Raw genomic sequence first — 86,446 nt, 5'->3', positions numbered from 1 at the left:
TATTTTAAAAAACGCTAAAATCCCATATTATAATAGGTTTTTAGAAATCTCTAAATCCCACAAAAAAACATAACATGACAAACAGAACAAGTGTTGGAGGGGCGCAATGTTAGAGTGTAAAGAGCCTATAGGTGTGCAATTCTATGCATAAAAGGTTTGCAGGAACCAAATTTATGCTTCTCTCTCTCTTTTACGATATCTCTCGCCTTATCCTATTTTCAGAGACAACATCTCTATTTTCTGCACAATATGCGACCTTTTTCCCCCAACACTTTTGCATCATCCTCATTATTTGTTTGTGAAGGTTTTTTTTACTTTTGCAGAAATGCACTAACGTTGGGAATTTTTACATCAACTCCTGCATGGTAAAACCTAGACAAAACAGTAAAAAAACATTGAAACTCTACATCTTTTTAAAGCTAGATAAAGCCAAAAATGATGAAGCAGGGTGCAGGTAACAAAGAAAGAACAATAGGCCACGTAAAGCTTAATGTGGTTCCTTGATAGAAATGGTGAATTTTATAGCCTATCGGTACTGGAAAACTACCTTTTAAACATTAAAAGGGGATGCTTATTTTCTAAGGTATTGAGAATATCCACTTCTTTACAGTCTTTCCACTGTTTGCATCATTTTGCTTAAGAAGTATTGGAGCGATGAAACGCAGCGAACGCTGAAACATCTAAAAAGAAAAAAAGCTGTACAAATCTATACAGCTTTTTTTATGCGTGCTTGAGCGGAAGCTTTCCTGCGTAAAAAGATACAAGGGGCCACTCTCAAACGAAACTGCCATAATCAAAAACTCTTACATCAATCTCTAATAATAAAATGAGGAAAGTGCTTTACTGATTAAAAAGGAGCAAACGGAGCTTTTTACCCTCATAACCAGTGGGGTAGAGAGAAAAAGTGGGAAAGAATGCGGTTTAAAAATCTCGTTGTTTCCCCTAGGGCTAAAAATATACCCAATTCCATCTAATTTTGCATATCCCCCTAGCATGTCGCTTAAGGGAAACATGAGACTAAAAATACTCCCTTAAATTCATGATCTCTCTTTGTTGTTTTTTTGTATTTTACTCAGCCTTTTCTCATCATGTGCAAAAAAAGCGAGAGGCGCAATGGAGTTGTTAATCCCTAAAAACGCTTAACTTCACGTATAGCCGATGAAAAAGCTGCACAGATGGTGCAGCTTTTATCGGTTTGTTTTGCTTTAGAGGCACAAGTTTTTAAAATTAAAGTGTAAAAAAGTTTCTGCTTTTTAAAGCTTGAAAAAATCTTTTTGGCTTCTGTAACCATAATAGCCAAAAATGCTGGAAATTAGGGCACCAATCAGACTTCCTAAAAAGCCCCACCATCCCATGTATGATGCTTTTGTTGTGGCTTTATCAGCCATCTGAAGAGCATTTTTTGCCTTTGTATCAAGCTTTTGAGACAAGGTATCGGCTTGTTTTTCTAGAGCTTTGAGGGCTTGTCCCGTTTTTTCTTCTGCCCTTTGATACATATGGACGGCACGGTTGGCTGTTGTTTCTGCATCTGTACGCGACATGCCATTGTTCATCAAGGTTTTGATGATATCGCTTTGATCAAATTTTGCCGTTAGAGCTTCTATGCGATGAGAAAGACTATCCCCTAAATTTTTCAGAGTGCTGCGATAATGCGAAGGATCATTTTTGAAAGCGGTTATCGCAGATCCAATATCGTTGAGCGCAGCTTGATAGGTTTGTTTCAAGCGTTCAGGATTGAGAGCTGGAATATCACTTTTGTTGAGAAGGGTGCGCAATTCATTGCCAAGTCGGTCAAAATTAATCCCATTGTCGCGTTTTTCTGCAAAAAACTTTTCAAAGCTTTCGCTGTTTATTTTTGACAGTAGGGAAGGGAGGCTGTCGACGGTTTGTTGGATCATAGAAGTGCTTTTTCCAACCGCTTTAGCGCTTAAGTTTGCTGTACTAGAAACCACGTGGATGGCTTGGAGTGTCATCAGCAGTGTTATGAGCGCCCAGGTTAAGAAACCATGAAGAGCCCCAGAGATTTCAGCAAAACGTCCGGCTACAAAGCCCCCCAAAGCAAGGCTTATCAGCATAACGATGAGGGAACCAATACCCATAGAGAGAAAAGAACCTGTAAAAGGCGAGGACGAGGTAAAGTCCATTTGGCTTAAGCCTAAAGCGGCAGTGAGGAAAGAGAGGCAGATTGAGACGGCAAGAGCTGTTAACAATCCAGCAAAAATAGCAGACCATGAAATAGGTGTATGAAAAAATGAATATTTTGTTTCTAGAGATGTTTCTCCTAGAAAATTCGTATCGAAAGATGTGTCTTCAGGAATGCGGGTTTCCATGTTTTATCTCCTTGAATATGCTGGAGATACAATGCCTTTTTGCCAATTATGTTCCAAAGTTTATGATCCATAATAGATAATTTAGCCGCTAAAAATGAAGAGAAAAGATCCAAAGTTAAGATAGAGAGCATCATGGTGGAGCATTTTCTTTTGAAACTTTCGTTTAAAGCGTATTTATCGAGAAGTTTTGTTGATTGTAAAAAAAGGGCGTAAAAGAAATAAAGTGGGGTGTGTGTGGTTTAGCTTCACGAGGTTATCGAACGAAATAGGATGGAATGCTTTTTTGTTCGTATTCTGTCATAAAGTTTAAATTTTTGTCTCATGACAACGTCTTGGTTGAGAACTATGCGATAAGTATTGTGAATGGGAATAACTTTCATAAGTAAGAGCAGATTTTGTTTACGAGAGTGCTTTCTGTGTGTTTTTACGATTGTATTCTTTTGACAAATGCTTTTCTTTTTGTTTGTATCAAAAAGTTTAAGAAGAGACCGTGTTAGGATATAAAATGTTTTGTTCAGCTTTTTTTAAAAATAGTGAGAAATATGGCCCCCTTTGTGTGGGATTTGATCCGAGTCATAAAGTTTTACAATCATGGAATTTGAGCTGCGATTATAAAGGTTTAAAAGATTTTTGCGATATCCTTTTAACAGCGGTTGTGGGAAAGGTGGGGATCATAAAGCCGCAAGCTGCATTTTTTGAGTTATATGGGGTGGAAGGGCTTCAAGTTTTGAAAGAACTCATTGAAAATGCACAAAAACAAGGTTTGTTGGTTCTCGTTGATACAAAAAGAGGGGATATTGGATCTACCGCTGAAGCTTACGGTAAAGCTTGGCTTGGCGTCAATAGTCCCTTCAAAGCCGATGCTATAACAGTCAATCCTTTTTTAGGGTTTGATGCTCTTATTCCTTTGATAAAGATTGCAGAAGAAACAAAAACGGCTGCCTTTATGGTTGTTCAATCATCTAATCCGGAGGGTAAAGATATTCGCAATGCACGTATTGGCGATCAAACGGTTTCTGTTCATTTGGCAGAGCGTATTTTTGACTATAATAGCCAATCTTCAAGTCAATATCGTCATGTTGGTCCTATCGGGGCGGTTATTGGTGCAACATTAGGCTGTGACGCAAAAGAGACAATTGAACAGTTAGAAAATAGCTTGTTTCTCGTTCCTGGCATTGGGGCTCAAGGGGGAACAATAACACAATTAACTCAGCAGTTTCCTCAAAGGCTATGGCAGAATATTATTCCTTCAATTTCAAGGTCGATTACAGAGGCTGGTCGAAAGAGTGTTGATTTAAAAAATATCATTCATAATTTTGCTGAGCAATCTAAAAACACACTTCTATCTTAAGTTTTGGGCTCTTGTTCTAAGGGGGAGTCTCTTCATTCTAAAAAAGAATGCTTCTTATTCAGTTTTAAGAAAGATGCTGGGGAATTTGGGGATTTATCTAAAAGCAAATGTTCCTCTTGAGACTTTTTAAAAAGCATGTGTCTTGTATTTGATGTTGGTAGAAGGAGAATTTTGCAAGCAAGTGTTTGAAAAAACAACTGTTTGAAAAAAGAGGAGCAGGAAAATACAGAGATTTTGGACAAGATATTGACGGGAAGAGTTCTTTCAAAGGCGATGAGATAAGATGAAATGTGCAAAAGAAAGGTTCAAAGGTCTCAGAGATGAAGCATAAGAGTCTTTGGAGAATTGAAAAGCCTTGGATTGAGGAGGTGCACATTTTCAATCAAATAGAGGGATGAAGGCTGAGAGGTTCATACAATAGATGGATTTTTGATTTTCTCTCTTCCTTAGAAGCTGAAAATTCTAAACCCATTCTGGTTTGTCAATAATCTGATTTTTTCTTTAAAAAAGGTTTCACCTTTTGATTTTTCATGGGGTCTCTATCCTCTCAATGTCGATGTTGTTAATGGGAGAGCAGAATAATCACCTGTCTGGTGCTCGCGTGAAGGACAAAACAAAAGCTGTTTTGTATTGGTTAAGGATGCTGCCAAGCTGGAGGAATTGGCCTTAAGAACCAAGGGGGGGCCTTTTGTGAAATGGGGGCTTGATGGTATGATTGTGATGCGTGTGTGTTAAAGAATGTGAGAAGCAGATAACTTCTCATTAAAAATGAATTCTGCAAATTTAAGAAAAACTATTTTTATTACAAAGATCCTGAAATTACTTTACACGTTAAAAGGTGTTTTGGTCGCATACGCAATGACCCAATAGGGCCTTGAAAACCCTAAATCCGAACACGAAGATAAACCTGCTTTGCAGGTATCTAGGAATTCCGGGAGATTTTGCTATGTTCAGGTGTGTCGACGCACTAAAAGCAAAATGCTGATTCGGATTCAGTGTTTTCAAGCTCCCGGAGTACTCGTGTGAGGGCGCTCGCACCCGGTGGGGGAGGAAAATGCAAAATCAAAATATTAATATTGATCTTTTTGTTGGCAAAAGAATTCGCTTTAGGCGAAAAATGCTGAAGATGTCTCAAAAAACATTAGGTCAACATTTAGGTGTGAGCTTCCAACAAATCCAGAAATATGAAAAAGGCTTAAACCGTGTGAGTGCAGGGCGTTTAAAGGAAATTTCCGATATTTTGAATGTTCCTCTTGCCTTTTTTATACTAATATCATCACAAAAGAAAACGCTTCGTACCATTATGATGAACTCGCAGCGAGCAAAGAGGAATATTTGCTTTTAAAAAGTTTTAGAGTCCTGACATCTGTCAAACAAAAAGCAATTTTAAAGCTGCTTTCTGATCAGAATATATGATGTATGGCGCACTATTCTTTTTATTTCCTCTTTATCTTAAAAGACGAAGATTTTTAATCCACGCTGACTTTTAAAAAAAATCGTCTGTAACCAACACAGTGTCTTGTCTAACGCATTCCATTTGGCTAATATTCATATGAATATATAAGCCACTTCTTTTTATAAATATTCATGAAAGTATTTAGGGGCAGCATGGTGGTAATGCTTCCATTTTTTCATAATGAAAACGATTAAACGTTATGAGATGAGCTTTAAGCTCTGCTTCTTTTGACTGTTTCAATTTCGCAAGGTCTCTTCCTTTCTATCGTTTTGCTTCTGTGTTTAGAAGTGTTCATCTGTCAATTAAATCGTCTGTAAACAGCTTGCTGTCTTGTCTCGCTTATGCCCTGCTGTCTTTATATGAATAGGTGAGCCATGTCTCTTCATAAAGATTTATGAAAATGTCTAGAAACATATTATTGCGATAATGCTTTTGTTTCGCTTTGACCTTTTAACGGCTCTAAAGGATAAAGATTCTTGAAGTTCCACCGATCCGTAGATAATAGATTGTAAACAGTTTGGAGATTATAAACAGTTTGCTTTTCCTTAAAGTGGGTTTCAGCGGTTGATTTCATATTACGACATTTTAAATGATCATATTTTATGGCACAACGGGATCATCACTCATTGTTTTGCTGGTTGGGTGATCCGTTCATGTTATGAGATTTTTCTCATTTTAAAGCTTTTTATGCCCTCCTTTCAGTGCCAAGAGTTTTTGCAACATTGAAGGATAAAGCGTATGACCGGCTTACAGCTTTTATTGAGGTGGTAAGAGGGATGAAGGTATAATGGACTTTATCTTTTTCATGAAGATTTTATCTTACGTTCAGAAGACTTTATGCGAATATCATTATATGATTCATAAGGTTGTTTGTGAAATGGATGCGAGAGTATAAAGAGATATTTTTTTAAAAAAGAGGGTAAATTGGCAATAGAATGATGTTTTTTATCGCAAGTGTTTTGTGTGGGGGCGTGACTTTATGAAGGGGAAATTTTTTAGAGGATTGCTTTAAGGCGGATTGCTTTTGTAAAATAAAAGCCTCTAACATATTGTTAAAAGCTTTGAGGGTGATAAAGTCATTGCAGCGTTTGTTGCTATGGGATAATGGTTATCCGTAAACACATATTGTTGCTAGAGAATAACATGTCATTAAAACAAGAAAAAACCAAAGCCCGTTTACCCCGTGGTTTTGTGGATCGTACAAGTGCACAATTGTATGCCACTGAAACCATGATTGCGCAAATTCGTGAAGTTTATGAACTTTACGGTTTTGAAGCACTTGAAACACCCATTTTTGAATATACGGATGTGTTGGGGAAGTTTTTACCTGATTCAGATCGCCCCAATGCAGGGGTTTTTTCGCTCCAAGATGATGATGAACAATGGATGTCTTTACGCTATGATCTGACGGCTCCTCTTGCGCGTTATTTTGCGGAAAATTTTGAAACGTTACCAAAACCCTATCGCAGTTATCGGTTGGGGTTTGTTTTTCGCAATGAAAAGCCTGGACCAGGGCGGTTTCGGCAATTTATGCAATTTGATGCGGATATTGTCGGAACACCAACCGTTGCAGCAGATGCTGAAATTTGCATGATGGCAGCAGATAGTTTGGAAAAATTAGGTATTCAGCCGCATGATTATGCCATTCGTTTGAATAACCGAAAAATTCTGGAAAGTGTTTTGCAGTTGATTGGCTTAGGGGAAAGCGGGCAGAGTGAAAAGCGCTTAACGATTCTTCGAGCAATGGATAAACTGGATAAATTTGGTCCTGAAGGCGTGCGTTTGCTTTTAGGCAAGGGGCGTTTGGATGAAAGTGGTGATTTTACAAAAGGAGCTGAGCTTCAAGATAAAGAGATTGAATGTATTTTGTCCTTACTCACGATAGAAGCGAAAACGGCAGAAGAAACGCTTGATGCTCTCAGAAAAATCGTTGGTCAAAGTGATCAAGGGCTTGAAGGGGTTCGCGAACTTGAAGAAATGCAAACAATCTTTGCGGCCAATGGGTATCACAATCGTATTAAAATTGATCCTTCGGTGGTCCGTGGATTGGAATATTATACGGGACCTGTTTTTGAGGCGGCATTGCTTTTTGATGTTCTCAATGATGATGGGCTAAGAGTTGTCTTTGGTTCTGTTGGGGGGGGGGGGCGTTATGATGGGCTGGTTGCGCGGTTTCGTGGAGAAAATATTCCAGCAACAGGTTTTTCAATAGGGATTTCACGTTTGATTGCTGCTTTGCAAAACCTTGAAAAATTGCCGGTAAAAAATAGTCTTGGACCTGTTGTGGTGCTGATGATGGACAAAGAGCCAGAAGCTGTTGCACGCTATCAAAAAATGGTGATGCAATTGCGAAATGCGGGAATTTGTGCGGAACTTTATTTAGGCGCATCGGGAATTAAAGCGCAGATGAAATATGCAGACCGGCGCCAAGCTCCTTGTGTGATCATCCAAGGTTCACAAGAACGTGAGAGCGGAAAAATACAGATCAAAGATTTAATTGAAGGAGCGCGTTTGTCTCATGAAATTAAGGATAATCAAACATGGCGTGAAAGCCGTCCTGCACAAGTGATGGTTAATGAAGAGCAATTGGTGCAAACAGTACAAGACATTTTAGCAGCCCAAAAACGGTAATGGTTTTATGAAAGCATTTGCTGCGAAGAGCTTGAACATTTCCTCTTCAATTTTCAGAGTGTATCTTTTATTTGTTTCAGTGTGTTTAAAATCTTATTTTTTTAAAGTTTGCGCGGCATCAAAAGAGTTCTTTAAAGGGCTATGGTGTGAACATCTCTGTGAGGCAAAATAGGGGACACTGAAGCGTTTGAGATTTTTACCTCGACCCTCTTTAGAAAAATCAATGGTCAATAAGAGACACCCAATAGCTTATAGAAATATTGACCATTCAAATGCGTTTAACTTTTGAATTTTCCTTTGCGGGTATCATATTTTCTGCTGTTTTTTTATCGACAGTCTAAAATTTTACATCTGTGAGAGATAAAAGAGATCTTTAAGCGTTTTATTTTAGAAGATTTTTTCGTTCCAAAAATAACGAATAACTTAAATCAGACAATTTTTAAAGGGAGAATATGAGGGTTCATTGTAAGATGTTACATTGATAACTCTTTGAAATAATTTATTGTTCATAAAGAATTTTTAAATGGAGAAATGAAAATGGCTCAATATGATTTTACCGTGCTCTATGAAAGAAATCCCTTTATTTTGAAAAAACCTGAAGATATTGGAAAATCATTTAAACTTCCTCTCTCAAACTTCGAGAGTGAAGATCTTCCGCAAATTACATTTTCAGGCGCCTCGTCGTGTCGGCGTATGATTTTTGGGTTATCATTTAGTGGGTTGAAAGCTTTTTTTGTGATGTTGTGGCAAGTAGGGAAAATGCTCGATGAGGGGGATGATGTGGATTTATGGTTTGATCAGATAACGTTGGATCGTGATATTCTGGAGGATTTTTTGATTTGTGATCTTTCAAGTGAAGAACCAGAATATCTTAATTTTGAAAGTTTTAAAGAAGGTATCAAGGAATTAGAAAGGATTCAAATTATAGAGAAGGGAACAAGAGAAGGTTGTTATTTCATTAACCCCGATATTTTTGGTCTTCCTGAATGTGATGAAACTTTTGAGTTCGATGAAGAAGAAGAAACAAAAGCATACTTTACGGTAGAAAACCCCAATAAACGCCTGCTTTAACCGTTTCTCTCTTAGAGAAAAATAAAAGCGTAGAATAAATGGCTATGAGAATAGCAACGTTGATGTTGTGTGAATTGGAATGTTTGCCGGATCTGTTTTGATTCAACCCTTTTCATCAACACTTATTGGTGCTTATTTGTGCAGGGCAGTTTTTATGCCATATTTTATTATCTTTTCATGAGATAAATTTGACGCGTACGCCTCTTCAAACAGATCATTGATCTGTATTTTTCTTCTTGATGTTTTGTGAACCTTGGATGATCAATTCCCTTGGAACTTAAGAGCGTTTAGACAAGACATATCTCGTTTTTTTAGTGTTTTACCCACATGGGCTACCCACTTATGATATGCAAAAAAGTGATTTTGATTGAGGCAACAGAAAACAGATTTAAAATGGAAAATATTACGATATTTCAGGATTTTACTCAAGTTGAGGAACGCTTAAATGATCATTATCAATCAAGATGTTGTCACCAAGAGATGTTTTTAAAACATACAAAAACCATAAATTCCTTCTTGCGAAGGAATTTATGTTAGAAAGTTTACATTTGACAAATGTATAATTAGTCTTGAAATTAGTTTTTCAAGGCTTTTAAAACATTTTGTGGTGAAGAAATTTCATAAGGATCAGTTGCACAATTATCTGAAAAACCTGGTTCTTCGAACCATTGCTCAATTACACCGTCATTAATAACAGCAGCATAGCGCCATGATCGCATGCCAAAACCGACATTGTCTTTTGCAACCAGCATACCCATTTTGCGGGTGAATTCACCAGAACCATCGGGAATTAATTTCACGTTTTTGATATTTTGTTCTTTTCCCCAAGCATTCATGACAAAAGCATCATTGACGGAAAGGCAATAAATTTCATCAATACCCGCTTGTTTAAATTCATCATAGAGTTTTTCAAAATCAGGTAGCTGAAAAGTTGAGCAAGTAGGGGTAAAAGCGCCAGGAAGAGAAAAAAGAATAACACGCTTTCCTTTAAAGTAAGCATCGCTTTTAACTTCTTGCCACCGATAAGGATTATCTCCACTCACTGATTCATCGCGTACACGTGTATGAAATGTAACATTGGGAACTGTTTTTTTCATCATAAGATGCTCCTGTATTTTTTACGAAAATTGTGCCTTAAAACAGCCTTCATATTTAAAAGCATATGGGAAAGAGCGTTTTAAATAAAAGGGCTTTTTAAAAAATCTTACTTCTAACAAGTGTGCAAATATTTCACACTTGCGTCAAGTAGAATTAATGGTCGACTTTGAATCCTCTTCATCTTAAAATTAAAGGAAAGAATATGAAAGTATTACCATGACCATAAAGACAGTTTTGACTACGGCTTTTGAGGGGCAAAAACCGGGAACATCTGGTTTACGCAAAAAAGTGTCTGTTTTTCAACAACCCCATTATGTGGAAAATTTTATACAGTCTCTTTTTGAGAATATTGGACCTCTTGAAGGGAAAATGTTGATTCTTGGGGGAGATGGACGCACCTTTAATCGGACTCTCCTTCAGATTGTGTTGAAAATGGCGGCAGCAAATGGTGTTTCTCGTGTTAAAATGGGAAGGGGCGGTATTCTTTCGACCCCTGCTGTTTCGCATCTTATTCGTAAATACCATGCGCATGGCGGACTTATTCTTTCTGCAAGCCATAATCCTGGTGGTCCAGAGGGAGATTGTGGGATCAAATACAATATTTCCAATGGTGGACCTGCGCCTAATTCTTTATGTGATGCTATTTTTGCAACATCGCAACGTCTTTCCTTTTATAAAATTTTTGAAGCTCCAGACGTTGATTTAGATCGGCAAGGGACGACCTTTAGGGGAGCCATGCAGATTGATATTATTGATCCTGTCGTCGATTATGTTGCTTTGATGCAAGAGATTTTTGATTTTGACTGTATTGCCAAGGCCGTTGCACGAGGTTTGACTTTGCGGTTTGATGCCATGCATGCGGTAACAGGGCCTTATGCTCATGAAATTTTTGAAAAATGCTTAGGATTTTCTGAAGGGACGGTGGTCAATGGTCTTCCTTTACCAGATTTTGGAGGTGGTCATCCAGATCCCAATTTGGTTTATGCCAAGGCTCTTTATGATTTATTGATGTCAGAGCAGGGACCAGACCTTGGTGCTGCGTCTGATGGTGATGGTGATCGTAACCTCATTATTGGACGTCAGCAATTTGTCTCGCCTTCTGATTCTTTGGCAATTATGGTGGAGCATGCCCATCTTATCAAAGGTTATCGAAAAGGCATTGTGGGGGTTGCACGCTCTATGCCAACAACGCCTGCTGCGGATTTGGTTGCTGAAAAACACGGATTAAACTTTTTTGAAACGCCAACAGGGTGGAAGTTTTTTGGGACGCTTTTGGATGCGGGGAAAGTAACCTTTTGTGGTGAAGAAAGCTTTGGAACTGGCTCTCATCATATCCGCGAAAAAGATGGTTTATGGGCTGTCTTATTTTGGTTAAATCTTTTAGCGGTAACAGGGAAAACTGTTGCACAAATTGTTCAACAGCATTGGCACAGCTATGGGCGCTTTTATGCGCTACGTCATGATTATGAAGAAGTTGAAGAAGACAAAGCTTTGGCATTACTGGAGCACTTGCGGGAGAACTTACCACAAGCCGGAACCCAAATTGCTGGATTTTTTGTCAAAAAAGCAGATGATTTTACGTATCATGATCCGGTTGATCAGAGCGTTAGCACGCGACAAGGTATCCGTATTTTTTTCGAGAATGGTGCACGGTTGGTGGTGCGTTTATCGGGAACAGGGACGTGTGGTGCGACCTTACGGCTTTATTTTGAACAGTATGAAGGTGATCCGCGCAAATACAATTTAAATCCGCAAGAAGTTCTTCAGCCTTTGCAACAGGTGGCACTAAAACTGTTAAACATACAACAAGAATTGGGACGAAACCGTCCTGATATTATCACATGAGATCATTGGAATGTTTCTTGCAAAGATATCATGATTGATCACATAGGGTATTATGATTTTAGGGGCGTGATGTTATTTGCCATAAGGGAGCTCCTCTCTTTTTAGGTGCGTTTCGTTCTGTCTCCCTTTACATATCGGCTGGCTTCTTAAAAATTGCTGAATTCTGAAAACCGAATGCGGTAGGTCATCATAATCAGGCATAATCGGAGCATTTATGTCCCATGATTTTTGATGGTTTAATAGAAATGTTTTTGAAAAAGAGTCATAGAGGAATATCTTTTAAATCAAACAGAACATTATCGTTGTTGCACTTTTCTGTATGCTTGTCTTAAAGAAGCCTCTCTCAAGAGGCGAGAAACCATCTTATGCGTGCCGTTTATGGGAGAGGATAACGGTTTATCCATTAAGCACTATCATTTTTACCTTTATGAAGGAACAAAGTCATACATTTAGGGTTTGCTCTCAATATTGGCCCTTACCTTTGAGAGCGTTTTAGTCTTTTGAGTCTTTTCTTAATCGTTTTACACGGCTCTTTCTCCTTGTAACTTGTAAGCGAAAGACTTTGGTTGCTTCAATATTGAGAGGAATCTTATGATTATGGGGGCTCATTGTACAATGAGCAATCATCCTTAACGTATCTGTTGTATGGCGATGATCGCATTTACGAACGCAAGCGGCAGATGGGGGGTGAAACAAAGGGACATGTTTTTCTTAAAATAATGGACAATAAGCACTTCTTGCTTTATGACCAGTCATCATGAATGGTTTTTCTTAAATAAAGGGAAATTTATGATCCAATATCCCAAATGTCCTCGTTGTGATTGTCTTTATACTTATGAAGAGGGTGAAAATTTTATGTGTCCTGAATGCGCGCATGAATGGCCCCAAAAGAGCGACGATACTGTTCTTTCCGAGAGTGTTTATGATGCTAATGGTCAAATCTTGACCAATGGCGATACCGTTATGGTGATAAAAGATTTGAAAGTAAAAGGCGCTTCCTCTGTTTTAAAAAGTGGAACGAAGGTTAAGAATATTCGCTTGGTGGATGGGGATCATAATATTGATTGCAAAATTCCAGGGATTGGACAGATGGGTTTAAAGTCGGAATTTGTTAAAAAAGTTTAAGTGTTTATCCTCTTGCAATTGGTTTTGCCTTTCGTTGGTTTGCTATTTTCATATTCTGCTCCAAGTAGGACTATTCTTTCCCAAGAGGGTTCTTTTCTTATTTCGTAGATTACGCTCATCGGGTAAACACACTATCTTTTCCCTTATGGGGATACAAAAGCTATGTCTTGCGAGAGAAATAGCTGTCTTTTCTTTCAGACATGTTGGCTGGTGGGAGGAATTAGATGTTGATTGATAAGAAAACAGTAAAAACACGCGCTTTATGAGGAGAATAACGCCGTAAAGTGAGAAATTTACGATTGGTTAAATTGAAGGAACTTTTCCGCTTTTTATCAAATTATTTTCAAAATAGTCATAATAGATTTGGCTTTGATTTATTTTTACAGATATTGACACCTTTTGCATTGTATTTATGGGATGAGCTTGAAGGTGATAGAGAGGGGAATTCTTGAAATCAAGAATAGGAAAAGTCGGTATGATATTTTAAAAAATATTTCTCAATGCACTTAAGCCTATTTCGCCATGAGACTTATGAATGGTATAAGGCAAGCGCCGTTGAGCGCTATCATTCATTTTTATGTTTCATAAAAGTGCAAGACAACACATCACATACTTTGCACGTTCTCAATGTTGCAACAGTCCTTATATTTGTCCCTATGTTGCATCCTTATATGTGAAAATGTTCATAAGAGATATTTTAAAAATCGTTTTTGTTATCCTCCAATTTGTGATGTGTAAGCGAATGATTTTGATTGATGCGATAAACACAATTGAAATGAAAAGACTGTCAGGATTCCCATTCAAGGTGTAAAAGTGTGATCCTTGTTGATTGGTTGCTATAAGCAACATTTTGCAGGATTTTATTATCGGAAATACTGAAAATGATGGGACACAAGGGAGACCAAGTGTGTGCCCTGTCTTACATTGTTTTTTTGCTGTAATGAATCCCTTGTTTTGAGGGATAAAATTGCATGGCAAGGGCGATAAAATAAATTTAAAGCGTGTCCCCGCGTCCATGGGTTTTATGTGATGGGTTCGTTGAAATGATGCCTTTAAAGGGGACAAAAACCATTTTAAGGCCTATGGGGAAGTGAAAGGAAAGCCTTATCATTTTCTAGGATTTTTGAAGAAGTATGGATTTTTATAACAGCATGGCTTACGTCTAAAATGATGAGAGATAAAATGGTGTAAGATTTTTGCTCCCCTTGTTGTTTTAAGCTTTGTTGGAGAAAAACAATCTGTGTGGTCGTTTTACCTATTGAGGTGTCAATATTTATTGAGGCATGGCTTCAACACCTAAAACTTCAGGGATAAAATGGCGTAAAAGATTTTCAATCCCATGTTTAAGTGTTGCCGTTGAAGAGGGACAGCCAGCGCAGGCGCCTCGCATATTGAGATAAACAATACCATTTTCAAACCCGCGAAAAGTAATATCGCCACCATCATTGGCAACGGCTGGGCGAATACGTGTTTCAAGCAGCTCTTTAATGGTTAAGACAATATCAGCATCTTTTTCGTCATAAAATTCTTCGTTAAGGGCATGGGCTTTTGCTTGTTTTGTCGCGCTGGTGGTGATGACAGGCTCATTGGAGAGAAAATGTTCCATAATTGTGCCTAAAATGACGGGTTTGAGATGTTGCCATTCCCCCTCTTTTTTGCTTACGGTGATGAAGTCATAGCCTAAAAAAACGCCATTGACATTGGGAATATTAAACAGTTTAGCTGCCAAAGGTGAGTTTTTAGCTGCTTCTTCACGGTCACGAAATTCTAAGACGCCCTCGGAAAGCACCACGCGCCCTGGTAGAAATTTAAGTGTTGCAGGATTTGGCGTGGTTTCAGTTTGAATAAACATAGTCTCTCCTTTTATAATGAAGGATTAGAAAGATCATTACATTTTTAAAATATTGTATTTTTTAGGCAATAGACTGAATATCTTCATCGGCAAGATTGCTGGGAATGACAATGACAGGGATTGAAAAAGCTGTCCCTTTATTTCCGATTAATTGGATAAGGGGGCCTGGTCCTTCTGTATGTCCACTGGCTGCTAAGACAATCAGTGCAATTCTTTTATCTTCGTCGATCAGTTTAGAAATTTCATCAATCTTTTTCCCTTCACGCACCACTATTTCTGTTTCAAGCGCATGGGATGTGCGGACATCATTGGCAATGTCTCCTAATATTTTATGAGCACTTTGCGTTGATTCCGTGCGCATAACATCATTTACACCCAGAAAATGTTGAAATTCTGCACTATCAACCACACAAAGCAAGACCAAAGTTCTGTTGGTGTTTTGGGCATGTTGTGCGGCAAACGCAACGGCACGCCGACATTCTGGTGTTTCATCGATAATGACTAAGTTTTTTTTCTTGGGTTCTTTTTTCGGATTTTGGGGTTTAGAAATCATGCACTTTCTCTATTTTGTACAAACGATTTTTTTTGCTCTCTACGGTTTTTAGGTTTATTGTTTTTATGTATTGTGCAAAAATCCAACAATTTCACGAATTTTTTTCATATTTTCTTCTGCGAGCATACTAGCACGTTTAGCGCCATCATGCAAAACAGAGTCAATGTAACCGCTTTCTTGATGAAGTCGACGTAATTCTTCTGTTATAGGGGCAAGCTTATGGACAGCAAGGTCGGCTAGAGCTGTTTTAAAATGCGAAAATTGATGACCAGAAAACTCTAAAAGAACCTTTTCTTTGTTGACTTTGGCAAAGGCGGCATAAATACCAAGCAGGTTATCAACTTCTGGACGTTCTTTTAAAGCGGCAAGGGTATCGGGAAGTGGCGCGGAATCCGTTTTGGCTTTGCGTATTTTTTTGGCGATAAGATCAGCATCATCGGTCAAATTAATGCGTGAAAAATCTGAAGGATCTGATTTTGACATTTTTTTCGTCCCATCACGCAAGGACATAACACGTGTGGCTGTTGTTCCAATCAGGGCTTCTGGCAGGGGGAAAAAGCCTTGTATTTTTTCTTCATCCGTTTGCATAGAGACGCCAAAATTTAAGTCAGCAATACGCTGTGCATAGTCATTGTTAAATTTTTGTGCAATATCGCGTGTGAGTTCAATATGCTGTTTTTGATCTTCTCCTACCGGAACATGCGTTGCACGATAAACTAAAATATCAGCAGCCATTAACGTGGGATAGGCAAAAAGCCCAAGGGATGCTTTTTCACGATCTTTTCCTGCTTTATCTTTAAATTGTGTCATACGTTGAAGCCAACCGATACGCGCAACACAATTAAAAATCCAAGCAAGTTCAGCATGTTGAAAAACACGTGATTGGTTGAAAATAATGTGTTTTTCGGGATCAATACCAGCAGCGAGAAAGGCTGCTGTCACTGTTCTGGTGGATTCGCGTAAAATAAGGGGATCTGGATTGACGGTGAGCGCATGCATATCCACAACACAATAAAGGCAGTGATGAGAATTTTGCAGTTCAACCCAATGCTGAAGGGCTCCAAGATAATTGCCAAGATGTAAATGACCACTCGGTTGTACGCCAGAAAAGACAAGGGGGGTAAAGGTATCCATAGGAGCGCTCTTTCTTTAATTCAAGGTTATTCGTTTTATTGTTTTTGACAAAGTATAGATATTATGGACGTTTTTTCAAATTTTTAAGTGTGTGAAAAAAGGAACGGGTGTTGAATAAAAAATAAGCACTCAAATAGATCAAGAATATGCCGAGTATGATTCCGGCTAAGGTGCTGGCACGCAAGAAAAAGGAAGCTTGTGAGGATAAAGGAAAAGACAAAAATCCAAGCACATTTAATCCATAATAGAGGGCTAGTGCACTCAAAAGGGAAGCGATCGTAAGGCATAATATTTGCTTAATCAATTGGAGGTCGTATTTCCAATACCCCCGTTTGATAAGGATCCCCCAAAGCAATAGCGTATTGACCCATCCAGAAGTAATTTCAGCAATAACAATGCCTCGTGCCGATAGAATAGGAAATAATGTTAAAGCAAGGCTGACATTGATAAAAACACAAATGCCTGTAACAATCATTGGTGTTTTGGTATCCTCATGGGCAAAGAAATTAGGAATAAAGACCTTAATGAGAACAAAAGCAGGAAGTCCTAGTCCATAAAGTTCCAATAATTGTGCAACATGCTGTGTTGATTGATCAGTAAACTGTCCACGCTCAAAGAGTAAACTGACAATGGGAGTGGAGAGCAGCAAAAAAGCGATGGATGCTGGGAGTGTTAACAATAGCGTTAATTCAATAGAGCGATTTTGCAAATGGTGGGTTTCTTCATGCTTTTTGCTCCGCAAAGCACGGGTTAATTCTGGCAAAAGAACAGTTGCAACGGCAATGGCAACCACGCCTAGAGGCAATTGATAAAGGCGATCAGCATACATCAAAGAAGAGACAGCTCCCGATTGACTAGAAGCGATGTTGGTATTGATGAGCAAATTAATTTGCGTGATACCGCCCGTGATAGCAGCAGGAAATGCTAAAGCTAACAGCTTTCGAACATTAGCACTTAAATGGGGACGACGGAAGAAAATTTTCATGCCGCTTTGTCGTAAAGCAACAGCAATTAAGGCCAGTTGAAGAAGCCCTGCGGCCAACACACCCCAAGAGAGATTTAAGCCGATATGCCAAGCATCAAGTTTATAGACCCAAGCATAGGCCAGCACACCAATCAGAATAATATTTAAAAAGAGCGGGGCAATGGCGGCAATAAAATAGCGGCGCAGAGCATTGAGCATGCCCCCCATCATGGCGGCCAGCGACATGCAGGTTAAATAGGGAAACATGATCGCAGTAAAATGAATTGTGGCGTTAAATTTTGTTGCATCTTCGATAAAGCCTGGAGCAATAATGGTTCGTACCAAAAAAGGCATACTGAGTTCCATAACAATCGTTAGCAGTAACAGTAGCGAAAAGAGAACACCAAAAACCTCTTCTGCAAATTTGCAGGCAGTTTCTTGTCCATCTTCAGTGATTTTTTTTGCGAAAAGAGGAATGAAAGCGGCACTAAAGGCACCTTCAGCAAAAAAACGGCGGAATGTGTTGGGAAAACGAAAAGCAGCATTAAAGGCATCAGAAACAGGACCAGTTCCTAGCGCTGCTGCCATAAGCATTTCACGGACGAAGCCAAAAATACGGCTCATGAGAGTTCCGGAAGCAACTGTTGCAATTTTTTTAATCAATGTCATAAAGATATATCGGTTTTGTTAGAAAAAAGAGAAGCGTTGATAGGAGAAATAAGCCGTTTTAAATCGCAAAAATCTGATCTGTAGGTCCATACAAGAATACATTTGTGCAGCGTTTTACGACGGTGGTTGTCTTTCTGTCAACAATGGTGCGTGAAGACTGTATAAAATGCTCCTTGATTATTATTGTTGTATTACAATTTTTATTGTTGCCATAAAATAATTAAAATTTCTTTTTCAAACTGAAATATAGGAGCGATGTCATACCAGTTGGAGGATATAGAATGATCATTTCTCTCTAGGGGGTGATGTTCGTGAAGAGTGCAACGCAATGGCGTGCTGTTTTGTGTGAGGGGCGTGGACCTTATTCAAAGAACGCAAATAAAATAAAAGCGTGAAGTAATGCGCAAATTCCATTATTTAAAAGACAGTGCTTTAGAGGCTTTAAAAGTCATAAGGCTGAGCTAAAAGGTGGTGGCAAAGCACGTCGATTGGTTTCCATCTTTAAGGCTTTATGTTCTCCCCAAATGAGGCTGCCTTCCCGTTTCAGAGATTCCATAAACAGAGGATAGCAAGATGTGATTTTTCACCAGCATCTTGCCTATTTTTAGCGCTACAAGCAAGAGCGCCATAGACGATGGAAGTGATTAAAGATCTTTTCAAAAATGATCAATCCTTATCAATTGCTTCGTTTAGGTTTTTTTCACAGTTGATGAGGGTAAAATCTGAGGAAATAAAGTTTCTTCCTTATGGTTTTCAAATCTCGTTGACGCGCGATTGGTTTGAAGATGAAAGCCAGGGAGTAAAGGCAATCTTTTTTATTAGAGAGGGCAAAAAATTAAAGCTTATCTGAATTCTTAGAGAGTCATAGCCTTTGCAGGCTGCATTTTGTGTGGTTGAATATTTTCTTGTCTCTTGATGTGCTGATGGATGTTTTCTATCATTTTATGCGCTTTACTTGTTTCTTTATCAAGAGTGTTAGAACATGTTTTTTCAGTGTTTTTCTTGAGTAATTGATGCTGGATAGATTGACGTTGGTTTGATGCTGAGCGCTCATTCAATTTGCGGTCATAAAAATCCATGGAGTGTATGTTATGTTCTATCTCTTTTGTTTGCTTGACGATTGCCAGAATCTCTTTTGCTTTGATGGCTGATGTGCCAAGACTTTTCGCAAGCTTTTCGGGATTATTTTCTTTTATCGCTTCATGCTCGCTTGAGGATAAGCGTTCATTGATTTTTTTGATATAATTCTTTATTTCTCCCCTTAATTTAGGAGAGTTTGATAACGTTTCTTGCTGCTGTTCTTTTGATAGGGAAAGGAGATTTTGCATCCACGCTTGAGGCATTTCTACCGTTTGTTCACAGCGTTTTTGTTTTACGTGATGGTCATGGAGAATGTCTCTTTTTGTTTGTGTAAAAATATCGATATAACGCTCAATGGCTCTACAGAGGGGCAAAATATTTGCTTCAGCATTGGCGCGCGCGTTGTTTTTTATGCCAAATACATTGCTACCAGAAAGCTTAGAAATAGATTGAGGAGATGTGGCAATTTGATAGGTGAGCTGTTCTCCCTCCGTTTGATTTTTATGGATCCTTTCAATCTTTTCCTGCAAAATATGCCGATTGCCATAAATGATTTGGCACAAAGTCTCGATTTCTGTTCTTCTTGCATGAAGTGACGTATTGTTTTTTATCCCTGTGACAATTTCGTCGCTTGTAAGGGGAGCTATTTTTTCTGCGGGGATTAGCACTTCTTGCTGGTGTTGAGCGCTTGGTGCTGTAAAGGAGAGGGCGTCACCAATTTTTAATGTATGTATTTGCTTTGGGGTGAGATCTTTTTTATTTCCCAGGATGAAATCTCCATTGGCATCAAGCATGAAGCCATTGGGTCCACAGCCTCTATAGGTACCATGATAGGTTTCTCCTTCTTTCGCTGTCATAATAAGACGATGATTTATATTCTCAAGCCCAATATTTTTCATATTGTCCATGAATTCTTTTAAAATAAGCGTTTTTTCTGGATTGGAGATATCCTCAAAAAGATGTTTCATCTCTTCTTTATCGTTGTGTTTTAGCGATGCAATGCTAGCAAAGTTCATGCGTTTTTCTGTTACAAGAGAAAAGTCAAGTGTGTGTCCTGCTACTTGAGCGAGTTTTTCAAAAAAAATTCGTTGTGTGCGTCCATTACCTTCTCTGAAAGGATGCGTATAGTTGAGCTGTATCATTATTTCAGCGGCTTGTTCAACAAATGTTTCGCGGGTTAAGCCTTTTAAATTATTCGTTTCAGCAAGTGTTTTGTCTAAATTTTTTAGTCCCTCCTGTATCTGTTTTTTTGATGCAAAAGAAATATCCGCTTTTTTCATTTTTGGCATACAAGCGACGGTGCCATCTTCAAATGTAAATGGTTTTTCACGTGTTTTCCCGGCCCATTCAAAAGTGTTTTTAAATAGGGTATGATGAATATATTGGAGATATGTAGAGTTGAGACTTTGTGGAGGCTCTTCTTGGCGTAGATGAATGATTGCTTTTGCTGTATCATGAGCACATTGCACTTTTAATTTTCCGTAGTTTTCTATTCCATATTTATTTTTTAAGGTGATACTGTTGGGGTAAAGGAAATTACGGTACATTGTATTATCTTCTTCGGTTTTAGACAATGAGGATAATTTCTCGTGTGAGGAGAGAGGGGCGGTATCTATTTTTTTTGTAGTACTGTCCCAGTATGCCATTGCTTTTTTTGGGGGCTGTGTTCCTATTTGTTGATGATCAGAGAGATTTTTCTGTGTTATTTGGACAGTCGTTAGATCATTTGTCACTGTATTTTGGGTCTGAAAAATGGTTTCTTGGAAATCTTTTTGCGTTTGCCTCATAGACGAAGCAGATTGAGCCATTGGTTGTGCTATTTGTTCTTTTTCTTGCAGACTTTGGGGCATAACTTCAACGCTGTCATGGGAAGTATGAGGGGTAATCCATGGTGCAAAATGGGCTTTTTCTTTTCTCTTTGTTTGAATGGAGGTGTTGTCTTTGCTCTTTTCAGTTATTTCATCGTTTGTGTGAGCGGCTCGTTTTTCTTCTGGAAGCAATGTTTTTTGCTGGTTTTTTTTCTGGTTTTTTTGCGGGCTTTGAGTTTTTGGTGCTGTAAAGGAGAAGACCTCACCAATTGTTAATGTTTGTGTTTGCTCGGGTGTGAGATCTTTTTTATTTCCCAAGATGAGAGTCCCCTGAACATCCATCATAAAGCTATTGGCTCCACAGCCTCTATAGGTACCATGATAGGTTTCTCCTTCTTTTGCGACGACAGCGAGATAATAATTTCTTTCACCCATTCCAAGCTTTCTCATAGAGTTGGTGAATTCTTGTAAAATGAGCAATTTTTCTGGATTGGAGATATCCTCAAGCAGATGCTGCATAGGCTCTGGATCGCCACGTTCCATGGCGGACACACGGACAAAGTCTTTGCGTTTTTTGCTCACAAGTGAAAAGTCTAGCTCATGTCCTGCTGCTTGAGCGAGTTTTTCAACAAACAGTCTCTTTGTGCGCCTATTGCCCTCTCTGAAAGGATGCAAGTGGTGTAAATCTATCATCAGTTGAGCAGCATGTTCAACAAATTCTTCGCGGGGCAATCCTTGTAAATTATTTTTTTCAGCAAGTGTTTTGTCTAACTTTTCTAGTCCCTCCTGTACTTTTCTGCCAATCGCAAAAGGTTCTGTAAATTCTTTTCTTTTCAAAATGGGCATGAAAGCAACACTGCTATCTTCAAATGTAAAAGGTGCTTGGCGGGTTTGGCCAGCCCATTCAAATGCACGAGAAAAAAGGCGGTGATGAAGATATTTGAGATAGGCGGCATCAAACTTCTCTGGTGGTGGTTCTTGGAGCAGTTTGATTATTTCTTTTTTTACATCATCACAACAGCGCTCTTTTAATATTTCTTTATCTTTGATGCGGTATTTATTTTTAAGCACCTTGCTATTGGGGTAGAAAAAATTTTGCGCTGCTTCGTTTATTTGTTTAGAAATGGTTGCATTAACTGCAGAGTGTTGTTCTTGCAATTCTTCCTGTGTGGAAGAGTTATAATGTTCTGTGTTTTTTTTCATGCATATGTCCTTTCAAGTTTTTAATATTTTTTTAAAAAAAAGCTTCTTTTTTGCATTTTTGCCTTATGTTATTTTCATAGCTTTCTTGCAAAGAAGAATGCCGATTTAAATGATTGAAAAAATTTGACCTTGTTCGTTATTCGCATCGAACAAAGTCAAGGGGTGTAATTTTTATGAAACGTTATCGTGAAATTTTATCAATGCGTTTTGTCATATGCCAGTTTATGCAAATTTTTCTGTATGTTATACGCCAACCTTGGTGCAATTTTGGCAAGATAATTGCACCAAAGTTTTATATGAAAAGCCAATGGTGATGAGACCATCACGACAAAGCCATTGTTTTTGATGTTTCGGCTCTGCGCGGTCGCATAGGAGGTCGCTCTTCTTGTTTAGATGTTTCAGTAAGCTCTTGATGACGCTTTGCTGTTGAGCGTTCAGGAAACTTTGGAGACTGTGATAGGCTTTGCTGATTTTTATCCAGATCGCTAAGCGGTTGATGGCGTTGTTGTTGTTCTGTTTGATGGTTTTGCACAATGGTTTCTCTTAACTGTTTTATCGTATCAGCATAATCCTTAATGGCGGTACAAAGGGTAGGAAGACTTTCTTCAGCGGCTTTGCGTGCTCCGTTTTTTATGCCAAGAGTTTTTCTACCAGCAAGCGGAGCAAAAGATGTAGAATCCTTTTCAATTTGAAATACAAGCTCTTCTCCCATATCTGGAATTTTGTGCATATCTTCCATTCTATATTGCAGAATAAATGGATCATTATAAACAATTTGGCACCAATATTCGATTTCTCTTTGACCATATTTAACCGATGGATCTTGTTGAATTCTGCGGGCAATTTCCTGATTTGAGAGAGGCTCTATTTTCTTTTCTGACTTGAGCGGATTTTGTGTTTGAGTGATTGCTTCTTCTTGTTGCGCTTGTCGATGCTGTCGTTGTTTTGTGTGAGGGCTCTGTGAAATATTCTCAGTTTTTGTATATTTTGACGTATACATAAAACCTTCTATGGCGGTACAGAGGGATGAAAGAGCTTCTTCAGCTTTTTTGCGCGCTCCATTTTTTATGCCAAGAACTTTTCTACCAGCAAGCTTAGAAATAGTCTGAGGGTTTTCTGTTATATCCCATAAGAGCTGTTCTCCCATATTGGGGTTTTCTTTGACGGCTTCTATTCTTTGTTCTAAAATGAGCCGGTCACCAAAAGCCTTTTTGCACAAAAATCGTATTTCTTCTTGATATGCTACGAGCAATAGCTCTCTTTCCATTGTATTAATAGATGTTTTGTGTTCCTGAGACGGTTTTGGTTGTTTAATTGCTGTTTGTGGGGAGGCCATTTTTTGGACGAAAGCGTCGCTTTTTTGTCTGTCTCCTATTTGGTGTGGTTTTCTTGAACGAGGGACTGCATAGATTTCACTGTCTTGTGATGATGAACTGCTTTGCTGCCTGACTTGTCTATGCCGTGGTGTTTTGGGTCTAACACTTGGGGCGAGGGTTTCTGAATTTTGAATTTTTGTGCTGGTTTGCACTTTGTCTCTCATGCGTGGGGGAAGGGCCGGTGCCACTTTTGTCTGTAGAGAGGGGGATTCTTGAGCTGCTTGTCTGTTTTGTTCTCTATCTTTTGCACGCGGTGGTCTTTGTGGTGCTGTTTTTATATGCGTGGAGGGGCTCTCTTGGATTTCTGGATTTTGAATTTTTGTGCTGGTTTGTGCTCTGTCTCTCATGCGTGGGGGAGGGGGCGGCGCCACTTTTGTCTGTAGAGAGGGGGATTCTTGAGCTGCTTGTCTGTTTTGTTCTCTATCTTTTGCACGCGGTGGTCTTTGTGGTGCTGTTTTTATGTGCGTGGAGGGGCTTTCTTGAGTTTCAGGTTTTTGGATTTTTGTGTCGGTTGGCGTTTTGTCTCTTACGCGTGGGGGAGGGGGGGGAGCTACTTTTGTTTGTAGGGAGGGGGAGGTTTGAACTTGTGTGCTGTGTTGTTGCCTCTCTCTCATACGTGGGGGGTTGGGCGGTGCCATGTTTGTCTGTAAAGAAGGAGTTTCTTGGATTTTTGCGCTGGGGGATATTGTGTTGGTTTGCGTTTTTTCTCTTATACGTTGGGGGGGCGGTGGCGCAACCTTTGGGGGGGATGACAAATTCTCTCGGCGTGTTTGTACAGGGGGGGGGGACACACTTTGAGAAACTTGGGGAGGAGAGGTTCTGGTGGGGGATTGTTCAGTCTGTTGTTGAAATTTTTCCATCATTTCGGTAATAAAAGGGGAGGGGTTTCTTTTTTTCATGCATGTTCCTTTCAAACTCTTCCAATATTGTTTTTAAATACTATCTAAGAATGTACGTTGGTGTTTATTCTGTTTTATGGTTTTTTACTTGCTCTTATGAGAGAGGATATGAAACTAAACGATTCCACAAGATTTGACTCTTTTGGTGCAGATGATGATCACTCTTTAAATACTGTTTATCAGTAGCTTAGATTAACTGGTGGGGGAATGAATTTTGTTTCAACGCTCTCTCTTTCTTGGCGCAAATCACTTCTGTTTTGTGTTGCGCCAAGATATTAGATTCAAAGGGAAAACTTATGTTTATTTAGCTGGCAAGAGCCATCGCTTTGGAGGCGGCGGTTTTGCGAGGACGAAAATCTGTTTCTCTTTGCTGAGTAGAGGCTGTTGCGCCTTCATGTGTTACTATTGAAGGCTCAGGACGTTGAGCAGTTTGTGAGACGCTTTGTTGTTGATGCAAGTTTTGCGCTCTCTCAGACAGTTCATGGCGTTCTTGTTTTGACTGCTGAGTTTCTGCAATGCTCTCTTTTACTTGTGTTACAGCTGTTGCATAATTGTCAAGGGCATCAATGAGGTGAGAAAGTCCCGCTTCAGCATGTCTGCGTGCTTGATTTTTAAAGCTACCAATACCAACACCAGCGTATTTTTTAAAAGACTGAGGATTTCCGGCAAGTTGCTGTGCGAGCTGTTCTATTGTTTCAGGGTTTTGGAAAAGCTCTTCCACCTGTGATTGCAAAATATTTGATTGGCCAAAAACAACAGTGGACCAATATTGGATTTGGGCATGGTGTCTTTTGACTTTTGAATGTTGGTGGATTTTTGTAGAAGTTTCTTCTTCTGAAAGACTTTCTTTTTCCCTTTGAGAACGATCCGGTTTTTTTAGGAGTTCAGTAACAGCTGCCTTTCCCATGAGGCGTTCATAGTTTTTGAGTTCTTGCTCTGGAGATTGTAAGAGACTCTCTCTTGCATGTTTTACAGCTTCTGTATAACCATCAATGGTGACACAGAGGTCGGAAAAACTTTCTTCTGCTTGTTTGCGTGCTTGATTTTTAAAGCCCAACATACTGGTGCCGGAAAGTTTAGCGATGCTTTCAGGATGGGCAGCCATGCGCCATGAGAGTTCTTCTCCTGTAGCGGGATTTCTTTGAATTTCTTGCATCTTTTCTTGCAAAATGTTGGGGTTGCCATAGGCCTTTGCGGATAAACGTTGGATTTCTTCTTGATAGGTTCGAACCAATGAATGGTGTGGAAGCAATAGAGTGATTTCTTCCTCTGAGAGGATTCTTGTTGGCCTTTGTGAAGAAGCTTGTGGAGCAACTGTTGCACGTGTTGTTTCAGGTTCTTGTGGTTTTTCGATCCCGCTGTCTCTTGTGAGAGGCGTTGTTGAATGCGTCATTTTAACGGATGTCTGTGCGTTTTCTTTCCTAACAGTTTCTTTTTCTAAAACAGAGTGTATTCCCTCATCTTCTTCCGGTATCGATGATAGTCTCTTGCTTTTTGAAGGAGCTTCTTTAGGGAGGGGGGAGACACCTGAGACTTCTGCCGCTGCTTTGTCATAGAGTTCTATGAGTTCTTTTATTGAAGAGGATGGAAAAGGGTGGGGGTGATCTTTTTTCATGCATGTTTCCTTTCAAAAATTGTTTTAGAAAACCTCTTTGGTGCATTCCCCACTTTTAGTTTTGATAACTTTTACACAAAGGAAGATATCGCACTGAACGCGCCCAAAGATCCGCGCTATTTGCACCCAGTCTAATGGAGCTTTGTGTCTTTTATACAGTTTTTTTATGAAACTTTATCAATAAGTTATAATAAATTACAGGACCCATTTTTAGGACTGTTTTAGGACTATTTTTTGTAACATTCTAAAACAATTCTTGGCGCAATCACGATAAAATGATTTGCGCCAAGAAACTCACTGAAAAAGAGATTATATTAAAAACAAAAATTGATCTGTTTTTATGTTTATGCCCCCCTTACATGGCATAAGCCATCCCTTTTTCTCCGTGTCTTTGTCGTTGTGGACTGTGCTCTGGACTATTTTGTTCTTGTCCTCTTTCGTGATGACGATGATGGCGATGGTGTCCTTCAGTTTGCTGACGATTTTCTTGATGGCGTTTTTGTTCCGCTTGAGGGGTTCGCGATAACTTCTCTGTTGCGTTTTCTACAGCTTTTGTATAACCGTCAATGGCCTCAATGAGCGGTCTAAAACCCTCTTCAGCCTCTTTGCGTGCTTGACTTTTTAAGCCAAGTGCGGAGCGGCCAGCAAGCTTATGTATAGATTCAGGATCTTCAGCAAGTTGATTTGAAAGCTCTTTTCCTTTACCGGGATCTGTAAGTATGCCTTGCAAGTGTTGCTGGAAAAGCTTGTCATTGCCATAAACAATTTGACCCCAATGCATGACCTCTTCTCCATATGCTTGGACCTGTGGATTTTTTAAAAGCATGACACTCATTTGTTCTGCTGTGAGGGAAGATGAAGGTCTTCCTCTTTGTTGTGGAGCAACCTCTGTATAGTCGGTTTCAGATTCTTGTTGCCCTTGAGCATGGTGTCTGCCTCTTGAAGGAGAAACGCTGCTAACGGATGCGTATGTAACTTCAGCTTCGCGTCTTGGGGGAGCAACCTCTGTATAGTCGGTTTCAGGATTTTCTCTTCCCTGATCAGGACGTCTCCCTCTTGAAAGAGGATCAACTGTGCTAACGGATGCGTATACAACTTCCTCTTCTGGATTTGGTCTGCGCTGGCCTCCTCTGTTTGGTTTATTAACTGTTGCATAGAGGGCTTCTGGATTTTCAGAAGGGTGTGGGTGACTTTTTTTCATGGCTGTTTCCTTTCAATATTTTAGAAAACCTCTTTGGTGCATTCCCCACTTTTAGTTTTGATAACTTCTAAGGCAAAAGAAGATATCACACTGAATGGCCTCCAAAGATTTCGCGCTATTCAGAGACAGTGTAACGGACATTTGTGTCTTTTATACAGTTTTTTTATGAAATCTTATCAACAAGTTATAATAAATTACACGATCCATTTTTAGGACTATTTTTTGTAAGATTTTAAAACAATTCTTGGCGCAACGGCAATGAAACGATTTACGCCAAGAAATTCCATGAAAAAGAGATTACATAAAAACAAAAACTATCTGTTTTTATGTTTATGCCCCCTTACATGGCAAAAGCCATTCCTCTGTTGCCCTCTTGTCTGCGTTGGTGAGGGCTGTGCTCTGGACTATTTTGTTCTTGTCCTCTTGCGTGATGATGACGGTGATGATGGTGATGTTTGTGTTCTGTGTCTCTTTCCGGACTTTCTTGTTTTAGACCTCTTTCTTGCTCACGTGTAAATTCTTTGTGGAGCTTTTGTGTTGTATGTATATGCTTTTCAAGAGCTGAGTAAAGGTGACGAAAGCCATCTTCGGCCTCTTTGCGATCGGGGCTTTTTACGCCAAGGAGTTGCCTGCCTGCAAGTTTCCCAGGGCTTTCAGGATTTTCTGCAAGGTCCCATAAGATTTTTTCTGTATCCTGAGGATTTTCAAGAATTTTAGCAAGTGGTCCATTCAAGGCATGCTCGTTACCATAAACAACTTTGCACCATTCTTGGGTTTCTCTTACACCATATTGAAAGTCTACGTTTTTTAAAAGCTTTGTCGTAATCTCATCTTTCGGGGTTCTAGGAGGAGGAGTTGTTCCTCTGCCAACGCCTTCGTAGAGGGGATTTTCCCGTTGTTGGGATTCTTGTCCGCCTTCAGCACCCATGCCAACAGTTGCATAGACAGATTCTATTGGTTTTTGGGGAGAAAGCCCCCCATTTGCTCCGTGATTAATTTCTGCATAGAGATGTTCCTCTGGCCTTTGGGGATATCGCAGATCCTGAGTGCTCCCGCTAGGTGAGTCGTAGAGGGGGTTTATTCGTTGTTCGAATTCAGTCTCACCCGTTGCCAGATCAACGATTGCATAGGGATCTGCGAGTTTTTCAGCACGTCGCCCATTGCTCGGATTCCCACCAAGCCTGTCATAGGGATTCCCTAGTGGTTTTTGGGGGGCATAGATCGTTTCGGTTGTCTGTGGTGCATAGACAGTTTCTAGTGGCCGTTGAGGAGGCGTGTCATAGTCACTGGGAAACTGTCTTGTGTTAGATGCGCTAGCATTTGCTTGTTGTATTTCTTCTGGACTTGGTATGCGCGGGCCTTCTCTTCTGTTTTGTTTATTAACTCGTGCGTAGAGGGGCTCTTGGCTTTGGGTTTCTGGGTGTGGGTGACTTTTTTTCATGGCTGTTTCCTTTCAATATTTTAGAAAACCTCTTTGGTGCATTCCCCACTTTTTTGATACCTTTTAAGACAAAAGAAGATATCAAATTGAATGGCATCCAAAGATTTCGCGCTATTCATGTTGGCTTGTAATGGACATTTATGTCTTTTATAAAGTTTTTTTGTGAAATCTTATCAATAAGTTATAATAAATTACAGGATGCATTTTTAAGACTATTTTTTGTAACATTCTAAAACAATTGCGTTGGTGCAATGGTGATGAATAATTGGCGCCAAGAGTTCTGTTGGAAGGCAAAAATTGGCGCGTTTTAGCCGGTAAGAGCCAGCGATGAGGAGCGACTAACTTTCAAGCTGCGAACTTGACAGTGTGCTTCTTGGGTGTTCTTGACAGTCTGTGCAATTTCTTTGGCTTTGCTTTCCGATGTCCCAAGAAGACAAGCCAATCTTGTATGATCTCTTTCTTGTATGGCTTTACGATCTTCTGAGGAGAGACGATTGTGTAATTGGCGTGAAAAGGTATGGAGTTCTTGTCGGAGTGCTGGAGAATGCAATAAAGCTTCCGTTTGTTGTTCTTCTGATAAGGAAAAAAGGTTTTGTAAATTTTTTCCAGGTTTCTCAACCACGTGGCTCAGGCGATTTTGTTCTCTCTGGTGTTGCTCTAGAACTTCATCTTTTTTTTGCTGTGTTATTGTGGCATAACTTTTAAGAGCTTGGCTGAGTTGTGGAGCAGTCTGTTCGGCTTGTCTGCGATTTGGACTTTTCATGCCTAGAGCTTTACTCCCTGCAAGTTTAGAAATTGACTGAGGGTTTTCTAAAATTTCATCCGCAAATTGATTTCCTAAGTTTGGAGCTGCCGTTACGATATCCAATTTTGTCTTTAAGGCTTGGGCTTTACCATATACAGTCTTTGATAAATGTTCGATTTCTTTTCGGCATGCTTCAACATAAGCGTCATTTGAAACTCTTGCAAATAACTCTTCTTGGGTGAGAGGGGCTAATGTTTCTCGTGGAATCAAGGTTTCTTTTACATTTTGAATGTTGGTTTTTTGAAAGCAGAGGCGGGCGCCGTTGCGTAATGTTTTGATTTGTTCTGGGGAAAGATCATCTTTGTGCCCGACGACGAAAGCCCCCTTTACTTCCATAACAAAACCTTCTGCTGAAGTGCCTCTAAAGATGCCTTCATAGGTTACACCTTCTTTTGCTGCAACAACAACACGATTGTTAATTTCATCCAGTCCAGCATTTCTCATCTGGGTGATGAATTCTTTTAAAACAAGGGATTTTTGCGGATGTGTGATATCTTCAAAAAGATCTTTCATCGGTTGGGGATTGCCATGTTGTATCGCTTCAATACAAGCAGCTGTCATGCGTCCTTTTGTGATGAAAGAGAAGTCAATGGTATGTCCTGCTGCTTGTCCAAGTTTTTCCATAAACATTCGATTGACGCGCCCATTGCCTTTTCGAAAAGGGTGTGCGTGCTCGAGCTTCATAAAAATTTCAGCGGCACTTTCAGAAAATTCTTGGCGCGATAAGCCTTGTAAATTGTTCTTTTCACTGAGTGTTTTTTCGAGTTGTTGGAGTTCTTTTTTAATCTGTGGGCCAACGGCAAAGGGAACTTCATGACCTTTGGGACGCATCGCTGGCATACGAGCAGTGCTGCCATCTTCAAATGTAAAGGATGTATCGCGGGTCTGTCCAGCCCATTCAAAAGTTTTGTGGAAGAGGCTCCAGTGGATTAATTTGAGATAAGTAGTATCAAATTTTTGTGGGGGTGGTTCATGGCGAAAATTAATAGCTTCTTTAGCGGCGTCATGGGCACTGCGTTCATATAGTTTTTTGGGGTCTTTGATGCTATATTTATTTTTGAGTGTTTTGGTTCCTTTATATAAATAATTTTGCTCTAACATATCATCTCTCCTTAAAGGTTAGGGGGGTGGTTGATGCGCGTTTTAAACGCAGTATGTTGAAAGTTCCCCTTCACGTGTATGAATGGTTGTATCAACCCTTTTGTAAGGCTTTTGAAAAGCTTTTGGTTGTGAGGGATGCACAAAGCTCTGTTGCGATTGTTTGCATGCCTATTCCTTGTTTCATTTATTTTAGCTTCTCTGATGTTTCTTTTTGTTTATGATCCTGTTGTGCTGTAAAATACTGATATTTAAGATGGCGATATGAATCCCATAAGGGGTCAAAAGACAGATTTTTGATAAATCGACTCTGGGGGAAATCTTCATCCTTTGAGGTGGGGGCAAGAGGTCAAAAAGAAAAATATTGTTTAAAATTTTCGCTGTTTTGCCTTTAATAAAGTTGTTTGCAAGAGTGCTTTGATGAAGGGACTGGATATGGCGGAGAGGATCGCTCTTGATTATCGGAAGGCTTTGGGACTTTTCATACATAGTGTTCAGGGTTTGAAGTCTATGGATCAAAGCAGTCATCAAGAATTTTTCTCCATTATGTTTTTTTATTGGTTTATGCTGACATCTTGTTTATATGTTTATAACAAAATGTTTTTTACTTTGTGTTGTTGCTCTTATTATCTTGTGTTACTTTAAGCCCCATAAGAGGGGAAAAGCTTTTTTGGTAAGAGAGAAAGGCGTTTTTTCAGCGCTTGATAATTAAAGTAGAACACAAAATGATATCGTAAAGAGGAGAAACCTTGTATAAGAATGATTTATTCATTTTGGTGTATATCTTGAATGTTTTTTTGAGGGGAAAATCGATGTTTGTCGTGTGGGGGGGGTGAGTACTCTTGTCTTAAAGAAAAATCTTTTGTTGATTATGTTCTCTAATAGATATACGTCCTTTACGTAAAACAAAACACCATTGGGTTATTAATTCATGGGCTTGTTTTAAAGAGACATCTTTTAACACATCCATTTGGCGACGGTGCTCATAAATGGTACAACGTTAAAGCCTCCCATGAAGTGTATAAAGTCTATTGAGCTTTCCCATTTTTACGCTTCATAAAGAAGCTGGTACCCTCACATATTTTGAGTGCTTAATATTTCGGACAAAACCTTGGGCCTTAGAGACGGTTCATAAAAGGTATGCCTTTCTTGTACAGTTTCACTCTACATGAGGCCCTCGCTTGTGACATGCAGGCGACAGAGTTTTGATTGATGTAACACAACATGGAACAGATTTAAGATGAGAGAATCTTATGCTATTTAGTTTCTAATTTAACAAAAAATATAAATTATCATTTATAAATCAATATGTTATATAAATTATATATGAAAAACTTTGTATAAATGGGTTCCTTTTCCAAGTGGAGATATTAGTGTCGCTATTGGTTGGGTCTATGGGCGTTTTTTATAAAGACTTTTTAAAGACTGCTGATAAAACGATGCACAAAATATAAAAAGGAAAATTACGGATTTTTTGACCCTGTTTTTCTTGTATGTGGGCGGTTATTTTTTGTTCATCGGCTTTTAAAAAACAGGAATTTGTGCTTTTTTGTCAATATCTCATCATGGGGGGTAGTTTTTCTTTTGTGGGGCAAAGCGATTTTTTGCAGCTGAGGCTAACATTTCTTTCCTTCTGAAAGAGATGGCGCGACCACATCGCAAAGGGGAGCCTTGCATCAGAATAATTTGTTCATCTTGACGCATTTCTCGAATAACTTTGTGGGAAAAAATGAGTGCTCTTTGTTGGTAATTGATGTTGTAAGAGCTCATTCCTAAAGATAAACCTCTTGATTTGCTCGTTCCGGTGACTTCAACGGTCATTTGACCACAGCGTTCTGAAATGTCTTTGGCTGTTTGAAGATCTTTAATGGCAGCATAGCTAACAAAGGAGCAGCTTTCAAACCATGAACGTGTTCCAGATTCTCCAAAGTGATTGACCAACTGACCAGAAGATTGATAAAAGAGCATTAGGGATGTTCCGTATTTACGTCCACGATCACGCGCTTCTTTTAAAATATTCATATAACCACGAAGATCTACTTCATCTAAGACAAACAAAATAGGCTTTTGTAGCTTTCGTTAGTGGTAATCATGACGTTTAAAAGGAATTAACAATTATCCTGTCCAATTGCTCTGGATATGGTGTATATGCTATGTGCAAAATTGGTGGTAGGGCGCTTAAGTAATCTGTTTTTTGCATGTATGATAAGAATATTAAAATATCTCTTCCACATAGTTGTTTAAAACAAAAAACAAAGTTTCATATTTTTTAGCTGGCCATAGCAAGTGCATTTGAACGATTTTGGGTGCGTGTGTAGAATTGGCTATGAGCGTTTCTTGCTTTTTGAACAATGTCGGTAATTTCTCGTGCTTTCTGTTCTGATATACCAATACTTTGTGCAAGTGTTTCATAATCTTTGTTTGTGATCGCACTACACTCATTTGATGAAAGACGATGTTCTAAACTGTTTATCAAAGTGCGGAGTTCTCGGTATAATTGAGGAGATTGAGACAAGATCTCTCTTTGTTTTTCCGGTGATAAAGCAAAAACATTTTGCAAGTTTTGGCTGGGCTTTTCTACTGCCTTTCCAAGGCGTTCTTGTTGAATTTTATGATCTCGAGTGATTATATTATAAGCAGCTTCTACAGTATACACATAATTTTCAATTGCAAGAGAGAGCACATCAAGATGATTTCTAGCGTTTACACGTGCAGGATTTTGTAGACCGCATATACTAAAACCTGCAAGAGGAGAAACAGAGTGCGGGGCCTGTTTAATCTGATTAGCAAACTGTCTGCCTAATTCTGGATTTTTAATAATCTCTTCTATCTGTTCGTTTAATGTGTTTGCGTTGCCATAAACAGTTTTTGCGTATGTTCGGACTTGCTTTTGAGCTTTGAGAACATGACTATTTACCGCAACTGTTTTGGAACATTCACTTTTTGTGAGAGGCGCTAATGTTTCTTTTGGAATAAGCGTGTTTTCAAGCTCTTTGCTTTTAGGGGCGGTAAAGGTAATGGTATCACCAGATTTTAGTGTTTTTAATCGTTCTGGTGTTAAATCATCTTTATCGCCAATGACCAAAGTTCCTTGCATATCGAGTATAAAACCTTCTGAATAACAACCTTTATAAGTTCCCATATAGGTTTCTCCTGTCTTTGTTGCCATAACAAGGCGATCATCCACGTTGCGTCCCGTATTGTTTATGTGGTCCATAAATTCTTTTAAAAGACGCATTTTTTGAGGATTGGAGATATCTTCAAAAAGATCTTTCAACAGTTGTGTATTGCTATATTGCATTGCTTCGCTATAGGCAGCCATCATACGTTTTTGTGTGACAAGCGAAAAGTCAAGCTGATGTCCTGCAGCTTTGGCAAGATTTTCAAAAAAGATTTGTTCTGTGTGTTCATTGCCGTCTATGAATGGGTGAATCTTGTGGAGAGAATAAAATAGACTTGTTGCTTCCTCGACAAATTCTTCGCGCGTTAAGCCTTGCAAATTGTCTTTTTCGGCAAGCGTTTGATCTAATTTTTGTAAGAGCTCAGGGATTTCTTCACCGGTTGCAAAATTATTGCCCCATTCCATTCTTTTCATTTCTGGCATGGCAGCAATGCTATCGTTTGTAAATGCGAAAGGGATATGGCGGAGATGCCCAGCCCATACAAAGGTATTTTTAAACAATTGTTGATGGATATGGCATAGATAAGTTGAATTAAAATATTCTGGCAGGGGTTCTGCACGCAGATTAATCATGGCTTTTTGCCTATCATGTGAGCATTTTTCCAGAAAGCGTTTTAAATCTGTTTCTCCATATCTATTTTTGAGGATTTGGGTACCAGGATAGATATAATTATGGGGTGAGGGAATTCCTTTTGTTTTTTCTTTTGCTTTTGGCATTGTTACATTCCTTATAATGTTGGACTTTCCATGAGAGTCTTAAACTCTTCTCGTGAAATATTCCCCCCTCGCATATTCTTTTGAGGTTTTAAGCCTTGGATAAGGGAAAAGAATTTGCTCAAATTCATGGGTGTTTTTGAGTATATCAATCCTTATCTTGGCACTTTTTCCTTTTACTGAGAAAAAATGGTTCATCTGTGTTGCTTTAATGCATATTGTCTTTTTATTTTTTTGTAGAAAGATTTTATTCAAGCGATTTTTCTATAAAACAGCTGTCTTCAAAAATTTCTTAATGGGGATATCTCAAGGCGTAGACATGATTGGTATGCATTGTTTGGTAATGGAGGGGATGCTTCATAAAAAATATTGATATTGGTGAGCACAGCTATAAAAATACCATTTAAGGACTCTTTCCCCTCATATTTTTTTGCTGGATCATGGGGAAATTTCTTTTTTATAGGCTTTTATGAAATAGAATCTTTGCTTTTATCCTTTGATGTTGTTGTTTTGATGCATGTCTTCATTAGAGTATGTTTTTTAGTTTTTCTGTGCTTTTGGGGCAAAGCGGTTTTTTGCAGCTGCGGCTAACATTTCTTTTCTTCTGAAATAGATGGCGCGACCACATCGCAAAGGGCGTTGGCCTTGCATCAGAATAATTTGTTCATCTTGACGCATTTCTTGAATAACTTCATGGGGTAAAATCAGAGCTCTTTGTTGGTAATTGATGTTGTAAGAGCTCTTTCCTAAAGATAAACCTCTTGATTTGCTTGTTCCGGTGACTTCAACGGTCATTTGACCACAGCGTTCTGAAATGTCTTTGGCTGTTTGAAGATCTTTAATGGCAGCATAGCTAACAAAAGAGCAGCTTTCAAACCATGAACGTGCTCCAGATTCTCCAAAGTGATTGACCAACTGACCAGAAGATTGATAGAAGAGCATTAGGGATGTTCCGTATTTACGTCCACGATCACGCGCTTCTTCTAAAATATTCATATAGCCTAGAAGATCTACTTCATCTAAGACAAATAAAACACGCTTTTTATATTTACCGTCTGCTGTAACCATGGCATTGAGAAAGGCACCAATAATAACACGTCCTATCGCTGGATAACTGTTCAAAATGCTTGCGGGAAGATTGAGAAAAACATCCGTATTGCCATTGGCGATATCTGAGGAAGAAAAATCATCCCCGCAGACAAGATCTGCGTAATTGGATAAAGAAAGCCATTGGGTGTCTTTCGAGGCGGTTGTATAGACTCCTGAAAAGGTTTGCTCTGCCATTTCTGTAAAAATACCCACCATTTCACGAATAAAAGGAGAAGGCGTTGTTTCTTGGATCATGCGTAATTGATTGATAATAGCTGTTTCTGATTGAGAGAGAATTCCACGCAATGTTTTTAAATTGCGCTCCTCGTCTTCGTATTCATCAGAAAATATGACATGCGCAAGAAGAGCCGTTAAAAGATTATGGGCTTGTGTCGAGAAATATTCCGCTGAAGAATTGTCTGATTTTTTATCTGTGAGAAGCAATTTGGAAAAGCTAACAATATTTGCTTCACGTTGTGTGCGGGGTACGCTGTCATCTAAAAGCCAATCGATGACATTAAAACTTTTTGTTAAAAGTGAATTAGGATCGAGAACAATAACATTTCTATTGCCCATTTTTTGACGCGCAAATTTGACCATTGGGGCAACTTCTGTTGAAGGATCAAGACAAATAACAGACCCAGGATAGTTTAAACACGTAGGAACCACTGTACTTGTGGTTTTATAGCCACCAGAACCAGCAAAAAAAATCATATGGGTTGAACCAAAATCAAGATTAAAAGTTAGCAAAGGTGCTGTTCCACCTTTGCCCCATGTTGTTTTATTGCCAGGTGCAAAGGGAATTTTGCACACATTATCTTGATCAACACGGTATCTTTCTCCCACAACAATTTGCCCATTGGCAGGAAAGATTTTTGCTGCCTCTCTTAAATCCATCCATGAGGCTTCACCAAAAACACCTTTTTTGGCACGCTTAACCTTATTTTTAGGGGGGGAGGTTGTTATGAATTGAATAATGGAGAAAAAAGCACCAATGATGATGCCAAAGACAACCATGGGATCCATGAATTGAAGTGCATAGCTCCACGTTATTCCTTGTTGGCCCACATAGGGACTTAAACGTTTTATTTCACCTCCAATATAGTAAAGAGCTGTGGTTCCAAAAAAGGCAACAGAGACAAAAGTGATTGTTTTACGCAGGTGCAGTTTTTGCGAGAGACTATACAACAATGAAACAGCAGCTGTTAGGGCTAAGACTAATAAAGGCTCTGAACGAAGAGTCCAATAAATTTGATCGCTCTTTAGTCCATTTGTTATCAGCAACAAAAAATGAGGGACAAGGAATATCGTTAAAGCACCTAAAGCAATAGGAGTTAAAATAAGTACCATTTGTGTCTTGGTATATTTCATTGTATTTTACTTTCAATTCTCTTTAGAATTTGCTGTGAAATGCTCTTTTTTTCAGCTGTGTAATACTCTTTTTGCAAAGCTGCAAGATAATGCTAACCCGTTTTCGTTTATGCGCCTTACTCATGAAAAAGGAAGGTTTTATCCATCCTTAGCCGGCCATAGCGAGTACATTTGAACGGTTGACTGTGCGCGTGCAAACTTGTTGGTGTACTTCTTGGGCTTGCTTAACGGTTTGTGTAATTTTTTTGGCTTTATTTTCTGATACACCAATGCTTTGAGCCAATGTCTCATACTCATTATTTTTGACAGCTTTATGTTCATTTTCTGAGAGACGGCTATTGATGTTTTTTACAAAGGTAGTCAGCTCTTTTCGAAGTTCAGGATTTTTTGCTAAAGCTTCTTGCTGTAATTCTTTTGGCAAGGAAAAAAGATCTTGCAAGTTTTTACTTGGCATTTCTACTATTTTTGCACGGCGAGCTTGTTCTGTTGCATGTTCTTGCGTAATTGCCTTCTCCGCATGTTTTACAGCATGGGCGAAATTTGTAACAGCACTACAGAGCATATCAACATGATTTTTAGCATTTGCACGTGCCTGATTTTGTAGTGCAAATAAACTGAAGCCTGCAAGATGAGCAACAGAGTCTGGTGCTCTTTCAATCTGATTGGCGAGCTGTTGACCTAAGGCTGGATTTTTAATAATCGCGACCATCTGTTTGTCTAATGTTTTTGCATTGCCATAAACAATTTTTGCTAACTTTTGAATTTGGTCTCGAGTTGTGTGGACACAGGCATCTTCTGCAATCATTTCGGCTTTTTCATTTTTTGTCAAAGGGGCTAATTTTTCTTCAGGAATGAGTGTTTGTTCAAGCTCTTGGGCTTGGGGAGCTGTAAAAGTAATTTTATCACCGGGTTTTAATGTTTTTATTTGTTCTGGTGTGAGATGTTCTTTATTTCCGATGATGTAAGCACCTTTCACGTTGAAGGTAAAACTTTCATGACCAGCACCTCTGTAGGTGCCTGTGTAAGTTTCACCTTCTTTTGCAACCATAACAGGGCGATCATTAACCTTGCGACCGAGATTCTTCATGTTATCCATAAATTCTTGTAAAAGACATGTCTTTTCTGGATTGGAAATATCTTCAAAAAGATGTTGCATAGGTTCTAGATCGCCGTTTTCTGCTACTGCAATACTGGCAAGCATCATGCGTTCTTTTGTGACAAGCGAAAATTCAAGTTGATGGTTTGCGGCTTGAGCAAGTTTTTCAAAAAAGATTCGTTGTGTGCGTCCATTTCCTTCTCTGAATGGATGGATTTGGTTGAGAGAGTTAAATAAGTTTATTGCTTCAGAGTTAAATTCTTCGCGCGATAAGCCTTGCAAATTATTCTTTTGGCTAAGCGTTTGATCTAATTGTTGTAAGCCTTCTTGAACTTCATTACCGATTGCAAAAGCATGTTCCCAGCCTGTTCTTTTCATTTCTGGCATGGTGGCAGTGGTGCCATCTGCAAATGTAAAGTGTTCATTGCGGGTATGGCCAGCCCATTCAAACGTTGTTTTAAATAACTGATAATGAAGATATTTTAGATAGGATGAATCAAATCGTTGTGGCGATGGTTCTTCGCGTAAATTGACTATTGCTTTTGCTGATTCATGGGAACATTTGTCAAGAAAGGCGTTAAGGTTCTTTATTCCATGTTTATTTTTTAGCGTGACGCTTTTAGGGTAAGTATAATGATAAGGTGAAGGGATTCCTTTTGCTTTTGGCATTGTTACCTCCTTATAATCTAGCATTGTCCATAAGAGTATTAAATTCCTCTAGTGAAATATTCCCTCTCGCATATTCTTCTAAAATTTTGAGCGTTGTGGAATGAAGTGTTATTCCCTCTATTGCATGGGTGCTGATCGCTGTATCAACCGCTTTACGACGTTTTTTCAACTCTTCCGCTGTCATCGATAAAAGATTTTCTGTCGTCTTTGTCAGCATTTATTCTTCCTTTCCAGCTTTTCAATAATTGCCATAAACAAACCTTTTTTAGCAGGCGTGTTTTATCTTTAGTTACCGCCAAAGATGTTTCGTTGTTTGAATGGGTCATAATAAATTTCTGTGACCTTAAATTTTCCTTCAACCCGTTTGCATTGGATGATGATATCAATCATTGAAATCAATAGACCTCGAATATCATCACGTTCTAAATCACCCCCTCCCTCACTTTCTTTAACCAAAAGGGTCATTTGCTCAAAGGCAGCAAGAGCTGTTGAGGCATGAACCGTCGTAATGGAGCCTGGATGGCCAGAATTGACATTGCGGATATAATAAAAGGCTGTACCATCTCGAAGTTCTTGCAAAAGAATACGATCAGGACGCATCCGTAAAGATGATTCAAGCAATTCTTTGGGGCCAACAGAAGCTAAACCTTGTCCATCTTTTGAATAGATCATCGAGACATGGTTAGGGTGCGGTATCACCAATTCTTGTGTGTCTTCAATGGTGATAATACGCTCGTCTTGAGGAATTTTGGCGATCAATGCTTTTGATAATGTTGTTTTCCCCGAACCAGTCTTTCCCGCAATCAAAATATTTTTCTGGCATTTTACAGCTTGATTTAAAAAGGAGACAAAGTCTTTATTGCAATAAGCATTGGCTAAATTATGTTCGATGATTTTGAGTTCATTAAAACGCGTATGATAATCATTCAATGGCGTGAAAGATACCTGCTCACATAGCGAGAAGAGACCTTTATTGGCAAGCTCTTCGAGAGAAAAATTCTGCGATGATGGTTTGCGAATTGTCATACTAATTGTGTCCTTTTCGACAGCGGGTGGAATGACAATTTGAATGCGCTCATTGCCTGGGAGGGTCGCTGATAAGATTGGATTCTTATTTGATATATTTTGCTTGGAATAAGACGCGACAACTTTCGCAATCCCCATAAGCTCATTAAAAGAGAGAGCCGGTGCTTCTACTGTTTTCCAGCCATCTATCCCTTCCGTCATTACTTGATAGGGACGATTGATAACAATTTCAAAAAGACTCTCATCTTTCAAAAAAGCACTGATGGGTTCAAGTTTTGTGAGAACAATCGCGACGGTTTCATCGCTCATGGTATGTAAGGTTTGGTTCATTCTAAAGGTATCGCAGAGTTTTTGTAAAAGTTTCTTGAAACAGCTCGATTGATAATCTGTTTTTTGTTTTCGATGACTTTTAATTTATAAACGCCGGAAAAATCCAAATCGCGGGCAACGAAAACGTTCACCATTTCCCCTTGGTTTTTGGATAAGGTTGGAGGAATATTGGCGTAATTTTCGACAATAATATTTGCAATGTTTTGTCCTGAAGAGAGTGTTTCATGCTCTTCTTTGTCTTGTTTTTTTGATAAACGTTTATTGGCATAGTTTGTTACATCTTTTATCAGGGATACAAGAAGTGCAGATCCAATCCTCTCTAACCAATGATTATCAATATCACCGTCAATACCAGAGCGTCCTAAACTGTCTGTTGCCGGTGAAGCTAAGGATATAATGATACCATTGGGGGTTTTGGCTCTATTCCATAGCACAAAGAGACGTTTTTGGCCTTTTTTCAATCCGGCGCGATACTCACCAACAATTTGGGTGCCTTTATCAAGAAGCACAACACGACCATTGTCTGATAAAATATCTCTGGAGACGATACAACTGGCAAAACCTTGTTGATCACTGTTGATGGCTGTTTCTAAGATACAAGGGATAGAAGTTCCCATCGTGATGATATAATTTCGATTGCCAAGGGTTGAAGCACGAATACCTTCAAGCACTGTGGGTTTGAGAAGATGATTAAAGCGTTGTGTTGTTTCATCAGGCTTGCTTTCCAGTTGGTGAGGCAAAGCGTTTTTATTGATTTGTGAAACTGTTTTGCCTTGTTGTGCATTCGCATAAGCTAATACAGGAGCACGTTGTGCTGCTTCCAACAGAGGGTCATCAGAATTTAATTGATTGATCTTGGGGGTTGGTAGCTCGACTTTGGGTAACAGAGCGTTATTTCGGTGCGCCTGTTCAAGGGAAGGGGAGGTAGGCTTTGCAGGGCGGAAAAGTTCTGTTTGTTTGATAACTTTTCCTTCTTTTAAAGATTCAATCGCTTGTTTTTTCTCTGTAGGTTGTTTTTTGTCTGTAACAAGCGTTGAATAGGCTAAATAAAGACAGACACTGAAAAGAATAACAAGGGCGATTGCTTTGCCTACATTGCTCTGTTGACTTTTTCCTTGAGCATTTTTTATGGTATCACGATCATTAATGTTTTTTTCATCCACGGCGTTATTCATGGCTGTTTCCTATGTTCACTTTACGTTGTACAGATGGTGATGTCGTTCCCGTTTCAGGATTAATTCCTTCTGGGGTGAACTTTTTATTAAAGATGCACAAGACTTCATTTCCACGCCGTAGCGTGAATTGTGCCGCTGTCGCATGAACAATAACCTTGTTGCCTTTAATTGATTTTGGAATAAGAGCTTCTTGCCCATCAGGCGTTACAAGGTAAATGCTGGGGATTTCAACATTGCCTAAAAAGGTAAAGGTTGTTGTTTTCCCATTATCATAAACAGAAGAAGGTTCAATGAGGGATGAGCCTTGGGCTTCATAAGCCCAGTTGCGTGGTCCAAAATCCTCATGGATATTTAAAATATCATTGACAAAATTTTCTTCACGTTGTTCGGCTTTTGCGGCTTCGGCTAATTTTCTACGCAAGGCTTCATCTTCTGGATAACGAAACTTTACTAAAAAATATGTCTCATTGCCGGCTGAAACCTCACCTTCACGGATTTGCAGCTCAAATTGATATGACCGCTTTGTTCCATCTTGGCGGCTTGTGACGATTTGTAAATTGGTCACAGGTTGGACTTCACGCGGTTTGAGAAAAACAAAGTGGCCAGCCGGCGCAACTTGCCAAGCAACGGAATTTCCAATTCCTACATAAGTGACTTCTTCATCATCCGCAAATTCTAGCTGAACGGAAGAGCGAATGGAGCCAATGATTTGTACGACGTTGTAGGGGTCATAATTGACAAATCTGATGCGGTTATCTTTACGTGCACTGACAGGCGCTGTTTCTGCAAATGAGAGGACTGTGTGAAAGCTGAGAGTGAGCGTAAAAATTAAAAAGATGGTTTGTAAAAGTCTGATCATTTTATCACCTCTGGATCAGATCTATATTCCGATACTTGAAAACCAAGGGGGTTGATGAGACGATCAGACGTTGAAATGTGTGCGTTAACGTAAGAAAAATTTAAAATTGAAACCCAATGGGAAATATTTTCTTTTTCATTAAAGTCTCTGACCGTTTTATAGTAACGAACTTGAATAAGATCTTTACTTATAAAAGAGATTGATTTGATTGTGACTGTCGCAATCATGTTATGATAAATATTTTGCGGACTTTCTGGATTATTGCCCGCGTACCATTTTGCAAAACGGTTTTGTTCTTTTGGAGAAGATAAAAGAGAGACTAAGCGAAAACTGTTTTCTGCTTCTGATGCTTGAAAACTTTCACGAGCCCGAACATATTGGCCAGCAAAATAACGCGTTATCGCTTCATCATAATCGTTAGGGGAATCTTTTAGGGCGCTTACAGTGTCAATGATGCCTGTTGAGTTATCAACGCGGATAACAAAAGGCTCTACCGTTTTCAAAGGCGTTAAAGCTGCAACAGCTAAAGCGAGCGCAATCGTCATCAAGCCAAAAAGCACCGTTAAAGCCATGGAAATTTTCATCCGCATGCGCATGCTATGCATGCGATCAATGTCAAATGAGCGTGCTTCTTTTATATATTGTTCAAGGGCATCACTTTTCACGCGTAATCTCCACAGTTTTATCAGTTTTTGCTTCATGAATAACCGACTTTAATGAAGCTGAATTAAGCACCGAGTTTGCTGTTGCTTTTTCACTTTCCAAAGTATTGAGAATGATGGGTATGGTAGCAGACTTTACGGATTTTTCTGGGTGGACAACGTTTTTATTTTCCCAATTCCACTTATCTTTATTTAAAGCACGTGTCTGTTTGCCATTACAGCGTGGTGGTTTTTTGGGGCCACTCAAAGAGGCACAGCCGGCAAGCGCTATCGTTAGGATCATAACAAAAGTTATTTTTTGTTTCATTTTTTGAACTCACAAATATCTTGGAATACAATGCATGAGAGCCTTTTATTTTGAACACTTTTACAAGTTTATGTGATGCAAGATTGTGCTTGGTTTTGCTGTAAGAACCAAAATGTTACGACTTTCATGGAACAAGATCACGGGGCGTGCGCCAAAGGGCGCACGCAAGGCAAAAACAAAAATGCTTATTCTTTTAAGTAAGTGCTTTATCTTAAAACCGTCCACGACCACCACCTCCAGATTTTCCTGCTTTTGCCGCCGCGCCTGCCGCACCTTTACCGGCAGCTCCTGAGATTTGTAAAGTGGCACTTTTTATTGCATTACCACTTGATCTTACTCCATTGGCAACCATTGTGAAAATCTGTCCTCCTGAAGAGACACCAGCGCTAAAGTATGGTCCGCCAGAGGCCAGTGCTGTTGCAATTCCGGGAAGCGCACGGAAGATAATAACCCCTATGATCGAAATGACGATGACAGGGGGGAAAAGAATGTAGATTGATTCATATGAAACTTTGAGGACCTGTAGGATTACTTGACATATAATTGTTCCAAGCATGATCACGAGAACTTGTAAAATGGTAAAATTGATCAAAGTTGTAATCCATGCATCGGTGTATTTTCGCGTTGCATTGAACAAATATAAACTAATGAACAGAGGTCCAAGACCTATAATCATCACGAGTGCAACTTGTGCAAACATTTGGACAACAAAACCACCTATACAAAAGAGAATAACGGCTAGAAGCATGATAGAACCAAGAAGCCCCACAACGATTTTTTCAAAAAACCAAGCATTGTATAAGACTTCTTGATAGCGAGAACTGGCCTGCAACAAAATAAAATCAAAAACATTAGAGCTTGCAGGATTACTGTTCAAAGCATTCCCAATCGCGTTGGACAAATCATTGAAGAAAATATCTTTGACATACGTATTAAATGTATCCGCATTCGTTGCCATTGTTGTCACAACGACGATTTTAACAACATTATTGAGAAGGCTATGCATGGAAAGCGCAACGCGACCTGTCATAACATTATAGCCATAAAGAAAGATAAAAATGATTGCGGCAAGATTTAAGGGTGCTGAAATAGCAGAAGATAAACCACTCACCGTTGTGTTCATCACATTGTCGAGAGGTTTTAAAATATACCCAGAAATGCTTTCAAAGGGAGAGAAACTATAGTCTGACATCTGCACCAGTACTTCCAATTTTTTCTTTTAATTTTTCTTCTTTTTCTTTTAATTGTGCTTGGATATATTTATGCTTTTTTTGCTCCTTTTCTTCACGCAGCTCATCTTTTGTCTTCGTATCTCTTGCTTGAATCATCGCCAAAGACTGAAGTTTTAAAGAACTTGCCTGAAGATCCGCTTGAAGAAGAGAAGCTTTCACTTGAAGCTCTTGCTGAAGGGTCTGAAGTTTCTGCAATTTTTCAAGTTTAGACTTTTTTTCCGTCTCTGTTTCAGCTTCAGCTGTTGTTTCTGTTGTATTTATTTGTGATTTAAGTTGTTCAAGTTGTTCTTTTATTTCGTTGATTTTTTTTGTCGTTTCAGTTGCAGTTTTATAAATGGTTTCTGCGGTTTCTGATTTTGCAGCATCTAATTTTTGGGTGTTTTCGAGAGCTTGTTTATAATATTCATCTGCATCGGGGGACATTTGTGAGAGTGCATGAGAAATAAAAGAAAAAGATAACAATGTTACTAAGCCATATTTTTTCATTGATTTTTTCTCCTTTGATAAAATATGGGCAGCCATTTTTCAGGATCTGCTCCATATTCATTTATAATTTCATTCATGAGTTCAATATTTTTGGTTGTACCGCTTAAAACGGCGATCTCATCGTTCATTTCGCGTAAGTTAAGTTCTGCAACGACGGAACTTTGTCCTTGTTTGATAAGAAAACGACGGGATTCTCTGCTTAATTCTGACTGTATCAGTTCAAATTCACGCTCAGTAAGTTTGAAAGCTTCAACATAATCCTTGTAATTTGCTTTTTGATTTGGGAAAAATATTTGGGTGGGGCATTGCTCAATAATTGTGTGCGCGATTGTGGAGTTTAAAGCATCTTTGGGGCTTTGTGTTGCAAAGAGCATCATGCCATTTTGTTTACGGATTGTTTTGAGCCGATCTTGCGCAAAAGCTTTGAATGAATCATCTTCTAAAGCTTTCCAGAACTCATCAACGACAATAATGATGCGCCGTCCGTCAATCAGATCAAGAATGCGGTGAAAGAGATACATCATCAAGGGACGCCGAATTTCTTCGTTATCTAAGAAATCGGTCATGTCATAGCCAATGAATTGTGCATTTAAATTGAGATCATCTTGATCATTATCAAAAACCCATCCTAAATCATTGCCTCTAATCCAGCGTTGTAGCCGTATGGCAATCCCTTCTTTGGATGTGTTGTCAAAAAACAGTTGAAGGGCACCAAGAGAGCGCTGTGTTGGGGGTAAGTTTTCTAAAGAATCGATGGCTTTGGCGATATCTTGTCGTTCTTCTTCGGTCACGATTTGCCCTTCAGTGCTCACAAGCTTTAAGATCCAATTACGAAGAAAGATTTTATTTTTTTCGCTGTATTCCATGCCCTTTAAGGGCGCAATACCGGTAGGCTGTCCATTTTTTAAAGGTTTATATTTTCCACCTCCAGCGCGTACAAAAATCTCTGCGCCTTGATCTTTGTCAAAAAAAACCATGGTCGGATTGTGTTTTTGTAATTGTGCAAGAAGAAAATTAACAATCACTGTTTTACCAGATCCCGATGGACCACAAACAAAAGTATTTCCAAGATCACCATAATGAAAATTAAAATAGTAAGGTGAAGCAGCTTGTGTTTTTAGCAATGCGACAGCAGCCCCCCAAATATTATCATTCAATTTGCCAACGGGGAAAGAATGGAAGGGCGATAAAGCGGCAAAGTTTCTACTGGTAATGGCGCCTGAACGCGCACGATAGCTAAAGTTTCCAGGCAATTGCGCCCACCATGCGGCTTCTAGTCCTAAATCTTCTCTGGCTATCACGGCTCCCCCATTGGTTAAATGGGAGCGTGCTTTTGATAAGTTCTCAGTCAATATTTTGGGATGATCGGCAAAAACAGCTAAAGAAATGTGATGTTCACCCAAAACAAAACGGTTTGACTCTAAATCATCCAGGGCCTCATCCAATGCATCAATTTGTGAGCTCGCACGGTCGGCTGCATTAATCATTTGATTTTGCTTGCGACTCATAATTGCATTGGCGGCCGCTTTACTTTTAAAAACAAAGGATTGTGTTAAGATGAATTCAAATGGTACCGTAAGCAAACCATCGGTCATTCCTGGACGTGTTTTAGAAGGGTATTCTTTCCAGCCAAACATGCCGACAAAGCGTTCATTGCTTTCATGGCGAATTTCGATAATTTCTTTCCCAAAAATAACACGATCTGAGTAAATCGTTGAGGCAATGGTGCCAAATGTGAGTGGAATACGTTCACGTCTTCCACCCACCAGTTGGTGGAGAAATTCACTTTGTTCGGAAAATAAAAGTCCTTCATGTTCATAGATTGATAGGAGACGGACTCCATATTCTTCTAAACCTTGCATGAGATCTTGGCTTAACTCTTCGAGTTTATGAATAGCTTCTTCATCGGGTTCAGATTGCGTTTTTTTTGCTTTGCTCAAGCGCTGAAAAAATGCTGCCAGTTGTTGTGTTTTATCTGCTGCGGGATTCCAAAGCAGCGAAATAAACAGATCATTTCGATACAGCTCTTGCGAAACCATTTTCTTTTTGTATTTTTCATCTAATGTGGTTGCAAAAGACGAAAGAAAATGGCCTTCTGGATAAATTGTTTCACGACGGCGGATGATGTGAGAATATAAAGCAACCCGTTCATCTGCGATATTTTTCAAAAGAGTATTTAATTGGTTGTGTAAAGAATTTAATTGGTCAATATCAGCAGTGTCAAAATTTACACCTTCAACAGCCATCACAATCATTAAACAGCGAGAATTTAAAGCAATGACATGATGGTTGATGTGGCGTATATAGGGAATATATTCTTCAGGCAAAGTTTCCCGTTTCATCATTGACATCTGTTTCACCGTTTTTGTTCCTTCAACTTAGTTCTTTATAATTGCGGACAAGGCGTAAGGGGGAGGTAGACCCTCCTCCCCATCGGTTGAGGTTTTTTTGCTTTCCTCTTGTATTGAGCCATGCAAATAATACGCGAAATTGGTTGTGGTCATGCTTTGTCACTTCTCGCAAAATAAAGTGCATCCCAATCCCAAGACCAAACATAGTAAAACCACTGGTCAAAATGAAAAGAATGGATGTCGCCATGACATTAAGCGCCATCGCTTCCATTGTAACACCGGCAAACATGGCTGGACGTGTACAGGCAAGAAAAAGGGTATCTTCATTCATTCTATGTTGTGCCCGCTAATTTAGTGACGAGAGTAGGGGCACCAAAAACAATAGCAATACCCAGAACACAATAAGCTGCTTTGCGTAAATCAATAAAGCCATACATCCAACCAATACCTACAGCAGCAACACATATAATGGCAATGAGCCTCGCCGTTCCACCCGTCATCATTGTGACAATGTTGCCTAAAACACCATCAAGATTCCCAAAACCACCTCCACTAGGAGCAGAAGCAGCATAAGAAAGATCGGATACAAACACTGCTGTAAAAAGCAGCATGGTCACGATAAAAATGATGTTCTGGAATCTATGATCTGTCATTTTACCTCTCTTTAACAAACGATATTTGTTCATATCTCGACATTCCATTACCTCTAACAACTGGAGAATTCTGTTATTTTATGACAGTCTAAACTCCTCGTTTTTTATTTAAAAAGTCTTGATAGTGGATCTGCTCACTCTCAAACTCTTCTTTTTCAAGAGACAGAAGTCTTTTCAAATTGAGAGTGTGTTATATGAAAATGGCAATTTTAAGTTGTGCTTTTGGTTAAGACAACAATATTAAAACAAGGCAAGAAAGAATATCATTCTTTACAAAATGTAGTTAATATGCAACACAGATATTTGGATTTTTTTCTTTAAAAACAAGGGGATTGCTGATACACAATATGAAAGGATAGGAAAACAATGAATTTTTTGAGTGAGCGTGTTAAGAGATGCTATTTAAATTGATTGTTATTATTTACATTATGGGTTCCATAGTGTGGGGATTAAGCCAATATAAAGATAAAATAGATTTTAGCGTTCTTGAAACATTGAAGACGCAAGATATCCAAGATATTGTTGATCTCTATCGAGAAGAAAAAAAATTGCGTCAATCGATCACTAAACAACCATTAGAAGAAAATGAACCAGCGCTTGATCTACAGAAGAGTGTTTTATCAAACGATGTTGCAAATAATGCTGTTGTTTTTCATGGTAGGGCATCGGTTACAAGTGGGGTTACATTTAAATTACTAACACCTTCTGCACAATCTTGGCGATCCCGTATTACTCGTGATATTCATCTTTATGGTGTGGACACATGCGCACCACGTCAAAAAGCAAGATTAAAGAATCAAGAATGGCCCTGTGGTGCGGTTACAACGGCTTGGCTTGTCACCAAAACACTTGGACAGGATTTATCCTGTAAGCAGGCTTTTATGCACAAGGGTGTTTATTATGCGCAATGTTTTGTTCAAGGGGTTGATTTAGCCGAGGCAGGTCTTACAGAAGGTATGTTGCTCCTCTCAAAGGAGGGTGAAAATCCTATTCCAGCGCAGTATTATCATGCGGAAGAAAAAGCACGTGACAACAAGATTGGTCTTTGGTCAAGCGACTTCACTGAACCTTTAAAATGGCGGCGTGATAATGGATCTTATAACCCGTTTTCTGACTTTTGATAGACTGTGACGAACATATTTACTTAAACTTTTATGAGAGAAAACTTTACCAATAAAATTGCAAATTACTATAGGATAAATTGGAATAAGCCGTGAGAATATTTGCGTTTTTTCATAAAGGTGAACGGATAACACTTTTATTTTTAAGAGAGATTGGCTCTTAAAATGGCCTTTTTTCCTTGTATGTTTTCAAGGAGAAGGGGAATGGTATTTGGGGAGGTAAAAGGTTTTTCAATATTTGCACTTGAAGGAGAAAGTGAGAAGATAAAAAATGCTCAAGAAACGGGTTTGTAGAGTGGGGTTGATAAAGGTAAAAAAATGAACACTTCCCAAAATAATGGAATGTTTGATATAACTGATAAGTATTTCACAATGGCTTAAAAGAATTCATAGCAAAAGATTTTTTTTAACCAGAATTTTGTTTTCAGTATTGGGTAATGCGGTTTATTTCTTCAAAGTTCGTCAATCTGTCGCATGCTTTATGAAACTTTAAAAGCTATCTTCTTCTAAAATCATTCTTCCAAATGATGGATCTCAAATAGGACCTTACGAAAAAATCTTTTTAAACATGATTTGTATCGTTGGTATTTCTTCTATATTTTTAAATCACTAAGTATAAAATAACGATAACATGAGGGGGAAAATAGTGACCAAAATACAAATAAATAAAAAAGCGCTTGCACTTTTCTTGTTATGGCTTCGTGGTCCGTTGAGCGTGATATTAAGCATTATAATGCTCATAGGTTTTCTAGTGTTAGGAGCAATTCCTATCGCAGTCTCTGTATTTGAAATCAGTTGGACAAAAGCATTCGTGCGTCTTTTGATTTCGTCATTTTTATTGAGTTTTGGCTCTTTTCTTCTCATTGTATTTTATGAAAAACGCATACGACGGCTGTCATGAGCGCTTCTTGCATTATTGTACTTAGATGTTCATTGTGAAAATAAGCAAGGGATAATCACGCTCTATCTTCATAAAATATGAAAATTCAAAATCCATTTTGGGGATAATGTTAACAGATAAGGTATTTAAAGAGGGATAAAATGAGAAAATTTATTTTATTATGCATGGCTCTATTATTGGTGACCGGGTGTGAAAAAAACTATAGCGTAGAAGATTTTAAAAAAGATGCAAAATTAAGAGAAGAATGGGGAAAGAAGTGTTTTCTTTCAGGACCAGCTGTTCAGGAATCTACGAATTGTCAAAACGTTCTAAAAGCAGATAATGAACTGTTTTTCTCGAAAGAGACTCCTTCTACGGATCGTGGGCATGGCTTTTGAGAAAAATACATATCTCAATAGTAGATGTATAAGTTTCAAATAAAGAAGTTACTGTGCAATTGATTGTGACTTCTTTTATCTTTATAGAAGCAATCGTTATCATTTGTTATTCTAAATGATCGCCTAAAATTGTATTCACAATTATATCGTTTGTTTCAACTTTATCAGATTGAGGATTATGATTACGAGAAAACTGGATAATATTGTCTTATGATGGTGTTAGTATAGCATTGAGATTTTAGAGGAAAAAACATGCCTTTTAAGAATTTATAACAGATACTAAGTCTTTATAGCAGGTATGTTAAATGCACATCGTCTAAAATCAATGGAGCGTTCACAGCCAAGAGGGGATTTCCCTTTTAAAAATATATATGAATGCGTATCCTTTAGTGCTGTAAAACACCATCGTTTGAGAGGTAGTGAGGTAAAAAGTTTATGCATGGGGCCTTTTGATGGGAGAGTACGGTGAAGATTTCAGAAAGGGTTTGCCTGTATAATTTTGTCAAAGGAACCATATAAAATGGGAAGCTGAAAAGGAGCTGTTTTTGAGAAGGCGGATTGTTTATCAACCGGTTTGAGGAGAGATTTGCATTCTTTGAGGTGTGGGGAGAAAGCCAAGAACAGAGCGTGGTGCACCCTATATCCATGTTTTAAAAAGTTTTAATTCTGATCACAAATTAATTTTAAAATGGCTTTCTGTTTGACAGAGGTCAGGACTCTAAAGCTTTTTAAAAGCAAAAATTCCTCTTTGCTTGATGCAATTTCTTCATGAGGGTACGAGGTGTTTTCGTTTGTGATGATATGTAAGATGATATCCGTGTAAAAAAGGAAACCGGAACATTTAGGATATCGGAAATTTCCTTTAATCGCCCAGCGCTCACACGATTTAAGCCTTTTTCATACTTTTGGATTTGTTGAAAACTTACCCCTAAAGCGTCTCCTAAGTTTTTTTGAGACATCCCTAATATTTTTCGCTTCAAGCGAATTTTTTTGCCAACAAAAAGATCAATATTAAGGCTCTGAGTTTGCATTTGCCCCCTCCGGTTGCGAGCGCCCTCGCATTGGTATTCCGGGAGTCTAAAACTGAAGCTAAATCAGCATTTTGCTTTTAGTGCTTACAGCACTTGGACATAACAAAACCTCCCGGAATTCCGGGATATCCGCAAAGCGGAGTAAATTTTTATTTTAGCTTTCGGGTTTTAGAGCCCTATTGGTCGCTGCGTATGCGACCAAAACACCTCCATTCATAAAGTAATTTTAAGAGCTTGGCAATAAAAATCGTTTTTCTTGAGACGGATAGCTTTTTTAATAAAAGGCTGTTTGCTTTTCAATTTTTTATCGCTCATCACAATTATGCCATCAGCCCTGAATTTGGCGAAGAAAGTAAGAGAACCCCATGGGTTTGATTAAGCCCCTAGGGGCGCTTAATGAGGTTCTTGACTCATAAGCAAAATGGTTTGTTTTTATGCGACTGAGATATCATGATGGTAGGGAAAAGCTTTCATCAGTGGACATCCCTCATGCAAAACAAAATCAAAACAGAATAGATTGGGCTGTTCGGATATTCACGAGTTTGTTTTAAAGGAACATTTCTTAATGCTCGAGATCATTTCACAACGGCACTCCGTGAAGAGTATAAAGTAAAAGTTTCATGGATAGAATAAAAGCTATACTTCTATCTTTACTGAAAAAAGATGTACGACGGTATATACTCCACATACTCTTTGATCGTCCAAAATATTACGACAGTCTTTACATTTGAGAGAGACTATTAAGAGATATTTTATTCCTTTCTTCAAGTGTTTTGCTCTACACGTTCATCTCACTTATAATGTGCAAGCAAATAGTTTTTGATTAATTCAATATAAACAGATTTTAAATGAAAAAAGATATTCGGTTTTTTCATTATGCGTGAGTAATAAATTATTGTTATAAATCAATTGTTTTATCTTGAAGAAAGCGATTTTTAAGGCGGGTTTTCATTCGTTTATTTTCCAAGTAAAAAATTTGAGTGTTTTCACTAAAAAACTGTATTAACGCGGTTGTTGTTAGAATTGAAATTTTTATGAGAAAAATGGGCATTGTGGAATGATAAGCTTTTACTATCAAGCGTTTTAGAATTTTGCACAACTTAATGATAACTTATTTATTTTATCATTTCTTATGATCTCTATAGGCGATACAAAGTTGGGGTATGGTTTGAGAAAGCAGGTGACAGAGCTATTATCTTTCGATAAGTAGTTTTGAAGTAAAAGACAGCTTGATCAATGACAAAGAGAGATAGGTGCACTATGAATGAACTGACCCATATTGAGACTGTTATAGCGCATTATGATGCTGTTTTTTGTGATGTGTGGGGTGTTGTGCATAACGGTGTGCAGGCATTTGAACCAGCTTTGAAAGCGTTGTATAAAATTCGGCAAATGGGAAAAAGTGTCATTTTATTGACCAATTCTCCTCGACTCCGGGAAGATGTTGCGGCCCAATTACAAAGCATGAATATTCATAGTGACTGTTATGATGCCATTATCACTTCAGGGGATGTAACGCGTGACCTCATTTGTGCTGCACCGCGTAAAGTTTTTTTCATTGGTCCACAACGTGATTTGGTACTGTTTGAAGGGTTAGCGTGTGAATTTGTTGAGGAATGGGAAGCTTCTGTTGTTGTTTGTAGCGGTTTTCTTGAAGATTTTGCTGAAGAACCCTCTGCTTATGAGGAGATGTTTCGTCGTATGCGCGCGCGGAATTTACCTTTTATTTGTGCTAATCCTGATGTGATTGTCCATTATGGAAATAAGGAATTTTGGTGCGCTGGTGCATTGGCGCGTCTTTACCAACAATTAGGAGGGGAAGTTCGCATTGCTGGAAAACCTCATGCGCCTATTTATGAGTGTGCCTTTGAAAAACTTCAAAAAATACGTGGGACAGTAGAAAAAAGTCAAGTTTTAGCTATTGGTGATGGTCTTTTGACGGATATTAAGGGGGCGGCTCATTTTGGTCTTGATGCCCTTTATATTATGGGGGGCATTCATTGTTATGATTATATGCAAAATGGTGTGGTGGATAAGCAAGCTTTGCATTCTTTTCTAGAACGTCATGGTTATAGGCCACAAGCAATCATGTGGGCACTTCAGTAATGGTTAATTTTTTGCGTCTTAAGGGAACCCATATGTTTCCCTCGGCTTGGCGGAGGGCTGTGTTGGCACTTGGAAATTTTGATGGTGTTCATTGTGGGCATCAGGTAGTGTTGCAAAAAGCGCTTGATTTCGCACGGATAAAAAATAAACCCGCTGTTGTTTTAACTTTTGAACCTCATCCAAGAAGTTTTTTTCAACGTTCAGCCCCTGTCTATCGTTTGACAGAGGCGGCTGAAAAAGCTGAAATTTTTAAAATCCTTGGCTTTGATGGCGTGATTGAACAGCCGTTTGATGCACAATTTGCAGCTCTTTCAGCGGATGAATTTATTAAGTCGATTTTAAAGGAAGCTTTTGAGGTTTCCGTTGTGGTGACAGGTGAAAATTTTCAATTTGGTCATCAGAAAAGTGGAAACGTCCATCTTCTTTGCCAAAGAGGAAAAGAAGTTGGATTTCAGGTTGTGCAAGTTCCTTGCGTTTCTCGTCTTCAAGATTCACAACCGTTGATCATTTCTTCTAGTTTTATTCGGCAACTTCTTTCACAAGGAGAAGTGGACAAAGCCGCTCATTTGTTAGGCTATCACTATCGGGTATGCTCCAATATTATTCAAGGCGACAAACTTGGACGTCTTTTGGGATTCCCTACCGCTAATCAGATGTTACCTCCTCAAGTTTGTTTGGCTCATGGTGTTTATGCGGTGCGTTTGCGTCGTGCCAACGGTATTTTATATGATGGGGTTGCAAGTTTTGGCTGTCGTCCAACGGTTGTTAAAGATGGGGCTCCCCTTTTGGAAACCTATTTATTTGACTTTAATGATGACCTTTATGGGGAGAGCTGTACCGTTTCTTTTTTCAAGTTTTTGCGCGGACAAGAAAAATTTGATGGACTTGAACCTTTGATTGCACAAATGCACCGTGATGAAAAAAAAGCAAAAGAAATTTTAAAGACAGTTCAACCCTTATCAAAGTTGGATCGGTTGCTTACTTTTAAAAATATGCTCTAAGTTTATCTGAAAAAGAGAGAAGAGCTGTTAAAATAGCACTTAAAGTGATGATCATCACAAAGATATATTCCAAAACATCATGGAATATATGTTTTTTCCGTTGTTGAGAGGGAGAATCGAATATCTGAAGATCTGATTTAAGCATTATCTTTTTCACAGTTAACTTTATGGTTTTTGCTGTCAGTTGAAAGTTTACTGCTTGTTTCTTTCTGATCCGTTAAAATCCATGATGAAAAATCAATGAATAAGCACACCGCGTATTTGGCAAGAATAGATAAGAAGAAGGAGAAAGGCTGTTTTTAAAATTTCTTGTGCTTTTATCCTTAGAATTTCACAAAATTTAAAATCGATGACTTTTTTATTTTAAAAGTTTATCGCTTCATCAATTTGCATGTATTTTTATGGCTTCAGGGGTAGATGTTTGTTGTCTATTTAAGAGCAAAGTTTGTTTATCGTGCCCTATGCAGTGCTTTCCATAAAGAGGGAAACCCCAAGTAAAGGGAGAACCCAAGTGGAAGGTGTAAGAAAAACATTCTTGACAAACTATTGTTTACAGATCAGTGCAAATTTAAGAACTTTGTCTTGTAAAGTGCATGGGAAGCCTATGCAACCTATGATTAAAGACGTGCTAAATGATAAAGATGCAGTGAACGCGTTCCATGATGGCAATAGGCGAGAAGAGGGAGAGAGGCTGTTTTTAAAATTGTTTGCATGGTTTCAACATCTGATTTTTCTATGGTCGGAGGAGAAATGGGAATGTAATAGGCTTTTATGCCATAGTTATTTGCAACCATTTTAATGTTTGAAAAATCAGGTTGATGAGCCTCTTCGTGATCGGGGCGGTTACAGATAATTGTTTTAAAACCAGCTTCTGCTAATGTTTTGATATTTTCTATGCTAATTTGGGCGCCGATAAAAATATCAGGGTCAATTTGTTGTAAATTCATTTTTGTTTATTCCCAATTGCACGATTTTTACAATACTCTTAGGTCTATAAAAGAACATGATGAAAGTGAGATCTTGCAAGGGCATCTTAACAAAAATATTCTTTTTGTCGAGAAAACTTGTTTGGAAAAACGCGCTGTCAAGGTGCAAAATATCTCATACGGCAACATCTTTGTTATTCAATCTTAGACAGCGCATTGATTTATAATGATAATATAGCGTTCCTTAACTTGAATTAGAACCCTAAAACCCGTAAGATTCTTGTGTTTCAACTCTGTTCTATGTTGTATCAATCAAGATCTCTTGTTTGCACGTTATAAGCGAGGGCCTCGTGTGGAGTGAAATTGTAGAAGAAAGAACTAAAGATGCCTTCTCATGAGCCGTTGCAAGGGTCAAGAGCTGGTGTAACACCTACGAGATAGCACAAAGTATGTGATGGGGGCTCCTTCTCAAGCGTAAAGATGGGGAGAGCTCAATGAATTACCGTTATGAAAGATAGCTCTCTCTCTATGGATCATTCATTGTTCTCACGAAGCATAGAACAATCCATTGCGTTGCTTGTTTGCGCGCAGAGCTATCCGTATTTTCTCAAGCTCATTTCACTCTGTTGTGCGCAAAGGGTATAAATTTAAAGAGTACAACATTCATTGTACCCCCATCTTTAGCTCAAGAAAAGGGATAAGCCGGCACGATCATACATGAGCCACCGATGCTACCAACAAGCTTTTGATATTTAAAACACTCCATAAGAAGTATTTTTATTCCTTTTTTTCAGTGTTTATTCTCATATGCCAACTCTGCTTGTGATGGTAGATAAGTGATTTTAATTGATTGAATATAAGAGAGGGAAAACGAGAGAATTGTATAGATTTCTGTTCTCTCATTCAACATGTAAAACCATCAATTCTCCTTGGTAATTTGCTATCTATTTAGGGCAGAGCTTATTTGTCGAGTCGTATGCAGTGGACCTCATGGAGAGTAAAATCCGAGGGGTAAAGATTATGGAGAGACCATTAGTTATAGGTTAGCGCAGATTTAAGAAATTTTCATTTTAAGGCGGGGAAAGAAGACCCTATTTCTTGTTTCAATTTATCTTTTTATTAGCAAGAACACTCCCTTCATAATATTTTGGGCTCATGCTAAAAGAATATTATAAAGATAAAATTGGGGGCTGTTGTTTTTATCTTAAAAATTAAGACAAATGGTTGTTTTTCAGGTGTTGTATGCTTGCTTCTTTTGTTATTTTCAGTATAATCGTAAAAACGATAATACTGAAAGACGTAACGAATGATCATTGGACTTTTGAATCAAAAAGGGGGTGTCGGAAAGACCACGTTGAGCGTGAATCTTGCAGCCAGTTTTGCACGTACCGGTGCACGAGTATTGCTTATTGATGTTGACCCACAGGGGAGCGCATTGGATTGGGCTGCTGCGCGTGAAGAGGATCCTTTATTTTCGGTTATTGGTTTACCACGTGCAACAGTTCACAAAGAGATTACACAGATTGGTCATGGTTATGATCATATTATTATTGATAGTCCTCCGCGTGTGACTGATCTTGCGCGGAGTGCTCTTATGGCTTCGGATTTTGTGCTTATACCTGTTTTGCCTAGTCCCTATGATATTTGGGCTGCTGATGGAATTGTAAAGCTGATTGACGAAGCACGCGTTTATAAAGAAAATCTCAAATCTGCTTTTGTTATTAATCGTAAAATAGTCAATACAGCGATAGGGCGTGATGTGAATGAAGCTCTTGGCATATATCCCGTGCATGTTCTTTCTTCGAGTGTTGCGCAACGTGTGATTTTTGCAGAAGCTGCTGCACAGGGCAAGGCTGTTTACGAAGTGGATAAGCAAGGACAAGCAACCGCAGAGATTGAAGCTGTTGCGGCCGAAATCAAGGAGTTAGCGTGATGAATAAAAAAATTAAAATTGGCACGAAACCAACCAATAAATCCATTCCTTTAACGGCTGATGCATGGGTGGAAAATAATAAAGGCAGTGTGGATGGCGGTATGAAGCGTCTCACAATTGATGTGCCGGAAAGTTTGCATCGGTTAATTAAGGTCAGTTGTGCAAGTCGTGGAACTAAAATGGCCGATGAGGTGCGCGAATTGCTTTCAAAAAAATACGGAAAATAAAAGATAATATACAATAATAAGTGTGCGTTGGTTTGAGTGTTTTTAAAAAGATGATATTGGTCGTTTTTCCATGAAGTTAATTGTTATAAAAGCGTCCATTTTTTATGGGGGGCATCTCATAAAATAGTTATGAACCTATGAAAAATTCTTCGTTTCAACTTTTCATCCTATGGATGAGATCATCATCAGTCCCCTTGTTATTTGTATCGTCGCTGGATAGGTAAGTTTATTCTTCCATAAAAATTGGCTTGATCATGATTTTAAATGTGAAGTTGTTTTTTTATTTTACTGAATACTTTGTTTATTTTACTAAATACAAGGTAAATAATGTAAATTAACAGTAGCGTTGCTTCTTTTTTTCTGCTATGTGACATTCTCTTTTTAAAATTATATGTATGTTTATAAGGGGGGGATAAAATCAATAAAATTGATTGATAGGGGTGTGCTATAAGCTTTCCTCATAACAAAAAGAAATCATTGAGCATGATATGGAAAGTGTTCCTTTCATTTACATGATTTTATAGTCTAAGTATTGAATGTTACTTGATGGCAGGCAAGGAATAATCTTTTTTCTGCTATCGGAATGTATAAGATCGCTTTATTAGAATTTCTATTGGCATGTAAAAAGTGTAGGGGGGGGGAGTTAAGTTTTTTTCTTTCTCGGTGGATTAAGAAATAAGTAAGAGCGCAATCAGTTGATTAAAAGGTGTATTCTTTCGTTTGCAGGGAATTTGCAATGGATATAGGCATTACGAATTTTTGATAAGAATTCGTGCTGCTTCTCATTGATGAGGTGGTTTTGAAGGAAAACTCTTGAAAGAAAAGAAATGATTAAAAAGCCTCTTGAAAATGTCAAGATATCAAAATTTTTGCTGGAGTTTTAACAGTTCAAATACTCAAGAGTAGCAGTGTCGATAACGTTACAAATGCAAGTTTGATAATAAAGCGGCTCTCATGATTCAACCTATTGGCGTTAAAAGTGTACGTATTTGTCAAAGGAAAGTTATACGTAAAAGCACGATACAGGGATTTTGTGAATCCAACGACATCGTTATTAAAGTATAAAACAAAGAGAGGGATAAAACCATGAATAAAGCTATTATAACAGCGCTGTTGCTTTGCACAGGGCTTGTCGCTGTTGGTTGCGAGAAAAACTACAGCGTTGAGGAATTTAAGAAAGATAAAAAATTGGTGCAAGAATGGGGAAAGAAATGCGATAAAATGGGACTCTCTGCTTTTTCTACTAAGAATTGTCAAAATGCCATGCAAGCCGATATGGAACTTTTTCAAGAGCATTATAGAAATCTTGCAAAGGAACTTCGTGAAAATAGCAAAAATGGGAATGAAACTGAAAAACAGAAGAATAACAATTAAATCACAAAAAATATTGATCGCAGTATTTTTCTTTGTACGCGATTTATCGTCATAAGTTGCGAAAAATCGCCTCCAGAGGTCGATTTTAAGATTTTTGAAAATGCACACTGAACCGAATGTGCAATTTTAAGGGGATACTCAATTGTGTCCCAAACTTTGTAAATTTGAAAAAAGGGGAATTTATTGATGAATAAAGTCATTATCTCAGCATTGCTGCTTTGTACTGGACTTGCTGTTGCTGGTTGTGAAAAAACTTATAGCGTAGAAGAATTTAAAACAAATGAAAAATTATACGAGGAATGGGCAAAGAAATGTGAGAAAGATGATTCACCACTCAAATCCTCTCAAAATTGTAAAAACCTTCGACAAGCATATGTAGAACTTTTTTTGAGGCCCTAAATTGTATCTCAAATTTTGTAAATCCAAAAGAAGGGGAATTTATTGATGAATAAAGTCATTATCCCAGCATTGCTGCTTTGTACTGGGCTTGCTGTTGCTGGTTGCGAAAAAACCTATAGCGTAGAAGAATTTAAGAAAGATCCTAAATTACTCAATCAGTGGTTAGAGAAATGTTTTATTGCAGGAAGTTTTGATTCAAAAAATTGTAAAAATGCAGAACAAGCTGAATTAGAAACGCGTAAAAAATGGGGGATTTTTGGCTCTGGAAAGGACGACAAGGAAAAAACTGAAGAGAAAAAGGAAGGGAATTAAATCGTGAATAAAGTCATTATAACAGCACTATTGCTTTGCACAGGGGCTGTGGTTGTTGGCTGTGAAGAATCTTATAGTGTAGAAGATTTTAAAAAAGATGAAAAATTATTCAAAGAATATGCAGAAAAATGTGGTTGGACGGGTAATTCGAAAAGCTGTAAAAATATGCGGTTAGCGGATCGTGAATTTGCTGAAGAACGTAGAAAAAAAGCAGACGAAAGATATCGTAAGTATCGAGACGAGTATAATAGAAAGCAAATGGAAAATCTAAATAAAATGACCTCTGAAGAGAAAAAGCGCAAATCTGAACAAAAGGCAAAAGAATAATCTAAAAAGCAAGAGGGTGGTTGGTATCAGAACAAAAGAGGGGGCCCTATGAAGCTCGTTATTATTACAGTATTGCTTGCTTTGCACAAGGGGGTGTTGTTGCTGGTTTTGAAGAATCTTACAGTGTAGAAGAATTTAAAACCAATGAAAAATTATATGAAGAATAGGCAAAGAAATGTGAAAATGGCGATTCACCGCTCAAATCCTCTCAAAATTGTAAAAAACTTCGACAAGCATATGTAGAACTTTTTTTGAGGCCCTAAATTGTATCTCAAATTTTGTCAATCCGAAAGAAGGGAAATTTATTGATGAACAAAGTCATTATAGCAGCATTGCTGCTTTGTACTGGACTTACTGTTGCTGGTTGCGAAAAAACTTATAGCGTAGAAGAGTTTAAGAAAGATAAAGAATTACGCCTCGAATGGCAAAAGAAATGTTATTTAGGTGGGGCCTCTATGCATAAATCTAAAAATTGTGAGAATGCAATAATAGCAGAGAGGCAACTTCTTTTTGGAGGTTAAAAACCGTGCTCAAACTTTGTAAATCTGGGGGAAAAAGATAGTTGAGAAAGGTATGTGGAGAAGTAAGCCGGCACCATCACACTATGTGCCAGCTCCCAATGTTGCGACAGCCCCTGCATTTGAGAGCGTTCATAAGAGCCATTTTTACTCCTTTCTTATACAAATTTTATCCACACGCTAATCCCGCTTGTAATGTGCAAGCAAGTGATATTGATTCAAGATAAACAGATTCTAAATAAGAGAATCTTACGTTATTAGGGGGGCTAACTCAATATGAATAACGATAAATTATCATTATAAATCAATATGTTGTTTGTATAAATAAAAGTAATTGTGACAACAGCGCTTTTTTCTTCCTTTCAAGAGAGAGCGCATTTTTTCTTAAATATCACGATATATGCCACCAGATTGGGATTGATTATGTTTTTATAGTTTTCATTCTAGTTTAGCAAATTGGCTAGCAGAAACAACAATCCCCTTTGATGCAGAAACTTAGGATGAAAGAAGCAGAATAAATCTTTATCATACAGCTTCTTTAAAGACTATTGTGTTTAGATTGACACATGGATTTTACAGTATTTACGCGTGAAAATAGAGTTATATTTAAACTATGCGTACAGGTGCATGAGATGCATGCACTTCATGAAAAGCCAACAAAGTTTGGGGGGCTTCTACTAATAGAATGTCGAAGAGGATAAGGTTTTTAATAAAAGGATCATCATGCTTCAAAGGGGAATAAAAATGTTGAGTCTGATTGTAAAAAATGCTGAGACAAAGAGTAAAGAATAGTTAGATGCAGCAGCTGAATTGGTATATGATTAATCTGCTGTGTTCAATTCTCTTTTGGGATCTTAAATTTGAGACGCTTCTCTGGAGATTTCATCAAAAAGCTAAGAGATTAAATATATCATCTATGATGAGCACTAAAATAACAACAAAAGCATTGATGGTGATAATCAAGGTTGAATAAAGCACCGCGGCTTTTACGAGATCAGCTATAAGGGCCTCTTTTTGTTCTTTTGGAGGCGATTTTATGAAGAACAATATGTTATAGCCTATAATGTATGCTAATATAATATATTCGGCAAGCTTAAAATCTTTTCTTTATTTATAAAGGCTTGAAGCGTGGGAGCACTGTGAGTGCATAAAAAAGGAAAGCTTTAAAGTAAATATTGATTGATTTTATAGGTTTTCTACCATGAAAACTCTTTTTACCCTATAATGCCATAAAATACGGTTATTTATGGTGCTAATATAAGGCATGTAGACCTTCTTAAAACGTTTTAGTGTCTTTTATTGCGTGTGAGTGTTTTTTTAGTGCGCGAATGAATATTCGTAGGCTTGTTTGTTGAACCTTTCGTTTAAGTGAAACATATGAGGAGGAAGTCAAGAGGCGCCTGCTTGATAAAAATTCGGATTGTGTACAGAGCAGATTACGTTAAGGTCTTTGTCCTTTAAGGCGTGAGAAGAAGGTCAAACACGCTTTCTGATCGATTTTAGCTCATAACAAAATTGGCTAATGCTGCTTTTTGGGTATAGTCTTGCACGAAAAGAAGAATGTTCCAAACGGAATATACTTATTTGCATATTAATGCGCTTGTTTTAAAGAAACATCTCTTAAGATAAGCCCATTTCGCACCGATACCATGAAGGGCATAACGGTCAAGCCTCCATGGAAATAATATAAAATCTATAGAGTGCTACCATCTTTATATTTCATAAAAGAGTAAGCAGGCCCCATTCTATACTTGTTCTTAATGTTGCCTCAAGCCCTCGGCTTTGTTTCCTACAGCCCTTTGGGCGCTGGTTTCATCAGACCCTTTTTCTTTCAGCGTATTTTATTGATATGTCAGGTTCTGTTTGTGATGTGCAAGGAAGTAATTTTAATTGATTGAACCTAGAATAGATTTGAAATGTGATAATTCTACGATCTTTAAGTTTTTCATCAGGCATACAAAATAATGATAAATATTTTGGTATGATTACGAAAGAAAAGGGCCTCATTTAGAGAGGTGATGATGAGAAGAGGGGTGTCGTAGAAATTGTGCCTTTATTATACAATGATTTTTAGGCTAGGAGTGCATGTAAAGCTGCGATATTAAGAGCGGATTGTGCGTTATGGCGTGAAATAATTGATAGGAAGATGAGGGAAAATTTTGAAAATATCAATGGGGGAGAGTTAAACGTTATTCCTTGATAATATTTTTATTTATAAGGATAATCTAGCGTTATTCAACTTAAATAAGTTCCTTGAATCCCATAGGATTCTTTCATTTCAAGTCTGTTTATCTTAAATCAACCAAAACCATGTTTTTTAAACATTACAAGCAGAGAGAGTCGTGCGGAGTTGAAACTGTATAAGAAGGGCAATACCTCTCGTCTTAAGTGCCAAGGGGGCAACATTGGGGGGGGCTGAGTTGTGTGATGGTGTCGGCTTGTTCTTTTATAAAACCTAAAGATGAGGGGCTTAATGGATTTTATACATTTCATAGGGGATTTATTGTTATCCATTCATGGGTACCAGAGCGAAATGAGCTTGGGGGCTCTTAAGAGATTATTTTTTTCAAAACAAGCGCGTGAATATGTGATTGAAGGCGTATTTTTTTAACATTACAAGCAGGGAGAGTCGTGCGGAGTTGAAACTGTATAAGAAGGGCAATACCTCTCGTCTTAAGTGCCAAGGGGGGGCAACATTGGGGGGCTGAGTTGTGTGATGGTGTCGGCTTGTTCTTTTATAAAACCTAAAGATGAGGGGCTTAATGGATTTTATACATTTCATGGGGGATTTATTGTTATCCATTCATGGGTACCAGAGCGAAATGAGCTTGGGGGCTCTTAAGAGATCGTTTTTTTCAAAACAAGCGCGTGAATATGTGATTGAAGGCGTATCGAGCGGATGGGGTAAGAAATGCTTGAAAAGGTTCAAAAAATCTTATATAGTCGCTCATTGCAAAGAAAAGCGAATGATAGTTGAAAAAGGGAGATTGATGGCTATTTAGCTATTTTAAGATGTCTTTTTTAAGAGTACTGTATGGCTAATCTGTTCAAAAGAGCATTCTTTTTGTGTTTTGTGCAAAATACTGTATGTGTGCAGAAAGAGCATGGCGTGAGGGGGTGTCTTTTTGAATGGGTGCAAACTAATCTTGTAGGGTGCTATCTTATGGAGGTGCCAGGGGGAAGAGGGTGTGCAGGTTTAGGTGCAGGGAAAGCCATAAAGTTATGGAGGGTAAAATGCTGCTATCGGTGAAATACTGAAGTCCCTTAATGGGCTCAATCTTTAATATGCTGCGAATTTTGTTGGCAGGTGTTTTTTATTACCAAGGTTATCGTCAGAGTGTTGTTGTTTTCTGTTGAAGGCTTGGTGGTGATAAAATAGGCAAAATAAAATAGGCAAGGCGAAATAGACAGAGAAAATTTCGAAGTTTCGATATTGCTGTGCAGAGGTTTAAGTTTATAGCGTTTTGGTGAAGTATAGTAGCAATAATGGTTTTGGAGCAAAGCAAGAAAATATTTCAGAGAATACGTTGAAAGTTGTCGTGGTATACGCTTTTAAGGATTGTCGTGCTGTTGTCTGAGCAATATTCGCATCACAAGCTCGATTGAGTGTATCAGCATTGAAGAAAAACTGTTTAATCTCCCTCATTTGAAAGCAAGATTGAACAATATGGTTGAAGGGGAAATAAAAATGTCTGTAGTGCAATATGGTGATGATAGTTTTGCGGCAAAAGCAAAAGTTCTTGATAATAATCTTATTGACCGTGATTGGGCGATGACAAAATTTGTCGCTGCTGTTAAGGGATTAGCCCAAGTGGTTGATTATGAAAGCAATATGCTAGAGAGCAGTGGTGTTCCAGATTACGAAGAAATAAATTTATGTAAAATACGTGGTTTGCGTGATCTTAATAAGTCTATGAGCGATGTTAGACGCTACATGAATCAAGATATTGAGCATGAGGTTGAAAGTTTACTGTCTGATTTACAAGAAAAATTGCAGCGTAATAGTGAATTACTTCAAACGCATTTAAATGCCGTCAATAGTCTTTCGCAAGCTATGCAACTGTCTGGGTTTGCAAAAGAATTAGAGGAATAATCTAAATTTGTTTCATATCGGCTGTTCTACGTGATGATATGATGAGGTAGAGTATTCATTGATTTGAATAGAGAATGTGTTTGTTGAACCTCTATGTTTTTAGCGCGTTTTTGTATTTAAATTATCATTCTGTTGTGCTGTGAAACAGAATCTTTAAAGCAGTTTCTTTTAAGGTGACGTGAAGCGCACGCTTCTACGGGGAGTCAAGTGAAGCGGCTTTAAGAGAAAGCGGATTGTTAGAGCATTGTTTTAAAGACGGGGGTGATAGAGCGCTTTGTTGTTTCCTTCGGGGAAAGGGGGCAAAAGAATATTGAGACCATCCCATGATGCCTTATGAAACAGCCTCCTGGTGATGTAAAGTTTTATACATTAAGCTTTTTCAGAGTATTTTATGAATATTGCCAATAAACCTTACGAAGCACTGTTGTTTGAGGTGTGGTGATATGAACCGCCCTACTATGGGGAGCCAAGTGAAGCGGCTTTAAGAAAATGCGGATTATTAGAGCATTGTTTTAAAGACGGGGGTGATAGAGCGCTTTGTTTTTTCCTTTGGGGAAGGGGGCAAAAGAATATTGAGACCATTCCGTGATGCCTTATGAAATAGCCTCCTTTGAAGCGTGGTGATGTAAAGTTTTGCACATTAAATCTTTTTAGAATATTTGTTGGATATTGCCTATAAACCTTATGAAACACTATTGTTTGAGGTGTGGTGATATGAACCGCACTGCTGTGGGAAGCCAAGTGGAAATGGCTTTAAAGAAGGTGGATTGTTTACAGAGTAGGTTGTAGGGAGCTTCATTTTTTAGCTTGAGGAGGTGCTTGAGAGGATATTTAGACCAGTCTGTGATACTTTATGAAAAAGCTTCCTTTTAGGTGTGGTAATGTAAGGCTTTACATATTAAGCTTTTTAAGAGTATTTGAGGAATATTGCCTATAATTTTCATGGAGTGCCGTTGTTTGAGATGTGGTGATATGAAGCGGTTAGTCGCTGAAAGCTCTATGTTTGAGACAAAGATTAAGGTGGTTTGGTATTTTCTCTTCTGTTGTAGCTTTTGTATGCCAGATTGGAGCGAGGGTATCTCTGTTGGGATTAATATTTGAAAATGGAAGGCAGCTTTATTGAGGGAGAATTACAAAGCTGTAAAGGTGATATTTTTACCATCGTTTTTTAGATTTATGGCTTTTAAAAGAATTTAAAGCATTGTCTTTAAAATAATGAAGATATTGCTTCATGCTTTTGTTTCTTGCGTTTTTTAATGGGATTACGCTCTCATGCAAAGTAGAACGCTTCAAAAAGAATACACTTTTGTTTCCAATGTATGGCGCTTGTTTTAAAGAAATATTTCTCAAGGTAAGTCCATTTCACAATAGCGCCCATTTCGTGACAGCGGTCTGTGACGCGATGGCGCCCGTTATGGTATAAAGCTCCCATGGAAATAATATAAAATCTACAGAACACTCCCATCCTTATAAAAAAGCAAGTTGGCATGGTCATACACTTTGCCAGCATTCAATGTTACGATAGCTTTTGGTATTGGGGACAGTTCATTATAGGTATTTTTAGCCAATTCTTAAATGTTTTTTATCTAATATCTTTGCATGTGATGTGTAAGCAAATGGTTTTTATTGATATAACATGGCGTAGATGTGGAATGAGAAAATCCTAAGATATTAGGGATTTTCATTTGAGATGAAAAAATAAATTATCTTTATGAATCAATTTGATGCGACTTAGTAGAAAACGGATTGTTTACAGATTGGTTCGGGGTAAGATCTTTGTTCTTTGAGAAGAGAAGAAAGTTATCATAATTGATAAAATTTGGTTTTTGTATTGCAAAAAATCTGTTTCTTACAAAGAGGGGCGTTGAAGAGAGAAGGTATGTGTATTTTTATTTTGTTAAGGTGTCTTCTCTATCTTTGAAACGGTAAAACAATCCCATTGGGAGAGAATTATAAAGTTTTAAAGGTAATATCGTTAGCGTCTCTTTTGGGTTTAAAGTTATGATTTTCAAAAACATCTAAAACATTTTCTTTAAAATAATGAAGATATTGCTTCATGCTTTTGTTTCTTGCGTTTTTTAATGGGATTACGCTCTCATGCAAAGCAGAACACTTCAAAAAGAATACACTTATTGTTCCCAATATACGGCGCTTGTTTTAAAGAAATATTTCTCAAGGAAGCCCACCATTTCACAATAGCGCCCATTTGGGGAACTGCGGCTGTAATGGGTCTTTTAATGGGGGCACATCCTTTACGCAAAATAGAATACTCCAAACGAAATGTACTTGGGTTGTCAATTCACGTGCTGTTTTAAAGAAATATTTCATCAAGGTAAGCCTATTTCGCAACAGCGCTTGTAATGCGACGGCGCCTGTGAAGGGCAAGCTCCAGTGGAAAATAATATAAAATCTATAGAGCACAACCATCTTTATGCTTAATGAAGGAGCAAGTTGGCATTGTCATATTTCTCAGCAATGTCATACATTTTCCAGTTTCTAATATTGCGATAACTTTTGGTATTTGAGATTCTTGGGGCATTTTTATTCTTTTTTACCCATCCCCCCTTGCTTGTGTGTAAACCAAGAGATTGTGATTGATTTATCAATATGAGAGAACTCTACACTATTCGGTACTAAAGTTGAAAAAAAGATAATTTATCACGATAAATCAATGTGTTAATTATTAATAAAATGATCAGTGAAGATACGTTTAGGAGATACAGTTATAGGAGTGGTTATGAGTTAGAACCCGCTAGATAAGAATTTGGATTGTTTATAGATCTAAGAGGGTGTTAAGGAAAAAAAGAACGCTATTGTCATGGTGCGTTTTAAGATATTTTCAGGAATATTTATGAAGAGCATAAAACATATGAAGAAAAAGTGTCGGGCTCCATATCATATGAAATCAGCCAAGTAAAGTTTGCTAAAAACCGAATTTTTATAGATTGCAGTACTTTGTTATTCAGGATAGGGGGCAAGAATAGTCAAGTATAGAGATCCATTTAAAGCCTTTTAATTTTGATCACAAATTAAGTTTAAAATAGCTTTTTATTTGATAGACGGAAGGATTCTAAAACTTTTTAAAAGCAAAAACTCCTCTTTACTTGATGCGATTTCTTCATGATGGTACGGGGCATTTTCTTTTGTGATAATATCAGTGTAAAAAAAGGCAAGAGGAACATTCAAAATATCGGAAATTTCCTTTAAACGTCCTGCGCTTACACGATTTAAGCCTTTTTCATATTTCTGGATTTGTTGAAAAGTAACTCTTAAGTGTTGTCCTAATGTTTTTTGAGACATTCCCAATATTTTTCATCTCAAACGAATTTTTTTGCCAACAAAAAGATCAATATTAAGATTTTGAGTTTTCATTTTCCCCTCCGGTTGCGAGCGCCCTCGCATGAGTATTCCGGGAGCTTGAAAACACTGAACCCTAGTCAGCATTTTGCTTTTAGTGCTGAAAAGCACCTGGACATAGCAAAATCTCCCGGAATTCCGGGACACCCACAGAGTGGGTTCATTTTTACGCTAGGGTTTCAGGTTTTCAAGGCCCTATTGGTCGTTGCGTATGCGACCAAAAACATTTTCTAATGTGTAAAGTAATTTTAGGAGATTGGCAATAAAAATAGTTTTTCTTGAAACGGATAGATTTTTTTAATGAGAGACTGTTTGCCTTTCAAATTTTCAATATTCGCTCACTAAACTCAAGTTTTCAGCTCTGTTTTTCACAAAGGAAAAGACTTGGTTGTTAAGCTCAAGGCATCTTTACGGTGCTGTTTTAGCCAATAACCAAAATAACTTGTTTGGTCCTTTTGATGCAGCGGAGATATCATAATGATCGGGGAGAGTTTTTATTGAGGGAACACGCCCCATGCAAAACAAAATATTTAAAACAGAATAGATTTGTTGTTGCCAATTTATATGCTTGCTTTAAAGAAATCTTTCTCAATGCTCCGGATCATTTCACAATGGTGTTTCGTGAATGGTATAGGACGATGCTCCGTGAAGTGTAGAGTGTAAAAGCCTCTAAGTGGTACAAAAGAATGGTATAAACGTTGCTATTTTTTGCATATCAAGGGATCAGGCTGGTATTATGATACACTGTGCCAATTTTCAATGTTGAGAGCCTCCTTGCGTTATGGTTCATAAGAAGCATTTTTATATCTTTCTTAAATTGTTTTTATCCATACACCAACGTTTCTGCTTGTGATGTGCAAGCGAATTCTTCAAGATGAATCTCTTGGAAATGAGAGAATGCGATGGTATTCAGTTTTTATTCAATAGATAAAAAATCATTATAAATAAATATGTTATTTGATGATGTAATGACTTTTGAGAATTTTAAAAATATACGTTTAAATAAAAAAGCAGCACAACATGCTGCCCTTTTATTTTATTGAAGTTAAAAGTGTTTTTGCTTTAAAAACGATACCGTATTCCGCCAGATACATTGGTCCCCGATACACCAGCTTTTTGCAATTTTTGCCGGTAGCTAATATCACCACTTAGCACGACATTTTCAGAAAAATAAGCATTCACACCCATGCCTCCCTCAATTGAAGAGCCGGTAGGATCAAGATCAAAGGTATCAGCAATTTTTATTATTTTACCATCACCAAAAGTTCTGATAACATTCATTTTGCCATAGAAGGAAACAGCCTTGTTTTTTTCAACAGCCGTTATCGTTTTTGTTAAACGTCCACCAAAACGAACCAACCATTGATGCGGATTGCCCATGTCTACTTTTAAGCCATTGGTATCTGAGAAAATATCAAACATGAGATTTTGATAAATGAATTGCACTTGTGGTTCAAAGACCAATCCTTTTGTATCGGTTGCTAATTTCTGACCAAGGGTTGCGGATAGATTAAGGATTTCAGTCCCATCCAAATTTGCGGCATTCCCAACCAGAGCTGTGGTAATATTTCCTTTTAAGGTTCCGTAAGAAAGAAGAGCATTGACATATAGACCATTGCTATGCTGGATGCCGCTATAAGCGGTGAGTGACCATTTATCAAGGGTCGTCTTTTCAGAATCCTGCATCTCTTTTGGCGTAAAGGCAAGTTTTCCGTAGGTTCCTAACAGACCAAAATGTGTGCTTATGTCTTTGCCTTCAAAGGCGGCTAATACGGCTCCCAATTGTAAAGCGCTATAGTTTACATCAGCATCATAACCATAACGCAATGGGCCGCGGTTGGAAGATAAGGCGACTTTCTCGCCGTATGAAGAGAAAAAGAAGTTATTCTTTTTATTATCTTTTGCACCAAATACTGTTGTTTGCATTGCATCTAACAACGTGTTTTGGTTATTTACATCAGCAAATCCAGAAGAAAATAAAGCATTAGGCAGGGTTAAATAGTTTGCCACCTGTGGTAAAAGTGCTCGAACTTTTTTATCCTTATCAATGTAGGCATTCTGTAAGCGGAAATCCCAGAAATCACGATTATTTTTGCCAAAAAGATTTTGGCTCTCATGAGATGTTCCTGGTTTATAGCTTGTGAGTACATATTTATAAGGTTGTCCACCTATTGTCATATAGTTTCCTGCTAACCTGAAGGAATTTTCATTTGCTTGTCCGGAAACTTGAATGATTGAAATGCCATGTGTCCCTAAAGGGAGTGACGCCATGTGTTCTTCCCAAACAGCAGAGCTATCGGTTTTTTTATCTGTTTCTTGGAGATTGATGTGAACAACAGTACTCCCTAAGACATCTCCATTAATCATAATACGATCGGTTTGTTGTTCCGTGACAGGAGAATGTTCGTTCCATTGAGTGTTTACATAAATTTCTGAAAGACCTGCTGCACTATAAACTGTTGCTGTGTGAGCAGTTTCGTCTTCTTGCGAAAGATTAGGCCCTATAAACAAAGTTTGGTAATGTCTCTCAACGGGCTTCTCAAACATAATGGCGCTGTTGGTAAGGCGCAATACAGAAAGATTAGAGAATGATTTTTCATCAAGAGCAAACTGTCCATAGTCATCTAAAACAGCATCGTCACTTGAGATGTTATCACTATTTACAGCGTTTTTATTTGGCTTTAAGAGCCATTTCGTCTCTTCTTTTAGATCAAAAATTGTTCTATTATCTTTAGAGGTTCTTACTCGACCTTCTAAAGAAGAGTGATCCGCAACCAGTTTAAGGGTATTTGTGGAGCCACTTTCGTTTTTTATATTTTTTAATAAAACATCGGCATGGATTTTTGAATTTTTAAGACTGACAACACCGTTTGTGTTGGTTCCATAAAGGTTGATACCAATCCCTTGCTCAACGAAAAGTTTTGTATTCTCTAGATTTACTTTACCGGCAATATCTTGTTCTTGAATGGCGTTGGTATTTCTTTCAGCACTGCGTGGATATCGGTTTCGAGGGGCATGATATGGATTATTGCGGAAAATAATACCACTCGCTTCAGATTCTCCTGTGACATGGATGCTGGAATCTTTAAGATTGATTGTGCCTTCTATGTTGACCAAACCAGCTGTTTCTGCTGTTACCGTAATATCTGTGGCATCAATCTCTCCACCATCTGAGACACTTAATGCAATAAAACCAGCGTCAATGGTTCCTCCACTCATTTGGATTTTTGAATTACTTCCCTCTGCATCGACAGCACTCCATCTGTCTTGAATTTTTTTGTTATGCAAAGTTACAATTCTACCGTTTTGAGCTTCAACACGGGTACTGATATCTTCGATTTGCACAGGTTTCTCAGGCTGTTTTATGGGGGATATTGGTTGTGCAAGCTCTGATTTTCCAGCTGTTGGTCTGACAGATATTGCTGAGAGCTCTGATGCATTAGACGTTGGTGATTGCTCTGCTGTTGGTCTTGTAGATTCTGGCTTTTGAGGTTCAAAGTTTTTAGATACTTTTTGTGTATTCGCTTCTGGTCTTAAAAGTATTCGCTGCCCGGGTTCTGATTCTTTAGGCGTTGACGATAGTTTTGTCGTTGTTTTGTCAGAATCCGGTTTTGTAGGTTTAGATTTTTCAGATACACCTTGTGTAGATGCAGATTGCACGGACGTTGATTGTACAGATTTTGGTGCCGGTGATTGCTCTGTTGTTGGTCTTATAAATCCCGGACTTGTAGGGCCAGAGTTTGCAGGTGTTGACTGTGAATTAGGTGAAGATTGTGTCGCTTCTGACTGTGAAGATGCAGCAGAATTCGGTGACGTTTTTTCGCTGGAAGAGTCTGAGGGAGAAGAAGAGACACCTGAACGCCTTCTCGTTTTTGCTTCCATTCCTGTTGTTGAAGTTGTCCCTATTGTTGGAGACTCTCCTCTCGTTGGAGTGTTTTCTGTCGATGAAGATTGTGTAACCGTGTTTTGTGTGGCTGTAGGGTTAGATTGTACACTTTCTGTCGCTTTAGTCTTTGATGCCTGTGTACCTTCTTGATTAGGCTCAGGCTTTTGTTCCGCGGGAGAAGTTGTATTTTCACTGGTTACACTTGGGGATGGCGTTTTTTCTTTAGAATCTTGAGAAGAAACCTTGGACGTTTTTGTGTTTTTAGGGGGCGTAGGTATGCTAGATGTTGAAGGTGGATGGGAGAGGAGAAATGGATAATGTGACTCCCCATCAGGCGAAATATCATATAGATAATTTTGGGGTGCATCTATTCGGCGACGACTATGAGGGACTGGATCCCGTCCCTCTTCAGCGCCTGGTGGCGGAGGTGGGAGATCAATACCTGGTGATGGAGTCATGCTATGAACAGCATAAGACAAGCTGGTGGAAGAATAAAACAGCACACTAGAAATTGTGTATAGTAAAATATTTTTTTTCATATGGATGTATTCCTAAATATTTCCCCTCTCTCATAGAATATAAAATTTTGACCTCATTATGTCTCTTTTGTAAGAGACAAAACGAAACATAATGAGAGTGCTTTGTATTTCAAGATAGAATACAAGTATTTTTAAAAGTGATAGCGCATTCCAGCAGAAATATTTATTCCAGAGATGCCAACTTTTTTGAATTTATGTTGATAGCTCAGATCACTATGAAGCTCGATATTTGGCGATAAGTGTGCGTGAATACCAAAACCACCTTCGACTAAAGATCCCATCGCAGCAAGCTGAAAACTTTTACTAAAAGTTTTGATCATGTTCAGTTTACCATAGAAGGAAAGGGCATGGCCTTTGTTTTGCGTCAAACGCCCACCAATACGCAGCAACCATTGATCAGGTTTGCCTATGTTTATTTTAGGGTTATCGTCATCTGAAGAACTGTTGCCATTTGAGGACGTGTTGTTATCTGAGGATGCACTAAGTATGAGACGCTGATAAACGAGTTGTGCTTGCGGTTCTAGAATGACACCCTCGAAACCAGTTGATAGTTTTTGACCAACCGTTGCAGCAGCTCCTAATATTTTACTATTCTTTATTTTAGGGGCATCTTTGATAAAATCGTTGCTCATATTTTCTTTAAAAATTCCATAAGAGAGAAAAGCACTTGCATAGATGCCACCGTCGTGCTGAATGTTTCCATAGGCAGTGAGAGACCATTTATCAAACATCTTCTTATGAGAGCTATCTGCATTTTTAGGAGCAAAAGACAATTTTCCATAGGTTCCGAAAAAACCAAAATTAGTGCTGATATTTTGATCTTCTCGCGCGATTAATGTAGCCCCTGCCTGCAATGCGGCATAGCGAATATCCGCATGAAGGCTCCCTTGTTCTGCGTGAGTGCTCTCTTGTTCTGCTGGAGCGCCCTCTTGTTCTGCTGGAGCGCCTCCTTGTTCTTTTTGAACATCATTTTGTTCTGTTTGAGCCCCTTCTTGTTTTGAATGAATGCGGGAGAAAAATGTGTTCTTATTGCCATAAGTGGATAAGAAAATGCTTCTCTCTTGATACTCTTTGGGTTCAAACATTGTTATTTGCATATTGTCTAACAAGATATTTTGATTGTTGGCATCAGCAACCCCAACAGTAAACATCGCGATAGGCATGACGAAAGAGTTTTCTATTTGTGGTGTAAGGAGTTTGCCATTTACTGCTCCATCAAGAGAATAAGAAGTTGCAGTTGCTTTATCAGCTGTAAATTGAGACGTGCTCTCAGTATGAGCGATGGGGCTGTTCTCAATCTTTGTGGGCAATTTCACATGAGATTCCGTGGATGTGTTAAGAGCCTTTTTCGGTGCTGAGGAATCCGTGTTTGTCTTGGGATCAATAACAGAGTATTTATTCTCTTTATGTGCAAGAGAGGCTTCTTTCCCCTCCACGTTTGCTATTCCATCGGTGGTTGAGGTATTTTGGGGGTGCGTGTTAAGATACAATGCATTTTGTAAAACATTGGTAGCTGTATTGTTTTGTTTTTGTGAGGCACTCCGTTTTATTCTCAATTGGTTAAGTTTTGCGTTGGTATCTACCATAGACTGTGTATCTTGAGGATATTGGTTTGCTATGACTTTGGTATGTGTATTATCCATTTCATGCTTTAATACTACATGATGTGCACCAGAGCTAGCACGACCATCGCCTGAAAAAGAGCTTTTAATCTTCTCTCTTACACGATCCATAGAATTTTGATGTGCTTGGTTGAAAGGTGAATGACCTCGCGTCATGGCGCCAGAGGCTATTTTTTCAAGATTTTTTTCTGTCTGTGTAGGTGTGTTTATTAAATCAATGGTATGGCGATATTGTTCCGGTAATTCGATCATTCCTTCAAGAGCATGGCGTGTTTCAGGACTTAAGCCAGAGGCGGTACTGATCGATATGAAGGTAAAAGAAGAAAAAAACAAAGCACAAGCGGCTGTACATAACAAAAGATTCTTATGCATAGAGACGTTCCTTAAGATATTTTCTTTGTTTTGATAAAAAATGAACTACTCTTCCACACATTACGATTTTTTGTAATGTGTAAAATATAAGCAGCACTGCTTACATTCCAGCGCTGCTTATGTGTCAAAAGTGAAAGCTAAGATTTCTAAAAGCGATAGCGCATTCCACCGGAAAAATTAATTCCAGAAAACCCAGCTTTTTGAAGTCTATGTTGGTAATTAACGTCAGCATGAAGGGCAATATTTTTGGAAAGTTGCGCGTTAATGCCAAGCCCACCTTCAAGAGAAGAGCCCATAGAATCAAGACGGAAAGGCTCAATAATATCGATTGTGCTTTTTTCACCAAAAGCTTTGATGACGTTCAATTTACCATAAAAGGAAAGAACACGATCGTTTTCAATAGGAAGTATGGTTTTTGTTAAACGTCCTCCAATATGCACCAACCATTGGTGAGGAGTCTTGATATTAACCTGGAAGTCATCGATATCTGAAAGCGTACCAAATGCAATATGTTGATAAATCAGTTGCGCTTGTGGTTCAAAGGACAATCCTTCAACACCGGTTGCTAGTTTTTGTCCAACGGTTGCCGATATATTCAATATATCCGTATTATTTAACTCTGCGGTGTTGCCAATAAGAGCTGTTGTGATATGTCCATTTAAAATGCCATAAGAGAGTGATGCATTAACATAAAGACCATTGTCATGGTGGAGGTTCCCATAGACCGTAAAGGACCATTTATCCAGTATGCTTTTGTCAGAACCTTCCATATCCTTTGGCGTAAAAGCGAGCTTTCCATAGGTGCCTAAAAGACCAAAATTTGCAGTTAAGCTTTGATTTTCTAGCGTTGCTAATGCCATGCCTGCTTGTAAAGCAGCATAGCAAACATCCGCACCATAACCATACTCCAATGGACTACGGCTGGAAGATAACGTCACCTTGTTGCCATACGTTGATAAGAAGATGCCTTTCTTTTTATGACCTTCTAATCCAAAAACTGTTGAGTGCATATTATCTAACAGCGTATTTTGATTACTTATGTCAGTCAATCCAGAGGAGAATATCGCGTTAGGCATTACCAAATAGCTTGCAACTTGGGGAACAAGAGCTTTGATTTCTTCCACTAAATCAAGAGTAGTATTTTGGAGACGGAAATCCCAAAATTCTTCACCTTCTGGAAAAAGGCTTTGCTGATCATCCGCTTTCCCAAGGCGGGATGTTGGTCCATAGCCATTGAGTATATATTTATAAGGTAAGCCCCCTATTGTGGTATAGCCATGGGCAAGTTTGAAGGAATCTTCATTGGCTTGCCCAGAAACTTGAATGAGTGAGAGACCACGTATATTCAAAGGAATTGAACCTTCTGCTTCTTCATTATCAAAGGGTTCGGGATGCTTTGAAAGATTGTTGAAATAGATCGTTGTGGTGCCTGAGACATCACCGCGAACGAGAACACGGTCAGTCTTTTGTTGTTCTTTTGTAAGACCATTGCTCCATTCGGTATTAAAGTAAATCCTTGCGTTGCCTGTTGCATTGTAAACTGTTGCGGCATCAGAGTCTCTGTTTTGCTCTGTTTTTTGGGGATGTCTTCCCACATTTAAGGTTTGATAATGGTTTTCTACTAAATCATGCGGTGCATCAAATATGATAGAGCTATTGTTAAGGTTTAGGACTGAAACAACGGATTGTGCTCGTTGCTTAAGATCAAGAAGCTTGTAATCAAATAAACTAAAACTATTTTCCAATTCAAATAGACTAATTTTTAAATGCCACTTGCTGTTATTGTTTAGGGTGAAGATCGTTGTATTTTGAGGAAGCGTTTTGGCTCTTCCTTCCATAATTGAATTGTCAGCGTCTAATGTAAAAGTAGTTGGTTCAATTGTGGTGAACGGTGAGCCTTCGTTTTTTAATAACATATCAGAACGAATTTCTGAGTCTTTAAGGGATACCGCATTAGCAACAGCTTTGGAATAATAAGGTCCGAAAATACCAACACCATCCTTTACAAAAAGTTTTGTCTTATTAAGAATGGCTTTGTTTACAACTTCTTCTCCTTCTTTTATTGTGGAGCTTAGAATATAACCAAAATTGATACCATAGACTTTGCTGTGGCCTATGACATTTATGATTGAATCTTCAACACGGATTATGCCGTTTGTGAGTGACAAACCACGCTCTTTAGCTTTTCCCACGATTCCTTTAGCATTAATTTGACCACCTGATGTTGCAGAAAGCAAAGTGAAATCTGAGTGCATTATTGAGTCTGTAATGGTAATGTGGCCTTTCTTAGCAACTGCGGTATCATACTTACCACGAACAAAAACGTTATTAAAGTTCTTCTCTTCTCCATTAGCTACTTGGACCGTAGGAATCTCAGGAGGTTGTGTATTTGCATAAGTTGGAGCAAAATGAGAAAAAATGAAAGTTCCAGCAATTGTACATAACAAAAAATTTTTTTTATAAATATATTTCTTACACATAGATATGCCTTTAGTATTTGGTATGCTTCGATGCTTACTTCATTCCCCTGATGGCGCAAGTACCCAATCAGCTTTTATATCATAATGTATTTATTGTAAATAACAAAACGAAATATCGTGTTTTGTTATTTATCTTTTAAAAATTGGTTTTGGAAAAGTTTGTAAAATAGAAAAGCGCAATTCAGCGATGATGAATTTCAGAAAACTGAGCTTGATAAGTCTTTTTGTTTTAAAGTGCTAAGAATCAAAATATTTTGGGAGAATGCTTATTGCTTAAAGCTGTTTAAAAACGTTATAAAGTTTTGGAGAAGATTTGTCATGCGCTTACCAAAAGCTTTCAGTTGGGTTTCTTGCATATAGAATTATTCACGATAAATTTTTTGATATAAAAAAGCTAAAATATTTTGTATTTTTTATCGATATACAACAATTTTTATTGAATCCATTCGATTTTTATACATCAAAAAGCGCGCTCTTTTGAGAATACAACAATCGTTGAGAGATAAAGGATTTTGTGGCATTTGGTTTGAATGAAATTAATCCTTTCAAGAAGGGTGTATAGAAAGAACCATTATTGATGTCTCTTGCCGAAAGATTGCAAAAAAGCAGCACATTCGTACTGCTTTTTGTTAAAATAAATAGACTATAAGTTGTTTTTTTCTTTTTCTTAAAACTGATAGCGTATTCCGCCTGAAAAGCTTGTTCCAGATATACCCGTTTTTTGAAGTTTCTGTTGATAATGAACATCAGCATGAAGGGCAATATTTTGTGATAATTGTGCATTCACACCAAACCCACCTTCAAGGGAAGCTCCCATAGCATCAAGATGGAACGATTCACCAATCTGTATGGTGCCACTATTAGAAAAAGCTTTAACAATATTCAATTTACCATAGAAAGAAAGAATACCGCTATTTTCAGTTGGAACTGTTGTTTGCATTAAGCGTCCACCAATACGCACCAACCATTGATGAGGATTGCCCATATTCACATCAAAGCCATCAACATCTGAGAGTGTGTCAATCATAAGACGTTGATAAACAACTTGTGCTTGTGGTTCAAAGACCAATCCTTTCGTGCTGGTTTCGAACTTTTGTCCAATGGTTGCCGATGCACTGAATGTATCAGCACTTGTCAATTCTGCAGTCTTTCCTATGAGAGCTGTGGTGATATTCCCCTTGAGCATTCCATAGGAGAAAAGTGCATGGACATATGCCCCATTATTATGACGCAGGCCACTATATGCAGTCAGTGACCATTTATCGAGTGTACTCTTGTCAGCACCTTCCATACCTTTTGGAGTGAAAGCTAATTTTCCATATGTCCCTAAAAGACCAAAATTGGTGGTCATGTTTTGATCTTCTAGAGCTGCTAATGTAATGCCTGCTTGTAAAGCAGCATAGTGAATATCGGCACCATAGCCATATTGTAAGGGCGTACGGTGAGAGGATAATGTCATCTTATTGCCATAAGCCGAGAAAAAGATTCCTTTGTTTTTATGATCTTTTGTCTCAAAGCTTGTTTCTTGCATCGTGTTCAGTAAAGTGTTTTGATTGTTTACTTCAGCCAATCCAGCTGAGAATAGAGCGTTAGGCATGACCAAATAGCTTGCTACTTGAGGAACAAGAGCTCTGATCTTTCCTTCATCATCGAGTGTTGCACTTTGCAAGCGGAAATCCCAGAAATTCTGATTTTCTCTCAAATGGTTTTGTATGCTCCCTTCTTGCTCAGAATTTGATGATGATTCACCTTTTATATTATTCTCAATTCCTAAAACTGTTCCTCCTAATACAACGGTGGTTGTGTCGGTTTTTGAGTTCTTTTCTTTTGATTGTTGAGATACTTCTCCTAAATGGCTTTGCGCGGGCTCTGCTTTCCCAAGACTCGATGTCGGTCCATAGGCATTTAAGACATATTTATAAGGCAAAGAACCTATTGTGACGTAGCCATTTGCTAGTTTGAAGGAATCTTTATCTGCTTTTCCAGATACTTGAATGAGTGACAGACCACACATATTCGCGGGAATAGAAGCTTCTGCTTTTGATGGCTCACCTTTTGAAAGACTATTGAAATTAATTGTTGTGATGCCTGTTACATCCCCATGGACAAGAAGGCGGTCTGTTTTTTGTTGTTCTTTTGTCAGACCATCACTCCATTCTGTATTAAAATAAATTCTTGCATTGCCTGTTGCGTTGTAAACAGCTTCTACAGCAGAGTCCTTGTTTGCTTGTGAATTAGGAACTTCAATGGTTCGTCCTACACTCAAGGTTTGATATTGACCCCTTGCCAGTATATGTGGCGCATTAAACACAATAGAGCTATTGTTAAAGTTTAAGACTGAAACGGTAGACAATGCTCGTTGCTTAATGTCATGGAGTGCATAATTAAATGTACTAAAATCATCATTTACGTCGTATTGACTTACATTTAAATACCATTTGCTATTGTTGTTTAAATTAAAAACAGTTGTATTTACTTCTAAGGTTCTTGCTCTTCCTTCTAGAATCGAATTATCGGCAGTTAATACAAAAGTCACAGGATGAGGATCTGAATCTGTTTTCTTTTTTACAATATTTTGTAATAATACATCAGAACGAATTTCTGAATTTTTAAGTCGAACTTCGGCAACAGACTTTGAAGATGAGGGACCTAAAATACCTACACCATCTCTCACAAGAAGCTTTGTATTGGTAAGAATCGCCTTATTGACAACTTCTTCACCATCTTTCAGAAAAGCATCTAAAATGGTATGAAAAATAATACCGGATTTTCTTTTGGTTTCTATGAGTGAATCCTCAATGTTAATGATACCGTTTGAAATTGATAGACCAGTATACAAGGCATTGGTTTTAACTCCTTTAGCATTAATACGCCCACCTTGTGATACAGCAAAGGCAAACGAAGCTGAATGTATTGTTGAGTTCGTAATTGTGGCAATTGCTTTTTTAGAGGCGTGCACTGCGCTTAATCCATTGCGGATAAAAACATTATTAAGAGTCTTTTCCTCTCCGTTTTCTAGCTTGAACTCATCAATAATTTCAGGATGTTGTGTATTTGCATAAGTTGAACCGAAATGAGAAAAAATGAAAGTTCCAGCAATTGTACATAACAAAAAATTTTTTTTATAAATATATTTCTTACACATAGATATGCCTTTAGTATTTGGTATGTTTCGATGCTTACTTCATTCCCCTAATGGCGCAAGTACCCAATCAGCTTCTATATCATAATGTATTTATTGTAAATAACAAAACAAATTATATTGTGCTGTTCTCTATAATTTGAAGTTTTGCTTCAGAAAAGCTTTTTTCATGATCATAAAAAGCAATCAAATAATGGATTTCATAAAACTTCGTTTGGAGCTTATGCTAAAACCACGATGAAGTACGCTATTTAAAAATTGTCACTTCAAGATAATCATTATAAAAGCTTTATAGCGTTGAGATGAATTGTTTTAGGCACTCAGAAAAATTTCAGTCAATTTTCTCTGCTATAGGAGAAGATACGCTATAAAAAGAAGAGATGAGAGGACGGATTTTCTTCAAAGAGATAAGGCGCTAAAGCTCATTTTCCTAAGGCAGCATAGCTCATTTCATGACGGCGGTTCATGAATGATATAATGGTAAATCCATAGAGCTTCATCATTTTTATGCTTATGAAGGAGCAAGTTGGCGCCTTTACACTTGATAAAACAGCAAGCCCATTGCATATTTTACCAGCTTCTAATGTTGCGACAGCTCTTGGCTCTTGAAACGGTTCATAAAAAGGCATGTCTTTCTTATATAATTTTTCTTCATACGCCAAGCTCCACTCGTAACGTACAAGAGAGATGGTTTTGATTGATTCAACATGGGACAGGGTTAAAATGAGAGAGTCTTACGATATTCGGGACGCTCATTCGAAATGAGTAAATTATCATTATAAATTAATTAATGTGTTACCATTTATGATGCGATGTTGGATAGCTTTGTGCAAGAACCAGCGTTAAGAAATGCCTTGCGTAAGCGAAAATTCTCGAAACGTTTATTCGTATCATTAAAGAGAGGTTGCTTGATATTCGTTTTTTCATGGTTTTATTCTGTATAGCCAGTCAGCGTATCTTTATAAGACAAATCATTTCTTGTGGGGGCGGACATTGGATCGCTTGAAAAGTCTTCTGTCGTTTTCCCAGAGGCTTGGATTAAGCAAAAATCCACCAGTCCTTAAAAGATTAGAAGCATTTTCTATAATACTCTTCTAAAATCGCTTTAAGGCTAGAGTGATATGAAAAAACGTTTCTTAAAAAAACGTCTTTCAAATTACGTCACACCATTTTGCGGTCGGCGTTTGTGAATGGTATAACGGTAAATCCATAGAGCCTCATTGTTTTTACGCTTGTGAAGGAGAAAGTTGGCGCCTTTACACTTGATAAAACAGCAAGTCCATTGCATATTTTACCAGCTTCTAATGTTGCGACAGCTCTTGGCTCTTGAAACGGTTCATGAAAAGGCATGTCTTTCTTATATAATTTTTCTTCATACGCCAAGCTCTATTCGTAACGTACAAGAGAGATGGTTTTGATTGATTCAACATGGAACAGGGGTGAAATGAGAGAGTCTTATAATATTTGGGACTCTCATACACCAGGAAAAACAGTGAACACTCTTTATATATCAATGAATTGCCTTTTATAATAGTTATGCTATTCAATAATCCGATTACGCTGTTCGTTCTTTCATTTTTACAGCCGTGGAAGCATTTTTAGGGACAGAAGTTTGAGTTTCTGTTCTCTCGTTATTGTTAAATATTCATCGATGATTTTTTATCATCTTCTGCCTGAAGTATCTCATAAGTTCCGTTGGATATGTTTTTTGTACCAAAAATTTTAAGGGATTTCGTTTCTGCATTATAGGTAGAAAATGGTAAATTTTTATAGCTTCTGTGTACGATAGAATATTTTTTAGCTAGAAATATTTCTTATTTTATATTTGCGATTAAAAAATAATAATATATAATTTTATCTATAACTATATTTATTATATTAAATAAAAATAAACTATAAATTTATGTTTATTTTATAACAATATTATAATTTATATGAAATATTAATTAAAAAGCTTGCTCTTTTATAAGATTTAATAGTCTTACGACTTAATAAATTATTAGAAAAATAGTGCTGTTTGTAAAAAAATAAGGAAAATAGAATAAATAGGTATTTCTTTCATAGCATCAATCTTAAGATTGGTAGCATCTTATTGTGCTTAAAAAAATCATTTCCATGATACTGATTTTGACGGTTTTTTTCATTGTTCTATTTTCTTTCAGTGAGATGAGCTTGGTATGAGAGGGATAGGATTTCTCAAAATCGTTTACCTAAAACGATACAGGAAAGTGTCAATGAAGCCTTATAGAGGGTGTAATAAGCTTGTTGATTGAAAGAATGGGAGTTTATAAACATAGCAGGGTACAAAGAAAGAGCTTTTTAAATATCGCTATCTGTTTATTGTCTAAAAATGCACTTTTCTTAGCTTTATGGATAAATCCGCTAATAGGAATATACCGCGGGATTCGTGTGAAGAGGCAGAAAAGCCTATTTTAAGTGGCAAAACGCAATTCATAAAGAGTTTCATGTTGAAAGCCTTGAAATGAAGGATGCTTATGATTCATAAAATTGTACTTGTGTGAGAAATTGCGCTTTTATTAAAAGTTCGCGGTTTGCATTATTTTGGGCTTTTGACATATTCTAGATAAAAATATCTGACACTTTTTCTTGAGAAAAAGGGAAGGGGATTTTATGAAGCAAGCGAGATTATATCAATCAATAGGGTGTTTTTTCTGAGAGTTTTGTTTTGCTTTCACTTGGTGATGAAGCGCTTTGCGACATTTTGTTTAAGAGAGATGAATGCATTCAATCTGGTATGCTTCAAAGAAAATATTCAACCTTGTAAATTAATAAATCTTGATGGACATGACTTTAAGGAAATAAAGAACAACGTTATTCGCGAGATCTTTTAATGAAAGAGTGTCAAGAATAAAAAAAGGCAGCATATTGTGCTGCCTTTTTGGTTTGCTGAAGTATACAGAATAACAATACATCTGTTGTTAAAGTTTTGCCTCAAAACTGATAGCGTATACCACCTGAAAAACTTGCTCCCGATATACCCGTTTTCTGCAGCTTTTGTTGATAACTCACATCACCATGAAGGGAGAGGTTCGTGGACAATTGTGCATTGATGCCAACACCGCCTTCAATTGCAGGTCCCATAGGATCAAGGTCAAAATCTCTTCCAATATGAATGCTCCCATCATCACCAAAAGTTTTGATCAAGTTTACTTTTCCATAGAAAGACATAGGATGATTATTCTCAGTGGAAATAGTTTTTGTCAAACGTCCACCAACACGGATCAACCATTGAGAAGGATTTTTCATATCAATGGTAAGGTTATCAGCATCTTCAATGGTGTTAAACATTAAATGTTGATAAGCAACTTGTGCCTGCGGTTCGAAGGTTAAGCCTTCTACCCCCGTTGCAAATTCTTTGCCAACAGTGGTGGAGATACTCAACATTTTAGCATCATTCAATTTTGCGGTTTTCCCAATGAGAGCGTTAGCGATATGTCCTTTTAGGATACCATAGGACAAGAGTGCATCGATGTAGAACCCACTGCTATGCTGTATACTTCCATAGGCTGTCAGTGCCCATTTATCCAGCGTGTTCTTCCCAGCATCTTGCATATCTTTTGGAGTGAAAGAGAGACGTCCATAGGTTCCCCCTAGTCCCAGATGTGTTATGGTGTTTTGCCCTTCGATTGCTGCCAATACAACACCGGCTTGTAGAGCCGCATAACGGATATTCGCGCCATAACCGTATTCTAGAGGACCACGCTTGGAAGATAAGGTGGCTGTGTTACCATAGGTATATAAGAAGAATGCATTCTTTATCCCTTGTTCTTGTCCTATAATGGACATTCTCATAGTGGCTAAAAACTGGTCTTGTTTAGCTATATCGGTTAATCCAGCGTGAAAGAGAGCATTTGGCATAACTATATAGCTTGCTGTTTGTGGTACAACGGAAATCACACTTGGATTAGAACCAGAGCCAGTTTCAAGAATTTCCCTGTGTAAGCGGAAATCCCAGAAGTTCTCATTCTTTTCATCAAAGAGGCTTTGAGCAATATCTGCTTGTCCATGGCTTGACTCTGGTCCATAAGCAGTCAGCGTATATTTGTAAGGCGAACCACCTCTTGTGATATAGCCATGAGCTAATTTGAAGGAATTTTCATCTGCTTTTCCAGAGACTTGAATAAGCGAAATTCCACCAGTGTTTGAGGGATCAGAAGCATTGACTACACTATTTTTGTCCCCTGAATCGCTGTCAATATAAACTGTTGTGAAGCCTGAAACATCACCGTGAATGAGAAGGCGATCAGTTTTTTGGTCCGCACTTGCAACACCATCACTCCATGCAGTATTGAAGTGAATTTCTGCATTTCCAGAGGCATTGTAGACTTCTTGCGTGTCTGCTTTACCAGAGCCTATATGCAATGTGTGGTAATGATCTTCTGTTGGTTCTTGAAAAATGAGAGAGCTGTCATTGAGGTCGAGAACAGAAATATCAGAACGTGACCTTTGAGTAATATCAAGCAAATTGCCCTCAGCATCTTTTTCTTGTGTGCTGTTTTTTAAGAACCATTGTGTCCCGTTTCTTAGGTTGAAGCTTACGTTTCTCTCTTGTGCAATATTTGTTCTGCCTTCTAAAATAGAGTGATCTGCATTTAAGGTGAAGCTGCCGTTGGCTATCTCCTTTACGTTTTTATCATTCCAGATATTTTCCTCTTGCCAAGAAATTTTGTCCCAAAAAACACCGTCATTTAATAAAATATCGGCATGGATTTCTGAATTATGAAGATTAACTGTACCGATTGATAGAGTAGGAATATCTCCAATACTCTTTTTAGCAATAGCTCCAACGAGAATTCCAGTGCCATTGTCAACATGAATCTCTGTATTGGTTAGATTGATTTCATTATTTCCATATGTTTGTAGATCATCTAATTTATCTGTATTGGTTTTCGATAAAGCCATCAGTTGCAGACCTATGCTTCCTGCTTTTGCAAAAGTGTTTGCTAGGTTAATCTTTCCCGTGCCTACTGCGGATAGTGCCATTTTTTTGACGTCTATTTCATTTTTAGTGCCATTCTTCATGATAATTGAGGCATCACCAGAGGCACCAAGACCAAGATCAAAATTTTTAATGATTGTGTTACCATTTAATTCAATTTTGCTCACAGACTCGTAGGAGCCTACAGCACTGGTTATTTTTTCGCTCTCACCACCGATTATTGTTAGATCTCCACTGGTGATTTTGCTTCCACCATCTGCATAAAGACCTTCATCAACATTTTGAATGATTGTTTTGCCAGTTAAGTTAATTTCACTGCCAGCGTCTTCTGTCGTTAGACCAGAGCGTTCTGTGTCTGTCCCCGAATTGATTGGCTTTCCACCGTTGATTATTAAATTTTCGCTGGTAATTTTGCCGCCATCAACGGCTCCAAGACCGTTAAAAGTATTGTTAATCGTTGTATTGCCATGCAATTCAATGGTGCTCTTCTCACCAAGTGCAAGTGCGCCGGTTCCTATACCATCTGTTGTGAGCGTAACATCTGTGGCATCGATCTGTCCCTTGTTTTTTGTAAGCAATGCAACATTGCCATTTTTTGCAGTTGCATTTCCTCCGATCATTATAATTTTTGAATCTGAACCGTCCGCATAGGCACCATTTCCATGAGATGATGTGACTGTAGAATTATTTAAAGTAATGGAACTTCCTTGTTTTGCGTATATTCCATTGCTTGCGCTCTCAAATGATCCTCCAGAGACTGTTACTGTCGAGTGATCATCTGCGACTATGGCGCTTTCTGCTTGTTTTACGGTTACATTTGTTAAAGCGACGATACTTTTATCTGCAGATACTCCTACGTTTAGTCGTGCATCGTCTTTAACGCTCGATATTGTCATATTTTCCAGTTTGTTTTCTTCTCTCTCACTGTTCTCAAAGGTAGCACCAATTATTGAAGCTTTAATGGTTCCGCCTGTCATACTGATTGCGCCATTGTTGTTTGCCCAGAGTCCGGGGGCCTCAGATGATGTAATGTGAGCATTGTTGGTTAAAGTAATGATACTGTTGTTGTGAGAAGTTACTGTTGCATCTTTTGCATCAAATGATCCTCCAGAGACTGTTACTGTCGATTGATCATCTGCGATTATGGCGCTTTCTGCTTGTTTTACGGTTACATTTGTTAAAGCGACGATACTGTTTTGGTTTGCGTCTATTCCATAGATGAGTGGTGCATCGTCTTTACCACTTGATATGGTTACATTTTCCAGTTTGTTTTCTTCTCTCTCACTGTTCTCAAAGGTAGCACCAATTATTGAAGCTTTAATGGTTCCGCCTGTCATACTGATTGCGCCATTGTTGTTTGCCCAGAGTCCGGGGGCTTCAGATGATGTAATGTGAGCATTGTTGGTTAAAGTAATGATACTGTTGTTGTGAGAAGTTACTGTTGCATCTTTTGCATCAAATGATCCTCCAGAGACTGTTACTGTCGATTGATCATCTGCGATTATGGCGCTTTCTGCTTGTTTTACGGTTACATTTGTTAAAGCGACGATACTGTTTTGGTTTGCGTCTATTCCATAGATGAGTGGTGCATCGTCTTTACCACTTGATATGGTTACATTTTCCAGTTTGTTTTCTT

Annotated in this window: 51 protein-coding genes and 4 pseudogenes; 20 read left to right on the top strand and 35 right to left on the bottom strand. The window is 38.2% G+C overall.

Going from position 1 to position 86,446, the window contains the following annotated elements; translation table 11 throughout:
- Positions 1-1,253 precede the first annotated feature (1,253 nt).
- Entirely contained in the window at positions 1,254-2,330 is a 1,077-nt protein-coding gene (locus PVV57_RS05740) for a YrzE family protein (protein WP_273719056.1), read from the bottom strand.
- A 505-nt stretch (positions 2,331-2,835) separates the two neighbouring features.
- Between PVV57_RS05740 and pyrF the strand changes: the two genes are divergently transcribed.
- The 4 genes and pseudogenes from pyrF to PVV57_RS05720 all read left to right on the top strand — a co-directional run bounded on the left by pyrF (position 2,836) and on the right by PVV57_RS05720 (position 8,839).
- Complete coding sequence (pyrF, locus tag PVV57_RS05735) at positions 2,836-3,681, top strand: orotidine-5'-phosphate decarboxylase (protein ID WP_273719055.1); 846 nt, start codon at positions 2,836-2,838, stop codon at positions 3,679-3,681.
- 1,054 nt (positions 3,682-4,735) lie between these two features.
- A pseudogene (locus tag PVV57_RS05730) lies at positions 4,736-5,097 on the top strand (helix-turn-helix domain-containing protein).
- Positions 5,098-6,280: 1,183 nt separating this feature from the next.
- On the top strand, positions 6,281-7,768 hold the full coding sequence (gene hisS / locus PVV57_RS05725) for a histidine--tRNA ligase (protein WP_273783630.1): 1,488 nt from the start codon (positions 6,281-6,283) through the stop codon (positions 7,766-7,768).
- 537 nt (positions 7,769-8,305) lie between these two features.
- Positions 8,306-8,839, top strand: a complete 534-nt coding sequence (locus PVV57_RS05720; RefSeq protein ID WP_273719053.1) for a replication protein — start codon at positions 8,306-8,308, stop codon at positions 8,837-8,839.
- Between the two features lie 575 nt (positions 8,840-9,414).
- Here PVV57_RS05720 and PVV57_RS05715 read toward each other — a convergent pair.
- Entirely contained in the window at positions 9,415-9,939 is a 525-nt protein-coding gene (locus tag PVV57_RS05715) for a peroxiredoxin (protein WP_273719052.1), read from the bottom strand.
- Positions 9,940-10,153: 214 nt separating this feature from the next.
- Here PVV57_RS05715 and PVV57_RS05710 point away from each other — a divergent pair, with 214 nt between their 5' ends.
- Positions 10,154-11,782 carry an alpha-D-glucose phosphate-specific phosphoglucomutase gene (locus PVV57_RS05710; protein WP_273719051.1) on the top strand — a complete coding sequence of 543 codons (1,629 nt, stop codon included), beginning with the start codon at positions 10,154-10,156 and terminating at the stop codon, positions 11,780-11,782.
- A gap of 789 nt (positions 11,783-12,571) precedes the next feature.
- The gene (locus tag PVV57_RS05705; RefSeq protein WP_273719050.1) at positions 12,572-12,907 is read left to right on the top strand and encodes a zinc ribbon domain-containing protein YjdM; all 336 of its coding nucleotides are present in this window, start codon (positions 12,572-12,574) and stop codon (positions 12,905-12,907) included.
- Between the two features lie 1,273 nt (positions 12,908-14,180).
- Here PVV57_RS05705 and PVV57_RS05700 read toward each other — a convergent pair.
- The 25 genes and pseudogenes from PVV57_RS05700 to PVV57_RS05580 form a co-directional block, all read right to left on the bottom strand.
- Entirely contained in the window at positions 14,181-14,759 is a 579-nt protein-coding gene (locus PVV57_RS05700; protein WP_273719049.1) for a NifU family protein, read from the bottom strand.
- Positions 14,760-14,820: 61 nt separating this feature from the next.
- A complete protein-coding gene (locus PVV57_RS05695; protein ID WP_273719048.1) occupies positions 14,821-15,312 on the bottom strand; it encodes a universal stress protein in 492 nt (163 codons plus the stop codon).
- A 63-nt stretch (positions 15,313-15,375) separates the two neighbouring features.
- The gene (gene trpS, locus PVV57_RS05690) at positions 15,376-16,446 is read right to left on the bottom strand and encodes a tryptophan--tRNA ligase (RefSeq protein ID WP_273719047.1); all 1,071 of its coding nucleotides are present in this window, start codon (positions 16,444-16,446) and stop codon (positions 15,376-15,378) included.
- 61 nt (positions 16,447-16,507) lie between these two features.
- The gene (gene murJ, locus PVV57_RS05685; RefSeq protein ID WP_273719046.1) at positions 16,508-18,079 is read right to left on the bottom strand and encodes a murein biosynthesis integral membrane protein MurJ; all 1,572 of its coding nucleotides are present in this window, start codon (positions 18,077-18,079) and stop codon (positions 16,508-16,510) included.
- An 854-nt stretch (positions 18,080-18,933) separates the two neighbouring features.
- On the bottom strand, positions 18,934-22,170 hold the full coding sequence (locus PVV57_RS05680; protein ID WP_273783629.1) for a BID domain-containing T4SS effector: 3,237 nt from the start codon (positions 22,168-22,170) through the stop codon (positions 18,934-18,936).
- Between the two features lie 322 nt (positions 22,171-22,492).
- Positions 22,493-24,445 carry a BID domain-containing T4SS effector gene (locus tag PVV57_RS05675; protein ID WP_273719044.1) on the bottom strand — a complete coding sequence of 651 codons (1,953 nt, stop codon included), beginning with the start codon at positions 24,443-24,445 and terminating at the stop codon, positions 22,493-22,495.
- 304 nt (positions 24,446-24,749) lie between these two features.
- On the bottom strand, positions 24,750-26,060 hold the full coding sequence (locus PVV57_RS05670; RefSeq protein ID WP_273719043.1) for a BID domain-containing T4SS effector: 1,311 nt from the start codon (positions 26,058-26,060) through the stop codon (positions 24,750-24,752).
- A 355-nt stretch (positions 26,061-26,415) separates the two neighbouring features.
- Entirely contained in the window at positions 26,416-27,261 is an 846-nt protein-coding gene (locus PVV57_RS05665; RefSeq protein ID WP_273719042.1) for a BID domain-containing T4SS effector, read from the bottom strand.
- Between the two features lie 340 nt (positions 27,262-27,601).
- Positions 27,602-28,702 carry a BID domain-containing T4SS effector gene (locus PVV57_RS05660; protein WP_273719041.1) on the bottom strand — a complete coding sequence of 367 codons (1,101 nt, stop codon included), beginning with the start codon at positions 28,700-28,702 and terminating at the stop codon, positions 27,602-27,604.
- A gap of 307 nt (positions 28,703-29,009) precedes the next feature.
- Positions 29,010-30,608 carry a BID domain-containing T4SS effector gene (locus PVV57_RS05655; RefSeq protein WP_273783628.1) on the bottom strand — a complete coding sequence of 533 codons (1,599 nt, stop codon included), beginning with the start codon at positions 30,606-30,608 and terminating at the stop codon, positions 29,010-29,012.
- Between the two features lie 1,560 nt (positions 30,609-32,168).
- Positions 32,169-32,677 (bottom strand): annotated as a pseudogene (locus PVV57_RS05650) (type IV secretory system conjugative DNA transfer family protein); the annotation flags it as partial.
- Between the two features lie 197 nt (positions 32,678-32,874).
- Positions 32,875-34,503 (bottom strand): BID domain-containing T4SS effector, encoded by a 1,629-nt coding sequence (locus PVV57_RS05645; RefSeq protein ID WP_273783627.1) that lies wholly within the window; start codon positions 34,501-34,503, stop codon positions 32,875-32,877.
- 537 nt (positions 34,504-35,040) lie between these two features.
- Complete coding sequence (gene traG / locus PVV57_RS05640; RefSeq protein ID WP_273719038.1) at positions 35,041-36,960, bottom strand: Ti-type conjugative transfer system protein TraG; 1,920 nt, start codon at positions 36,958-36,960, stop codon at positions 35,041-35,043.
- A gap of 148 nt (positions 36,961-37,108) precedes the next feature.
- On the bottom strand, positions 37,109-38,725 hold the full coding sequence (locus tag PVV57_RS05635) for a BID domain-containing T4SS effector (protein ID WP_273783626.1): 1,617 nt from the start codon (positions 38,723-38,725) through the stop codon (positions 37,109-37,111).
- A gap of 10 nt (positions 38,726-38,735) precedes the next feature.
- Entirely contained in the window at positions 38,736-38,942 is a 207-nt protein-coding gene (locus tag PVV57_RS05630; RefSeq protein WP_273719036.1) for an antitoxin VbhA family protein, read from the bottom strand.
- 68 nt (positions 38,943-39,010) lie between these two features.
- On the bottom strand, positions 39,011-40,081 hold the full coding sequence (gene virB11, locus PVV57_RS05625) for a P-type DNA transfer ATPase VirB11 (RefSeq protein ID WP_273719035.1): 1,071 nt from the start codon (positions 40,079-40,081) through the stop codon (positions 39,011-39,013).
- Positions 40,078-41,256 (bottom strand): type IV secretion system protein VirB10, encoded by a 1,179-nt coding sequence (gene virB10, locus PVV57_RS05620; protein ID WP_273783625.1) that lies wholly within the window; start codon positions 41,254-41,256, stop codon positions 40,078-40,080. The genes virB11 and virB10 overlap by 4 nt, the downstream gene beginning before the upstream one ends.
- Positions 41,249-42,115: a P-type conjugative transfer protein VirB9 gene (gene virB9 / locus PVV57_RS05615; RefSeq protein ID WP_273719033.1), complete on the bottom strand. Its 867-nt coding sequence runs from the start codon at positions 42,113-42,115 to the stop codon at positions 41,249-41,251. The genes virB10 and virB9 overlap by 8 nt, the downstream gene beginning before the upstream one ends.
- The gene (locus PVV57_RS05610) at positions 42,112-42,816 is read right to left on the bottom strand and encodes a virB8 family protein (protein WP_273719032.1); all 705 of its coding nucleotides are present in this window, start codon (positions 42,814-42,816) and stop codon (positions 42,112-42,114) included. The genes virB9 and PVV57_RS05610 overlap by 4 nt, the downstream gene beginning before the upstream one ends.
- Entirely contained in the window at positions 42,770-43,084 is a 315-nt protein-coding gene (locus PVV57_RS05605) for a type IV secretion system protein VirB7 (RefSeq protein ID WP_273719031.1), read from the bottom strand. Before PVV57_RS05605 ends, PVV57_RS05610 begins: the two co-directional genes overlap by 47 nt.
- A gap of 211 nt (positions 43,085-43,295) precedes the next feature.
- Entirely contained in the window at positions 43,296-44,276 is a 981-nt protein-coding gene (locus PVV57_RS05600; protein ID WP_273719030.1) for a type IV secretion system protein, read from the bottom strand.
- Positions 44,263-44,802, bottom strand: a complete 540-nt coding sequence (locus PVV57_RS05595; RefSeq protein ID WP_273719029.1) for a type IV secretion system protein VirB5 — start codon at positions 44,800-44,802, stop codon at positions 44,263-44,265. The genes PVV57_RS05600 and PVV57_RS05595 overlap by 14 nt, the downstream gene beginning before the upstream one ends.
- The gene (locus PVV57_RS05590) at positions 44,799-47,153 is read right to left on the bottom strand and encodes a VirB4 family type IV secretion/conjugal transfer ATPase (RefSeq protein WP_273719058.1); all 2,355 of its coding nucleotides are present in this window, start codon (positions 47,151-47,153) and stop codon (positions 44,799-44,801) included. Before PVV57_RS05590 ends, PVV57_RS05595 begins: the two co-directional genes overlap by 4 nt.
- Before the next feature lie 22 nt (positions 47,154-47,175).
- Entirely contained in the window at positions 47,176-47,484 is a 309-nt protein-coding gene (locus PVV57_RS05585) for a type IV secretion system protein VirB3 (RefSeq protein ID WP_273719028.1), read from the bottom strand.
- 1 nt (position 47,485) lies between these two features.
- Positions 47,486-47,806, bottom strand: a complete 321-nt coding sequence (locus tag PVV57_RS05580; RefSeq protein ID WP_273719027.1) for a TrbC/VirB2 family protein — start codon at positions 47,804-47,806, stop codon at positions 47,486-47,488.
- Positions 47,807-48,201: 395 nt separating this feature from the next.
- Here PVV57_RS05580 and PVV57_RS05575 point away from each other — a divergent pair, with 395 nt between their 5' ends.
- The 3 genes from PVV57_RS05575 to PVV57_RS05565 all read left to right on the top strand — a co-directional run bounded on the left by PVV57_RS05575 (position 48,202) and on the right by PVV57_RS05565 (position 50,205).
- The gene (locus PVV57_RS05575; RefSeq protein ID WP_273719026.1) at positions 48,202-48,927 is read left to right on the top strand and encodes a hypothetical protein; all 726 of its coding nucleotides are present in this window, start codon (positions 48,202-48,204) and stop codon (positions 48,925-48,927) included.
- A 646-nt stretch (positions 48,928-49,573) separates the two neighbouring features.
- A complete protein-coding gene (locus PVV57_RS05570) occupies positions 49,574-49,828 on the top strand; it encodes a hypothetical protein (RefSeq protein WP_273719025.1) in 255 nt (84 codons plus the stop codon).
- Between the two features lie 140 nt (positions 49,829-49,968).
- Positions 49,969-50,205 (top strand): EexN family lipoprotein, encoded by a 237-nt coding sequence (locus PVV57_RS05565; RefSeq protein ID WP_273719024.1) that lies wholly within the window; start codon positions 49,969-49,971, stop codon positions 50,203-50,205.
- Between the two features lie 660 nt (positions 50,206-50,865).
- Here the strand turns inward: PVV57_RS05565 and PVV57_RS05560 are convergent.
- A pseudogene (locus PVV57_RS05560) lies at positions 50,866-51,236 on the bottom strand (helix-turn-helix domain-containing protein).
- A 1,260-nt stretch (positions 51,237-52,496) separates the two neighbouring features.
- Between PVV57_RS05560 and PVV57_RS05555 the strand changes: the two are divergent.
- Positions 52,497-53,342: a TIGR01459 family HAD-type hydrolase gene (locus tag PVV57_RS05555; protein ID WP_273719023.1), complete on the top strand. Its 846-nt coding sequence runs from the start codon at positions 52,497-52,499 to the stop codon at positions 53,340-53,342.
- On the top strand, positions 53,342-54,343 hold the full coding sequence (locus PVV57_RS05550; protein WP_273719022.1) for a bifunctional riboflavin kinase/FAD synthetase: 1,002 nt from the start codon (positions 53,342-53,344) through the stop codon (positions 54,341-54,343). The genes PVV57_RS05555 and PVV57_RS05550 overlap by 1 nt, the downstream gene beginning before the upstream one ends.
- 617 nt (positions 54,344-54,960) lie before the next feature.
- Here PVV57_RS05550 and PVV57_RS05545 read toward each other — a convergent pair.
- Positions 54,961-55,290: a TIGR01244 family sulfur transferase gene (locus PVV57_RS05545; RefSeq protein WP_273719021.1), complete on the bottom strand. Its 330-nt coding sequence runs from the start codon at positions 55,288-55,290 to the stop codon at positions 54,961-54,963.
- A 1,285-nt stretch (positions 55,291-56,575) separates the two neighbouring features.
- On the opposite strand from PVV57_RS05545, the gene parA reads away from it, so the two are divergent.
- The 9 genes from parA (at position 56,576) to PVV57_RS05500 (ending at position 64,452) form a co-directional block, all read left to right on the top strand.
- A complete protein-coding gene (gene parA, locus PVV57_RS05540; protein WP_273719020.1) occupies positions 56,576-57,202 on the top strand; it encodes a ParA family partition ATPase in 627 nt (208 codons plus the stop codon).
- Positions 57,202-57,429, top strand: a complete 228-nt coding sequence (locus PVV57_RS05535) for a hypothetical protein (RefSeq protein WP_273719019.1) — start codon at positions 57,202-57,204, stop codon at positions 57,427-57,429. The genes parA and PVV57_RS05535 overlap by 1 nt, the downstream gene beginning before the upstream one ends.
- Before the next feature lie 1,086 nt (positions 57,430-58,515).
- On the top strand, positions 58,516-58,803 hold the full coding sequence (locus PVV57_RS05530; RefSeq protein WP_273719018.1) for an EexN family lipoprotein: 288 nt from the start codon (positions 58,516-58,518) through the stop codon (positions 58,801-58,803).
- A gap of 186 nt (positions 58,804-58,989) precedes the next feature.
- A complete protein-coding gene (locus PVV57_RS05525; RefSeq protein WP_273719017.1) occupies positions 58,990-59,202 on the top strand; it encodes an EexN family lipoprotein in 213 nt (70 codons plus the stop codon).
- A 45-nt stretch (positions 59,203-59,247) separates the two neighbouring features.
- The gene (locus PVV57_RS05520; RefSeq protein WP_273719016.1) at positions 59,248-59,514 is read left to right on the top strand and encodes an EexN family lipoprotein; all 267 of its coding nucleotides are present in this window, start codon (positions 59,248-59,250) and stop codon (positions 59,512-59,514) included.
- A 3-nt stretch (positions 59,515-59,517) separates the two neighbouring features.
- The gene (locus PVV57_RS05515; protein WP_273719015.1) at positions 59,518-59,841 is read left to right on the top strand and encodes an EexN family lipoprotein; all 324 of its coding nucleotides are present in this window, start codon (positions 59,518-59,520) and stop codon (positions 59,839-59,841) included.
- 20 nt (positions 59,842-59,861) lie between these two features.
- Positions 59,862-60,008, top strand: coding sequence for a hypothetical protein (locus PVV57_RS05510; RefSeq protein ID WP_273719014.1), 147 nt, complete (start codon positions 59,862-59,864; stop codon positions 60,006-60,008).
- Between the two features lie 141 nt (positions 60,009-60,149).
- A complete protein-coding gene (locus PVV57_RS05505) occupies positions 60,150-60,362 on the top strand; it encodes an EexN family lipoprotein (protein ID WP_273719013.1) in 213 nt (70 codons plus the stop codon).
- A gap of 3,685 nt (positions 60,363-64,047) precedes the next feature.
- Positions 64,048-64,452: a flagellar protein FlgN gene (locus tag PVV57_RS05500; protein WP_273719012.1), complete on the top strand. Its 405-nt coding sequence runs from the start codon at positions 64,048-64,050 to the stop codon at positions 64,450-64,452.
- A 3,048-nt stretch (positions 64,453-67,500) separates the two neighbouring features.
- Here PVV57_RS05500 and PVV57_RS05495 read toward each other — a convergent pair.
- The 6 genes and pseudogenes from PVV57_RS05495 to PVV57_RS05470 all read right to left on the bottom strand — a co-directional run.
- Positions 67,501-67,824: pseudogene (locus PVV57_RS05495) on the bottom strand (helix-turn-helix domain-containing protein).
- Positions 67,825-68,871: 1,047 nt separating this feature from the next.
- The gene (locus tag PVV57_RS05490; RefSeq protein ID WP_273783623.1) at positions 68,872-72,234 is read right to left on the bottom strand and encodes an autotransporter outer membrane beta-barrel domain-containing protein; all 3,363 of its coding nucleotides are present in this window, start codon (positions 72,232-72,234) and stop codon (positions 68,872-68,874) included.
- Between the two features lie 131 nt (positions 72,235-72,365).
- Entirely contained in the window at positions 72,366-74,228 is a 1,863-nt protein-coding gene (locus tag PVV57_RS05485) for an autotransporter outer membrane beta-barrel domain-containing protein (protein WP_273719009.1), read from the bottom strand.
- A gap of 146 nt (positions 74,229-74,374) precedes the next feature.
- Positions 74,375-76,708: an autotransporter outer membrane beta-barrel domain-containing protein gene (locus PVV57_RS05480; protein ID WP_273719008.1), complete on the bottom strand. Its 2,334-nt coding sequence runs from the start codon at positions 76,706-76,708 to the stop codon at positions 74,375-74,377.
- A 667-nt stretch (positions 76,709-77,375) separates the two neighbouring features.
- Entirely contained in the window at positions 77,376-79,853 is a 2,478-nt protein-coding gene (locus tag PVV57_RS05475; protein WP_273783621.1) for an autotransporter outer membrane beta-barrel domain-containing protein, read from the bottom strand.
- Positions 79,854-82,802: 2,949 nt separating this feature from the next.
- Positions 82,803-86,446: autotransporter outer membrane beta-barrel domain-containing protein (locus PVV57_RS05470; RefSeq protein ID WP_342753457.1), on the bottom strand; the 3,644-nt coding region annotated here is incomplete at its 5' end.

This window comes from Bartonella sp. AU15XJBT (assembly GCF_028618615.1).
Lineage (GTDB): Bacteria > Pseudomonadota > Alphaproteobacteria > Rhizobiales > Rhizobiaceae > Bartonella.
The sequence above is the reverse complement of the archived record's forward strand: the minus strand, read 5'-3'. Positions and strand labels throughout refer to the sequence as shown.

Excerpts from the sequence above, each read along its gene's own strand:
- PVV57_RS05700 (WP_273719049.1), bottom strand. The coding sequence starts at position 14,759 with ATGTTTATTCAAACTGAAACCACGCCAAATCCTGCAACACTTAAATTT.
- trpS (WP_273719047.1), bottom strand. The coding sequence starts at position 16,446 with ATGGATACCTTTACCCCCCTTGTCTTTTCTGGCGTACAACCGAGTGGT.
- PVV57_RS05670 (WP_273719043.1), bottom strand. The coding sequence starts at position 26,060 with ATGAAAAAAGATCACCCCCACCCTTTTCCATCCTCTTCAATAAAAGAA.
- PVV57_RS05590 (WP_273719058.1), bottom strand. The coding sequence starts at position 47,153 with ATGTCAATGATGAAACGGGAAACTTTGCCTGAAGAATATATTCCCTAT.
- hisS (WP_273783630.1), top strand. The coding sequence starts at position 6,281 with ATGTCATTAAAACAAGAAAAAACCAAAGCCCGTTTACCCCGTGGTTTT.
- PVV57_RS05545 (WP_273719021.1), bottom strand. The coding sequence starts at position 55,290 with ATGAATTTACAACAAATTGACCCTGATATTTTTATCGGCGCCCAAATT.
- PVV57_RS05535 (WP_273719019.1), top strand. The coding sequence starts at position 57,202 with ATGAATAAAAAAATTAAAATTGGCACGAAACCAACCAATAAATCCATT.
- PVV57_RS05505 (WP_273719013.1), top strand. The coding sequence starts at position 60,150 with ATGAACAAAGTCATTATAGCAGCATTGCTGCTTTGTACTGGACTTACT.
- PVV57_RS05595 (WP_273719029.1), bottom strand. The coding sequence starts at position 44,802 with ATGAAAAAATATGGCTTAGTAACATTGTTATCTTTTTCTTTTATTTCT.
- PVV57_RS05705 (WP_273719050.1), top strand. The coding sequence starts at position 12,572 with ATGATCCAATATCCCAAATGTCCTCGTTGTGATTGTCTTTATACTTAT.
- PVV57_RS05475 (WP_273783621.1), bottom strand. The coding sequence starts at position 79,853 with ATGTGTAAGAAATATATTTATAAAAAAAATTTTTTGTTATGTACAATT.
- PVV57_RS05720 (WP_273719053.1), top strand. The coding sequence starts at position 8,306 with ATGGCTCAATATGATTTTACCGTGCTCTATGAAAGAAATCCCTTTATT.
- PVV57_RS05635 (WP_273783626.1), bottom strand. The coding sequence starts at position 38,725 with ATGCCAAAAGCAAAAGGAATCCCTTCACCTTATCATTATACTTACCCT.
- PVV57_RS05580 (WP_273719027.1), bottom strand. The coding sequence starts at position 47,806 with ATGACAGATCATAGATTCCAGAACATCATTTTTATCGTGACCATGCTG.
- PVV57_RS05565 (WP_273719024.1), top strand. The coding sequence starts at position 49,969 with ATGAGAAAATTTATTTTATTATGCATGGCTCTATTATTGGTGACCGGG.
- PVV57_RS05665 (WP_273719042.1), bottom strand. The coding sequence starts at position 27,261 with ATGAAAAAAAGTCACCCACACCCTTCTGAAAATCCAGAAGCCCTCTAT.
- PVV57_RS05660 (WP_273719041.1), bottom strand. The coding sequence starts at position 28,702 with ATGAAAAAAAGTCACCCACACCCAGAAACCCAAAGCCAAGAGCCCCTC.
- parA (WP_273719020.1), top strand. The coding sequence starts at position 56,576 with ATGATCATTGGACTTTTGAATCAAAAAGGGGGTGTCGGAAAGACCACG.
- PVV57_RS05585 (WP_273719028.1), bottom strand. The coding sequence starts at position 47,484 with ATGAATGAAGATACCCTTTTTCTTGCCTGTACACGTCCAGCCATGTTT.
- PVV57_RS05485 (WP_273719009.1), bottom strand. The coding sequence starts at position 74,228 with ATGCATAAGAATCTTTTGTTATGTACAGCCGCTTGTGCTTTGTTTTTT.
- PVV57_RS05550 (WP_273719022.1), top strand. The coding sequence starts at position 53,342 with ATGGTTAATTTTTTGCGTCTTAAGGGAACCCATATGTTTCCCTCGGCT.
- PVV57_RS05710 (WP_273719051.1), top strand. The coding sequence starts at position 10,154 with ATGACCATAAAGACAGTTTTGACTACGGCTTTTGAGGGGCAAAAACCG.
- traG (WP_273719038.1), bottom strand. The coding sequence starts at position 36,960 with ATGAAATATACCAAGACACAAATGGTACTTATTTTAACTCCTATTGCT.
- PVV57_RS05740 (WP_273719056.1), bottom strand. The coding sequence starts at position 2,330 with ATGGAAACCCGCATTCCTGAAGACACATCTTTCGATACGAATTTTCTA.
- PVV57_RS05490 (WP_273783623.1), bottom strand. The coding sequence starts at position 72,234 with ATGAAAAAAAATATTTTACTATACACAATTTCTAGTGTGCTGTTTTAT.
- PVV57_RS05610 (WP_273719032.1), bottom strand. The coding sequence starts at position 42,816 with ATGAAGCAAAAACTGATAAAACTGTGGAGATTACGCGTGAAAAGTGAT.
- virB9 (WP_273719033.1), bottom strand. The coding sequence starts at position 42,115 with ATGATCAGACTTTTACAAACCATCTTTTTAATTTTTACGCTCACTCTC.
- PVV57_RS05680 (WP_273783629.1), bottom strand. The coding sequence starts at position 22,170 with ATGAAAAAAAACACAGAACATTATAACTCTTCCACACAGGAAGAATTG.
- PVV57_RS05600 (WP_273719030.1), bottom strand. The coding sequence starts at position 44,276 with ATGTCAGACTATAGTTTCTCTCCCTTTGAAAGCATTTCTGGGTATATT.
- PVV57_RS05695 (WP_273719048.1), bottom strand. The coding sequence starts at position 15,312 with ATGATTTCTAAACCCCAAAATCCGAAAAAAGAACCCAAGAAAAAAAAC.
- PVV57_RS05645 (WP_273783627.1), bottom strand. The coding sequence starts at position 34,503 with ATGCCAAAAGCAAAAGAAAAAACAAAAGGAATTCCCTCACCCCATAAT.
- PVV57_RS05575 (WP_273719026.1), top strand. The coding sequence starts at position 48,202 with ATGCTATTTAAATTGATTGTTATTATTTACATTATGGGTTCCATAGTG.
- PVV57_RS05520 (WP_273719016.1), top strand. The coding sequence starts at position 59,248 with ATGAATAAAGTCATTATCCCAGCATTGCTGCTTTGTACTGGGCTTGCT.
- murJ (WP_273719046.1), bottom strand. The coding sequence starts at position 18,079 with ATGACATTGATTAAAAAAATTGCAACAGTTGCTTCCGGAACTCTCATG.
- PVV57_RS05605 (WP_273719031.1), bottom strand. The coding sequence starts at position 43,084 with ATGAAACAAAAAATAACTTTTGTTATGATCCTAACGATAGCGCTTGCC.
- PVV57_RS05480 (WP_273719008.1), bottom strand. The coding sequence starts at position 76,708 with ATGTGTAAGAAATATATTTATAAAAAAAATTTTTTGTTATGTACAATT.
- PVV57_RS05715 (WP_273719052.1), bottom strand. The coding sequence starts at position 9,939 with ATGATGAAAAAAACAGTTCCCAATGTTACATTTCATACACGTGTACGC.
- PVV57_RS05500 (WP_273719012.1), top strand. The coding sequence starts at position 64,048 with ATGTCTGTAGTGCAATATGGTGATGATAGTTTTGCGGCAAAAGCAAAA.
- virB11 (WP_273719035.1), bottom strand. The coding sequence starts at position 40,081 with ATGAACCAAACCTTACATACCATGAGCGATGAAACCGTCGCGATTGTT.
- virB10 (WP_273783625.1), bottom strand. The coding sequence starts at position 41,256 with ATGAATAACGCCGTGGATGAAAAAAACATTAATGATCGTGATACCATA.
- pyrF (WP_273719055.1), top strand. The coding sequence starts at position 2,836 with ATGTTTTGTTCAGCTTTTTTTAAAAATAGTGAGAAATATGGCCCCCTT.
- PVV57_RS05675 (WP_273719044.1), bottom strand. The coding sequence starts at position 24,445 with ATGAAAAAAAGAAACCCCTCCCCTTTTATTACCGAAATGATGGAAAAA.
- PVV57_RS05525 (WP_273719017.1), top strand. The coding sequence starts at position 58,990 with ATGAATAAAGTCATTATCTCAGCATTGCTGCTTTGTACTGGACTTGCT.
- PVV57_RS05555 (WP_273719023.1), top strand. The coding sequence starts at position 52,497 with ATGAATGAACTGACCCATATTGAGACTGTTATAGCGCATTATGATGCT.
- PVV57_RS05655 (WP_273783628.1), bottom strand. The coding sequence starts at position 30,608 with ATGTTAGAGCAAAATTATTTATATAAAGGAACCAAAACACTCAAAAAT.
- PVV57_RS05630 (WP_273719036.1), bottom strand. The coding sequence starts at position 38,942 with ATGCTGACAAAGACGACAGAAAATCTTTTATCGATGACAGCGGAAGAG.
- PVV57_RS05530 (WP_273719018.1), top strand. The coding sequence starts at position 58,516 with ATGAATAAAGCTATTATAACAGCGCTGTTGCTTTGCACAGGGCTTGTC.